Raw genomic sequence first — 115,343 nt, forward strand, 5'->3', positions numbered from 1 at the left:
ACCGTTTAACTGCCAAAGGTTATGGCGCAACAAAACTGCTAAACCGATGTGCAAATGGAGTTCAATGTTCGGCAGAGGAACACCAGGCAAACCGACGGACAGAATTTAAGGTATTGTCCTACTAATGTTAAAGGCAGGTATTCTTTACAAAAGGAATGCCTGCCTTTAATTTAATTCCTTTAAAAGGTCTTAATTCTTCAAAAGCTTCAAACCATCTTCTGTCCATTGCCTGGCCAATTCCATATATTCATTTTGGGTTTCAGGGCTAAAAGAGATACCATCCGGGTATTTTTGCTTCATTTTTTTCAGAACACAATCAATACAAAGCTTCTTTTGATCAGCAGACATTTCTTCCGGCAAATATTTGATCAGCTCCTTTTGGAAATGTAGATTATTCCGCAAGTAACATAAAAAATGCCCTCTGAAATTTCCAGGGAGCATTTTTTATGGGTTAAGGTTTGTGTGGCTAAGCTCTTCTGCTTTCCACAGAATAGACAAAGCTATCGGCTTTATAGTACCCCAGGTTATATTCTATTGGCCGCTCTGCCTGATCATATACATACCGTTTACGGAACAGGATAGGGCTTCCAGGTTCTGTTTCCAGTTTTGAAGCGATAAATTTATCTGCTGCTGTTGCACTGATCTCTTCTTTGGAAAGTTCAGCAATGATGCTGTAATCAGTCTCCAGTATATCGTAAAGTGGCCTTTTAAAGTCTTCTTCTCCGGTTAAGCTGGTGCGGGGATGGAAGTAGGATACAAAGTAAACAAAGGGACCTTCCGGGCGGCCACGCAGCCGTTCCAGCTTTAATATTTTTTGATCTGTTTTGATGTTGAAAAAATTGGCGATGATCTCGGTTGGATAAATCCAGCTCACATGAAGTTCGAAATTCCTGATAGGAATACCTCTGGCCTGCATTTCCTGAGAAAAGCTAAGCCAGTTTACAGATTTAGAGCTGATTAACGCATCAGCCACCTTGGTGCCAACACCTTTTTTCCGGATCAGCAAACCTTCGTAAACCAGTTTGTTTAATGCCTGTCGCAGTGTGGTACGGGATATAGCTAACTGGTTCGCAAGGTCGATTTCGTTGGGCAAAAGCTTGCCGTCCTGGAACTGAGGCAACTTGATCATCTTACGCAATAGCTCCTCAGCCTGTATGTGTAACGGAATCGGGCTCTTGTGGTTGATGGCTATCTTCATAGGAGCAAAATTATGAAAATATATTGGGATATAATGATTAAATTACTATGTTTGTACATACTTGAGTTCAAGTAACTGTCCATTATTGATTTATTTGTTTTATATTGTTTTAAGGCTGTTTTGTTTGACTTAATATGTTCATACATGTTGATTTATTGAAATACATATATATAATTATGACTGAAGATTCTGAAAATACACTAGTAACAAAAACTCATGAAGCGATTGTAGTAAATAACTGGCGACATACCTCGCAGCCACTGCTACCTATAGCCCTTGATAAGGTATCGACAGTAAAAAACTATGAACCCAGCCCTTTCTTTAGTCTGGAAGGCCAAAAGATTGTAAATGGCTTTGGAGCGCTGACCGATTGGATCATTGAACAGGACACCGTCCTGATTGACGGTTACGGCGGGGTGTTTTTTAAAGAAATACAGCTTCAGATTCAAAAGGAGCTTGATGAACGTGGCATTTCGGTGAAATGGCATCAGACATCGGATTACTTTAAGCCGGAAACAGAACTTGAAAGATTGACCGCTCCCTTTCTGGGTGGTGAAAATGAAGTGTGGGGCAGGAAAACCGATCTTGAATTAAAGGATTTCTTCAGATATGATGAAATTTTAGCCATAAAAAAGGACGAAACGAAGACACTTAATATCATTATAGGTGCAGGTGCAGGGTTAGTAAAATGGGATGCTCCTGTCATCTATTTTGAGATTCCTAAAAATGAAATTCAGTACCGGATGAAAGCCGGGGCGATCGCTAACCTGGGCAGTAGTATTACCGGTAATTCTTTTTCCCTGTATAAGCGGTTTTACTTTGTAGACTGGGTTCTGCTTAACCGCCATAGATCAGCATTGCTAAACAGGATTTCTATTGTTGCTGACGGACAATGGCTTGATGAGGTAAACTGGATGTTCAAGGGAGATCTGGAAAAAGGATTGCATCAGTTGAGTCATGCTGTAATCAGGGCCAGACCTTGGTTTGAAAGTGGTTCATGGGGCGGTCAATGGATGAAAAAACACCTTGAAGGGTTAAATAAAGCCGAAATTAATTATGCCTGGTCATTTGAACTGATTACCCCTGAAAATGGAATTGTCCTGGAAAGTGACGGAAAATTGCTGGAAATTACCTTCGATCTTTTGATGGAGCTGGAATCTAAAGCCATACTTGGCAAACATGCAGCGCAGTTTGGGACCTATTTTCCCATCAGGTTTGATTTCCTGGATACTTTTCAAGGCGGAAACCTTTCCATTCAATGTCATCCTTCAAAGACATACATACAGGAGAACTTTGGTGAAACGATTACGCAGGATGAAACCTATTACATCATGGATTGCGAACCGGACGCGAAAGTTTATCTGGGTTTTCAGGAAGACATCAACCCTGCTGAGTTCCGCAGGGATTTGGAAAATAGTCAGTTAAAAAATGAAAAAATTGAGATAGAGAAATACGTACAAAGTTTCCCATCCCGTAAACATGAGCTGTTCTTAATCCCGGGTGGAACCGTTCACAGCTCGGGGGCTAACAATATGGTCCTTGAAATCAGCGCTACTCCCTATATTTTTACTTTTAAAATGTACGATTGGCTGTCGCTCGGACTGGATGGAAAGCCACGCCCGATTAATATAGAACACGCATTTAACAACCTGCGCTTTGAGCGGAAAGGAACAAAGGTTCAGGAAGAACTGATTTCTCATCAGCAGGTCATTGAAAAAGGAGCAGATTGGGAATTGGTTAAATTGCCTACCCATCAGGACCATTTTTACGAGATAGAAAGGATAGAGTTTGATACAGAGGTCCTGATCTCTACCGACCACAAATGTCATATCCTGATGCTGGTTGAGGGGACCGCCATTTCAGCGGAAGTTAAGGATGGCAATGCGTACCGGTTTAACTATGCAGAGACTTTTATCGTGCCTGCTGCAACGGGTAGCTACAAACTGATCAATCATGGGAGGCTCCGGGCCAAAGTGATCAAGGTCTTTCTTAAAGATGACTCCCACGGCTAAAAAACAACGGAAAATACCAGGCGTTATTTTTGATATTCCGTTTTGGGATACAATAACTTAAATGCATTATAAACCGCCTGATGCATAGCTGTAGAATGGATTTCATTTGGCATATAATCAAAATGAACCTGTTTGAAATTTACTCCATCCTGTTTTAACGCTTCAGCTAATGTTGCTGCATCATTGTACATGGTGAGTTCTTCGGCTTTATCGCAGGCGCCCACATAGACCTGGACGTTACTGTTATTTCCTGATTTTAGCAGTTTTGGTGCTTCAGCCAATAAAGACTCATTTCCCCACCACAGGCTAGGCGTGATGATGATGTAAGTACTGAATAAATCTCTATGTTTCAGTAAAATCTCCGTGGCCAGCAAGCCGGCAAAAGATTCACCGATAACTGTTTTTTGAGCCGTTGTTTTGTAAGTCCTGCTGATATAAGGCAGTAGTTCTTTTTCCAGAAAGCTGATGTATTTTGAAGATCCGCCTGCCGTTGAATAGCTTTTCTTGTTGAAGCCCATTTTCTCGACAAAATCCAGGTTAGGCACGGCAAAGCTGAAGTCACGTTTCCGGTTTGTGTTCTCTATCCCAACAACGATGGATCGGGGAAACCTGTTGATCCAGGGCTGAGTATTAAACCTTACAATTCCAGCAATATGGATAAAATCTTCATTCATACCCCCATCAAGGATATAGATGACCGGATACCTTGTCGTATCGTTTTGATTATAGTCTTCAGGGAGATAAATGCTGATTTTTCTTTCTTCTCCTAATACTGCTGAAGGGACTTTTTGGATCAAACCAATAACCATAGGCGTGCTTTTGTCTACATCTTTTGTATTCTTTTGGGCAAAAGAGAGGCTAATAAAAAAGCTGAAAAATAAGAATAAGGAGGTTGTCTTCATCGGGTGATTTTTTTTCTATTCATAAAAGGCAATACCGGTTAAATATAGGGCACTTTTGCAGGATCAAAAAACGGGAGGACCATAGGTCATCAATATTTTACCTGTAAGTATATACAATACATTACTGATTCAATGATAAACAATAGCCAAACAAAAAACTTCTTTTGTTGTTGAGTTGTTTTAAGGTGCTGATTTTCAGCTGTAAATGTTTGAATTTTTCTAACCTAAAACCTATAAACATGAATTTAATTGAAATGTTAAAGAATGAGGTAAGTCCAAGTATAATCTCATCTTTAAGCCAGAAAGCTGGCGTAACCGAAGACCAGGTGAAAACCGGGTTTTCTGCAGGCATCCCCGCCATCCTTGCCGGTATCCTTAAAAATGGTGCCGGAGGTGATTCAGGCTTTCTTGGTAAAATACTCTCCAATGTAACCAATTCAGGTACGGTAAGTCAGACGGAAGATTTGCTGGGCGGAGACGATGGTTCTTTATTGGAGAAAGGAAAATCAATGTTAGGTGGCTTGTTTGGTAAAGACAGCGATGCGCTAAGCAATTCCGTTTCTTCATCCAGCGGATTGTCTGCTGATAAATCTGCAGGTTTATTGGCTATGATTGCGCCTTTGGTTACCGGCTTCATTGCAAAGATAATGGCGGGTAATGGATGGAGTATTACCGATTTATTAGGTAAAATTTTTGAAAGTAAAGCAGACATTACTGCGGCTCTTCCGCAGGGTTTAGGCGATTCTTTAGGCTTAGCGGGCATCAATATGCCAAATGTCGATATTCCGAAAGTAGAGATCCCTAAAGTGGAAGTGCCAAAGGTGGAAGTACCGCAGGTGGAAATCCCAAAAGTAGAGACCCCAAAAGTTGCCCCGATAAATTATGGGCCATCCGATGATACCAAATCAGGAGGAGGCTTTTTAAAATGGCTGATTCCTTTGTTGATTATCCTCGTAGGCGCCTGGTGGATCATGGGCAGGTCTGGCTGTAATAAATCATCAATGAGCAATACTGCGGACTCTTTATCAGCGAAAGTAGATTCGATGGGAAGTCGCATCGATTCTGCTGGAACTGCGATAAAAACAGGAGCAGAGGCAGTAACGGGCGCTATTGCCGGCAAACTAAACGAAGCAGGAGATTTTGTAAGGGATCTTGGTGCCAAAATCAATAAAAAACTGCCGGACGGTACCGAGATCAGTATTGGAGAAAATTCTGTAGAAAACAGGTTGATCTCCTTTATTGAAGACAAAGATAAAGCCGTTGATAAAACTACCTGGTTTACTTTTGACAGGTTATATTTTGAAACCGGAAAAAGCACACTAAAGGCGGAATCACAAGAGCAGTTAAAAAATATAATCGCCATCTTAAAAGCTTATCCAAACGTAAACCTGAAAATGGGTGGTTATACGGATAATACTGGTGATGCGGCCGTCAATAAGAAAATATCAAACGAACGGGCAAATGCAGCAGTGCAGGAATTGGTAAAGTTGGGAGTCGATGCCAAGCGGCTGGAAGCCGAGGGTTATGGTCCTGAGCATCCCATTGCCAGCAATGACACACCTGAAGGAAGAGCACAAAACCGTCGTATTGACATTCGCGTAATTCAAAAATAAATCATTAATAACGAATCATATGCCCGGCAGCTTTCCGGCCGGGCATATCTAAAAGATAAGAACGTATGGCATGGAATCCGGATATCTACAATACTTTTAAAGAACAACGCTACGAACCTTTTTATGATTTGTTGTCTTTAATAAAGGTAAAACCGGATTTGAAAGTCATAGACCTCGGTTGCGGGACCGGAGAGCTGACCAGCAAGCTGAGCGATCACTTGCCTGGAGCCCAGGTCTTGGGCATCGATGCTTCAGCCGAGATGTTGAAAGGTGCCGGCACTTTCAGCCGGAAGAACCTGAGTTTTGAACAGTCCGGAATTGAAGAACATCTCCAAACCAGCGGGAAATATGACCTGATTTTTTCAAATGCCGCGTTGCAATGGATCGACGGACATCAGCGACTGCTTCCTAAGCTTATTTCTTCCCTCAGTAAAGGCGGACAACTCGCCGTTCAGGTTCCATCAAATCATGAACATTTTACCCATCGTACCCTTAAACAAATCGCGGCTGAAGAGCCCTTTAAGACGGCATTCAATGGTTGGTTAAGGGGCGTTTCTGTGCTTTCCATTGAAAGCTATTCCAGGATTTTGTTCGATAATGCTGCTCAGGAAATCACGGTGTATGAAAAGATTTATCCGCATATCCTGAAAGATGCAATGGCTATATACCACTGGACCTCGGGCACTGCCATGATTCCTTATGTGGAGAGACTGGAGGGAGGCTTAAAAGAAGATTTCGTCAAAGAATATCAAAAGAGACTGCTAAAAGAATATCCCCAACAACCAGTTTTCTATCCGTTTAAACGAATCCTCCTGTCGGGGATATTCTAATGCCGGATCAGCTGATCTTATCTGTTTGATAAATCTGAACAGTGCCATCAATAAAGTCTGCCGAATCTGCTATAAAACGAGCAATATGAGGTTGTGAATCATGGAGAGTCCGTCCTTCCTGACTTTCCCAGATTTCATGGAAAATAAAGACATTTCTATTTTCCTGATCCTGATGCAGGTCATATTGCAGGCAGGCATTTTCCTTCCTGGATTCCACAACAAGTTGTTGCAGGAGGGGTTTCATCGCATCAGATGACCCTTCTTTACTTTTTACAATAGCGGTTAAGTATATATTCATTTCATTATGTTTTAATGTCGGAGTAAAGGTAAGGAGGTTTTTCTATTCCTCTTATCAGATGAATCATGCCCTTGTATTATAATTCTGATGCCTGCTGAAACGAAAAAAAACCTGCCTTTTTCTTGATTTAATAAAGGGTGTGAAAATTATTTAAATATAATAAGAAAGTATATTGTAAATATGCTTGTGTTTTTTGTAGATTAGTTTAATACAATTGTTTCTAATGTTTGTAAAGTAAATTTATTCAGGTTTAAAAATTCCTTTTTGTAAATCAACTGTTCTCTATATGATAAACCCATTGCAATCCAGGCTGGAAAATTCTGAAGCCGTTGTGATCTCCCTTATAAAGGAGCTCAATGTTAATGTGAGCAAGTTTACCGCCATTCATACGTTGAATGAGCATCCGGAATACCCGAGTTTGCTGGCCATCAGTGATTCTTTAAATGGTTGGAGAATACCCCATGAAACCTATAGAATAGACAAAGCCGATTATAATGCTGCAGACCTTTCCTTTCCTTTAATTGCGCATTTTAAAGATAGTGGCGGAAGGTTTTTGCTGATCCATGGGATTGCAAACGGGAAAGTAACTTATACCAACGAAACGGAGAAAAAGGCAGTGATGGAAGAAACCGGGTTCCTCAGGAACTGGGACGGAATTTTATTGTATGCCCAAAAAGAAGCAGGTAGTGGTGAAGAGAACTATAACATGGAGTTGCTTAAAGGTTGGTTCGATCAGGCCCGTGCACCTTTTTTAATCCTGTTACTCCTGGTTTGTGTGATGGCCTCCATCAATTACTCAGGGCTAAGTATGGCTTATGCAGGCTTATTGGCTGTAAAACTGGTTGGACTGGTGGTCAGTGTGCTGTTGCTGATGCACAGTATAGACGGCAATAACCCCTTCATACAGAATTTATGTAGCCTTGGAAAGGAAAACAACTGTAACGCGATCTTAAAATCTGATGCGGCAAAAGTGACCAGCTGGCTGAGCTGGAGTGAGGTGGGCATGTTTTACTTTGCAGGCTCCTTTCTTTGCCTGTTATTTTATCCTCAGTCCATCAGTTTATTGGCCTGGTTGTGCGTCGCTTCTTTACCTTATACCTTTTACTCCATCGGATACCAGGTTAAAATTAAAAACTGGTGTGTGCTTTGTTGCACGATACAAGGTGTACTGTGGCTGGAAGCCTTTGCTTTCCTGATGAATTCCTCATTTACTTTTGATATCCCTTTTTCAGTCCTTCCGGCTGTCGCGGTTTGTTTTCTGCTTCCCATCGCCATCTGGGCATTTATAAAACCTTTTCTTACTAAAGCCGGACAAACGAAACACCTGAAACAACAACTCAAAGGATTTAAATACAATAGTGATTTGTTTAATAAATTGCTGACCGGACAACCACGTTATGCCGTTCCTGATGAGCTGCAAGCCATTAAATTAGGCAATCCTAATGCAGAAACAATCATCACAATGGTGACCAACCCATTCTGCGGACCATGTGCTGCCACCCATAAAATGCTGGATGAATGGTTGCTGACCAGAGAAGACCTGCAGTTGAAGATTTTATTTACGACTGCAAATACGGAAGAGGATGCCCGCACAAAAGTGGCCAGACATGTCACTGCATTGAGCGTTGCTAAAGACGGAAAATATGTTGGTGAAGCACTAAACGGATGGTATAAACAGAGCAGTAAAGATTACGATACCTGGGCCAGTCAATACCCGGTAAGCATCAATGCGGAAATCAATACGGTAACTGAGAAGCAAAAGGCCTGGTGTGAAATGGCTGAAATTACCTTTACACCGACCATTCTTGTAAATGGATATAAGCTAATGGACCCTTACAGACTAGAAGATATTCAGTTCATGGATATTTAGGGATTTGGGTATAACATTAAGCTATTTTGGCATATTGGCAAAATTTTGAGTAAATCTGAGTAGATTTAGTTAAGGGATTCATAGGGGGTATGGACATCTTAAATTTAATCTTATGAAACAGATTTACGCTGGTTTTGTCTTTTTGTTATGCAGCGTTGCTGTAGCTGCACAGGTGAAAAATCCTGAAATCAATTGGCCGGATTACATGAAGCGCCAAACCATGCGCTGGGATTCCATTAGCACAAGCTATTATACGGGGATATTACTGGGGAATGGCTTGCTGGGGACCAATATTTATAAAGAAGACGATTATACCATTCGGTTTGATGTCGGAAGAACCGATGTAACCGATCAGCGGGAACATCAGGGGACGGCACTTTCGGAGGCACTGATCTCCAGGCCAAGATTACCCATCGGAAGGATGACGCTGAAGACCATAGGCAAAATCACCGGAGCTAAGATGAGTCTGGACATCTATAATGCCAGGGCCGAAGGAACAATTTATACGAGCAAAGGAACCCTGGAATTCAGCTCATTCGTTGCCTCAAACTCCAATGTAATCTATATCCGGGCAAAAGGTACACAGCAGGAAAAGAACATCAACTGGCAATTTGTAGCGGAAGCGGGGAAAAGTCCGCGGATGAATCAGAACAATACAGGAAATCCGGAAGTATACCCTGAAAATCCAGCTTTCAGCCTTAAAAAATCAGGAATATTTTCTATTTGTCAGCAGGCTCTTTTAAATGGTGGTGGATACGCAACGGCCTGGGCGGCGAAAAAAGGGCCAAATGAAAGCACGATGCTGATCTCTGTCGGATATGACCCGGCAGGGCAGTTGGATGAAGTAAAAGAGGCAACTACGGCAATCCATACTTTTATAACTGCAAAGATGCCGGTTGTTTTTGCGGCACATCAAAAATGGTGGCATCAGTTTTATCAGCAAAGTTTCCTTTCTCTTCCGGATCAGCGGATGGAAAGTTTTTACTGGATTCAGCTGTATAAGCTGGCTGCTGCAACAAGGGCAAATAAGCCTATGGTCGACCTGATGGGGCCATGGTTTACCAGTAAAACACCGTGGCCGGGCATTTGGTGGAACCTCAATACACAATTAACTTATTCCCCGATTTTTGCTTCCAATCATTTGGAACTCGGTAAATCGCTGTTTAATAACCTGAATAAAAACCTGGCAAACCTGATCAGCAATGTTCCCGAAGAATGGCGGAAAGATGCGGCAGCAATTGGACGGACCACCGGCTATGATCTGGTTTCTCCATTACTGGAGGCCAATAAAGAGCATGGGCAATTTGAGCTCGGTAACCTCACCTGGGTGATGTTTTACTATTATCAATATTATTCCTATACCAAAGACCGGGAGGAACTCACAAAATATATCTATCCTTTATTGAAAAGGTCTGTAAACCATCTTTTGTATCATTTGAAAAAGGATGAGGCAGGCATTTTTCATTTACCTTCTTCTTTTTCTCCCGAATACAAGTATGCCGAAGATGCCAATTATGCTTTATCCAGCTTGCGCTGGGGATTACAAACGCTGATTGCGCTCGATAAAAAAGAAGCACTGAAAGATGCAGACCGCGAAAAATGGGAATCGGTATTGGCGCATCTGGTTCCTTATCCGGTGGACGATACCGGCCTGATGATTGGTAAGGATGTGCCCCTTACCAGCTCGCACCGTCATTATTCCCACCTGCTGATGATTTATCCTTATCGCCTGATCAATTCCGATCAGCCGGAGAACAGGGAACTCATAGAGAAATCTCTGAACCACTGGATTTCACTCAAAGGTGCTTTGCAAGGCTATACCTTTACCGGTGCCGCTTCGATCAATGCGATGATGGGGAAAGGAAATCAATCTTATGATTTGTTGAACCAGCTTTTTGATCAGTTCATTAAGCCCAATACCCTTTATCAGGAGTCTGGTCCGGTGATCGAAACCCCACTTTCGGCAGCTACTTCCATTCAGGAATTGCTGATCCAAAGCTGGGCAGGAAAAATAAGGGTTTTCCCTGCGGTTCCCGATCAGTGGAAAAATGTATCATTTGATAGACTCCGTGCGGAAGGTGGATTTCTGGTCTCCGCGAACAGGGAAGATGGGGCTACTTCCTTCATCAGGGTTTTTAGCACCAAAGGTGATACCTGTCAGGTGCAGACGGATATGAAAGTGAGCATGGTGAGCTCCGATAAAAGGAAAGAACTGGCCTTCACGGTATTTGAACATGAAGGGAAAATGAACCTTAGCTTTTCTACCATTCCCGGCGAAACGATCTTACTCTCTGCGGGATATGATACGAGTAAATTTAACATCCTGCCTGTAAAGTCAATGATCAGGACAAATTGGAGCTGGGGCCTGAAAACCAAAGCCTTTGCTGCTTTAAACTAAAGCGCTCAGGTGATCAGTGCCGATCAGTTGGCTGGTAAATGTTGTATCCTTTCAACATTATATTAAGTGATTTTGGCATATCATAAATTATCTCAGTTAAACAATTTAGATTTAGTTTAACAGGCCGCTATTTGTAGATGCTCCGGGATCTTTTTAGTGCACTATGCCTTTTTAATAGACACAAACGAAGAACCAAATAAATTATGAAAACCACCTCAACAGACCGAAGGGACTTTATCAAGAAAGCTGGTTTGCTTACTGCCGGCTTTGCTTTCCTGCAATTCCCTGTCTGGGCAAAAAGTGTTTTTGCCATAGACTATCCCAAACACAACATCCCGGAAGCAAAGAACATCGATCCGCAATGGCTGAAATCACTTTTTAACCGTGGCCAGGCTACAGCCTATCTGAAAAGCAAGAATGAATTGCGTTATATCGGAATGCCTGTCGGCGGTTTACATGCCGGAACAGTATATGTTGGTGGAGATGGGAGATTATGGCTTTGGCAGATTTATAATGAAACTTTTGAAGGGAATCAGGAAGGAATCGATCCTAAGGTGGTCAACTGGAATGACGGAACTTCGGTAAGAAAGATCAGGGTGAGGGATGGTGCGGCTTATGTAGAACCAACCATTGCAGACAATAAGCGGGTCCTGGAACAAGGTTTCGCCGTAAAACTGGTCATCAATGGAAAAACAATCGTCAAAGAACTAAATGAAACCCATTGGGATGAGGTGGTTTTTACACCTGCCTATCCGATGGCCACCATCAGTTACAGCAGCAAAGATTTTCCGCTGACTGTTCAACTGAAAGTTTATTCACCTTTTATTCCACTGGATGCTGCAGATTCTGCATTGCCGGCAACAGTATTGAGGCTGGAGGTTAAAAATACAACCAGTACTCCTGCAGAAGTTTCCCTGATCGGCTGGATGGAAAACGGCGTCAATAAATTAAGCGCTAAAGACGGTGCCGGGAAACGCAAAAATGAAGGAATTTCTACTGCAAACGCTACACATATCTTTTCAACTTTTGAGGGATCTGAAGAGCTGACTAAACAAATAGACCATGGTACCATGTGTTTCAGTTTTCATGGCAGGAATGCTAAAGGCTATGCGGCTTTCCAACCCTGGCCGGTAACGGCGCAGAGTTTTAATAGTCCTCCGCTTGAATCGGCGATCGTACTGGCTCCGGGGAAACTGGTTGCCGCGATTGGCATGAGTAAAAATCTTGCTCCGGGGAAATCTGTTACTGCCGATTATTCTGTCAGCTGGCATTTCAATAATGCCAATCCGAAATTGAAAAATCTGGTGAAGGATGCGGGAGCAGGTTATCAGTATGGCAAGCGGTTTAAAGATGCGCAGGCAGTAAGCACTTACCTCAACGATAACTTTGTGAAATTAACGAAGGCAACTGAGCTATGGGTGAAGACCTGGAACGACACCACTTTGCCGCATTGGTTTATGGAGCGGACCTTTTTAAATATCGGGACCCTGGCCACTGCCAACACTTACCGGTTTGCAGATGGAAGGTTCTGGAGCTGGGAAGGCGTTGGTGCCTGTGCCGGAACCTGTACCCATGTCTGGCAATATGCACATGCAGTTGCCCGGATCTTTCCTGAATTGGAAAGAGACCTGCGTCAACGCGTAGATCTCGGACTTGGATTTAAAGAAGAAAGCGGGGCCATTATGTTCCGTGGGGAAAATGAAACCCATCCGGCAATTGACGGGCAGGCGGGAACAATTTTGCGCTTTTACAGGGAGCATCAAATGAATGCCGACGATTCCTTTTTACGGACCAACTGGCCAAAGATCAAAAAAGCAGTGGAGTTCATGCTGGCCCAGGACAAAAACGGAGACGGAATGACCGATACGCCAATGGAAAATACACTGGATGCAGTATGGGAGGGAGAGATTGCCTGGATTGTAGGTCTTTGTATTGCGGCGGCAAAAGCGGCGCAGTTTATGGCCGAAGAAATGGAAGACCAGGCTTTTGCTAAAATATGTGAAACTTATGTCGACAATGGACGTAAGAACATGGAAAAGGAACTCTTTAACGGAGAATATTTCATTCACCGTCCCGATCCCGTACAGGGCCGGAAGAAACTAGGTTCTTACAATACCTGTCATATTGATCAGGTATATGGACAAAGCTGGGCCTTTCAGGTAGGCTTGCCAAGGGTCCTTGCGAAGGATAAAGCGCTGGCTGCATTGAAAGCATTATGGAAATACAATTTCACGATGGATGTAGGTCCTTACATTAAAACCCATATTGGCGGCCGTCCTTATGCCCTTGAAGGAGAGGGAGGAATGGTGATGAATACCAATCCTCACAATGAATCGAAGCCTTTTGGTGAAGATGTAACCTGGCAACTGGGATATTTTCATGAATGTATGAGTGGATTTGAACATCAGGTGGCCGCACACATGATGGCAGAAGGAATGATTGGGGAAAGCCTCGTATTGACCCGCGTGATTCAGGACCGTTACCATGCTTCAAAAAGAAATCCGTTTAATGAAATAGAATGTAGTGACCATTATGCCAGGGCAATGGCGAGTTATGGTACTTTTATTACCGCCTGTGGCTTTACCTGTCATGGACCGAAAGGTGAACTGGGCTTTGCTCCGAAATGGAATAAAGTAGATTTTAAAGCACCATTTACCACGGCCAAAGCATGGGGTACTTATGCGCAAAAGAAAACAGGAATGAAACAGTGGCATGAGATCAAACTCAGCTATGGTGATTTAGCGCTGCAGAAGCTGACACTGGAAAAAATCGGCAATGGGCCATTAAAGTCTGTGACGGCTATGCTTGGCCAGCTGAAAGTGCAGCTGAGCTTTAAACAGCAGGGAGAAGTGCTGGAATTGGTGTTTGATAAAAAACTGATGATCAAAGAAAACCAAAGTTTAAGCCTGGTGTTTTCTTAATTTAATGAAACCATCATAAGCATACGGCTTACAAAAAGCAATGAATAGGCGCATGATCGCTTCATAACCGCTGCAAAACAATTATATTCCAATGAAAATAAGCGCAATAATTTCAAAAACACTGCTGATCCCGATAGGGATCAGCAGTGTTTTCCTGATCGCCGGATGTAACTTCGCGACAGATCAGAAGACAACCGTTAGTCCCTTAAAAACCGAACGTAACTGGAAACAACAGTTTGATGAAAAGCTTCCCCTCCTTGGACATAGAAACTGGATTCTTATTGTAGATAAAGCCTTCCCGGAACAAAATGCTCCCGGTATCGAATATATCTACGCCAATGAAGACCTTTTACCGGTATTAAAACTCGTTTTAGGTCAGGTTAATCAATCGACACATGTGAAGCCGATCATTTACCGGGATAAAGAACTTGGTTTTATTAAAGAAGAACAGGCTAAGGGAGTGACTCAATTTATACAGGATTCCAAAGGGTTGTTTGGTACACAAAATGTCCAGACCCTGCTTCACGATGAAGTGTTTAAGAAACTCGATACCGAATCAAAATTGTTTAAGGTACTGGTGATCAAAACCAATGAAACGATTCCTTATACTTCGGTATTTCTGCAGCTGGATTGTGGATATTGGAACGCAGATAAAGAAGCTCAGTTGAGAACGAACATGGGAAAGTAAAGGAACAAAAGCCAAAATCCCTTAATAATTTGACAGAAACGTAAATCTTCCGTTGGCGAATTGTACCGTTCTTTGGGTAACACACCTGAAACCAAACCAAATATGAAGTTTTACCAGAATTTTTTTTTAATGGCAATTGGCCAAACCTGCCTCTTTGCGATGAGCGGCACCAGCCATGCACAATCCTCCGATATACAGCTTTATTTTAAAAAACCAGCGGCCTCCTTTCAGGAGGCTTTGCCTTTGGGAAACGGGCGCATCGGTGCACTGATCGGCGGAAATCCCAATAAAGACAAAATCACACTCAATGAGATCTCGCTATGGTCTGGCGGGGTCCAGGATGCGGACAATGAAAATGCGCACAACTACCTGAAACCCATTCAGGATTACCTGCTCAAGGGGCAGAATAAAGAAGCCCAGGAGCTGTTGCAACAACAATTTGTAGCGAAAGGAGCAGGCTCCGGTTCAGGAAATGGCAGTAATGTCCCTTATGGGTGTTACCAGACCATGGGAGAGCTGTTGATTTCCTGGAAAGATACCACTGCTGCTTATTCAGATTACCATAGAACCCTGAACCTGGAAAAAGCCATTGCGAAAACAAGCTGGAAACGAAATGGCGTTACTTATACGCAGGAAGCATTGATCAGCATTCCGGGAAATATCATGATGATCAGGATCAGTGCTTCGGAAAAAGGGAAAATCAGCTTTTCTACCAACATCAGCAGGAAAGAGAATGCAAACGTAAAAAGCGAGGGGCAGGGCCTGATGATGACCGGACAGTTACCAAATGGCAAGGAAGCGGGATTACGCTTTGCCGCGGGGCTACAGCTGCAGACTAAGGGTGGAAAGAAATCCATTAAAGGAACAGCTATAGAAGTTGTCAATGCCGATGAATGTATTTTGCTTTGGACGGCCGCTACAGATTATAACATTGCTGATTATAGCAAAAGAGGAGCCGATCCGGTACAGGTTGTAAAAAACAACCTGCTTCGGGCAGAGAAACTCAGCCCTTTACAACTGGAGAAAGCACATGTCAATGCCTTTGGCAGCTTTTTTAACAGAAACAGGTTTTACCTTAAAGGTGCCCCTGCCGAAGTCGCCGCTTTAAGTACCCCGGAGCGATTGATCCGGTACGGAAAACAATTGCCGGATCCTCAGTTTCCGGTATTATATTACAATTTCGGTCGCTATTTATTGATCTCTTCCTCTCAGCAGGGGAGCTTGCCGGCCAATTTACAAGGCCTTTGGGCAGAAGAATACCAAACGCCATGGAATGGTGATTATCACCTGAACATCAATATTCAAATGAATTACTGGCTTGCTGAACCTACCGGATTAGGTGATTTAGCCGATCCTTTACACCGCTTTATTGGGGGCCTTGTTAAACCAGGTATGAAGACTGCCAAAGCCTATTACAATGCTCCGGGATGGGTAGCACATGTGATTGCCAATCCATGGGGATACACTTCTCCGGGAGAGGGTGCTGGATGGGGTTCTACTTTAACCGGCGGTGCATGGCTTTGTGAACACATCTGGGAACACTATAAATTTACCAACGACAAAGTCTTCCTTGCTAAATATTATCCCGTTCTTAAAGAAGCCTCGAATTTCTTATCGGCAATCCTGATCGAAGAACCAACACATAAATGGCTGGTAACGGCACCTTCCAACTCACCGGAAAACACCTATATCATGCCAGATGGTTTTAAGGGACAAACGGCAATGGGGCCAACGATGGACATGCAGATCTGCCGGGAAATCTTTGGCTATAGCATTGAAGCAGCAAAAATCTTAAACAAGGATCAGGAATGGGCAGGAACGCTGTCCAGCACAAGAAGTCGCCTGGCTCCGAATCAAATCGGCGCTGCCGGAGACATCAATGAATGGCTGAACGATTGGAAAGATGCAGAACCTCAGCATCGCCATACCTCACATTTGTATGGTTTACATCCTTACGAAGAAATTACCCCATGGGATAGCCCGGAACTGGCAAATGCGGCAAGAGAAACACTGAAACAAAGAGGCGATGATGGTACCGGCTGGTCTAAAGCCTGGAAGATCAATTTCTGGGCAAGACTTGGAGATGGGGATCATGCTTTAAAACTATTCCAACAACTGGTTACTCCGGTAGATCCGATCCGTAAATTAAACATGCATTCCGGTGGAACCTATCCGAACCTGTTCTGTGCACATCCGCCATTCCAGATTGACGGAAATTTTGGAGGAACGGCAGGCATCGCAGAAATGCTGATGCAGAGCCATGGAAAAGACAATGTGATCCGTTTGTTACCGGCATTACCTTCCAACAGCGATTGGAAAGATGGAAGTGTGAAAGGAATGAGGGCCAGAAATGCTTTTGTAGTGGATTTCGACTGGCAAAACTCCCAGTTGAAAAGCGGCAAAATACAGGCGTTGAATGGAGGGAGTTGTAAGGTTGCTTTACCAGCAAATACCCTCCTGAAAGATGCTCAGGGTAAAACCATTGCCCAAACAAAAGATCAGGCTGAGGTACTTAGCTTTAATGCCCTTAAAGGTTCATCTTATCATTTTGAACGTCGTTAAGACGGAAATAAAAGACGATGATTATATTTATCATATGAAACAAATCCCTCTTTTTATCAGCTTACTGCTTTTGTCTGCTGTGTCATTTGCCCAGAAAAAGCCCAATATTGTCATCATCGTTTCTGATGATCATGCCTTTCAAACGATCAGTGCTTACGGAAGTAAACTGATGCAAACCCCAAATATCGACAGGATTGCAAAGGAGGGGATGCGCTTCAATAAGGCTTATGTAACCAACTCCATTTGTGGCCCCAGCAGAGCAGTAATCCTCACCGGAAAATACAGTCATAAAAATGGTTTCAAAGACAACGACCATTCCAGGTTTGATGGAAACCAGGATACTTTTGTGAAACATTTACAATCCGGAGGATACCAGACCGCATGGATCGGAAAATGGCATTTGGGAAGTAATCCGGAGGGTTTTAACTACTGGCAGATCCTTCCTGATCAGGGGAATTATTACAATCCTGATTTTTTGATGATGGATGGCAGTAAAAAGAAAACGGAAGGTTATGTATCTAACCTGATCGAAGACGCTGCGGAGGAATGGATGGAGAAAAGAGATCCGTCAAAGCCTTTCTGTCTTGTGATCGGGCATAAAGCGACACATAGAACCTGGATTCCTGATACCACAGATATGGGACGTTTTGAAAAGGTGAATTTTCCAATGCCTGCAAACTTTTACGATGCTTACCAGAACAGGGAAGCTGCAAAAGTTCAGGACATGACCGTTGATAAAGCTATGCTGATGGATTACGACCTGAAAATGCTGTCTTATGGCAAGCAGGTAGATGGTGCAATCAAACGGATGAACCCGGAACAGCGTGCAAAGTTTGATGCGTATTATCAACCTATCGAAGCCGATCTCAAAGCCAGAAAGCTGGAAGGAAAAGCGCTGGTAGAATGGAAATATCAACGTTATATGAAAGATTATCTGAGTACTGCGGCTTCCCTGGACCGCAATATCGGGCGTACACTGGACTATCTGGATCAACATCAGTTAAAAGAAAATACCATCGTTATTTACCTGTCCGACCAGGGTTTTTATATGGGAGAACACGGTTGGTTTGACAAGCGTTTTATGTATGAAGAATCCTTCAGAACGCCAATGATGATGCGTTATCCGGGAAAGATCAGGCCGGGCAGCAAATCTGAAGACTTTGTGATGAACCTGGATATCGCGCCAACCATGCTGGATGCTGCGGGATTGGCGGTGCCAAAGGAGATCCAGGGTAAATCTTTTATGCCATTACTGAAAGGAAATCCTAAAGCCAAGGGCAGGGAAGCGATGTACTATCATTATTATGAAAATACCGTCCATTCCGTTTCCCCTCATTTCGGAGTCAGGACAAAAAGATACAAACTGATCCGTTTCTATGAACGGGTGAATACCTGGGAGCTTTATGACCTTCAGAAGGATCCCAACGAAGAAAATAATCTCTTCGGAAAAAAGGGATATGATTTGATTACAAAGGAATTGAAAGGGGTATTAAAAGCGCAGATTCTGAAATATGACGATCAGGAAGCAGCGAAATTAATGGAATCAGCGGGTTCCTGATTTTTACGCAAGCGTTTGCGTTGACAAAGCGCTTTAAAGGAGGGATCAGATTCATTATATTCGTTTAATACAACACTAACCAGACATAACCACAAATGAAACCTAACCGTAGAAAATTTTTACAATCACTGGCTATTGGCACAGGAGCAGTAGCCATTGGACTGCCTGCCTTCTCAAAAGATGCAGCAGCTGAGGCCGAAAGCACGTATCGCTATAGCGAAGCGGCACCAAAATTTAACATGTGCGGATACGCGGCACCAAAGATTGATAAAGTGCGCATTGGCATTATTGGTCTTGGAATGCGCGGGCCAGGCGCTGTAGGACGGATGTCATTTATTGAAGGGGTGGAAATCAAAGCCCTCTGTGATAAACTTCCGGAAAGGGCCACCGCTGCACAAAAATCCCTGACCAGTAAAGGACTGCCAAAAGCAACAGAATATTCCGGCGAAAATGGCTGGAAAGAGATGATCGAGAAAGAAGATCTGGATCTTGTTTACATCTGTACCCCATGGCATTTGCATACCCCAATGGCAGTTTACGCGATGGAGCATGGCAAACATGCCGCTACAGAAGTACCTGCAGCACTCACGATTGAGGATTGCTGGAAGCTCGTAGAAACCTCTGAAAAGACCCGTAAGCATTGTATGATGCTGGAGAATTGCTGCTATGATTTCTTTGAAATGCTGACCTTAAATATGGTTCGTCAGGGCATGTTCGGAGAACTGATCCATGCAGAGGGTGCTTATATCCATGATTTGTTAGGGCTGAACTTTAACAAGAAAGGTTACGAGAACATGTGGAGATTAAAAGAAAACATTGATTTCAATGGTAACTTATATCCTACACATGGTTTAGGACCTATTGCACAATGTATGAACATCAATAGAGGCGATAAAATGGATTACCTTGTTTCTATGTCGTCAAATGACTTTATGATGGGCAATGAAGCGAAAGAAAGAGCAAATAAAGATGCTTTCTATAATGAATTTGTAGGCAGAAACTACAGAGGAAATATGAATACCACCACCATCAGGACGAGCAAAGGAAAAACCTTAATGCTGCAGCATGATGTCACTTCTCCAAGGCCTTATTCCAGAATTCACCTGCTAAGCGGAACAAAAGGATTTGCCAGCAAATGGCCGGATCCGGAACGCATCACCTTTGGTGAAGAATGGTTGAAAGAGGACGAAATGAAGAAATTATATGATAAGTATACGCCTGAACTGATCAAGCATGTTGGAGATATCGCGAAAAAAGTAGGCGGACATGGCGGAATGGACTTTATGATGGACTGGCGACTGATTGATTGTCTGCGCAATGGTCTTCCGTTGGATCAGGATGTTTATGATGCTGCGGCATGGAGCTGTATCGTGCCATTGAGCAAGAAATCTGTTTCGAAGCGGTCTTCCAGTATCGATATCCCTGATTTTACCAGAGGCGGTTGGACAGCCAATAAACCGGTAAACTTAACGCTGGATGGCGGTGGAAATACCACGGTAAGAAGTATGAAATAAATAAGGTTTTTTAAAAGAAGCCGTTGATTGCACAAACGTTTGTGCAGTCAACGGCTTTTATTTTTTAACGGTGTAATCTAGGTTTATTGAAAGGTAATTGTCTTTACCGCCTGGCTGTTTAACGACAATACAATCAGCTTATCCTGAGCAGCGCTGAAAAACTGCGGGCTCAGTACATAAGAGCTCAGTTTAACATCCAGTTCTTTTGCAAAATGCACCGGAGCTTCCATCAAACCATCATTGGTGATCAGTAAAGCCACCGGAAGCAAGAGGTCTTTGTTGCGTCGGTCATCAACATATTTGCCATGAAGGTCATTGTAAACCAGAGCAAGTTTTCCGTTGATGATCCCAGAAGCGATCATGAACTGCGGATCAGTAGCTGTCGTTTTCCACCTACGGCTAACCGGCATCTCAAATTTCTTGATGCCGTCAGTCCCATAACCGGTTACCATAATGTCTTCATGGAAATAATCAAATACATCTGGTGCATTCAATCTGGCCATACCTGTAGCGGTATTCGGTTGTTTTTCGGATTTATACTGTTCTCCAACCAAATAAAACGTATCGCCATTAAACAGGATGTTCCGGGCGGTAAGGTTGGTGATCGCCTGTTCAAAGTTAAAGGTCTTTACTTCGCTCGGTTTTTCAGAATTGAATAGCCAGGTGCCCGCCGATTTGACATCACCCATGGAGAAACTGCTCTTTTTTTGCAGGTATCCCGCAATGATCAGGTTGCCGGCAGGGTTTACTCTTAAAGTATAGCTCAGGTTTTTTAAACCAGGATCAGCAACCATAACAGGGATGATGCTGGTTTGTCCATCAGCACTGTATTTATAAAGCATAGGGAATTTGTAAGATTTATCAAATTCTTCGGACACGATATAGAGGTCGCCTTTGTCGGAAGCCAGGAAATTTGAAATAGAAATGGGTTTTGGATTTCCAGCAAAGCTAAACTGACCCTTATTGATTTCTTTAAGCTGTTCGTCGAGGATAAAGAATTTGAATACCTCAGGGACATTCTTCTCTGCAGCAACTTTACCGATCAGGGCTACATGCTTTTTATCTGGCGTTAAGCTCACATACCATTCCCCTGCGTTAGACATCTTCAGGAAATCAATGCTGGCAATATTTGGCCCGCTTGCACTCACATTTCCTGCCTTATCAATATGACGGACAGAAAGTGTGTTTTTCCCATCCGCTTTATTGTGGTTTTCTACAAAAAGCATCGGGGTTTTACCTACAACAAGCAGGTCTTTTACATCAAAGGTGTTGTTAACCAGGCCCATATTTACCCTGGCTTCTTTACTGCTGATAATATTGCCGGTTTTATCCGATACAATCAGGGTATTGATCCGCTCGAAGTTTTCGTAGCGTTTTACCACAAAATAATCGGCTTCATCGGTACTGAATGAGTTAAAGCCAGGTTGTTTGCTGGGGCTGAATTGTGGACTGTTACCACCTTGTGATACTTTGACCTGTCCGAGAACATGCAGACTGGTAAATGCGGTTAAAATAAGTAGTAAATATTTCATAAATGAGCGTTTTAGCTTTGTTGTTGTCTGTTTTTTAATTCTGCAAATAGTAAATCGAAATCAAGCTTTGTCCTTCTGTCCGTATTTGACAGACTCATCGTGTTTAATTTCTCGAGGGTTTTTTGTCCGGTTTGTGCATCACCCAAGGCGAAACAGGCTTCCAGAAGGTTGAAATAGATGGCCAGGGTGATGTCTTTATTGATCCTTGCTTTTTTATCATTAAGGTCAGACTCCTTGAGTGCCGTATGCCAAAGGTCACATGCTTTTTGCAGGGCGGCTTTGCCCATACTGTTGTCTTTCTGCAGCATCAATAAGCCCGAAGAAGCTTCATTAAAGGCAGTAGTCAGGTCGGTATAACCATTGTCGCCATTCTTGATATAGTAAAGCGTTGCAGTTCTGTTGATACTGGAATAACCATATTTATCATTCAGCAGGTTGTTCAGGAACCTGAGGTTGTCCTGCAATACTTTTTCCTCAGTTGTTTTGATCAGCAGTTCTTTATTGATGTCTGTCGGACGATCTGTATTGGCGCCTTTATATATTTTATAACTGTTCAATTCAGAAGGGGTGATGCTCAGCATTTCTTTTCCATCCGGTGCATAAACTTTTACCGCCATCGGGTGTCTGTAAGAGAATTCTGTATGGTAAGAGGTGGCCGTATAGGTAGATGCGCCACTTCCGCTGGACGCTCTGATCCTTTCCTGCTGTTCATCCATCGTACGGGGGAGGGTATGGTCAAATCCATAAAGCAATACCGTGATGTTCAATGCATTTTCAGGTTCCTTTTTATAGCCTTCCAAATGAATATACGTGCCGGCCATCACACTGTAATCGTAAGAAGATTGCAGCAAAGGTTTAGGTATATATTCCAGGTAAGGTTTAGTGATGACCTCTTTTACCGGTTTACTATTGGCCAGTAAGCTTTTTTCTGCCAGTTTTTTACCCAGTGATTTTTTGTTATACTCTGCCATTTCCGCATCATAGCGGCTGTTGGCACTCTTGACAAGCCCGGAATAGGCGGCCATATCCTTTTGATATTTTTCCATTGCTGCCTGTTTTTGCAGCTCATTGTCTTTTAGGATCTGTTGATTTTTCTTTTCGTAGGTGGCGTCAACATGGAGTTGATAGTTGCTGATGCCTTTTACAGGCAATGCAGGTAAGCGGTTGTAGCTATAGGGAATTTGTTCCGTTTTTAACTTTTGCCCATAACAGGTAATGGCGAGCAGCAAACAGCAGCCGGTAAGGATCTTTTTCAATGTAATCTGAGATTTGAGTTGGTTAAGAAGTGGTTGGTCTATTTTTTTGATGCTGCCCAGGCATTGTATTCCTCGATAATTTGCATCACACTGGTTACGCCGTAACCTTTTTCCTTGCGTTCTACCTTTCCGGCCAGTTCTGCATGATCGTTTACCAGTTTCAACATGTTTTTCTTAAAGCCCATAAACAGTGAGGCATTGCTGACCGGTGCTTCATCTCCTTTTTGCCATAACATCTGTTCTTCAGGTGCCCAGAAAACATAGGTCGTGATGGCGCCTGGTTTTGCCACATATACAAAATGCTTGTCGGGTTTGCCAAAGGCGATATTACCGGCATAAGGAATGCTTTTGTATTGATTGTTTTCTATGGAATAACCTGAAATATGGGTCGGGCCATATTCTTTCTTCGTGCGGTCATCATTGAAATCCGTATAAAAGATGCATTTTTTCTGGTTCTGCTCTGCATCGCGATTGAGGATGTATCCCTGGAGTACCTGGCCGTCCAGTGTACTAACTGTTCCGGGAAAGAATTTGTGAGAACGAAGGTTTGGCGCAGTAAACTGCTGTGCTTTGGTCTGGAGGCTACCGATGCCAACCAGAAGAAGGAGAACGTAGAATTTATTCATATGGATTTTATTGGTTAAAAATTGTGTATTTTATGTAAAAATATGTAAGTTTTATCATTCAATGTTATTAATTCTAATATTGTTTTGTTGTTTTTTTACAAAGGATAGTAATCCTGGGTTTATTCTGTTTTATCAGGAGGTAATTATTTAGCTTCCCTGGCTTTCCCTTCAATCCCGTTTGCGCAGGTATAAATCTGATTTACTTATCTTTGCGGCAATGAAGCTTGCGATACAAAAACCCCGGTACCTGATGGTCATCGGTTTAACCATCTTTCTGTGTATCATCGGGATTGTCCTTTTTACCGGTAGTTTACTGGAACAACGGATGACCCGGATTTCCGGATTTACAGGTGGGATTTTATACAAGCAAAAACTCAGCATCTTTACCTATGAGTTCAATAACATTCTGAATATTAACCGGAATGCCATCAAATCATTTGCTCAGGGAAGGGCAGGTAACGCGGAGGAGCTGAGTGATGAAAACCTGCAAAATACACTCCGACAAGCCTTACTGGCAGAAAAGAAGGTGAACCGGGCCTGGTATGCAGTCGTAAAAGAAAGGGATACTTCTTTTTTTTATCTGGTTCGCAATGCCGAAGGTCTCCGTAAAGCGGCAATGCCTGATGAGCTGAAAGCCTGGGCAAAACAGCAGTTTTTAATTCAGAACGGGCCTATGGTCAGATCAAAGATGACCAGCAGCAGGGATACCCTGCATTGGCTTACGGCCTCAGATCTGCTGCAATCCGTAAAAGGTAAACTGATCTTTGGATTGGACATCAATCTGCTGGAACTACAGCGTACCTTTTATAATATAGATCCGATTACCACCACTTTTGCATTCATTGTAGATGAAAACGGAGTTTGCATTTACAATCCATATGAAAAACTGATCGGAAAAAAGATGTATCAGATGCGGATGGAAAAAATGGACACCAGAGTGATAGGGGGTGGGAGAATCAGAACGGAAAAGGTGATGTCGGATTCTATTCAAATTCCTGTGAACAGATACTATATCCCCAATGCCATGAGAGGTTTGAAATGGACCCTGGTGGTCGATATTCCAAGCTTTGTTCTGGAGGAAGATGTAACGGCAATCAAGAATTATTCCGTTTACCTGGGACTGATCGCCGTCAGCATCATCATAGGCCTGATCTGGCTGTACCAGCGCAGGTGGCAAAAGGAATTTATCATCAGAAGGGAGGTGGAAATCAACCGCCAGGAACTCTCGATGGAAAAACAGGCCTTAAACCTCATTGCCGAACGGCAACAAAAGGAAAATGCCTTACTGCAGCTCGGAAAACTAAAAGAGAAAGTAAATCCGCATTTCCTGTTCAATTCCCTGAGCTCTTTAAACGCGTTGATTGCACAGGATCCTGATCTGGCAAAATCTTTTGTCGTAAAGCTATCCAGGGTCTACCGTTATGTGCTGGAATCCTATCCCAACGGACTGGCTACTGTTGCAGAAGAGCTTCGCTTCATGAACGAATATTTTTTCTTATTGAAGATCCGTTTCGGAGATGGGCTGCAACCTTTAGACCTGCAGATTTCTGAAGAACACCTCCAAGGGAAGATCCCCTTTATGAGCTTGCAAACCCTGATTGAAAATGCTGTGAAACACAATATCCTATCCAAATCCAACCCGCTTAAAATCAGGATCGAAAGCCTGGACGGGGGAATTATGGTGCGCAATAACCTGCAACTCCGCCCCGATGTCCGCGACTCCGGAAAGCAGGGCTTAAACTACCTGCAAAGCACCTATGCTTATTTTGGAAATGAACAGCTAAAATATGGTATTGAAGGGGATGAATATCAGTGCTATCTTCCTGTTTTGTATTTAACTGAATAATAATCAGGACATCATATTTAATTAACAATGATTTTTTTCACTCCTTAAAACTGCGCTTTCACTAAACATAATGCGCCATTCCACTCCTAATAATTTCATAATGTGCCAATTATGCAGCACTTTGGAACATGATTTTGAATAAGACTTCATTTTTTTCAACCGGAAAAAAACACCAGATTAAACTAGCCGATACGTTAAGGATTCCTTTTTTTGCAGGCTTGGTATGCCTCTTTGCGTTCAGCGTAAACGCGCAGAGCACTAAGAAATTGCCTAAGAAAATCGCTAAAAAAACACTTACTGACACCCTAAAAAAGAAGAGCGTTGCCGATAGTACCAAAGGCAAAGATCTTAAAAACTATACCGAACTGTTAAAGAAAGCAAAAACGCTTAACGGTTTGTTTAAAGTTCACCAGATAGAAACAGACTATTACTTTGAGATCCCTTTAAAATTAATGGGTAAGGATTTTCTGATCGTCAACAAGATTTCTTCAGTACCATTGGCACTGAATGAGTTTGGCTTGAATAAAGGGATCAATTACGACAATAAAGTGATCCGCTTTTCTCAGAACAAACTGGCGAAAACAGTTTGGGTGAAATCAATTGTTCCTCAGGTGGAATCACCGGCAGGGGATGCGATCACACGTTCTGTGAACGATAACTTTGTAGGCTCAGTGATTGAGTCCTTTAAGATTGAAGCTTACTCCCCGGATTCTTCGGCGGTAGTGATCAAAATGAACCGGGTTTTTGATGGAACCGACAAAAGCTTTAATGATGTTTTTACGGATATTGGATTGGGGACTGCTCCAAAAACAAGCTTATCCGGCATCGAGCACATCAAAAGCTTTCCACAGAATATTGTAGTTCGTGCTTTACTGAGCACCAAGGTGACGGAAGGCCGAAGCAGTACGCCAATCAGTATGGCCGTAACAACAAACCTGCTTTTATTGCCGGAAAAGCCGATGAAACCGCGTTTTGCAGATGATAGAGTTGGATTTTTTACCACACCAAGGTGGTATTTTTCTGATGCGCAGCATAAACTGGAAACCAGAGAGCTGTTAACCAGATGGAGAATGGAACCTAAACCGGAAGACCGTGCCCGTTACCTTAAAGGGGAATTGGTGGAGCCGGTAAAGCCGATCATCTTTTATATTGATCCATCGACTCCTGTGCAATGGAGAAAACAAATCATTGCAGGAGTGGTCGACTGGCAGAAAGCTTTTGAGCAGGCCGGTTTTAAAAATGCCATTCAGGCGAGAGAAGTAACCGATACCACGGATTACGATGGTGATGACATCCGTTATTCGGAAATTACCTATGCTGCATCGGCTAAATCCAATGCCATGGGGCCTGCGGTTGTAGATCCGCGTTCGGGAGAAATCCTGGAATCAGATGTGATCTGGTGGCACAATGTAATGACCTCTTTGAATTTCTGGATGAGGGTTCAAACGGGGGTGATCGATCCCGAAGCGAGAAAGAACAAACTTTCTGATGAACGCATGGCACATGCCATTCGTTTTGTTTCTTCCCATGAAATAGGGCATACTTTAGGCTTGAAGCACAATATGGGCTCATCTTTCTCTTTTCCGGTAGATTCTTTGCGCTCGCCTTCCTTTACGAAGCGTATGGGTGGAACAGCATCGTCAATCATGGACTATGCACGTTTCAATTATGTGGCACAACCGCAGGATAAGGTAACCAATATTACCCCTCAGATCGGACTTTATGATAAATATGCCATTGCCTGGGGATACCGCTGGTTTGATGTGGAAGATCCGCATCAGGAACTTCCTGTCCTTAGAGAATGGATTAAAGCGCATGCCAACGATCCTTTATACCATTACGGAGAACAACAGGACTCGAAAAATGTGATCGACCCAAGGGCACAGTCGGAAGATTTAGGTGATGATGCAGTCAAAGCAAGTCAGTATGGACTGGCCAACCTGAAACGTCTGGTTCCACAGATTTCCACCTGGGCTTCCAATGAGGGTGAGGATTATGTGCAGGCCGGAAAGCTGTTTATGGCAGCGATCTTTCAATGGCAAACCTATGCGGAGCATGTAATGGCGAATATTGGTGGTTTATACCTGGAAAATCCGGTAGCTGGCGACGATAAAAATGCCTATACCGCAGTTCCTAAAGCCATGCAGGTCAAAGCACTGAAGTTTTTAAAAGAAGAAGCGATCAATGCTCCGGAATGGTTATTCGATAAAGACCTGCTAAAAAAGACTTTCCCGATTAAAGAATCACCAATGGGGCCCTTCGAGTATGCACCGTATAACCTGAAACGTGAGTTCCAATATGGTTTATTGTACAGCCTGGTAAGCCAGGAACGCTTGTTGAGAATGATGGAGATGGAAGTGATGATGGGTAAGGAAAACGTATTCACAGTAGCAGAATTGCTGAAAGAGCTCAGAGCAACGGCCTTTGCAAAAACTTTAAGTGGTAAAACGCTTTCTGTAGAAGACCGCATGCTGGAGCAAAATTACGTAGATGTACTGTTGGTGAGCACGGATAAAATGCTGGAAAAAATCACCAAAACGGCATTAAAAGAAAACGCATTTAAACTGAAAAATGAATTGCAGATCTGTGATTTCGGCGACAATGGAAAGACTGCCGCAGGAGCTGACCAGACTTCATTAAGAAACATCCAGTTCAGTTCCATGAGCAGAACTTCTGATGTGGCGGCAGCGAAACGCGGAGAACTGTTACAGATTGTAACACTGTTGGAAAAAAATAAAGGCAGAGGGGATGATGCCACAAAAGGTCATTATATGGACCTGATCTTAAGGATTCGTCAGAGCCTTAAAATGAACTAAAGTACAACCAACAAACTAATACATAATATAGGGGATATGAATAAACAATTACTTTTAATCCTGTTCCTGTTAGGTTTAAGCCTTACAGGTTACAGTCAAAAACAAACGACCATCACCGGACAGGTGCTGGACGCAAAGGACGGCTTGCCCATACCGGGAGCTTCGGTATTTGTAGACAATGCCGGAATCGGCGAGCAGAGCGGTGTTCCCGGAGTGATTCAAAACTCTGTGATTGGAACAGTAACTGATACCAATGGTAAATTTAGCTTAAAGGTACCTGAAGGGACCACTTCATTAAAGGTAAGTTACCTTGGATATGATGCGGTACTGATCAACATCATCAATAAAAGCAATATCACCGTTTCCTTGAAAAACAGCGAAAATACGCTGGGTGAGGTTGTCGTGAATGGATATTCGGACATTGCCAAACGCAAAAATACGACTGCAACAACCAAACTGGATTACAGTAAAATCCGTCAGACCGGGGTATCCGGAATTGATCAGATGCTGGCCGGACAGGTTGCGGGTGTAAATGTAGGTACCATTACCGGTGGACCAGGTGCAGCACCTAAGATTAGAATCCGGGGGACGGTTTCTTTGAACGGAACACAGGATCCTTTATGGGTATTGGATGGCCTTCCGCTGGAAGGAACAGACCTGCCAAGCAGACTTGCAGATAAAGACAATATTGACCAGTTGCGTAATTTGCCGATCGCCGGACTAAACCCGGACGACATCGAGGACATTACCATCCTGAAAGATGCTGCCGCAACCTCTATTTATGGCGCAAGGGCTGCTAATGGAGTAATTGTGATTACCACGAAAAAGGGTAAAAAAGGACCGATGGCGATCAATTTCAGCGCCAATACCTTTATCGCACAAAGACCTGACCTTGGTAAACTAAATTTGATGAATGCCAATGAAAAGGTAGATTTTGAATTGGGCTTAGCCTCCAGATCTGATCTGACCTGGAGAGATAACCAGGGTGCAATCGCGAGAATTCTTAATAAAAGCGGAGAACTCAATACGTATAGAACCAATGGTTTTTCTGGTTTGAGTACCGCAACACAAAATGCAATCAACGCATTGAGAACGCAAGGTACAGACTGGGAAAAGGAATTGTATCAGCAGGCCATTAACCAGCAATACACGATGGCATTGTCTGGTGGAACGGAACAGGCGAGCTATTATTTCTCCGGTGGTTACTATAACGAGAAGGGAACTACGAAGCAAACCGGAATGGAACGTTACAACATGACCCTGAAAACGGATTATAACATTTCTCCGAAATTGAAAGCAGGCGTGGCCATTTTTGGTTCCAAAACCAAACGTAATAATTACCTGACAGATGCAGATTCATTTACGAATCTGGCCACCTATACCAGGAATGTAAATCCTTACCAAACGGTGAGAGATGCTTCCGGTGCTTTTAACTACGATCCGGATATGTTTGGGAACGTAAACGGAGATGTTTACCTTCCTTTTAACCTGGTAGAAGAACGTGAAAATACCCGCTATACCCTCAACAGTAAGAGTGTGAAAACGGTAATGGACCTAGGCTATCAGATCAATAAAGATCTGAAAATCCGTACGGAACTGGGCCTTCAGTTTGAGGATGTTGGCGTAGAGAAATATGCGGGTCAGTCTTCTTATTTTTTACGTAAACTGAGAGAAGGAACCAAATATTACAACTCTGCAACTAAAAAAGATGAATACTTTTTACCGGTAGGTGGAACAAATCAAAATCAGACCTCTTCCTTATTTCAGTACAATTGGAAATCCATTCTGGAGTACAAAAAGGTCTTTGCTGATAAACATGAAATCGAAGCACTTGCCGGATCAGAGTTGAGAAGAAACAACAGAGAAGACATCAATGTCAAAGCTTTTGGTTTTAACGAACAGACACTGACCAACCAGAACATTATATTTCCAAATGGTAATTACGATGGAAAATCATCTCCATACCGTGCGTATCAGAAAACAAAAGGTGAAAATGCCTTTGCCTCTTTCTATGGTACCTTATCTTATACTTACGATAGAAAATATACCGCTTATGGAAGTATCCGTTACGATGGATCAGATCTTTTTGGGGTAGATCCTAAGTACAGATACCTGCCGATTTATTCGATTTCAGGTGCCTGGAATGCCAGTGAAGAAGATTTTATTAAAAATGCGAAATGGATTTCCAGTCTTCGTGTACGTGGTTCATACGGACTTCAGGGAAATATCGACAAAAATACCTCGCCATTTGTAGTGGGTGATTACGGTAATGTTCCAATCCTTCCGGGTGGAAATCAACCTGTAATTTCTGTAAACAGCCCGCCAAACAATAAACTGAGATGGGAAAGAACAACGACCTATAATGCGGGTCTGGACTTCGGAATATTGAACAATGCAGTTCAGTTCACGGTAGATTATTACCACCGTTTCAGTGATGACCTGATTGGAACTGAAGCTTTGCAATTGGAAAATGGATTTGATTTTACAAGCTCAAACTTCTCCCAGGTAAGGAATCAGGGAATTGAGTTCTCTGTCTCCACGAGAAATATCAGCACCCATAATTTCCAATGGTTTACAGATTTTAACATTGCCCGTAACAAAAGCAAGGTGATTAGAGAGAAAGTTCGCCCGAATCAGCTGAACCCATCTAAAGAAGGGTACCCGGTCAATGCATTGTTCGTACTTAAGACAGCCGGACTGGATGCCAACGGTATTCCTCAGTTCCAGAGAGATGGAAAAACAGTTTCCCTGGAAGATTTCTATAAATTATACGATCCGCTTGCCGGCATATTTGACGGACAACTGGTGAGCAGTGGATTGGATGGAAAAGGATTCCAGGACCTGTATACCTATGCTGGTGATATGGACCCTAAATTTACAGGAGGCTTAACCAACCGTTTCCGCTATGCGAATTTCGATTTGTCGGTAACCGCCATCTTTAACATCGACCAGTGGGTGAAAGCGAGACCTACTTACAGCGCGGCTGAAGTAGACCGTGGAAGGAATTACTCGAGAGATGTACTAAACGCCTGGTCGCCACAAAACCCTGGTAGCGCCTTACCTGGAATTTATGGCTACGACACCTTTGGCGGAAGCCGCTGGATGGCTTATAAATGGCAAAGTGGTAATGATCCTGGAAATACTTATAACGACCTGGACATCTTTGCAAAGAAAATCAGCTACGTGAGGATCAACAGCATCCGTCTTGGTTATACCATGCCATCTAAGATTGCCGGTAAAATTAAAGCAAACAGCTTGAGAATTAGTGTAGAAGGCAGAAATCCATTTGTATTCGGAACGAGCTATAAAGGCTTCTTTGATCCGGAGACCTATGGTAATATTTACTCACAACCGATTACAAGAAGCATTTCTATCGGTTTAAATGCCACTTTTTAAATAAAAATCTGATGAATAAGATCATAAAATTAACCGCTGTAATCTGCCTGATTTTGTCGGCCAGCAGCTGTAAGAAATATTTAGATATAGAACCGATAGGAAGGGTTATTCCTAAAACTGCGGACGACTTCAGGGCATTGCTGAATTCGGGATACTCCGGCTTTCCTAATCATAAATCCTTACTTGCTTATCGTACGGAAGAATTGTTGTTGAATGAAGACAACTCGGAAACCAACAATTACCGCGATATCTATAAATGGAACGACGTGACTCCGGATCCTGTTTCCCTTCAGTTTCCTTACCTGTCGATGTATAAGTCCATCTTTTATGCGAATACAGTAATTGCAGACGTGATCGATAAAGCCGGGCAGAATGGAGAAACGGAGCAGTTAAAAGGAGAAGCTTACTTACTTCGTGCCTATGGCCATTTTGAGCTACTGAACTTATATGCAAAACCTTATGATAAAAATACTGCAGCTACAGATCGCGGTGTAGCACTTTCTTTAACCCTCGATCTGGAACAAAAATATACTCCGGTATCTGTAGAGAAGGTATATGATCAGATCTTTGCCGATCTTTCAGAGGGATTGAAACTGATTAATGTAACGACTTTCGAGGCGGGTAAGAACTATAGATTTAGCAAACGTGCTGCCCTGGCACTTGCTGCAAGGATCTATGAATTCAGAGGAGACTGGGCAAATGCCTTGAAGGCCAGTCAGGATGCTTTAGCGCTGAACGGAGAACTGGAAGACCTGAATGTAGCGACCTCAGTTTTACCGAATCACTACCAGTCGAAAGAAAACATCATGTCTATGGAAAAGGCATTTGATCCGGGAGCGACCAACGCTTCCTTAATCTCCGCACACCTGATCGGTATTTACGATCAGGTTAACGACAAAAGGTTCGCCAAATTTTTCAGTAAAAGAGGAACAGACTACAGATCGCTTAAAGGTAATTTAGATGCCTTAAAGATCTCTTTCCATAACTCAGAATTGTACCTGATCCAGGCAGAAGCGGCGTTGCAGAGCGATAACCTGTCGCTGGCCTTACAGAGTTTGATGGCCCTGAAAGCAAAACGTCTGACGCCCGCTTATTTCGCTGCAGAACAAACCAAAATCTCAGGACTTGATAAAACTGCGCTTTTACAGGAGATCATCAACGAAAGAGAAAGAGAACTGGCACTGGAAGGTCACCGCTGGTATGATTTAAGACGTTACGGCCAGCCGGAACTGAAACATACCACACTCGGAGCAACTTTTACACTGCAGAAGAATGATCCAAGATATACGATCCGCTTCCCGCAGGATGCGATCGCTAACAATCCTAATCTTCAATAGGGGGGAGATATAGGATACGTCATTTGAACGTGAATTACTCCGGTCTGTTTTTACAGGCCGGAGTTTTTTTTTACATTTACAGTTCAGCAAAAAAAGATGAGGGTATTAATTATTGAGGATGAAGAACTGGCAGCGGACACATTGCACAAGACGCTGTTGAAGCTGAATCCGAAAATAGAAGTCCTCGCCATCCTGGGAACCGTCGAAGCTGCGGTAGCCTGGCTGAGCAAACATACCGCAGACCTGCTGTTCATGGACATTCACCTGGGCGATGGAGAAAGCTTCCAGATCTTTGAACAGGTGACCGTAGAAAGCCCCGTGATCTTTACCACAGCTTACGATCAGTATACCTTAAAAGCCTTTAAAAATCAGGGCATCGATTACCTGCTCAAACCTTTCGACGAAGAAGATGTAGCCTCAGCGCTGGCAAAACTGGACAGCATCCGTAAGTTTTCTGAAATCAATATCCCTCAGATCCGCTTTAAAACAGAAGAACCCGCCGCCAGAATCCGCAACCGCTTTATGGTTAAACTGGGTAAACTCATCAAAACTGTACAGTCGGATGATGTGGCCTATTTTATGGCGGATGATAAATACCTCTTCCTCGTGACCAATGATAAACAGAATTACATCATTGAAGAAACGATTGGCAGCCTGGAGCCCCAACTGGACAACTCCGATTTCTTCCGCATCAACCGCAAGTTTATCATCCACATCAAAGCCATCAGAGAGATGTATAAGCTTTCCAGAAACCGGGTGAGGATTGTGCTCGAACCTGCACCGGTAGAAGGACTGGAAGTCGTGGTGAGTGAGGAAAGAGCGGAAGCTTTTAAAAACTGGTTAAATCAATAATCGCTTTTAATTTCCATTAAATTCTATACTTTTACCTCCGACCAAATACTACAATATATTGGGCCAATCCGTAATATATTGTATGCTAACCTTTATGAACCCTAACAAACTATTGTTTTTTTTACTGTTGTGCTGTGCTATTGGAGCGCATGCGCAAAAGCCTAACATTAGTTTTAACCACTTGACCGTAGAAAACGGACTTTCTCAAAGTAGTGTGCTCTCCATCACGCAGGACAGTATGGGCTTCATGTGGTTCGGCACAAAAGATGGCCTCAATAAATTCAATACCCAGAATTTCGAAATTTACAAATACCATAGAAAAGACAAGTCTTCTTTAACAAGCAGTCAGAACATCAATGCCCTGCTTACCGACCGCAAAGGGAATTTATGGGTGGGCACACAAAAGGGGCTCAACCTATACCTGCCAAAGAGCAATTCCTTTAAGCGCTTTCAATACCATAAAAAGCAAAAAAACAGCCTTAGTAATAATGTGATCAGGTGTATCTATGAAGACCGCCAGGGGCACATCTGGGTGGGTACAGACAGCGGATTAAACAAACTCGTTGGTCAGGACCGCTTTGAACGTTATTTTACAAAAGCAGACCTTGGGAAAGGCCCGGTTCATCACCTCATTAAAGCCATCCATCAGGACCATAATAATGTGATGTGGATCGGAACTTTGCAAGGGCTGAACAGCATGACCCTGGAAAAAGGCAAATACCGTTACCAGTCTTACGTTCATGATGCAAAACGCCCGGAAAGTTTAAGCGATAACGACATCGCTTCTATCCTGGAAGACCGGCAGCATAATTTATGGATCGGAACCCATAGCGCCGGACTGGAACTGCTGGATCCGGCAAGGACTGCTTTCCGGCATTTCAGGTCTAAAAAAGGAACTGCAAATAGCATCAGCAGCAATGTGATCCGGAAAATGATGATGGCAAAAGACGGGAAACTATGGGTGTCTACCTTAAACGGTATCAATATCATCGACCTGGAAAATCATTCCGTGAGGGTATTGAACCACCATCCGGACGATCCTTCCAGCCTGAACCAGAATTCTATTTACGACATGATGCAGGATGCCGCCGGATCGATATGGGTGGGGACGTATTATGGAGGGGTAAATGTATACCACGAAAATTCTACGCCTTTCCGGGAGTATAAATCAAATACCGGCAAAAATGCATTGAGCAGCAATGTGGTGAGTTCTGTGCTCGAAGATAAAAAACACAACCTCTGGGTCGGAACCGAAGCAGAAGGATTAAACTATTATGACCGCAGTTCGGGGAAGTTCAACAGCTTCAGGCATGATCCTGAAAATCCGGCTTCCCTAAGTTCCAACCTGGTTAAAGCAGTCTCGATAGACCACAATGGAAAAGTCTGGGTCGGTACTTATGAAGGCGGACTGGACCTGTTCCTTCCCGAATCGCAAAGTTTCAAACATTATGAGCCCAATCCCGGAGACCCTTATGCACTAAATTCCAACAGGATTGTGGCCTTACTTCACGATAGCCAACAGCGCTTCTGGATCGGAACGAGGGCACAGGGGGTCTACCTTTATAACGAGAAGTCCGATAATTTTGCACCTTATACGGGGCAGGATGCCCGTCATGACCTGAAAGTGGTCCGCTGTTTCTTTGAGGATTCCAAAAAGAACATCTGGATTGCCTGCAACTCGGGAACCTATATTCTGGAACGGAATTCCAATATCCTGAGGCGCTTTAAAACAAAAGACGACCATACCCTATTTAACGACATCAATTTTATTCAGGAAGATTCCAAAGGGACGATCTGGCTCGGTGGATATGAATCCGGATTGATGCGTTATATTCCGGAGCTTAAAACGACACGCTTCTTTACCAAAGCCGATGGGCTTCCAAGTAATGTGGTATTGGGGATGCTGGAAGATGCAACAGGGAACTTATGGGTCAGTACAGACAACGGCCTTTCCAGGTTTGATCATAAGGTGTTTAAAACCTATACCGTAAGGGATGGCCTTCCGGGAAATGTATTTAATTATAATTCTTTCTTTAAGGATAGCAAGGGCGAGTTTTTCTTTGGGGGATTCAATGGCATGGTCAGCTTTTTTCCGGAACAGATCAAAGACAATAATATGGTGCCGAAAGCGGTCTTTACCCGCCTGAAACTTTTTAATAAGCTGGTGAGCATTAATGATGAAACGGAATTGCTTGCTGAAAATTTCAGCCTGACCAAAGCGATCACCTTTTCCCATCATCAGAACATTTTTACCGTAGATTTTGCCCTGCTCAATTATATCAAATCGGAAAAAAACAGGTATGCCTATAAGCTGGAAGGCTTTGAGAAAGACTGGAATTATGTAAACAGTCCTTCGGCTACTTTTACCAATCTTCCCTCAGGGACGTATACCTTGCTGATCAGAGGTTCCAATAATGATGGGGTATGGACTGCTGCACCGGCACGTTTAACGATTCATGTAAATCCGCCTTTCTGGAAAACATGGTGGGCATACCTGATTTACCTGAGCTGTTTCTCAGGCCTCCTGTTTCTGTTCTCCAGATTTTTATGGATCAGGGCGCTGCTGAGAAGGGAGCATGAATTGTATCAAATGAAACTGGATTTCTTTACCAATGTTTCCCATGAGATCAGAACCCCGTTAACGCTGATTGTTGGTCCGCTGGAGAACCTGATCAATGAAACCCAGGAATCTCCGGCATTAAACCGGAAATTGCTCAGGGTGCGGAAAAATGCAGGAAGACTCACCAGACTGGTCAATGAGCTGATGGATTTCAGGAAAGCAGAGTCAGGAAAGCTGAGGCTGAACATTTCTCCGGGAAATATTGTGCTCTTTGCCAAAGAGATCTTTCTTTCTTTTCAATACCTGGCGCTCAAACATCAGATTTCTTACCAGTTTCTAACGACAGAAGAGCAGATCGAAGTTTATTTTGACAATGAGCAATTGGAAAAGGTCTTGTTTAACCTTTTGTCTAATGCCTTTAAATTTACCCCGGATGGGGGAGCCATTCACTTGTCCATCCTGAAAACGACAGATGGTTTCCTGAAGATCAACATTTCCGATAATGGGAAAGGGATTCCTGAAGAAAGCAGGGCCCAGCTGTTTACCAACTTTTACCAGGTAAAAGATCCCCTGTCCAGAAATAGCGGTACAGGAATCGGACTGGCACTTTCTAAAAAGATTGCCCAGCTACATTATGGAGGTTTGTTCCTGCTGGATGAAAAAGAGCTGACGGAAGCAGGAATGTGCACCTGCTTTTGCCTGAAATTGAAGCTTGGCCAAAACCATTTTTCTAAGGAAGAGCTGGTGGAAGAGTTTCTGAACAGCGAAAATCCGGAACATTATCAGTTTGAAGCCGATCCCGAAAATACCTGGAGCCCACAGCTCCCGGAAAGTACCGAAGAGGAAAGCCTGACCTTACTGATTGTCGAAGACAACCCCGAAGTAAGGGATTTCATTGTGCAGTCTTTAAGCCCTTATTACCAGATTCTGGTCGCCGAAAATGGCGCAATAGGGGTGGAGCTTGCCATCGCCAGAATTCCGGACCTGATTGTCAGCGATGTGATGATGCCGGTAATGGATGGCCTGGAGCTTTGCCGCACCTTAAAGACGGACGTCCGCACAAGCCATATTCCAATTATCCTGCTGACGGCACGCTCGGGGAATATCCATGAAGTGAATGGGTTAAAAACGGGAGCAGAAGCCTATCTGACCAAACCTTTCAGCATCAACAGCCTTCAGCTCAATATCTCCAACCTGCTGATGTTGCAGGCCAATATGAGGCGCAAGTTTAGTCAACAGATTACCTTGCAGCCTTCCAATATTTTAATAGAGTCTGCAGATGAGGAATTTCTGAACAAGGTGATGGGCATCATTGAAAAGAATTTTGCCGAACCGGAATTCAGTGTCAACAGTCTCGCTTCAGATCTGGGCATGAGTACGCCGATCCTCTATAAAAAGATCAAGGTGCTCACCGGCCTTACCGTAAACAACTTTATCAAATCCGTCCGCCTGAAAAGAGCGGCCCAGCTGCTGCGCCAGAATGTCTACACCGTATATGAAATTGCTTATATCGTGGGCTTCAATGACCCCAAATATTTCAGTAAAGAATTTGTGAAACAATTCGGGCGAACCCCTTCTGATTATGCTTTTGAAGAATAAAGGCCGTTGATTTAAGAATTTCACCCCTTTTCTTTAAGATTTCACCCCCTCGGATATTGCGATGACACTTACATTAGCAAAACCAATTATAAATATCTGTTAAGATTAAGCAATCTATGAACGAGTATCCGATGATCCTTCTTTCTGTGGCTTCCTGTTATAAGGACGTTTTGCAGCACGCCGATTTCCCGAGTCCTCAACTAAATAATTATTGATTATGAAAGCGCAACTACTTAAAGTATCTATGGCTCCTGCTCAATCATTTAGTGTAAGACAGGATATCGAACCTTTTGTAAATAACAAATGGCATTACCACCAGGAACTGGAGCTGATCTATTTCAATGAAGGCAAAGGAACCCAGTTTATCGGCGATAACATCCAGCCTTTTAACTCCGGAGATATTGTCCTGGTAGGGGCACACCTGCCACATTACTGGAAGTTCGACGAAATGTATTTCGATGAAGGCGGAAAGACGGCAAACCTGGATGTGAAAGTAGCCCATTTCTCTGAAGCCCTTTGGGGGGATTTCTTTTTGAACCTGCCGGAAAACAGGCTGTTGAAAGAAGTACTGGAGAAATCCAAAAGAGGGGTAAAGGTGACGGGCAAGAACAGGCAACAAGTGGCAGACCTGCTCACGAGAATGCTGAAAGCCGAAGGAACGGAAAGGATCATTATGCTCATGCAGGCCCTGGTAGAAATCGCCAAATGCGGAGAGCTGGAAAGCCTGGCTTCTATTGGTTTTCAATACGACCTGGAACAGGTAGAGAAAGACCGCATCAGCGATATTTATGAATATACCTATGCCAATTTCAGGAATAAGATCTGTCTGGAAGAAATTGCAGATGTCGCTAAAATAAGTCCGAATTCCTTTTGCCGCTATTTTAAATCAAGAACCCGCAAAACCTATTCGCAGTTCCTCACCGAAATTAAAGTCGGACAAGCCTGTAAGCTCCTGATCGAAGCACACCTCAACCTAAAACAAATATGTTACAACAGCGGCTTTAATAATTTTGCCAGCTTTCATAAGTGTTTTAAGAAGATTACCGGGAAAAGCCCCCTTTGTTACCAGCGGGAATTTGTAACCGAATAAAGAAAAACAAACGAAAATCATCCCTTATACCCAACCCATATAAAACCTAACCAAAACGAGCATGAGAACCACCATCAAAACGAGCCTAAGGGATTACCGGCATCACCCTCCTGAGCGACTATAACCCGGAAAAACCGGGTGAATCAGTCGATGATCAATTAAAATATTTACTCATTTTTTTAAAACAGAAGTATGAAGGAAATTTATACTAAGAACCTCTATTTGTCTAACAAATGGAAAGTGTGCAATATCCGTCAGGTTGGCGTAATCGTCTTGCTGGCATTGGGCATGTTATTTTCGCCCGCTGTATTTGCACAAAAAACAAACAAAGTAAAAGGGATAGTGAAGGACGATAAAGGCGTTCCGCTTCCAGGTGTAGGTGTTAAGGTAAAAGGAACGAGTATCGGAACTTCTACAAACGTAGATGGGGCATACAACTTAACCGTCCCTGCAGAAACATCGGTACTTATATTTAGCTATATCGGTTACATTTCACAGGAAGTAACGGTAGGAGCGAAGACGAGCATCAACATCAGCCTTAAAGAAAACTTCTCCGACCTTGATGAGGTCGTGGTAACAGGTTATGGTGGGGTGGCAAAAAAGAGAGATTTGACAGGGGCAAGTTCTTCGATCAATGAAAAAACGATCCTGGAACGTCAGCCAGTCAACCTTTTCGACGCTTTACAAGGGCAGGCTGCAGGAGTTTTGATCGTGAATGATGGCGGTGGTGCACCGGGAGCAACGGGTTCTATCCAGATTCGTGGTGCCTCGACATTAAACGGCGGTAACGGACCTTTATATATAGTAGATGGGGTGATCAATCCTGATGGGGCGAACATCAACCCTACAGATATTGCCAATGTGGAGGTCTTAAAAGATGCGGCATCAGCATCCATCTATGGTTCCAGGGCAGCAAACGGGGTAATTTTGATCACGACCAAAAGAGGTCAGGATGGAAAACCTTCGATAGACCTTACCTATAACCATGTGTTCGGACGTCTGGCACATGGGATTCCGGTGAGTAACTCTGCTGAAGTACGTGCATTCCGCGAAATTCAGGCCAGACCAAACGGAACAGATTCCCTGAATCCAAGTTTCAATGCGGATAATAACCTGCAGGAACTCCTGTTGGGAAATCTTGCTCAAAAGAAAGAGATCAAAATGGGTATCAGCGGTGGTCAGAAAGGACTAAGCTATTATACGAGTATCAATTACCTGGATGATAAATCCATCATCATTAACAGCTGGGCAAAACGCTTACAGTCGAGGATCAATATCGCTTACCAGTTCTCTCCGAAGCTTAAATATTCAAATAACATGTCCTTCAGCTGGCAAAAAGGAAATCAGATCCCGATCGGAAATACGGTTAGAGTGGTGATCGACAGACCTGCTTATTCCCTGATTTATTATCCTGATGGCAAGCTGACGAGTTATGTGGCTTCCAAAAGAAATCCGATCGCCCAGGCATTGTTCGAAAGAGATGAAGATGAAACCTATTCAGGACAGTTCAATAACCAACTGGATTACCAGGCGACTAAAGACCTGAAATTTACCACCTTATTCAATGCAAAGCTGGATAATTACCAGAACCTTTATTTCGCCCCAAGAATCATCTCTGCTAACAAAGATCAGAATTCGGGAAGAAATGAAATGAAAAAGAACTTTAGCTGGGAGTATCAGGCCTTCTTAAACTATAATAAGACCATTAAAGAAAATCATAACTTCTCTGGTTTGTTGGGATTTAGTGCAGACAGAAAGAGAATGGACCGTATTCATACGGAATATTTAAACAGTGTGAGTGAGGAAATATTTGTCACCCTGCCTGATTATGTGACCGGGCCTAAAACTTTTTCTGAAGCGACTGCAAATGCTACAGTATCGATGTTTTCCAGATTGGGATATAATTATAAAGGAAGGTATATCTTACAGGGAACTTACCGCAGGGATGGTTCTTCCAGGTTTGGCCCTGAAAACCGCTGGGGAAATTTCCTTTCTGCTTCGGCAGCATGGCGCTTCTCTGATGAAAAATTCATGTCCTGGTCCAAATCCTTTCTGGAAGATGCAAAACTACGTTACAGTTTCGGTCAGTTAGGAAATGATCAGATTGGTGATTATGAATCACTGACCAGGATTGCCTTTAACGGAAACTACAATGGTGTGGGTGGTGCAGCACCAACTTCGATCCTTGGAAATAAATTCATCAAATGGGAAACGACTACACAAAACAATATCGGTTTAGACCTGAGTTTCTTTAAAGGCCGTTTGGGCTTTACCGGAGATTATTATGTGAAGAAAACTTCAAACCTGTTGTATCCAAGGGAGATTGCGAAAGAGACAGGATTTAGCAAAGTACAGGTGAACGTGGGAACGATACAGACCAAAGGTCTGGAGTTTGTAATCAATGCGACTCCATTGGTCTTGAAGAACTTTGAATGGAACATCACCGCCAATATCTCTTTCGAAAGAGGGAAAGTGTTAAAACTTGCAGATGGCGTTCCTTTCTTCGCCGGAAACAAATGGTTTGTGGAAGAAGGTGGCAGAATGGGTAATTTTTACGGATGGAAAAACCTGGGTGTTTATGCCTGGGATGAATCCAACGCTTATGATGGCAACTGGAAAAAACTGGAGGTTGTGCTGGAAAATGGCAAACCTAAATATGTGAACGGAAAAGCAGTATATACTTTAAACGGACAGGAATATACGGGTAATGTGCAAAGCAAACGTGCACCTGATGGTAAACTGAAAGGCGGAGATGCAGAATGGGAAGAAGTCAGACCTGATGGGGTGATTGATGATGCAGATCGTCAGATCCTTGGCAATGCGACTCCGGATTATTACCTCGGCATCATGAACAATGTGCGTTACAAAAACTTCTCCCTGTCCTTCCTGATCAATGGTTCATTTGGAGCGGAAGTTTACAATACCTTGTTGCAGACCCAGAATAACCCTTCTAATACAGGTGCCGGATCTCCGGATATGGTCTACAATTCCTGGAGAAAACCCGGCGATCAGACCAAGTATCCTTATTACGTAGAGCGGAATAACCGTGGAAACCTGAAAACCAATCAGAATAGCCTTTATATCGAAGATGCCTCTTTCATCAGGTTGTCGAGTGCCCGCCTTTCATATCGCTTAGATCCGGAATGGGCAAAACGTGTTTTCCTTAAAGGTTTAACGGTCTATACGTACGGAACAAATCTCCTGACCTGGACCAATTACCGTGGGTATGATCCTGAGTTTAGTACGGAAAATGTATTGACACCGGGAGATGATACCGGAAAATACCCAAGAAGAAGAGAGTTTGGTTTTGGTGTAAACATTAATTTTTAATAAGATGAAGACGAGAAAGTTAATCGCGATATCTGCCTTAGCTACAGTGCTTTCGCTGGGCGGTTGTAAGAAATTTTTAACAGAGAAGCCCTTAGCTCAGGTGGCTATAGGTGATTTTTATAAAAACAGGTACGACATAGAGGCCTCTCTGGCAGGGGTTTACGCCCAGTTCCAGCAGGAAATGGTGGGCAATAGCCAGTACACCGAAAAATACCTGTATTGGGGCGAGTACCGCGCTGATAATTTTGACCGCTTCCTGGCCTATACCAAAGATTACGTAGATGAAATTGCCTTAAACGGTTTGACACCTACCAATCAGTTTTCAGACTGGTCGGGTTTGTACTCCGTAATTGGCAGAGCAAACAGCACCATCAAATTTATGCCTCAGGCAGCGAGCCTGGACATCACGCTGACCCCTGCATTGGTAGATAGTTACCTTTCCCAGGCTTATGCGATGCGTGCGGTGAGTTATTTTTACCTGGTTCGGGTTTGGGGAGATGCACCGATCAGACTGGAGCCATATGTGGACATCTCTGAGCAGGCAGATTTTCCAAGAGAGTCAAAGGATAAGGTCATTTCTCAGGTGATCATTCCGGATCTGGAAAAAGCCTATAGCCTGGTGGTTAAAGGATCAAAACCCATAGTGTACAACATGGGAGAGGCTGCCATCTGCGCCACACTTGCAGATGTATATATGTGGAAGAAAGATTATCCGAATGCGATCAAATGGATCAATAACCTGTTTGCGGCAAAAGGGCCACTCGGTACAAACTATGCCGGAGTAAGTGATGTCAATCTGCAACCTTCGGCAAGCTGGAAAACATTGTTTGCCGCACCTGCAACGAGCAATGAATCCATCTGGAGCATTCACTGGGACTACCTGAAAAATGGTTGTGCCTGTATGCAGACTTCATGGACCAATAATAATAAACAGATCAGCATAGACGAGGGCATCTGGGCCACCTGGTTCCAGCCTCAAAGTCAGACCACAAGATCTACAGATATCAGACCGAGACAAACTGCGGATGTATTTGTGGCACAGCCGAAGCCAAACAGAGACCGCTTCCTGAAATGGTATCCTACGCCGGCCAACCCAACTGCTGCAGATCTGTTTCCTGCAAGTAATCAGCTCTTGCCGGTATACCTGACCATGTATCGCCTGGGAGACATTTACCTCTTGTATGCGGAAGCATTGAATGGCAATGGCGACCTGGCAGGGGCATTAAAATACCTGAATTTTATTCGCAAGAGAGCAATGGTGCCTGAATATCTGGCCAATGACCCGCTGGTTTCCAATCAAACGGCAATGGAAAATGCCATTCTGAATGAAAGACAACTGGAGCTTTTCGGAGAGGGTAAAAGATGGTTTGACCTCGTGCGTACCAACAAAGTGAAAGAAGTGATGGACCCGGTCCTTAAAAGAAGGCAGCTTGCGGCGGGGAACCTTGAAGCTCCGGGCTTCCTGAATCCTGAAACAAAAGCCTACTGGCCGATACACAGAAATGTGTTGAACTCCAACAGAAAATTAATTCAAAACTCTGGTTATACAGATTAAAAATAGCATTATGAATACGATCAGATTAATATTGAAAAGGTATGCCTTTTTATTGTTGCTGCCATTGTCGGGATGTACATTATTCGATATGGAGTTGCAAAAGAAATACGATTACGAACATAAAACGCTGGACCCGAATATCAATATCACCGCCAGGCAGTTTTTAGAAACACGCTCTTATGAATCCGCGACCAACACGAAGGATACGGTCTTCAAATGGATGAGAAAGGGGCTTGACTATGCAGGAATCGATCTTGCTGCTTATGAAAAACAAGGGATGACCTTCATTTTTCTGCACAATGATGCGGTTAGGGTATATGATTCAAAAACCAAAAAAACATCTGCGGGTCTATGGGTAGACTTTCCTATTGTCACAGGTCCGATAAATCCGGTAACAGGAGTACTTCCCACCCGTATCGCCGAAAAATGGGAAGATTATCCTAAAGAAGATGTCAAAAATCTCTTTTTGTACCTGATGATCCAGGGAACCTACAACTTTAATAACATTCCGCTGAGCAATATGGTGGTGCAAACGATGTTGCCTCCCGGAAGTATCGCCAGCAGAAAATCTCTTCTCGGCTTTTTTAATGGCGGGACAGGATTTGATCAGGAAGGGAAAATGGAACTGAGGATCGTGAACAATGATGATCTGGCCCCGATCATGATCAACGACAAAACTAAAAACAGGTCCGGTGGTTACATCGCTACCAATGCCATCGTTCATGTTTATGGAACCACTATCTATCCTTACAGATTACCGAAACCTCTATGAGAAAACTAATTTTAGCCCTTTTTTGCACGATCCTCTTTAATAATTTACGAGCACAACAAACCCAACGTTTAACGCAAAACTGGGAATATCTGAAAGGTGATCTGGGTGGTATTTATGAAGCCATCAGACCTGTGAAAGCAGGGAATCCGGAAAGTGTACCGCTATGGGGAAACGTCAGTCTGCCGCATTGTTTCAATGCGACAGATGCCGTAGACCCGGATCTGAACTATTACCAGGGACCAGGGTGGTATCGCAGCCAGTTAACGGTCAGTAACCCCTATAAAAATGGCCGGACATTCCTTCATTTTGAGGGCTCCGGACAGAAAACACAGGTCTATATCTATGATATTAAGGTAGCAGAGCATATAGGAGGTTACGATGAATGGACCGCAGATATTACGGCAGCTGTCGAGGCTTTCCGTAAAAATCCTTTGTTTCAAAAGCAGTTTAAAGGAAAAATCCCTGTAGAAATCCGTTGTGACAATTCCAGAGATCTGGAAATGATCCCTTCAGACCTTTCTGATTTTAACATTTATGGTGGTTTATACCGTTACTTAAACTTAGTTTATGCACCACAGGTGTCCGCAGAAAAGGTCTTTGCTACTGCAAGTGTAGATGCCAAAGGAGCCCTCGGACAGTTGAAAATCGGAACAAGGTTATGGAATCCTGACGGAATAGATACCGTATTGGTTAAGATTGAAGTTAAAGACCCTCATGGGAAATTAGTAAACAGCTGGAAGAAAGAACTAAAAGCATTTTATGGAACGAAAGACCTTTGGGAAACGACGATAAAGAATCCCAAATTATGGTCAACGGAAAATCCGAACCTCTATACCATTGAAACAAGCATCATTGCAAATGGAGAAACAGCGGTTCACAAAGAGCAGGTAGGCTTCAGAAACTTTGAGTTCGTTAAAAAAGGACCTTTTATGCTCAATGGCAAAAGGCTCCTGTTGAGGGGAACACATCGCCATGAAGACCATGCGGGAGTAGCGGCAGCGATGACCGAAGATCAAATCCGCGAGGAAATGGTATTGATGAAAAATATGGGCGTCAACTTTATCCGCCTCGGTCATTATCAGCAGTCCAGAATTGTACTGGAGCTTTGCGATAGCCTGGGCATACTGGTCTGGGAAGAAATTCCTTGGTGCAGGGGTGGCCTAGGTGGTGATTCTTATAAAAATCAGGCACGTACCATGCTGACGAATATGGTGGAGCAGCATTATAACCATCCTTCCATCATCATCTGGGGAATGGGAAATGAAAACGACTGGCCCGGAGATTTCAGTGAATTTGACCAGCATAAGATCAGGGAGTTCATGAAAGAACTGAATGACCTTTCTCATCGCCTGGACCCATCCAGAAAAACAGCGATCAGAAGATGTGATTTCTGTAAAGATATCGTAGATGTTTATTCTCCTTCCATCTGGGCAGGATGGTACCGTGGAATTTATACGGAGTATAAAGAGGTTTCCAAAGCGGAATTTGATAGGGTAGATCATTTTCTCCATGTAGAATGGGGTGGTGATAGCCATGCGGGCCGGCATTCCGAAAACCCGGACAATGCTTTAAGCCAGGTGAAAACAGGCAAAGGAGCAGATGAAAGGGCAGGAGATGCTTCCCTGTTTGGAGGAAGTGCCAGAGTGTCCAAAGATGGCGACTGGAGTGAAAGTTATATGGTTAACCTGATCGACTGGCATTTAAAAGAGCAGGAAACGATGCCCTGGTTAACCGGAGCGGCATACTGGCCTTTTAAAGACTTTTCTACACCTGTACGCCCGGACAACCCGGTTCCGTACATGAACCAGAAAGGGGTCATTGAACGTGATTTTACAAAAAAAGAAGCGTATTACGTATTCCAGTCGTACTGGACAAGCGAACCAATGGTTCACATCTATGGGCATTCATGGCCGGTAAGGTGGGGCAATGCGGATGAGCAGAAAATGATAAAAGTATATGCCAACCTGGATGAAATAGAGCTTTTCCTGAATGGCAAAAGCCTGGGTAAAAAGAAACGTGACTCACAGGACTTCCCTGCAGCGGGTTTGAGGTGGATGGTCACCTTCAATGAAGGCAAAAATACGATCAAAGCGATAGGTAAGAAAGATAGTAAAGTATTTACCGACGAAATTACCCAGGAATACCAGACGGCAAAATGGGATAAACCAGCAAAAATGATCCTGGAGAAGGTCTCCGAAAAGGATGGTATTGCAGTTATCCGTGTAAAAATCCTGGACAAGAACAATGTCTTATGTCTGGATGCACAGAACTACATCAGCTTCGGCCTGACCGGTGATGGTAAACTGATCGATGATCAGGGAACTGCCCGCGGTTCGAGCAAGGTGCAGGTAGGGAATGGCCGCGCAGAGATCAGCATCAAACTAAATAATGGAAAGAGCGTGGCAAGCGTAAAAGCCGATGGCCTGCCCTCCACATTTATTGAACTTTAACGATTTGAAATGAAATTTACCCAGTTTTTGTTATTAGGAGCCGTATTCATCAGTGTAAATGCCGATGCGCAAAACAATGGTCCCCTCAGGCTATGGTATGACCGCCCTGCGAAAGTATGGGAGGAAGCCCTGCCGTTGGGGAATGGGAAAACAGGAGCAATGGTTTATGGCTGCGTTGGCAGGGAACGGATTGCTTTAAATGACAATACCCTATGGTCTGGTTTTCCTGATCCGGGGAACAATACAAACGGACCCAAAGTCCTTCCGGAAGTTAGAAAAGCAATTGAAGAAGGTAAATATGACGAAGCAGCTGTACTCTGGAAGAAAATGCAGGGACCATATTCGGCGAGATACCTTCCCCTGGGAGAACTGTTCTTTCAGTTTAACCATACAGACAGTATTCCCGAAAGCTATCAAAGGGATTTAAACCTTCACAATGCAATCTCCAGCCTGAGCTACACCTTAAAAGGAGTCTCTTATAAAAGAGAGGTCTTTACGAGTTTTCCGGGCAAAGCATTGGTGGTGAGGATTACGGCAAACAAACCCGGCGCTATTAGTTTCCATACCGGATTAATCAGTAAGCTTCGTTTTCAAACCAAGAGCTCAGGAAACAACGAGCTGATCCTGAAAGGAAAGGCACCAAAGTTTGTCGCCAACAGGGATTATGAACCGAAACAGGTGGATTATGATGAGCAGGAGGGGATGACCTTTGAAATCCGTTTAAGAATCAAAAACGAAGGAGGATCTTTACAGGGTAAAGGAGATCAGTTATACGTAAAAAATGCCAATGCGGTAACGGTCTATCTTACCGAAGCAACGAGTTTCAATGGTTTTGACAAATCTCCTGGATTGCAGGGTAAAAATCCGGCTATAGAAACGCTGGCGAATATGAACGGGCTGTTTTCTAAAAGTTTTGAAAGCCTAAAATCCGAACACATCAGCGATTATCAGCAATTGTTTAACCGGGTTAAATTTGAACTCAATCCCAATCCCCTTGCCGAAAAGCAAACGACAGACCAACGCCTGAAACAATATGCGAAAACTAAAAATGATCAGGGATTACAAGCTTTATATTATCAGTTTGGCCGGTATTTAATGATCGCCGCTTCCCGTCCGGGATCCAGGCCTTCCAACCTTCAGGGGATCTGGAATGACCTGGTGCAACCACCATGGGGAAGCAATTATACCACCAATATCAATACCGAAATGAATTATTGGCTGGCCGAAAATGCCAACCTTTCCGAATGTCACCAACCGCTGTTCGATTTTATGAAAGAGCTGGCGGTAAACGGTGCAAAAACAGCAAAAGTAAATTACAACATTGATAAAGGATGGGTAGCACACCACAATTCAGACCTTTGGGCCAAAACTTCTCCCCCCGGAGGTTACGACTGGGACCCTAAAGGAATGCCAAGATGGTCGGCATGGCCGATGAGTGGTGCCTGGTTCAGTACCCATTTGTTTGAACATTATCAGTTTACAGGAGATAAAGCCTTCTTAAAACAAACGGCTTATCCGCTCATGAAAGGGGCAGCCGAATTTATGTTGCAATGGTTAATCAAGGATAAGCAGACTGGTTACCTGGTAACCAGTCCTTCCACTTCGCCGGAAAATACCGTTAAAATTCAGGGCAAAGAATACCAGCTTTCCAAAGCTTCAACGATGGACATGTCGATCCTCAGACAATTGTTTACGGATTTGATCCGTACCACTGAGGCTTTAAATATAGATGGCGCATTCAGAACAGAACTGACTGCCGCACGTGAAAAACTATACCCTTTTCATATCGGCCAGTATGGTCAGGTACAGGAATGGTTCCAGGACTGGGATGATCCAAAAGATACACACCGCCATATTTCCCATCTGTTCAGCTTGTTTCCCGGCAACCAGATTTCCGTTTTCGGAACTCCGGAGCTGGCCAGCGCTGCGAGGCAAAGCCTGATTTTCAGAGGAGATGTGAGCACGGGATGGTCTATGGCCTGGAAAATCAACTGGTGGGCGAGGTTACAGGATGGCAATCATGCCTACAAAATCCTGGAAGATGCTTTTACTTATATCGATCCGACCTTAACGAAAGCACAAATGAGCGGTGGTGGAACCTATCCGAACTTGTTTGATGCGCATCCGCCATTCCAGATTGACGGTAATTTTGGCGCTACGGCGGGAATCACCGAAATGCTGCTGCAAAGTCAGGATGGCATGATCAGCTTATTGCCCGCATTACCGGAAGCTTGGCAGCAAGGCCACATTCAGGGCATCAAAGCCAGGGGGAATTTTACGGTAAACATGAGCTGGAAAAAGGGAGCGCTCGTTTCTGCAGGGATAAAATCAGAAATAGGAGGGAATTGCAGGTTGAGCACTTTGCAGCCTGTTAAAGTGCTTGATTCCAAAGGGAAAGTACTTGTTGCAAGCGGAAATGAAGCTAAAGGAGAAAACAGCAACCTGCTTACCCAGAAAGCCTACCTGCCACCTTATCAGAACAATTCAAAAGTACGCCTGGAAAAACTGGACATCGGACATGGATACCTGCTCGATTTCAAAACGGAAAAAGGAAAAATATATCAAATCATAGCCCTGTAAAGCTCATGTATAGAAGAATATTAATTTGTACTGCATTTTTATTGACGGGCCTGTTCGTACAGGCGCAGGAGATTAAATGGGAACAGGTAGCCCCGGGAATCTGGAAAGGAAGCGTAGGCAAACCGGAAAGTTATAACCTACTGACGGCTTCAGGTGCAAATCCGGCAATGGATGGATTAAAACGCCTTGGTGATGCCGGTTTTCCTCTGGTTAAAGAAGAGATTGTGGCGAAACTCAATGATGGGAAAACCTATCTCCGTTTCCCTTTGAGCAAAAAGGAACAGCTTTATGGCTTCGGTCTTAACTTTCAAACGGTTCACCAAAGAGGCAAAATCCTTGAACTGCATGTAGACCATTATGGTGGTAAAGACAATGGGCGGACCCATGCACCAACCCCTTTTTATGTGTCTTCTGATGGCTATGGCATATTCATTAACTCTGCGCGTTACCTGAAAGTTTATGCCGGTTCTGCCGTAAGAAGGGACAGTAAAGCCGCGCCGGAAGCGAAAGACCGCAATACGGATAAAACCTGGTCTTCCCGCCCTTATTCGGATGCGGTAGAAATCCTTGTCCCTGCAGAAGGGGTAGAGTTTTACGTTTTTGCAGGTCCTAAGCCTTTGGATGCGGTAAGCCGGTACAACCTGTTTAATGGTGGTGGCCCACTGCCTCCACGCTGGGGATTGGGCTTCACGCAAAGGGTGAAAACCCTTTATACTTCTGCTGAAGTAGAAAATGAAGCCAAAGCATTCGCGGACAAAGGTTTTCCACTGGACTATATCGGTCTGGAGCCAGGCTGGCAAAGTAAAGCCTATCCCTGTACTTTTGAATGGGATAAAGGTCGTTATCCGGACCCTGCAGGTTTTGTTAAAAGCATGCTGAACAAGGGTATCAGGCTAAATTTATGGACCAATCCATACGTTTCTCCTGCCGCATCGATCTATAAAGACCTGAAACCTTATACTGCCGACCATACCGTATGGCTGGGCGCTGTGGCAGACCTGACGATGCCGGAGGCGAGAAATATCCTGTTCGGGCAACTTAAAAAAGACCAGGTAGACCTGGGGGTGAGCGGCTATAAATTTGATGAGGTGGATGGTTATGACCATTATTTATGGCCGGATGTGACGACTTTTCCTTCGGGAAAAAGCGCGGAACAACTGCGTCAGACCTATGGCCTGCTCATTCAACGCTATAGCGCGGAGCTCTTTCATCAGCGAAATCAACGTACTTATGGCCTTGTTCGCGCCTCCAACGGAGGAGGAACCGCTTTGCCTTATGTGATTTATAACGATTACTACAACCACGAAGATTTTATTACCGCGCTGATCAACAGCAGTTTTTCCGGTGTACTCTGGACTCCGGAAGCCAGGGCTTCAAAAACGGGAGAAGAGTGGTTGCGCAGGATGCAATCGGTGGTGTTCTCGCCAATGGCGATGATCAATGCCTGGTCCAGCGGAACAAAACCATGGTCTTATCCTGAAGTAGAACAACAGGTAAAAGATATGGCGCTCTTGCGGATGCAAATGATGCCTTACTGGTATAGTGAGTTTGCCAAATACCATTTTCAGGGCATTCCGCCATTCCGGGCGATGAACCTCGAAGAGGGATTCCTGTCGGAAGTGCAAAAGGAGCTGAAAAGTACAAATCTGGAAGATAATCCATATGTAGAGGCGGTGAATAAGGAAGTTAAAGATCAATATATGGCTGGAGCATACCTCCTGGTCGCCCCCATGTTTGCCGGTAAAACCAGCAGAACGGTGATCCTGCCAAGGGGAAAATGGTTCGATTTCTATACCGGAAAATTTGCCGGTGATGGGGAAGTGATTACCGTTAGCCCCGGACTGGACAGGATTCCTGTATATGTGAAAGACGGCGGGATCATCCCTATGGGACCTGCATTAATGCATGCCCCAAAGCCTACCGATAAAATTAACCTGGAGATCAGGTATTATGGAAGTAAACCGGGTAAATACCTGCTTTATGATGATGACGGGGAGAGTTTTAACTATGAAAAAGGAGATTTCAGTTTCAGGGAAATCAACATTGCCAAAGGAGCTGATGGCAGGTTAAAGAGCTCAGTTTCTAAAGCAGAAAAAGGAAAGCCAAACACCCTTGATCAAATCGTTTTTAAAGCAATGACCAGCAATTAACAGCATGAAAAGATTCATCATCATATGTCTTACGCTGCTTCAGGTAGGCCTGAGCGGGAATGTTTTTTCCCAAAGCCTGCAAAAGGAAGTCGTATTGACTTTAAGAAAAATGGTACTCGCACAGGCGGAATGGGCGATGCAGCAGGAACCCGTAACGGTAACTGCGGCAAGTTCTCCGAGAAGTGCCGGAGGAATCCATGATTTTTATTCGGAAGGAGACTACTGGTGGCCGGATCCTGCAAACCCTACAGGGCCTTATATCCAGCGCGACGGAATGACGAACCCGGACAATTTTGTGGCCCACAGACTGGCGATGATCCGCTTTAGTAAAATCATTGGTGCCCTCGCTTCGGCCTATAAAATTACCGGAGATAAAAAATACGTCAGAAAGGCCATGGTTCATTTGCAGGCCTGGTTTATCACTGAAGGAACAAGGATGAACCCGAGCTTAACCTTTGCGCAGGCCATCCAGGGAAGATTTACCGGAAGAGGGATCGGCATTATCGATACCATCCAGCTGCTGGAAGTTTCGCAAGGTGTCCTGGTGATGGAAAAAGCATTGAGCGGGGAAGTCCTTTCCGGAACAAAGCAATGGTTTGGGGATTACCTGAACTGGCTGATGAGCCATCCTTATGGTAAAGATGAAATGAATGCCCAGAACAACCATGGCACCTGTTTTACCATGCAGGTCGCTGCTTTTGCAAAGCTAACTGGCAATGAAAAATTGATGGCTTTTTGCAGAGACAGGTATAAAACGGTGCTTTTACCCAATCAAATGGCCCTCGATGGCAGCTTTCCAAGAGAACTGAGTCGCACGAAACCTTATGGCTATTCCATCTTTAATTTAGACGCGATGACGACCCTGTGTCAGCTTCTTTCTACTCCCACAGATGACCTTTGGAAATATGAAACGGCAGATGGTAAATCCATTCAGAAAGGGATTGCCTACCTGTATCCATTTATAAAAGACAAAAGCAAATGGCCTTTGAAACCGGATGTGATGCATTGGGAAAACTGGCCGGTGGCCCAACCCTTTTTACTTCTGGGGGCCTCAGAATTTAAACAGAAAGACTGGCTACAGACCTGGCAGAAGCTGGATCATGACCCTCAGGTGGAGGAAGTGATTCGCAATCTGCCGGTTAGAAACCCGCTGATCTGGATCAACTAATTTAAAATATATCAACATCAAAACACAGATATGAAGCTCAGGATGAACTGTAAGTCGGCCTTTTTATTTTGCTCCCTTTCTTTGATTGCAGGTGCCGGATACGCTCAGGTGGCAGGTGATGAGGATAAAGAAATGTTCAATCAGGCAAAGTTGCGTGATGAAAGCGCGATAAATACCGCCAAAAACGGATGGTGGGCTGATTCCATGAAAAACCATGAAGAGCGGATGCAATGGTGGAGGGAGGCTAAGTTTGGCATGTTTGTACACTGGGGGCTGTATTCCAAACCCGAAGGGGAATGGAAAGGCAAGGTCGTAAACGGCTATGCAGAACACCTGATGAGAAAGGAAAAGATCAGCAGGGCGGCCTACCTCGAGCTTGCTCATGAGTTTAATCCCTTGAAATTTAACGCAGAAGAATGGATGCTGAATGCAAAAAAAGCAGGGATGCATTATTTTATCGTTACGGCGAAACACCATGATGGTTTTGCGTTGTTTGATTCCGGTGTATCTGATTTTGACATTATAGACCAGACGCCCTTTAAGCGTGATGTGATGGCGGAGCTCGCCACTGCGGCAAAGAAACACGGAATGAAGTTCGGCTTTTATTATTCCCATGCTTTTGACTGGGAGCATCCCGATGCGCCTGGAAACGACTGGGAGTATAAAAATCCCGGAGGAGATCAATTGATTGGCGGTGCAAACTGGTTCGATAACCATCCGGAATGGTTGCCTAAAGCAGTAAAATATGTAGACCAGAAGGCCATTCCACAGATTAAGGAGCTGATCAGTAAATACCATCCGGACATCCTTTGGTTTGATACGCCACATAAATTACCACTTTCCGAGAACCTGCGGATCCTTCAGGCCATCCGGGAAACAGATCCGAATATTGTAGTCAACGGACGTCTGGCAAGAAGTGCCTCGGGAAATTTTGGTGATTATCAGAATACAGGAGACCGCCCCGCGGAGCTTCGGACGGTAGACGGAGATTGGGAAGCAATTCCGACGACAAACGAATCTTATGGTTATTCGAAACATGACAACAGTCATAAGCCAGCTAAATTCTTTATCCGTTTGCTGGCCAATGCCGCTTCCCGCGGAGGCAATATTTTATTGAACATTGGCCCGAAAGGGGATGGCAGTTTCGATCAGAAGGACAGCCGGATCCTGGACAGCATAGGGACCTGGCTGCAGCAGAATGCTGCTGCCGTGTTCGGCACTCAGCGCTCTACCTTACCCATCCCCGGATGGGGGGTAGCGACGCAGAAAGACCAGACCGTTTATCTGCATGTCTTTGACTGGCCAAAAGACGGGAAATTGCTTTTTGGCGGATTGAAAACTGAGATCAGGTCTGCTTATCTGCTTGCAGATGATGCTAAAAAGAAACTCAATGTAAAGCGTTTGAGCAGTTCGGATGTTCGCATTGATGTTCCGGAATTGTCGCCCGATGGTTCGGATGCGGTGGTCGTATTGGAGCTGAATGCACCTGTGAAAGCCGAAGGACCCCGCCTTCTGTCCAGCCAGAATACCAATAAGCTATTGTCTTTTGATGCCCTGCTTCATGGCAAAGCTTTCGGCTTTGGGGATGGAAAAACCGACCGCTATTTTGTAGATGGATGGAAAGCTGCAACACAGTTTCTCTCCTGGGATTTTAAAACTTTATCTGCCTCGAAATATAAGGTGCTGGTCAAATATCTATCCCCGGCGGGAGCCGGAGGTACTTACCTTATTGAGGCTGGTGATTTCAAAAAAACACTTCCGGTGTTGCCGCTTAAAGCCGGGGTTCAGACCCAGGAGGCAGGCATCATCAGTTTAAAAAAAGGAGAAACACAACTTAAAATCAGCCCTGTTCAGATTTCCGGAACCGAACTGATGAAACTATTGGAAATTCAACTGATCCCTGTTCATTAAAGCACTGAGGTCAACCTTATAAAGTTTAAGCACATAAAAAATGAAAAGATACTTCTTTACCGTATTAGCCCTCTCATTATTACAGACAAGCACTTTCGCGCAAAAAGTAAACGTTAAAAAGGCTTTTGATAAAGCCGCCCTGCAAACTAAGGTGATGCTGCTGGAGGTTGATAAAGCCAAACACAGCTCCGGAAAAGCCGGATTGGTTTCTCCGAGGACAATAGAACATGGCAAACTGAAACTGGTGGCTTCGAAGGATTGGACGAGTGGCTTTTTTCCAGGGGTATTGTGGTTTCTCTATGAATATACGCAACAACAAAACTGGAAGCAGGAGGCAGAAAAGTTCTCCGCTGAGATTGAAAAGGAAAAGTTGAACGGAACAACCCATGATATGGGCTTTAAGGTTTATTGCAGCATTGGGACAGGTTTCCGGCTGACCAATGATCCGCATTATAAGGAGGTCATTCTTCAGTCTGCAAAGACACTGGTTACCCGTTTTAACCCAAAAACAGGGGTCATCCGTTCCTGGGATCATAGTCGCGAGAAATGGATAAACCCGGTGATTATAGACAACATGATGAACCTGGAATTGCTTTTTGAGGCGACAAGGTTAAGCGGTGATTCTTCTTTTCATAAGATTGCAGTGAGCCATGCAAATACGACAATGAAGAATCATTTCCGTCCGGATTACAGCTCTTACCATGTCATTGACTATGATCCTGCGACGGGAGAAGTATTGAAAAAGAACACCCATCAGGGCTATAGCCATGAGTCGGCATGGTCAAGAGGACAAGGCTGGGCGCTTTACGGATATACTTTATGTTACCGTTACACGAAAGATCCGGTGTACCTGAAACAGGCAGAAAACATTGCTGCTTTTATCCTGAACCATCCGAATATGCCGAAAGACCTGATTCCATACTGGGACTTTAATGCACCAAATATTCCCAATGAACCAAGGGATGTATCGGCAGGGGCCGTGATTGCTTCGGCACTTTATGAATTGAGTGATTACAGTACTCAAAAGAAAAATTACAGAGAGAAAGCAGCGGTCATGATGCAAAGTATGGCCAATACCTATACCGCGAGGGTAGGGGAGAACAAAGGATTTATCCTGACCAGCAGTACAGGTTCAAAGCCTTCAGATACAGAGGTTAATGAGCCGCTATCTTATGCGGATTATTATTATCTGGAAGCATTGCTTAGAGCAGATAAGCTGAAATAAGGCAAGCCTTTTTACAACCAATAAGAATCAACCAAATATTAATTATATACCTAAAAATTATGAAAACAAACCAAGTAATGATTGCTGTATTGATGAGTGGAGGCCTATTGTTGTCGAGTTGTAAAAAGGAAAAAGCACCGGATGCGGCCTTAGCGGCTTCCAAAGCATTGGCCAGTGCCTCTGGTGATGTCGGGATCATGTCTGTCCTCTTTAACGGAGATGCGAGCAATGGCTCAGCAAACGTCTGGAAAGCCATTAACATTGAAGGAACAGGGACCGTAACTACCGTAAATGATGAAACAGGAACCCTGACCTGGAAATTTTTAAAACCTTCGGGAAGTCACAGGACCGAAGGACATGGCGCTAAAAACTATGAAGCCCAGGATGGAGATGAGATCTATATTGGCTGGACGAGCAAGATTTACATGCCAACGACCTTAAAGACAGATGCGTTGTTTCAATGGAAATCTTACCCAACCGCAGGTTCGCTTCAAAACCACCCGCTCATGGTTCGTACAAAAAACGGAAACCTGGAACTTCAGCATTTCGACGACAACCATGTGGCAACCGTTCCATGGTCTACCGCACTTTCGACGAGTACCTGGCTGAAATTCGTGATCCGCATGAAGGTTTCCAGAGATCCTGCAGTAGGATTCATCGAATTCTGGTACAATGGCGTGAAACAAACGCTTTCCAATGGAAGTCAGCGTTTATATTGCAGAACTTTAGATGTGGACTACTGCGATCCTAAATGGGGCGTATACGGTGGGGATTCCTCACAGGTAACCCATTTCGTGAAAAAGATCAGAATCGGTACTACTTATGCCGACGCAGCTCAGTAAGCGAATGAAAAAAAGTTAAAATTGCTGAACCATAAGCCAATTGAATAGAGCGCCCTTAAACAAATAGCTATTAAATTAGAAGAATATAACCAAATTATCAAGAACCATATATGCGTAAAATATCACTATCCCTGCTTCTGGCATTTTCTTTCTTTATTCAATTGGCCAATGGTCAGCAATCCATCTCTAAAGATGAGCGCATGGCCTGGTGGCGTGAAGCAAAATTCGGGATGTTCATCCATTGGGGCGTCTATGCACAGTTTGCAGGAGTCTACCGTGGAGAAGAACAACGAAGAGGAGGGGCCGAATGGATCATGAACAGGTCCAAAATCCCCGTTGCTGAATATCAGGAAATGGCAAAAAGCTTTAACCCAACAAAGTATGATGCCGATGCATGGGTGAAAATGGCCAAAGATGCAGGGATGAAATACCTGGTGATTACCGCAAAACACCATGATGGATTTGCCTTATTTAATTCTAAAGCGAGTAAATGGGACATTACCGATGCTACTCCTTATGGTAAAGATTTGTTAAAACCCCTGGCAATAGCCTGTAAGAAATACGGGCTAAAGCTGGGGTTTTATTACTCTCAGGCACAGGACTGGAACAATCCAGGTGGTGCCGCAGCGAGAAAAGTGATGAGTGAAGGCTGGGCAAACCCGGATTCTGTAAAGGTTGATGCGTATACTTTGGCCAATAAAGGCCATTGGGACCCTGCACAGCAGACGAAGACTTTTGACCAGTACATTGATGAAGTTGCTGTTCCGCAGGTTAAAGAACTGATGACCAATTATGGCGATATCGCCGTGCTTTGGTGGGATACCCCAACAAATATGACCGACGAAGCGGCTTTAAAGCTTCAGGATGCCTTAAAAACACAACCCTATATCATTACCAATGACCGTTTAAAAAGGCCGAATTTCCCTGGAGATACCAAAACTCCGGAGCAGAAAATCCCGAATCAGGCGGAACTGGATGGCAAAGACTGGGAAACCTGTATGACCATGAACGGAACCTGGGGATTCAGAACCTCAGATCATAAATGGAAATCGAGTGAAACACTGATCCGAAATCTGGCAGATATTGCGGCTAAAGGAGGGAATTACCTGTTAAATGTCGGCCCTAAGCCTGATGGAACCTTCCCTGAGGAAAGTGTGAAAAGGCTGAGCGATATCGGAAAATGGATGAAAGTGAACAGCGAATCCATCTATGGAACGAAAGCAAGCCCATTGTCGCCATTAGACTGGGGACGTTGTACGAAGAAAGAAACTAAAAAGGGAACAACACTCTATTTTTCTGTGTTTAACTGGCCTTCAAATGGTCAGCTGCTGATTCCCGGTGTCAAAAATAAAGTGATTTCTGCAAGGTTACTGGCAGGAAATGGAAAAGTAGCTGCCGAAACAAAAGGATTTGACCTGTTATTGACTTTACCTGCTCAGGCCCCTGATGCGGTAGCGAGTGTCATTAAGGTAGAATTTGAAGGAAGCATTGCCAATCAGCATGGCGACCAGCCAAAGAAAGAAATGAAAACAGGGGCATTAGATTAGACTGATCATGAGAAAAGCAATATTTTTTAGCTTGCTATGCTTACTTGGCACTGGCTTAAGCGCAACCGCAAAAGATTATCCGGTGAGTTCTGCAAAAGAACTTTCTGCGCTTAATTTAAAACCCGGCGACCGGGTATTGATGAAGGAAGGCGAATGGAAGGATCAGCAGCTGAAATTTAAAGCCAACGGCATGAAAGGTCGGCCTATAGTTTTAATGTCCGCAAATCCAGGGAAAACGACCTTAAACGGGAACTCTACATTGGATATCGATGGTTCATGGTTGCTGGTCGATGGACTTTCTTTTATCAAGGGTTCTTTAGACTCCGGAGAGGTGGTTAATTTCTCGGAGAAGTCTTTCTCCTGCAGGCTAACCAATACCAACATTACAGATTATAACAATGCCGACGATAAAGCCGACTATACCTGGGTTTCCCTCAGGGGAAGCCATAACCGTGTTGACCATTGCCTGTTCCAGGGGAAAAGTCATCAGGGCGTAACCATGGTGGTCTGGCTTTCGGAAAAACCGAATTACCACCAGATCGACCATAACTATTTCGGCCCGCGTCCGGAACTGGGAAGGAACGGAGGAGAGACGATCAGGATCGGAACGAGTACCTGGTCTTTCCATGATTCCTTTACCATCGTGGAGCAAAATATCTTTGAACATTGTAATGGAGAAATCGAAGCGGTATCCGTTAAATCGGGAAGAAATATCATTCGCAATAACCTCTTTTATGAGTGCAAAGCGACCCTTACTTTAAGGCATGGAAACCACTCGGAAGTTACCGGGAATTACTTCATCGGAAACGGGAAACCAGGCACCGGCGGTGTCCGGATTATCGGGGAAGATCACCGTGTGCATGACAACTATTTTCAGGACCTGACGGGGACGGGAAACAGTGCTGCGATCTCGGTGATGGCAGGCTTGCCGAACCCCATTCTGGTGAGTCACTGGCAGGTGAAAAATGCGGTAATTACTGACAACCTGGTTGTCAATTGTAAGGAGCCTTTTGCCATTGCTGCGGGCTATAGAAAGGACCGGTATCTGCCTGCTTTGAATACTTATTTTGCGAAGAATATCATCGTCGCCAATAGCGACCCTTTGAAGTGGTACGATGAAAAAGTCGTGGTGAAATTTGAAGACAATCTGATCTTCAGTACTTCCTTTTCCGGTGAGAAGGGTAGGGGATTTGAACTCAGAAATGAGCAGTTGAAAAAGAGTGCTGATGGTCTTTTTTTAAGACCAGGACAGGCTGATTTTAAGCCTTTCTGGAAATCAGAGCAGGTTGGGCCGATTTCATTTTTATATCTAAATAAAAAGATTATCATAAATTAGATTTTACACTGAGGATTAGGTATTTATATTTTCAATAAAACAGCGTATTACCAGAGGTTATGACCGTAATAACCCAAATATCTCTTATAAAACACATGAATAAAGCAATTTTTGCCTTTCCTTTTTTGCTGATGACATTGCCGCTGAAAGCACAAAAGATAGCGCCCCTTTGGGTTGATTTTGTGAAGGCCAGACAGACTGGGGGAACTCCGGTCCTCCCCGATTTTTCTTATGCCGGTTACCACTGGTCAGAAAGAAGTCTGCCTGCTCTGGAAGGTAAAAAGATCTTCAAAGTAGACGATTATGGAGGAGTCCCGAATGATGAAAAATATGATGACGAAGCTATTCAGAAAACGGTGGATGCAGCAGCAGTAAATCCTGACGGGGGTATTGTTTTTTTCTCCCCTGGAAAGTACCTCATAGCCCCCGATGGAGATGCAAAAAAGCAGATCCGGATTTCCAAAAGCGGGATCGTTTTAAAGGGCAGTGGAAGTGCTGCCGGAGGGACGGAAATCTACCAGGAAAACATGCGGATCAACGGGCGTCAGTTTCTTTTCAAACCTTCCGGAGAAGGGCAGAAAAAGTTAACTACAATTGTCGAAGATGCGGGGAGAGAAAGCTTCGCTGTAAAGGTTAAAGACGGGGCTCAGCTTAGGGTCGGACAGGATGTGGTGATCCGTCATAAAAGTGAAGAATTTACAAGAGCATATTTTGCTCCCCTGGACCTGAAACCGCAATGGTCAAGACTGTTTGGAACAGATGGAGGAATGCAGATATATGAGATTCATACCATTGAAAAAATTGAGGGTAATAAAGTCACTTTTAAGAACCCGCTGCACCTGGATATTAAAATGGTTAGCTCTGCCAGCTGGACGCTGGAAAGTTATGTTTCCATCTCGGAATGTGGCATTGAAGACCTTTTGTTCAGCAGCAACTGGAAAAATTATCCGGAAGAATTTATTCATCATAAGAACGAAATCCATGATTATGCTTACGAGGCTGTTGGAATGGAATACCTGAAGAACAGCTGGATCAGGAATTGTGAGTTTCATGACCTGAATGAAGGTGTTTTTATCCGTTCAGGATACCAGATCACCATAGAAAACACCCATTTCAGGGGAAAGAAAGGCCATGCTTCCATCCATGCCCGAACGGGCTATGGCGTGCTGGTTAAAAATTGTTCCTTCAATGGCGCGCAACACCATGGCGCCGGAACGGGATACAGTGCGGTTGGGACGGTGATTACGCAGTGTTCTTTAGGAACAGATCAGAACTTCGATATCCATTCGGGACAGCCCTATGCGACGCTATACGATGACATTGATGGCGGAGTTTTTTATAATCTCGGTGGTCCGGAGCCCGGACATCCGCACCATGGTAAGCAATTGGTGCTCTGGAATTTTCATCATAAATCTGCCAAAGATCAGCACTATAATTTCTGGGATAGGAGCCGAAGAAGGAACTATACCATTGCTGCTCCGATATTGGAAGGTTTTACTTCCGATAGATTGGTTACCTTTGAAAATGCCGGGATAAATGAGTTGCAGGGAACACCCGTTCTTCCGCGTTCTTTATTCGACGCACAGCTTCAGCTGAGGCTAAAAGGAACTGATATCGTAAAGACCAGATAAAATATATGCGAATGAAAATCTTGTTTAAGTGTTGCTTAATGTTGGCTTTATGGCTCTCTTCGAGCCAGATTTATGCGCAATCGAAATTTCGGATTGTCTGTGTTGGAAACAGCATCACCTACGGTTCAGGATTAAAAGACCGCTTAAGCGAATCATACCCTGCGAGGTTACAGGCTTTGCTGGGCAGCAAATATGAGGTGTTGAACTTTGGCGTAAGCGGAGCAACGATGCTGAAAAAAGGGAATAAGCCTTATTGGAATACACCTGAATATCAGCAGGTCATGAACGCTGCTCCTGACCTGGTTTTCATCAAACTGGGTACCAATGACAGTAAGCAGATCAATCGTGCGGAGATGCCCGGTTTTGAAGCGGATTATAAAGAAATGATCCAGGCTTTTAAAGGATTAAGCACGAAGCCAAGGGTGGTTTTGTTACTTCCGATCAAGGCCTTTTCGGATGAGAAATTTGGTATTTCTGGAACTTATCTCAAAGCCAGCATGATTCCTGTGATTCAGAAAATCGCCTATGATGAGCAGCTGGAAATATTAGACCTCTATTCCTTGTTTGCGGATAAAGAAGCTTTGCTGGCCGATAAAATCCACCCCAATGCAACTGGTGATAATTTCATTGCGCTTCGTCTGGAAGCTTTCCTGAAACAGCAGACAAAACCGCTGAAATCACTTGCCGCCAAACTGAAAACGCCGGTACAAGTAGATTCTTTTTATGGCTATGAAAGCCTGAAATTCTCCTTTCAGGGGCATGAAGCCAGAATTGTTCAACCTAAAAAAGTAGCCAAAGGGATGCCCTGGATCTGGAGGGCAAGGTTTTGGGGGCATGAACCACAAACGGACATCGCATTGTTAGAAAGAGGTTTTTATTTGGTATATTGTGATGTAGCAGAGTTATTTGGCAATGCCGAATCCATTCGCATCTGGAACGATTTTTATGCTTCCCTGCAAAAGATGGGCTTCGCAAAGAAAGCTGTTCTTGAAGGAATGAGCAGGGGCGGTGTGTATGTCTATAACTGGGCTGCTGCCAATCCTGAAAAAGTAGCTTGTGTATATGCCGATAATCCGGTGCTGGACCTTAAAAGCTGGCCTGGAGGAAAAGGCCAGGGGCCTGGAAGTAAAGAAAGCTGGGCAACCTTCCTGAAAGATTATGGTTATCAGACGGAAACGGATGCGATGACCTTTAAAGGCAGTCCAATCGATCAGATTGAAGCCATTGTAAAAGGAAAATATCCTATGCTGCATGTTTGCGGCGATATAGATGAGGTGGTTCCGATGTCGGAAAACAGCCTTCCCTTCGCGGAAAAGATCAAACTTGCCGGAGGGAATATTCAGATCATTCATAAACCGGAAGGGAAACACCATCCCCACAGTTTACCGAATCCACAGCCAATTGTCGACTTTATCCTAAAAGCGACAGGCCATTAAAATCAGTATGGTTTAAGTTTAAGTTAACCTCGGTTAGGGGTAGGTTAGGGTCTGGTAATTACTGAATCCAGGGCTACTCCATATCAGGTCCACAGTGAGTCCGGCTTTTACCGGAAAAACGTGGACTCACCGTGGACTCACTGTAGACTTACCGTGGACTCAGTACGAACGAATATCGACCGCAATCCGGAGGAACCCCCAGGATATCAGGTTTGATTTACTTTACAAAATAGAGCTTTATGGAACGGATCTCGGAAATTTTTGAGTTAAATGGAATTGGTGTGTAAAGATAATTATTTAATTTAAATTGGTGTTTTTTCCGGTTGTTTTATAGGGTTAGTTTTTTATTCAGCTATTTATAGGAGGGAGGAAGCGTATAAAACAGGAAGCTGTTGCTTTAATTGATGTTTTTTATCTAAAATAGAAATATTTGTTCTTTTAAGTTGTGATGTTTGTTTTTTATGCATTATGTTTGAGGATCGTAAACTTAGACAGTCAGCTGCGATAAAACAAGATTAATACTGGATAGAATGTAGTAATAAAAGGGGAATAGCATGAACGAAAATAAAGGACAGATTTTAATATATAAAACTCCGATAGGGACTACTGAAATTGAAGTAAATCTTTATAATGAGAGTGTTTGGTTATCATTAAATCAAATATCAGCTTTATTTCAAAGAGATAAGTCCGTGATAGCTAAACACATTAAGAATGTTTTCATAGAAGGCGAATTAACCGAAAGTTCAACTGTGGCAAAAAATGCCACAGTTCAAATAGAAGGGGGACGAAGGGTAAGTAGAGAGATCGATTTTTACAACCTGGATATGATTATATCTGTAGGATATCGAGTTAATTCAATTCAAGGTACTCATTTTAGGATATGGGCAACCAGACAGCTAAGAGAGTTCATGATCAAAGGCTTTTTGATTGACGATGAGAAATTAAAGGGTACGAAGTCAAATTATTTTGATGAATTATATGACCGTGTTAAATCGATCAGGATATCTGAAAAGAACTTTTGGCAAAAAATCAAAGATATATTCGCTTTTGGCAGTATAGATTTTGAGTCTGATTCAGAAATAGCGAAAACGTTCTTTGCTACCGTGCAGAATATGTTTCATTATGCCATACATGAGCATACTGCGCAAGAATTGATAAAGGAACGTGCGGATGGTCATAAAGAAAATATGGGCTTAAATGCCTGGTCTGGCAATGAAATAACTAAAGACGACACGACCATAGCCAAGAATTACCTTACTGAACTGGAATTAAAGCGTCTTAACTTGTTGTCTGATCAGTTCCTGTCATTTGCTGAATTACAAAGTGTAGAGAAAAGAGCCATGTATATGTCTACATGGGTCGCAAAACTGATCGAGTTTCTAAAATTAAACGAAAAGCCTATTTTACAGGATGCTGGCAAAGTAAGTAAAAGTATAGGGGAGCAAATCGCTTTATCGGAATTTCAGAAGTTTGAAGAAATCAGGAAAGAAGAAAGACAGAAGTTGAAAAAATTCTTAGATAAAAATGCTGTTGATATAGTGCCGGAAGCTTAGAACTACCCGGCACTGGTTTGAAAATTACATTTTATTTCTTCAATTCCCTCGCTCTTAGCTGTGCCTGGAACAGGGAGACTGGTTGCAGGCCTTTTTGACCCTGACCTTCCCATTCTCCATCAGGTTTATCTTTTAATCGCCCTGCGAGCTTTTTACCTTGCAATCCGATCGCATAGTTTTTTCCTGATACCCAGGGGTTTTGAATGGCTGCAGATTTCACCTTGCAGTTCCAGATTACCTGTGTCACACCAGCCCAGCCATGCCCGCTTCCCCAGTTTCCGCGATCCTGAACGTTGATTTCTCCATCAGTATCGATGTTGTCGTATAGTGTTCCGCTGGCCCAGCGGTGATGAGGGCCGATATCGGCATGGGTATTTCTTGATTTACAGTTGTAAAACACATTTGGTCCGCAGGTCTTTGCCCCGGTCACATAATCGTGTCTGCCTTCTGTCGTTTCCAGGTCCATGAACAGGTTTTGCTGTCCGTTATTATTGAAAGAATACCTTTTTCCGCCTGTAATCACAGATTTTGCATCCAGACACTTCGAGTCTTTTACGGTGATATTTTTGGCTCCTCCATCCAGACTGACACAGGCATAACCAAAAAAACGGGAAGTTACTCCCGTCACCCATCCGTTTTCAATATGGTCAAAGTCTACCGCAATCCAGCCATGGTCTTCGTCTGTATCACTGGCATATTCGGATTCAAAAAGCATGTTTTCTATCCCTACTTCCTGGATTCTGCCTTTGTATTCGTATTTAAAGATGTTCCCACTGCCATATTGCTGATCCATGGCCATGACTACCGGATTGTCTATGAAAACGGTATTGCCTTGGATTTTGACGATTTCCCGTTCATAGCTGAGGTTGTAATCTGCTCCTGTCCATTGTTTTGTCCCTTCTCTGGCTTCAATCTGGTCCATTTTAAGGTCATGAATCCAGTTGTCCGTTCCCGGCCTGAAAAGAATGATCTTATCGCCGGATTTTAAGCCCTTGGTATTGCTGATTTTGAAAGATTTAGCGCCTGTTGGTACGTATTTGTCGGTAATCTGAACCCTGGTGCCCGGAATTTCTGTAATTTTTCCTTTGCCCCTGATTTTAAGCAGGGAGCGGAGCCCTTTTCCGGAAGCAATGAGCCTGGTTCCTTCGGTGCCGGTTCCTGCGCCTCTTAAAACGATGCCGCCGGCTTCAATGTTCAGGGTTCCGGCAATGGCGTAAGTACCTTTTGTCAATAAAATTGCTCCTCTATGTCCATTTGCATCAGCAGGAAGGGCAGAAAGCTCATCTATGGCCTTCTGAATCATGTTTCCTGCATCTCCGTTTACCGGATTTAAGGTCTTAACGACGGCTAATTCCGGAATCTCCTTTAACCCATGGTGATAGCCTACCGCACTAAAATCCGGAATGGTATTGCCTTTTTCATCAGGGTGATAGGTAATGCTGCCATTTTTATTGACGTTGAGGAATCTGGAAGTCCAGGCTCCGTTGTCGTTGATAAAAGAAAAGAGCAGAGCGCTGAGCGAAAGGATCAGCAGGGAGAAAATGGATTGATGTTTCATCAGAAATCGGATATTATCAGTTGTAAATGCAATACCGCGATAATATCCGACTTTCTTGTCGCTCAAATGAGCAGATTAATAAACCTAGTTGGCAATTATAGCTTCATCCTCTGGATGCGCACCGCATTGAGAATGGCGACTAAAGCTACGCCCACATCGGCAATTACCGCTTCCCAAAGGGTCGCCACGCCTCCTGCACCAAGGATCAGCACGATCACTTTTACGCTCATGGCGAGGATGATATTTTGCCAAACCACACTTCTGGTTACTTTTCCGATTTTTATGGCAGAAACGATTTTTGAAGGCTGGTCATTCTGGATCACAATGTCGGCAGTTTCTATCGTTGCATCGCTTCCAAGGCCACCCATGGCAATTCCTGCATCGGCCAATGCCACTACAGGCGCATCATTTACCCCGTCTCCGACAAAGGCAATAGATCTTCCTTCTTTTTTAAGGTTTTCTACTTTCTCTACTTTGTGCTCCGGAAGGAGGTCGCCAAAGGCGAAGTCAATGCCCAGAAAAGCGGCTACTTTGGCAACTACACTTTGCTTATCACCACTGAGCATCACGGTTTTAATGTTTAATGCATGCAGGTCTGCGATGGCCTGTTTTGCATCTTCCTTGATCTCATCGGCAATGGTCACATATCCGGCAAACTGCTGATTGATGGCCACCACGACGACAGAGTCTACAATGGCATCCACTTCTTCAGGATATGGAATGTTGTGTTTTTTTAACAGTTTCGCATTCCCTGCTAAGACTTCCTTGCCACTGATAAGCCCTTTTAAGCCATGTCCCGCGATTTCTTCCACTTCGCCAATACTATCGTGGTTTGGTTCCGTTTCGGCGTACTGAGCGATCGCTGTGGCGATGGGGTGGGTAGACTTGCTTTCTATTGCAGCGAGGAGCTGGATGAATTCTTTTTCTTCAATTCCTGCGGTTACTACTTGTTGTACCTGAAATACGCCTTTGGTCAGTGTTCCGGTTTTATCCATCACGACGGTATCAATTTTAGTCATGACATCGAGGAAATTTGATCCTTTAAACAGGATTCCATTTCTGGATGCCAGTCCGATTCCGCCGAAATAACCCAGTGGGATGGATACGACCAAAGCACAGGGACAACTGATCACAAGAAAGACCAATCCACGGTAGAACCACTCCTGAAAGCTGTAATTGGCGACAATAAAATAGGGAAGGGCCACGACCAGTACTGCAAGAAGGAATACTATTGGCGTATATACTTTTGCGAAACGGGAGATGAACAGCTGGGTTTGTGATTTTCTGGCGGTTGCATCCTGCACCATTTCGAGAATTTTACTCAGTTTACTGTCTTTGAACAGCGATTTCACCTCTACCTGTGCCAGTTGGTTGAGATTGATCATTCCGGCAAGGACCTGTTCGCCTTTGGTTTTTGAATCCGGTTTGGACTCTCCGGTCAGGGCCGCGGTATTAAAAGTCGCTTTGTCGGAATATAAAACTCCATCCAAGGCTACTTTTTCTCCTGGTTTCACCTGAATGATTTCTCCGATCTGCACTTCGGCAGGAGCAATGGTGCTTACTTTTCCATCACGGATTACATCTACGCTTTCCGGTCTGATGTCCAGTAAGGCTTTAATGCTTCTTTTTGCCCTGTTTACAGCAGCATCCTGGAACCACTCCCCGATAGAATAGAACACCATTACCGCAACACCTTCGCTATAGGAGCCGATGGCAAAAGCACCAAGGGTGGCTACGCTCATCAGGAAAAATTCATTGAAGAAATCCAGCCTCAGGGCTTTTCTGAAAGCAAGTTCCAGAACGTTATATCCGGCAAGCAAATAGGCGGGAATGAAAATGGCAAGCTGAATGTAATTGTTGAACGTGGTGTTGAAGCCATACTCGAGGGTTAACATCACAAGAACGATCGCCAGTGAGGTTAACAATGGCCAGTGGCTTTGCCATCCTTCGGGTTCTCCGGAGCCATGATTGTGCCCGTCATCGTCGGAATGTTCATCGTGTTCATGATCTTTATGATCATGCCCGGCATGGTTATGGTTTTTATGTTGATGCGCCTGACCGTTATGGTTGTGAGGCACGGTAGCAGTAGCAGTATTGCTGTTTTCTTTTGTTGAGCAGCAGTCTTTGAGTTTCTTAGATTCTTGCATCGTCATAGGTTTTATAGTACAAATGTACTTGCTATGACGATGCAATGCTATTGCAATGTTAGCCGGGATGGCACTGATCACAAATTCCTTTGATGATCAGGTTCATTTCTTCCGTCTGGAATCTTTTAGGCAGGGAGATTTCGGGGATTTTGGTGTTTGGCAGACAAAAAGTCTCTTTACAGGTGTTGCAGTAGAAATGGACGTGGAGGTCATGGTGCTGATCTCCATCACAATTGTCTTCACATAAAGCATATTTCGTTGCCCCGGTTCCATCTTCAATGCTGTGTACGAGTCCTTTTTCCTCAAAAGTCTTTAAGGTTCGATACAGCGTGATCCGGTCTGAAGGCCCCATTCCTTTTTCCAGGTCATTTAAGCTGATGGCTGCCACCTGTTTGGTTAAAAAATCCAATACCAGTAAGCGCATGGCTGTAGGATTGATGTCCTTGTTTTTGAGCCTGTGTTCTATGTCGTTTGTCATTTCGATTGTATGAGGTCCCATAAGTTACCATAAAGATCTTCAAAAACGGCCATCGTTCCGTAATCTTCTTCCTTCGGTGGTCTTATGAAATTGATCCCGTTATTGGTCATGTCCTGATAATCTCTCCAGAAATCATCTGTGTAGAGGAAGAGGAATACGCGTCCGCCCGTTTGGTTTCCAATCCGGCTTTTCTGTTCCTCATTCGCTGCTTTTGCCAGTAAAAGGCCGGATTGCGGAGATCCGGGAGGGGCAATCCTTACCCAGCGCTTTGTTGGACTTTGAACAGTATCTTCCAATAGTGTGAAATGAAGCTTTTGCGTATAGAACGCAATGGCTTCATCATAATCGGCAACAACCAGTGCCATATATCCAATCTGTTGTTTCATTTGCTTATGATTAATTGTCAAATGGAACCCGTTGATGTCGGGTTCATCTGATCCGTTAATGGCTGTGTTCTGATGGGCCTGAAGATTTTGATTGCAGGTAAAATGCTCCTTTGGTAACCAAACGCGTGTTTGCAGGCAATTTTTCCAGCGGAGTGATGTTGATATAACCCAGTTCTGAAACTCCGGTAACCACTTCTACTTTTTTGAAATGTGTGCCATGGCCAGCTTCTTTTGTTCCTCCTTTTTCTTCCTCTTCTACAATGAAGATATATTCCTTGCCTTCTGCTTTGACTACGGCATCAATGGGCACAGCCGGAGAAAGCGCTGTTCCTACGCTAATCAGTCCGGTTACATACATTCCTGGAATCAGGTTGCTCAATGGTTTCGTGATGACGGCATGGACAATTACCCCCTTGGTATCGTCTTCAAAAGATTTGTTGATTCCGTTTAAGACCCCTTCAATCTGTTGGTTTTCCTGATTGGTGAGTCTGAAGCTTACTTTTTGTCCGATCTGAACCTTGAAAAGGTCTTTCTCGTAAACGAGCAGGTCTGCATGAATCTTGGAATTGTCTACGATGTCCATTAATGAAGTTCCCGGTTGGATGAAGGAGCCAGTGGTGACTGCAATCGTACCTATAGTGCCTGCAATAGGGGCAATGACAGGGATTTCTGAAGTGATTTTACCAGAAGAAACACGGGAAGGAGAGATGCCCAGTTGTTGTAGCTGACGCTCCAGTGCTTTGATTTTAGACGATTCTGCATGGTAATTTGCTTCGGCAAGCTGGAAGGATTTTCCCGTCCCTGCGCCTGCCGCTTTTAGCTGCTGCTGACGTTTATATTCTGCATCTACAAAACTGAACCCATTCTTTGAAGAAAGGTAATCCTGCTGTAAACGGATCATATCCTGGTTTTCTATGACCGCAAGGATTTGTCCTTTTTTTACTTTCTGGCCTTCCAGAACACTGATCCTGCGGATAATCCCACCGGAAAGGAGGTTCACCTTGGCTTCATTTTGTGGTGGTACGGCAAGTTGTCCGCTGGCTTTTACCACTGCCGTTAGGTTTTTCTCTTCAATTTTGCCGATCTGGATGTCCACGGCCTTCATTTGTTGTTCCGTTAATTCGATCTCGTCGCTATGGCCTTCTGCTCCGTGTCCTTCCTCTTCGCCATGCCCTTCTTCTTTGGTGGCCGTAGTTTTTTCTGTTGATTTTTCCTTGCTTCCGGTACATGAACCCAGGCTGATGCTTATGGAAATGGCGATCATAAAGGCAAGCTGGAATTGTTTTTTATATAAGTTCATCTGGTTATTCTCCTTTGATAAATGCTAATTGAATGGTGGTTTGGTTTAATTGATTCAGGCTTTCCAGGTAAGTGATCTTACTTTGAACTGCCAGTGAAATGTTCTGGACGTATTCCATATAGCCGATTTCGCCAAGGTCAAAAGAGACTTGTGCAATGCGCAACTGTTCTCCGGCCTGTTTTAATCCTTCAGAGGTGTAATAATCCACCGTTTGTTTGTTTTTCAGGTATTCCTGAAATGCCTGTTCATACTGGATTTCAAATTGATGCTGTGCATTCTGGTAGTCTGTTTCTGCAATCTGTGCAGCAATCTTTTCACTTTTTACTTTTGCCCGGCCTGCGCCATTGAATAAGGGAACGGCAACACCGAACTGAAGACCAGCAATCCTCGTTCCCGGCGTATAATCACGGTTCAGCTTTGCGGGGTCAAAAGACCTGATCACGAGCTGCTGACTATAACCAAGGGTGAAATCAGGTAAGGCCTTCGCTTTTTGAAGACCTATTTTTGCTTTTGCAACTTCAATCTGTTGCTGATGAAAGTCCATCAGCGGATTGCTGCTGTTGCCTAAAGTTTCAGCTACCTGAGGCGATAGGATAGGAAGGCTTTTTTCTGCAAGTAAGATCGGGGTTTTGGTATTCAGTAGTTGTTGAAGCTGCAATTCCTGGACCCTTAAGCCTGCTTTTGCAGCGTTCTTTAGCGCCTGGACTTCCTGATATTTGCTTCTGGCGGTGATGAGCTCCAGATTGGAAGTTTCTCCTGATTTAAAGCGGACTTCTGCTTTCTTAATGAAGTTCCCGTAAACGCTATCCTGAAAATTAAGCAGTTTCAGGCTCTCCTGAAAGTACAGGTAATGGTAATAGGCAATTTTGGTATCCCTGATGATTTCTGCACGGGTATATCTGGCCGACTGCTCGGACAGGGAAGTTTGCAGGTTTAGTACCTTTTGCTGGTTTTTGTATAAACCCGGCCATGCAAAAGTCTGGGTAACATTGATGGCATTGTCGTTACCTCCACCACTGGTGGGGTCCTGAGAAAGGGAAAATTCTGTCTTTCCGGGATCAAAGCCTGATTTTTGAAGCGCTTTGGCGTGTGCGGTTCCCAAGCCTGCGGATTTTAGTTTCAGGTTGTTGTGGACCGCCATGGAAAGAATGCTGTCTAAGGTAAGCGGGCTGGCATTGCTTTGTGCCTGAGCCGGGTTGTTTTGCGCCTGAGCCGGGTTGCTTTGCGCCCGAGCAGGATTGCTGTTTCCTGCCAGTGTAAAACTAAAGATCAGCGTAAGGACCAGGACTTTAGCTGATGTACCTGTTTTGATCTTTTTAAGCTTTTTGTCCCCAAACAAAAGGTACAAACAAGGCAGGACAAATAAGGTCAATAGTGTGGCGGAAAGGAGCCCCCCGATCACTACTGTGGCCAATGGTTTTTGTACTTCTGCACCTGCGCTGCCAGACAAAGCCATTGGCAGGAAACCGAGAGAGGCCACGGCGGCAGTCATGATTACCGGGCGAAGTCTGACTTTAGTCCCTTCGATTACCCGTTGATAAATGTCTGTCATTCCTTCTTCTTTTAGTTGATTGAAATATCCGATGAGCACAATACCATTGAGGACGGCAACACCGAAAAGTGCGATGAAACCCACCCCGGCAGAGATGCTGAAAGGCATGTCTCTAAGCAATAAGGCGAAAACCCCTCCAATTGCTGAAAGTGGAACGGCGGTAAAGATGAGGATCGTCTGGCCGAATGATTTGAAGGTCGCATATAGGAGGCCCATGATCAATAGCAAGGCGATAGGGACCGCAATAGACAGTCTGTCTTTGGCTTTTGTCAGGTTTTCAAACTGTCCGCCATACGTGATGTAATAACCTGAAGGCAGTTTTAATTGCTTGTCCAGGATTTGCTGAATCTCCGATACCGTACGTTCTACATCGCGTCCTTTGACGTTGAAACCTACATAAATCCTTCGTTTTCCATCTTCTCTGGAGATCTGGGCAGGTGCATTTTTTAGCGCAATGCTGGCCACCTGATTGAGGGGCACTTTATTTCCCGAAGGGAGAGGCAGGTACAGGTTTTCAATGCTGGATATGTTTTCTCTGAGTTCTCTTTCCAGACGGACCACCATCTCAAACCGCTTTTCTCCTTCGAAGATGACCCCTGCGGTATTCCCTGCAAATGCGGTTCTCAGGAGGGTATTGACCTCGGAAATGGTTAATCCGTATTGCGCGATTTTGTCGCGGTCGTATTCTACCACAATTTGCGGTAAACCGGTTACCTGTTCTACAAAAGGCTCATTTACGCCCTGCACCGGGGCAATTAAACGGGAGATTTTATTGGCTTGCTGGGTCAGGATATCCAGGTCTTCCCCATAAATTTTTATGGCTACATCCTGGCGGACACCCGTCATCAGTTCATTGAAACGCATTTGCATCGGCTGCGTGATCTCGATATTGACGCCTGGAAGTATCGATAATGCTTTTTCCATCTTCTCCGACATTTCTGCTTTTGAGCTGGCGCTTGTCCATTCTTCTTTAGGTTTCATGGCCACCATCATGTCGCCACGTTCTACCGGCATCGGATCTGTAGGGATTTCAGCACTTCCAATTCTCGTGACGACTTGTTTCACCTCAGGGAATTGTTCTTTTAAGATCTTTTCGGCCTTGCCGAAAGTTTCCACCACCTGTGTCAGGGATGTTCCCTGTGACATGGCGATTTCTACGGCAAGATCGCCTTCTTCCAGTTGGGGCAGGAATTCTCCGCCCATCCGGTTAAAGACAAAAAGGGTGAAAACAAAGAGCAGTACCGCAAGGGCTACGGTTAGTTTCTTGAATTTTAGTACCAGAATCAGGGCCGGCTGATAGACCCTGCGCAGGGCATCCATGATTTTATCTGAAATATTGGGTTTATGAGTCGTGTTTTTGCTGAGGAATAAGGCCGTCATCATTGGAACATAAGTCATAGACAGGATGAAGGCACCTACAATGGCAAACACAACGGTTTGGGCCATGGGTTTAAACATTTTTCCTTCTATACCTACCAAAGATAACAGCGGAAGGTAAACGATCAGGATGATGATTTCGCCAAAGGCGGCACTGTTTCTGATTTTAGAAGAAGCGGTATAGACTTCTTCGTCCATTTGTGGCTGGGTTAAAGGCATGGCATCATTGCCTGTATTTCTTGCGCTAAGCCGGAATATAATGGCTTCCACAATGATAACCGCACCATCTACAATGAGTCCGAAATCGATGGCACCAAGGCTCATCAGGTTTCCGGAAACACCAAAGAGCCGCATCATTGCAAAGGCGAATAGCATGGACAGGGGGATTACAGAAGCAACGACCAAACCTGCTCTCCAGTTGCCGAGTAAGAGTAAAAGTACAAAAATTACGATCAGGGCTCCTTCAATCAGGTTTTTCTGAACTGTACTGATCGATCTGCCCACCAGCTCTGTCCGGTCGATGAAAGGCTCGATAACCACACCTTCCGGAAGTGATTTTTGAATCTGAACGATCCTTTGTTTCACGTGTTTGATCACTTCATTGAAGTTTTCTCCCTTTAACATGAGCGTGATTCCCGCCACAACTTCGCCTTCACCATCGCGGGTAACGGCACCGTATCTGGTCGCTGTTCCAAACTGAACGGTTGCGACATCACGGATCAGGATGGGTACTCCACCCATATTTTTAACGACAATCCTTTCAATATCAGCCAGATTTTTCACCTGACCTACACCGCGGATGGTATAGGAATTACTTTGCTGCTCGATATAAGAACCTCCGGTGTTTTCATTGTTGTTTTCCAGTGCTTTATAGATGTCGGCAATGGTAATATTGAGAGAATTGAGCTTGTCGTTGTCGAGGGCGATTTCGTATTGTTTGACATATCCGCCCCATCCGCTCACCTCGGCTACGCCTTTGGTCCCGGCCAGTTGTGTCCGGACTACCCAGTCTTGTAAAGTCCTGAGGTCTGTGGCCGAATACTTTTTCTCATATCCTTTTTTGGTATGAAGTACATATTGGTAAATCTCTCCCAGTCCGGTGGTAATGGGGGCAAGGGTGGGGGAAGCCAGGCCTTTCGGGATATTGGCTTCTGCTTCTTTTAATTGGGCGCCTACCTGTTGCCTGGCCCAGTAAATGTCGGTTTCATCCTCAAAAACGATGGTGATCACCGAAATTCCTGATCTGGAGATGGATCGTTTCTCGATCACTTCCGGAATATTGGCCATGGCCAGCTCTATCGGAGCGGTAATGAATTGTTCCACCTCCTGAGCGCCCAGACTTGGGGCCTGGGTAATGATCTGAACCTGGTTGTTCGTGATGTCTGGAACTGCATCAATAGGGAGTTTTGTTAAGGAATAAATGCCCCAGATGATGAGGGAGAGGGTCATTAAACCTATTGCTAGTTTATTCTTTATAGAGAAATAAATAATCTTATCAAACATACGTTGCGTCTGTTTTATAGCCTGTTAAATGGCAGGAAATCCTGGCCATGAATAGATGGGTAAATAAATAAATCGGGAAAGAGAAATGATTTACACCAACTGAGGCGGTTGCCAGATGTCGCCGGCGAATAAGATCACAGGAGAAATGGGCAATTCAGGATAATTGATTTCTTTTTTAAAGGGAGCGGCAGTTTGTGCGAGGTAAGCAGGACTGGTGAGCGCGAAAGCCTGACAGCTGCTGCAATGAAAAAAGGGAGAACAGGTATGCGGATGCTCTTCAGCATCGCAAGGAACTTCTTTTACCTCATTGTATTGGGTTTCATGTGAGCTGAGGTTAGCTTCATCGTCACAGCATGGCCATACCGAAAGGGCCAGCACGCAGAACGTAAATAGAAAAGCTAAGTATCTCACCTCACAAACTTATATAATTTTTTAAAGTATGGCTATATTTTCTGTTATTTTTTCATGAAGGATATAGAAACAGGGATGTATTAAGGCGCAGGTAAGTAATACTTTTTCCTGAACCAGAAAGCAAGGTTGACCAGGGCAATCAAGGCCGGGACTTCAACTAAAGGACCGATTACGCCTGCAAACGCCTGTCCGGAATTGATGCCAAAGACGCCAATGGCAACTGCAATGGCCAGTTCGAAGTTGTTGCCGGTAGCGGTGAAAGCAATGGAGGTACTTTTAGAATAGTCTGCACCGAAATACCTTCCTGCAAAGAAGCTGCATACAAACATCAGGGCAAAATAAATGGTCAATGGAATCGCAATGCGAACGACGTCCATCGGGATCTGAACGATCAGTTCTCCTTTCAGGCTAAACATGATAACAATCGTAAACAATAATGCGATCAGGGTGATGGGCGAGATAAAGGGAACGAACTGCTCCTGAAACCATTTCTCTCCTTTTAAGCGGATGAGGCCGTATCTGCTGATGATGCCCATGGCAAAAGGAATGCCCAGGTAAATGGCCACGCTTTCCGCAATCTGGCCAATGCTGATGTTTACTGCCAGTCCTTTCAATCCAAATAAAGGAGGCAGGACGGTAATGAACACATAAGCATATACACTGTATAATAAAACCTGGAAAATGCTGTTTAAGGCAATGAGCCCGGCAGCATATTCCCGGTTTCCTTCCGCCAGTTCGTTCCAGACTACCACCATGGCAATACACCTGGCCAGGCCGATCAGGATCAGTCCAACCATGTATTCCGGATAATCCCGGAGAAAGGTAATGGCCAGAATAAACATCAGTACGGGGCCTACAATCCAGTTTAATACCAGAGAGGTGCTCAATACTTTGGTGTCTTTAAACACTTCCCCCATATTTTCATATTTCACTTTTGCGAGTGGCGGATACATCATCAGGATCAATCCTATGGCTAGTGGAATATTGGTTGTTCCACTGGAAAAGGAATTGATCAGACCTGAAGAAGAGGGGATAAAATACCCGACACTAACGCCAATGGCCATGGCCAGAAAGATCCATAAGGTAAGGTAGCGGTCTAAGAAGCTCAGCTTCTTTCTTTCGCTGATTGGGGAGCAGTGATTTGCCGACATCAGATTAATGGAGGTTTTCGTTTACAAAGTTCTGAGCGTAGCTTTTGATCAGTTCGCGGACTGCTGCAAATTGCGCTTTGATTGCTTCTTCCGTACCTGTTGCTTTTGCCGGATCAGGAAAGTTGTAATGGAATTTAACGGCCTGGGTAGGGAAATAAGGACAGTTTTCTTTAGCGTTATCGCATACGGTGATCACAAAATCGAAGTCGATGTTTACATATTCGTCGATGTTATTGGACGTATGCGCAGAAATGTCTATTCCATCTGCTTTCATCGTTTCTATAGCCCTTGGGTTTACGCCATGAGTTTCTATGCCTGCGCTGTAAATAAGGGCTTTATTGCCTGCAAAATGTCTTAAATAACCTTCTGCAATCTGACTGCGGCAACTGTTGCCAGTGCACAATACTAATACTTTTTTCATAATGGTTTCCTGGTTTTTATAAATTAGCAACATCCGGAATCCGGGCCACATACCGGTCCGTCGGAAGCAAGGTTGATCAATTGGATTTTAGGTTTAGTTTCTTCTTTTTTCGCGGCAGGAGCGCAGCATTCTTCTCCGCTATCGGTTGTGCCACAACTGCCTCCGCGACTGATGGCTTTGCATTGCGTGGCATCAGGGATGAGGTCGATAATCAGGTTTTCTCCCGCGATGTTTAATGCGCCGGGATACATTTGTCTGGTGTCAAACTGAGAATTTCCAAACTCAATCTTTACAATACCCAGCGGGTTTAAGGGTAAAGTTTTCTCAACGAGCTGGACGATGGATAAGGCTTTGTTTACCTGCATGGCCCTTTCGCTGTCTTTTTCTGAAGGCTCCCAGAGCTGGACAATGATTTCTGTCCAGGAGTTCATGACTCCGCCACAATCTACTGATACGATAGGGGCCTGTTTAATTTCTGTGATGTGATAAGACGCATCTACCCATTTGTCTGCTGCATATTGGAATTGCAGTGTCAGTTCCGGATGTTCCTGGAGCTTTGATTTAAAGCTTTGCCAGTTCATTAAATTGGTTGTATTCATAATATTGCAATTTTACGATTGATGTAGACAATTTTTTTAGCAGCATTTGACTTCGCCTTTGTAAGACGATAGGAAAGCGCCCAATTGCTTTTCCATCATTTTCCAGGTTACCGGGTTGATGCAATAGCATACGCTCACGCCTTCGATGGTTCCCTGGATTAATCCTGCTGTTTTCAGTTCTTTTAAATGTTGGGAAATGGTGGCCTGTGCGAGGCCAAGTTCTTCTACCAGGTCTCCGCAGATGCAGGTGTTGGAAATCAGGATCCGTTGCAAAATGGCAATCCTTGCAGGGTGTGCCATGGCTTTCAGCAGTTGTGACAACTGATTTTGTTCGTCGGTAAAGATCTCTGATCTGGTAAGTCCCATATTGCTTTGATTAATACATTGCAATAATACGATTAATATAGAGAATTCAAAGTCATGTGATTGTTTTATTTGAAATTTTGTTCTTTTATTGGAGCAGAAGCGCAGGAAGATCGGCTCTGGTCAGTGTTTTCAGCGGATATGTTAGCGCTTTTCTGTGGCAATCCTGTACGTTGGATCTTCAAGAATATTGACTATAATAACCCCCTCTGCATCTTTTAAAAGCCTGCGGCAATCTTCGCTCAGGTGTATCAAATGAAGTTTTTTTCCTGCTTTGTGGTATCGCTCTGTGAGTTTATTTAATGCATCAATCCCCGACATATCGGCAATTCTGCTGTCTTTAAAATCAATAATCACTTCTTGTGGATCATTGGTCGGGTCGAATTTTTCGTTAAAATTTGCTACGGAACCGAAAAATAGCGGTCCATAGATTTCGTAATGTCTGACTCCATTTTCATCCAGGTACTTTTTAGCCCTGATTCTTTTGGCACTTTCCCAGGCAAAGACCAGCGCAGAAACAATGACACCGATCAGGACCGCCAGGGCAAGATTATGAAGCCAAACCGTGATTCCTGCCACAAGAATGCCGACAAATATATCCTGCCGGGGCATTTTGTTGATGATTTTGAAACTCATCCATTCGAACGTTCCAATGGCTACCATGATCATGACACCTGTTAAAGCAGCCATAGGTACTTTTTCAATGATGGGCGCAGCAAAGAGAATGATGATCAGAATCGTTAAGGCGGCGATGATTCCTGATAAACGGGCCCTTGCGCCTGCAGAAAGATTGACCAGTGTTTGAGCGATCATCGGGCAGCCACCCATACCAAAGAAAAAACCGTTGAGCATGTTGGCGGCGCCCTGGGCTATACATTCCCTGTTGCTGTTTCCTTTGCTGTCGGTGATTTCGTCGACGAGATTCAGGGTCAGCAGGCCTTCGGTTAGCCCTACAGCAGCCATAATGAGGGCATAAGGGAAGATGATTTGAAGGGTTTGCAGGTTAAAAGGCAGCTCCGGAATATGGAAAGGAGGAAATCCTCCGCTAACGGAAGCAATGTCTTTAACTGTTTTGGTATCGATATTAAATCCTAACACCAATAGAAATACGACAATAATGGCCACAAGAGAAGCGGGGACCGCCTTTGTGATCTTTGGTAATACCACTACAATCGCAATCGTTAAGGCAACCAGTCCAAGCATCAGGTATAGTGCGTTGCCGCTCATCCACTGCATTTCTCCGTTTACGTTCACCTTAAACTGCTCCAGTTGTGCCATAAAGATGATAATAGCAAGGCCGTTCACAAAGCCAAACATCACAGGTTGAGGAACAAGGCGTACAAATTTGCCAAGTTTAAACAGGCCGATACTGATCTGAAAGATACCTGCCAGGGCAACCGCTGCAAACACATAATCGAGTCCATGTGATTTCATTAAAGCAATCAGGACGATTACCGTAGCGCCCGCACCTCCGGAGATCAATCCAGGTCTTCCGCCAAAAATGGCAGTGACGAGTCCCATGATAAATGCAGCATATAATCCTGTCAGAGGAGGAAATCCTGCAAGGATGGCAAAAGATAAGGATTCTGGCATCATGGTCATGGCTACAGTCAGGCCAGCCAGGATCTCAATTTTATAGTTGATTTTCCGGGAAAAGTCGAAAAGTTGGAGGTAGGGTTTCATGTGAACGCAAAGGTACTGGATCGGCTCAATATTGAAGCTATTAATTAAACTCATAAAAAAACGGTTGCCCAAAATGCTGAACAACCGTTTTTTTATGAGTTTGGATTTTGGCTTAATTACCGGTATCCTTTTTAATTTTTAAAGCGTCCTGTATTCCCTGAGGTAGGTTGGAAAGAAGTTTATGTCCTGTTGCTTTCTCAATGTCACTTACCGTTACAATGTATTTTTTCCAGTCGAAATCTACGGTGTTGATGTTAGGTGTATTGATCGCAATTACCCTTGTTGCGTTACTTACGCGTTGCATATCACCATTTCCTTCAGGAATAATCAAAGCGACTTTCCATACATAACCCGGAACGGTAACTTTTCCATTGTCAATGGTTGTGGTCATGGTACCCGAGCTTCCTACGCCGCCGGTTCCATAGCTACCCATAATGATGTACACCTCATTTCCTGAAGTAACCTGAGCGCGAAGGTAACTTTCCAGGCCTTCCCATGTTTTTTGATTGTTATTTGGTGCCTGAGGGATCATGTTGTTCATGAAGAATGTGGCGCCATTGGCTTCTTTAGAAGTTACTCTGTCGCCGGAAGGGCAGTTGTGACCTCTGTCAAAACCTGAGCCGGTATAGCTACTGTTTAATACTTTATAGAATGCAGCAGGTAAACCTGTATAGGAGGCGAAATTATCCAGTCTTTCGGTTCCTTTAACGAGGCTCTTTGCATCTATATGCCAGCTCACCCAGTTTGGTATGCCTCTGCTGCTGCTATAGGACTGCATGTAATAACGCATATCCAGAAGATAATTTTCCGGCGTAAGTGTGCTTGCATCTGAAGGATTTCCAAGAAAGGCATTGCTGTCATCTCCCGTCAGCGGTTGTGCATCCGGTCCGACTACAAGGTCTCTGGAAGCCGGGCCCGGATTAGGGTTTTCGCCGCCGTCTCCAGGGTTGGTTTCTGGTTTAGGTTTGCCTAAAACGATTCCAGATTCGCCTGTTCCTTTAAAGGTGATGTCGTCGATGTTTACTCTTGTCGTAGGGCTTGTTTTCTGGATCTGGAAGCGTACTTTTCCTTTTACATCAATCTGAAAGGAGTCTGTGACTAAGGTGGTGTTGCTTTCCTGAATTTCTGCACCTAGTGGGTTGAAGGTAGTACCTCCATCCGTAGATATTAATAATTGCCAGGTTGCATTTGCATCCTTGCCAAATTTACCATGACTGATGTATATTGTTTTTAGTCCGCTTACATCGAAGTTCATGGTGATCTTGCCGGTTCTTAACCTGGCACTTCTCAGTCCGTTTTTTAAATCGCCTGCCTGGTTGCCTACCAGTGCATCTTCAAAGTTCCATATGCCGGTGATGAGGGTATCGGTTTTAGCGGCATAGCTCGCTTTACGGCCATTTTCGAAATCTTCTGAAATTTTGTAAGTAACGGGAGTGTCGTCTTTTTTTGAACAACCTGCTATAGTGAAGATAGTCAGGCAACTGTAGATAAGTAGGTGTTTTATTCTCATATTTTGATGTTTGGCGCAAAATAATGAGTTTAAATATTACTATAATGTTAAATTAATCAAATGTGGATAATCTTATTTAATATTAAGATTTGAAAGCAGTTAAAGCTATGTTAAATCATTAACATTTGTTAATGTAATGATAATTTAACATTAAAAGCGGCTTGCTTTACCTTTGGTGCTGTGAGTATTCCCGTTTTTGTATTTTATGAGCTGTTGATCAGGTTGTCTGAACTGAACCCTAATGTAGGAGATTATTTTTCGCATACGCTGTTAGAAAAAGAAGTGATTTTACAGACGACCACCGGTCTGGTAAAGGTTCCCCGGAATTTATTAAAAAAGCAATTTACAGATCCCCGGCTTATCGCCGAGTCGGAACTCTCTGCCCTGATCGGCCATTTTAAAAAGAGCTGAGGATTAAGCAGGAACGTAGTTCAGCGGCTTGATGAGGCTTGCATCGTTGATGCTTCTGTCGGCAATGTCTCTGGAAACCAGGAATCTGATCATCTGTTCTTCCGGGTATGCGCTGCAGCTTGCCAGTAATTCTTCTTCACTTGTTTCCTTACTAAGCCATAGTTTTTCCGTCTCCGGAGTTAAAATAACCGGCATGGATTTCCTGATTTCTCTTACCAATGGGTTGGCAGGCGTGGTGACGATACAGAAAGACTCATATCTTTCTTTCGTTTCAGGATCAATCCAGGCAGACCAGAGTCCTGCCATTGCAAAGACCTGACGGTCTTTTAAATGAAAGCGGAAGGGGTATTTTTCTGCGCCGAATCTCTGCCAGATATAGAAGCCATCGGCTAAGATCAGGCAGCGTTTATTAGCGGTTACCAGTTGTTTGAATAGGGGGTTGACCAGGATCTGGGAACTTCTTGCATTGCACATCGCTGATTTACGTTCTTTAAAGAAGAAGGGAACCATAGAGAAATGCATTTTTCTGATCAGTTTGGGTTGATCGGCAGTGATGACCATCCCAGGCATGTAAATGCCAATATTATAAGTAGGTGTATAAGGCTCCTCAAGCTCGTAAGGGTAGTATTGCCGGAGGGTAGAAAGATCTTCAGTAAGAGAATAAGATGAAGCCATCTGTGAATTTAGTGATTTTTTGTAAAATGCAAGCCGGATTTTATTCGTGCAGGCGGAGTTTTTTGTTCAGTTCCCTGATCTCCTCCTGCATCTGGCTGACTTTCTGCAGCAAATGCCTGATGGCATCTATTCCTTCAATATTGATCTGCAGATCGTAATGTAAATGGATATATTTATCCAGTTCGCTGAATTGTTCCTGATGGATAAACTTTTCTTCTCCGATGATGGTGAATATGATCAGGCCTGACTCTTCCAAAGCAACAATAAAAGAAGGGTCTATGTCGTAATTGATGCAATATTCAGTGATGGTGATGAATTCTGTTTCCATAGCTGCTGGTATTAACTCAGGTTTTGTAGTTCTTTAAACAATTCTTTTTGTTTGTCGTTCAGTTCTGCAGGGATACGAATGGTATAAGTGATGAACATGTTTCCAAATTCTCCTTCCTTTTTATAAACAGGAAATCCTTTGTTCTTTAGCCTCACCTTTGTGCCATTCTGTGTTCCGGCAGGAACTTTGAGTTTTACCTTTCCATCCAGGGTTTCTATGGTCACTTCACCTCCCAGTACGGCGATGTACAGGTCGATCTCCTGCTGGATATAAAGGTCGTTATTTAGTCTTTTAAACATAGGATCTTCTTCAATATTGATGGTGATGTAAAGGTTGCCGGCAGGGCCTCCGTTTACGCCCGGGCCACCATGCCCGTTTAATTTAATGACCTGTTCGTCTGCAATACCGGCAGGTATCGTAATGCGGATATTTTTCCCGTTAACGGTTAAGGTCTGTTTATGGGTTTTATAGGCATCCCGGAGTTTAAGCTGTAAGGAAGCCTGGTAATCCTGGCCTTTATATTTTACGCTGTTTCTGCCTGAGCTTCTGTTTCCGCCACCGAACATCGATTCAAAGAAATCTGAAAAGTCTCCCCCGGCACCGAAGTCGGAAGCAGCATATCCTCCTCCGGAAAATGGATTTTGACTGCGTCCTCTGGATTGTGACCTTTGCGCTTGCTCAAACTGTTCTGAATTTTTCCAGTTTGCGCCGTATTCGTCATATTTTTTTCTTTTATCGGGATCACTAAGCGCTTCGTTCGCTTCATTGATTTCCTGAAACTTCTTGTTTGATTCCTTGTCGTTGGGGTTGAGGTCCGGATGATATTTCCTTGCCAATTTTCTGTAGGCTTTTTTTATATCGTCCTGAGAAGCCTTCTTGTCGATACCCAGAATTTTATAATAGTCGATGAATGCCATTTAATAATTGATCTGTTCTCAAATTTAAGGTATTATTCTCAGGCTTTATCAAAATTCAACAGATTGATTTGAGTTGGCGCCTGGCAGGTCTTAATTTTCTCAATTAAAATAATAAATTTGAGTTATGTCGTCAGAAAAAAAAATTAAGGTACTTGTTGTAGGTTGTGGTAATATGGGAGCATCTCATGCTGCGGCTTATCACGAGCTGGATGGATTTGAGATTTGTGGATTGGTGTCGAGAGGAACGAGTAACATCCTGTTGAATGAAAAATTAGGTGGTGGTTATGCTTTGTTTAATGATTATGAAGCAGCCCTGGTAAGTACAAAGCCCGATGCGGTCTGTATTTCTACTTATCCGGATACGCATGAAGCTTTTGCGATAAGGGCCATGGAGCAGGGTTGTCATGTTTTTATAGAAAAGCCGTTGGCAGATAGTATGGAGGCCGCACAGCGGGTTGCAGATGCTGCGAAGAAATACGATAGGAAGTTATTGGTAGGCTATATTTTGCGTTACCATCCTTCCTGGAAACGGTTTATAGAATTGTCGCAGGGCATGGGAAAGCCTTTGGTGATGCGTATGAACCTGAACCAGCAAAGTCAGGGTGCTAAATGGCTGGTACATCAGAACCTGATGAAGAGCCTGAGTCCGATTGTGGATTGTGGGGTGCATTACATTGATGTGATGTGTCAGATGACAGGATCGAAACCGGTGCAGGTGACTGCGATTGGTGCGCGTTTAACGGAGGATATTCCGGAGGGTAATTATAATTACGGGCAATTGCAGATTCGTTTTGAAGATGGTTCTGTAGGTTGGTATGAATCTGGCTGGGGACCGATGATTAGTGAAACTGCATTTTTTGTGAAAGATGTGATTGGGCCGAAAGGTTCGGTTTCGATCCTTGCAAAGGAAGCTGGAGGGGCAGGGAAGTCTGACCTGATCGATGCACATACCAAGACTGAGTCCATTAAAGTTCATTATGCAGCGCTGGATGAACAAGGGCGGTTTTCAAAACCGGACGAGTGGGTTGATTTGAGTGATGAGCCTGATCATCAGGAGCTTTGTAGCAGAGAGCAGCGTCATTTCCTGAGGGCAATATTAGAGGACCTGGATCTTAGCGGACCTACACAGGATGCGCTCAATAGTCTGAATGTTGCTTTTGCCAGTGACGAGTCTGTAAGGACCGGAACGGTAGTGAAGATCGAATAACAGTAGTTTCTTATCATATGAACAAAAAGCCGGCCCTTCAGCTGGCTTTTTTTGTTTTGTCACATAAATTTAAGTTTAGTCAAATTTTTGCTTAGTGTATATTTTTTTTAAATATGTTTTCTTTTTGTTGGTTTAAAAGTGTGTTTAATGATCTATTTGTCAATAAAATATATTTTTTTAATTTGCACTTAGTGTATTTATTTTTTTATACGTTTGTTTCAGGAAGAGGCTGAAAGTCATACTTATGGTGTTTCTCAGTACTTCTGTTTGCGATAGCAATTCATAATATCTTGTGCTCTTATAAACTAATTTAACAGGTTTTTTGAACGGCAAATCTTTGTGGATTTACATCGAATTAAGCAATTGAATTATTAACCTATTGAAATTTTTTATGAGACATTTCAGGATATCACCATCCATTACCAACAGGAAAACGGATTCACTGGAGCGGTATTTAAATGAAATTGGAAAGATTGATTTGTTGAGTCCGGAGGAAGAGATTGAGCTTGCCAAAAGAATCAGCGCTGGAGATCGTGCTGCTGCTGATAAGCTGATCAGGGCAAACCTGCGTTTCGTGGTGTCCGTGGCGAAGGGGTATCAGGACAATGGTCTCCGGCTTTCAGATCTGATCAGTGAGGGAAACAGAGGGTTGATCAAAGCAAGCGGCCGGTTTGATGAGACCAAGGGCTTTAAATTCATCTCTTTTGCGGTGTGGTGGATCCGACAGAGTATTATGGCATCGATTTCTGATAACAGACGGATGGTGCGGCTGCCGGGAAACCAGGTTGTGGGCATTACGAAAGCCTACCGGGCAGCCGAAGTGTTGGAACAGAGATTGGGGCGTTTCCCTACTGCGGAAGAGATTGCGGAGGAGATGGGGGTTTCCGATGAACAGGCCATTGATTTTCTTTCTCATGCGCCAATGTCACAATCTTTGGATGCATTGCTTAGTGAGGATGGAGAAACTACTGTAAAAGACCTTATTCCGAACGAAAATGCACCAGCTGCCGATCATCAGTTGTGGCAGGAATCCCTGGCCGTAGATATGCGCCGGTATTTAACGATTGTGCCGGAAAGGGAACGAAAGATCATCTATCATTATTATGGTTTGTTTGGTTATCCTAAGACTACACTCGATGATATGGTCTTTATCTTTAAACTGAGTAAGGAGCGCATTCGTCAATTGAAAGATAAAGCGATAAAGACCTTACAACGCAGCCCGAAATCGGCACTTCTCCGGGAGTATTTGTACTGAAAATGTAGCGGTCATGCCTTGTTTTAGGCCTTCAGGCAATTTTTTTTAAAATATATTTGTGCTGTTTTGTTTAGCTATTTGTTTGTTTTATTTAAACGAAACAGGCCTTTAAAGGGTGTTTTTGTATGGAAATGGGCTTTTTGAATAAAAAAACAGTATTATCCATAAATATTCATTTGGTGGAAATCCAATAATTATTAACTTTAAAGCGTTATATCATATATTTAAAATCTTAAACGAAAGAAAAACATGGAAAAATTCTCGAAACTTAAAGAACTTATTGCAAGCGTTGAAGCTGATGCAGACAAATTTTATAATTCAGGAAACGGTGCTGCTGGTACAAGAGTACGTAAAGCAATGCAGGATTTAAAAGGCCTTGCTCAGGACATCCGTACTGAAGTAACTGAGAAAAAAAACACAAAGTAATCTACTTTGAATGTCATGAGAAAGGCCTGCAATTTGCAGGCCTTTCTTGTTTATCGCTATTCAGGATTTTATTTTATAATTTTAGGCCCCGGCCTTATGAATCCTTTAGAGCAACAGCCTCAGCGCAAGATTATACATATTGATATGGATTCATTCTATGCGTCTGTGGAGCAAAGAGACAACCCCTCACTTCGGGGAAAACCTGTAGCCGTTGGAGGTGGACCTGAAGGGCGTGGAGGTGTGGTGGCTACGGCCAGCTATGAAGCCAGAGCCTTTGGTGTTCATTCTGCGATGTCTTCTAAAAGGGCGCAACAGCTCTGTCCTCATCTCTTATTTGTTTATCCAAGATTTGCGGTTTACAAAGATGTTTCCCGGAAAATCAGGGAGATCTTTATCAGGTATACCGATTTGATTGAACCTTTATCACTGGATGAAGCCTATCTGGATGTGAGTAATGATAAATTGGGAATCGGATCCGCTATAGCTATCGCCAAAGAAATCAAGGCCGCGATTAAGAGCGAGCTGAACCTGACCGCCTCTGCCGGTGTATCGATCAATAAGTTTGTGGCAAAGGTGGCTTCCAATATGAATAAGCCGGATGGCCTTACCTTTATCGGGCCCTCGAAAGTGGAACGTTTTATCGGGCAGTTACCGGTAGAAAAATTCCATGGGGTGGGGAAGGTGACCGCCGAAAAGATGAAGATCAGGGGTTTACATACCGGTGCAGATCTGAAGAAATTAACCGAAGCGGAACTTGTTCATCTTTTTGGGAAGAGCGGACGGTTTTTTTATAAGATCGTAAGGGGGATTGATCAGCGGAAAGTAGAGCCCAATCAGGAAACTAAATCCATCGGGGCTGAAGACACTTTTTCTTACGACCTGGAAGCGTTGTCGGAAATGAATCCTGAACTGGAGAGGATCGCCCTGATTGTATTTCAGCGGATGAGTCTTTATAAGCTTTATGGAAGGACGCTGACGGTAAAAATTAAATTCAGTGATTTTAAGCAGATTACCAGGAGTAAATCTTTTACGGAAGAGATCAGGACGATCGCTATGGTCAATGAGGTATCTCAGTCCTTGTTGGCAGCGGTAGATCTGGAAGGAAAGAAGGTCCGGCTCCTGGGGGTTTCGATTTCCAACTTTGCGCTGGCTGCCGACCAGGGAATGTTATACCAACCCAGGCTCTTTCCATAGTCTCAGCCCCTCTGGAATGACGGTTTTGTAAGGCGATGGTTTCCAGATTCATAGGTGAGAATGACTTTTTCTAAATAATGTTGCCTGCTATTTAACTTATGCCATAAATCTCCGGTAAGAAGGTTTGTTTTTGGGTTATTTATGTAAATTGAGCAAGCATCTAAAGAATAATGTGTAGCCTATGCGATCCTTAGCTGATCTATCTAATAATTATCTGAAGGAGTCTGACCTGGCTTTTTTTAATAAGCTTTTGCAGTTTCAGAATGCTTTTTATTCTACGGAGCATAAGGAAGATGTGCTGGCAAAGTTACTCCATGAATTGTGCGGGGTTACACAAAGCAATTGTGCAGGGTTGATCAATAATAAAAACAGGTTAGCAGATGTTTTTGTAAATAATGGTCAGGTTGGTCTGTTGCATGCTACCTTTCAAAATACCCGTGCTACTGCAGGGAAAAATTATCAGATTAAAAAAATAGGGGAGCAAAGCATGTTGATCTGCAGCATCAGAGATGCGGATGGTATCCTTGGTCTGTTATATCTTATTCGCTCAGGACCGGCCTTTACTGCGGAGCATTATGCAAGTATAAAATCGGCAATACCTGTGATTAATGGAATGCTGGCTTTTATTAACCTCTCTGATAAGACAGCCCCGGAACTTGCACTTCAACTGAGAAAAACCGCAAGCTTACAGTCGCTGATAGAATCGCTTGATGATATTATTCTGGAGCTGGATGAACATACCGTGATTAAAAAAGTCTGGGTAAAAGATAAAACCAAGCTGTTTATGCCGCCGGAGCTCTTTATCGATAAAACTTTGACCGAGGTAATGGGAGGTTTTGCCTATGTTTTTATCGAATGTATCCAAGCCTTGCTCATCTCAGGAGAACGACAGGAATGTGTCTATCCTGATTTTGACCTGAACAAAGATTTATGGTATTGTGCGAAATTCCAGAAGATTGATGTGGGAAAAGAAGCTGATGGTGTGAGGGTTATCTGTGTGATTGAAGACATTACCTCCAAAAAGCTGATGAGCGATCAGCTGCAGCAAAACACTGTAGAGCTGAAAAGAATTAACAACTTACTTGATATTGGTTTGGATATCTCTAAGATGGGGGGCTGGGAGTATCACCTGTTGAGCAGGGATCTTTTTGTTACGCGACAAATTAACGACATCAAAGATCTTGGACATGATGTCGTTCTGGATTATAAAACTGTCTTTGATTATTTTGACCATTCCAATAAAATCATTTTACTGAATACCCTGAATGAGGCTTTTAAAGAATCACAGCCTTTTGATATTGAGCTGGAGTTGACTTCTGCTACCCAGCATAAAAAGTGGGTCAGGCTTGCAGGGGTTCCGGTTTTTGAAAATGAAAAGCTGCAATCCTTCAGGGGGATTTTAAAAGACATTACGCACAACAGGAAAAATCAGGAGGAGCTGATTGCGGCTAAAAATCTGGCCGAACAGATTGCCAGGAAGAGGACCGAGATTCTTTCCATCATGAGCCATGAAATACGAACGCCACTGAATGGGATTATTGGAATTTGTAACCTGTTGAATCAGAATGTTTTTCCAGATCCTCAAACCAGGGAGTATGTGAGCCACCTGAGTTTTTCTTCCAACCACTTGTTGAATCTTGTGAATGATATCCTGGATCTGGAAAAGATTGAGAATAAGAAAATGGAGCTTAACGAAGCAGAAGGAGACCTTACTGCTTTAGTAGGGAACATCATTAAGCAGTTTGATTCTCTGGCGGAGGTGAAGGGGCTTGCACTGAAATTTCATGCGGATGAAGGAATTCCTTCTGCCATTATTTTTGACGCACTCCGTCTCGGAAGAATCCTGAACAACCTGGTTGGAAACGCGATTAAGTTTACTGAAAAAGGTGAAATTGTGGTGAGCCTGACTACGGTGAGTAAAAAAGAGGATATCGTGAGGGTGCTTTTTAAGGTTGAAGATACGGGAATAGGGATTCCAGATCATCTTCATAACCTGGTGTTTGATAAGTTCCACCAGGTCCAGCAGGCGAGCCACAGGCAACAGCAGGGAACAGGGCTTGGTTTGAGCATTACCAAAGGTCTGGTGAGTCTGTTTAAAAGCGAAATCATTCTGCGAAGCAGAATGGATGAAGGAACCGTGTTTGAGTTTGAAATCGATTTTAAAATTGTTAAAAAACCGGAACTGAGAAAAGTATTAAAAAGAGAAGGACAGGTGCGCAATATCTTGCCTGGGTTAAAGCTGTTGATCGTTGATGATAATCCGGTGAACTTGCTGGTCGCAAGACGTCAATTGGGGAATTTTGGTATCGATGCTGAGCAGGCTGACAATGGATATACGGCGCTGGTGATGTTGCAGGAGAAAGAATTTGACGTTATCTTAATCGATTTGCACATGCCCGGAATGGATGGATACCAATTGGCAAGGAAGGTCCAGGTAGACCATCCGGCAACAAAAGTGATCATTTTTACTGCGGATATCCTGGAGGAAGTGAGGATGAGGTTAAGTGAGATGGGGATTTTATACGTCTTGTCCAAGCCCTTTAATCCTGATGAAATGCATGAATTGCTGCTGGAAGTGATAAATAATAACGTATAATACTTATTTCATGTCATTCCAATCGGAAAGTGTAACCAGAATTGGTTGTAAGGCTTTTCCTTTCTCAGACAAATGATAATCTACCCGTACCGGAACTTCCGCAATGATCTCTTTGTAAAGCAGGCCATCCCGCTCCATCTCTTTAAGTTGTTTACCGAGCGTCTGATCTGATATTCCCGGCAATACTGTTTTTAACAGGCTGAAGCGGTTTACGCCCTCATTGATATGTATGAGGATGAGTGCTTTCCATCTTCCTGAAATGGCATCCAGAGCCGCATTAATCCGGCATGACTGCAGCAGGAATGTCTTGTTGACTGCATTTGAAGAGTTTTCTTTGATCATAGCGCTACTCATTTTTTTATGAGTTACTTCCAAAAAAGGGAGTGATGAATAATTGTTTTTTTGTACCGTAGGTTTGTATCGGTGCTGTTCACAAATATAAAACTAAAGTTAAAATGAAAGCAATTGTATTAGAAGGTTTCGGTGATGTGGATCATTTTCATCAGGCTGAAATAGAAAGCCCTGTTCCAAAAGCAGAGGAGGTGTTGATCAGGATTGAAGCTGCTGCATTTAATCCGATAGATTATCAAATGAGACAAGGGCGGCGGGAGAAACAGCTCATGACTTCGCCCATTCTGGGAAGGGAAATGTCTGGAGTAATTGTTGCCATAGGAGCTGATGTGACTGGTTTTCTGCCAGGGGATGAAGTCATGGCTGCATCAGGAAGTAAAGGCTCTAATGGGAGCTATGCAGAATATATGGCCATAAATCCGATAATGATCGCACATAAGCCCTCCAATATCAGTTTTGAGGAAGCTGCCGCAATTCCTTCAGCGGGATTAACAGCATGGCAATGTTTTAAGCGAATGAATATACAACCGGAACAAAGGGTTTTTATTACCGGAGGTTCCGGAGCGGTGGGGAGCTTTCTGATTCGCATTCTGAAATACCATGGCATCCATCAGATCATCAGTACTGCCGGAAGCCAGAAAAGCACGGAAGCTCTATTGGTCCTTGGTCTGGATGAAAGTCAGGTGATCAATTATAAAAATACAGGCCTTAGTGCCGAGCTCATTGCAGCGAATGAAGGAATGTTATTTGATTTTGTGGTAGAGATTGTGGGTGGGGAGATCTCAGAAGTCGCCGCAGAAGTGCTGAAAGTAAATGGTGCCTATTTTGATGTGACCTTTTTAGGTACGGAACGAACAAGAGGTTTGCTTTTTGATAAGGGCTGTGTGGTGATGAATATCTCCAACTACGCACATGCTTTGGGCAATAACCTGGGCTATTACAGGGAGGCATTGAATCAGATTGCCGCCTTGATTGAAGAAGGTAAAATTAGCCCGCCAGCAATACGTATTGTTGGCGGACTCAGTGTGAAAACGGTGCAGGAGGCCCATTTGTTGATGGAAAATAACCTGGGATATGGAAAGAAAAACGTAATGAAAATCAGTTAATCCAACATGGATTTACTGGCTTTGATGTTCAATGTTTTACATAAATGCATAATCCTTTCCGTGTCTGCCCGGCTGACGATCAGGCCCTGAAGATTGTCGCCGTAGCTATCGCCAAATGAAATCAACTGGTAGCCCGGAGGTGTTCCCTTTAACAGTTTATCCAGCCATATAAAATAATCGGGAGTACCAGGGAACTGGCCGTAAGGGAAATCGGGGACGGGTGCTTCCGGGAATACTTCCTGAATTTGTTCATGTAATTCGTCTATTTTATCACAGACAACGAAAACATCAAATAATTCGTTAAAGATGACCCAGGTCGGAATCCCCTCGGGATCTACTTCAAGTAGCCAGGCCATTTCTGCACCTTCGTCTGAATCAATGTACGCCTCAGGATCATTGTAGGCGCTGGTTACGGTTTCTGAAATTTCGTTGATGTCCTCTTCATGCCATCTGTCATTTGCAAGAAGGGTGATCAGTTCTTTGATTAAATCCTCGTTGTTTTCCATTTATAATAATTTGATCGGACTTCCTGTCCATTCTGTTTCATTTGCAAGTTTTTCCCCCTTCATGACCAGGGAAAGTGGTTCCAGTTTCACGTCGTCACCGATTTCACTATCGTAAAGAATGATGGATCTGGAACCAATGCTGCACCTTGCTCCGATTTTTACGGTACCGACTTTCATCACACGGTCTTCAAAAAGGTGCGTTTGTGGACCACAATCTTCATTCAATGCTGTATCATCGCCGATGCTCACCATGTCATGTTCGGTAATGTCGGTCGTATTTAGCCAGACCCTTTTTCCGAATTTAACACCAAAAAGGCTCAGAACCATCGGGAGAAAAGGGGTTCCCTTCATGAATTCCAGCAGGAAAGGAACGGCAAGTGCTTCATAAGTTGTGGTATTGGCCTCGCTGCGCCATACTTTATGTGTCCACATTGGGTGTTGTTCTGCTTTGAACTTTCCTATGGAAATCCATTTCAGCAAAAGGGTAACCAGTAATGCAGGGCCCCCCATATAGAATAGATAATAAAAGGGAAGTTTTGGTGTTTCCTTCAGGATTTGTATCAGTGTACGGTCTTTCACCAGGTCGTGGCAATAGGCTACAAATAAAACGCTGCAACAGATGATGACCGTTTCCGGAAGAATAATGCGGATGCCTTCAATGAGAAAACGCGCGGCTTTTCTACCCAAGGAAGGGTTTGTGGTTAATGATGCCGGGTAATTTCCGCTATCCTGCCTTTTAGGGAGGGCAATTGCCGGAGATCCAAACCAGTCTTTAGCATGCGTTTGCTCCAGCTGTTCAGCGGTAGGTGGAGTCGATAAAACACCGATTAGCATGTCGTCTCCCAGTTCATAGCCCTGTGGGATCAGTGCGCTATTGCCTACAAAACTCCGGTTTCCGACTTTAGTATTGTCCAGGATGAGTTGTTGCCCCCGGATGTCTTCTTCACCTAAAGTTACCGCATCTGCGATAAAAGATTCATCGCCGATCTCCAGCATGGTATGGGTGACATTGCTGGCTGTTGAAATTTCTGTGTTCTTGCCGATTTTTGCACCCAGCATCCTGAAAAAGGAGGAAATGTAGACCGTGGCATATAAGGGGTGAAGGACGATGAGTGAGGTTGAAATCAGCTGATCTGATAGCCATTTCCGGACGTATACCCCGCCATAAACAGGATAGGTGCCTGGTTTCATCTGATACAGAAGTAACCTGGAAAGGATCACGGTTTCTACGGTATAGAGTGATAGGTATAAGATGGTAAGCAATGGAATATGAACAAAGTAGTTGAAACTGTAATCCGGAGCTTGTGTATCCATATAATTTAAAATCTCAATTACCGGTATTAAGGGCAGCAAGATCACAATGGGAAAGAGAATGAGTAAGATGGTATAAAGAAAGCCATAACACTTTCTTTTGAAAGCTGAAACATGGAGCGGCTGAGGCAGTTCTTCCGGTGTTTTCTTGTCCACTGGTTCAGCCGGGCTTCCTTTCCAGACTGCTCCGGCAGCGATGGTTTGTCCGGCCTGTAAATGACTCAGGTCCTGAAGTTCGCCCCAGGCTTCAACCGTTGTTCCTCCGGAGATTACAGCACCACTTCCAATATAGGCATGGTCTGCAATTTTAATCCTTCGCAGTTTCAACAGTCCGTTTTCTACCGTCGCATTGTTGAGTACTACACCTGAACTGATGCTTACATCACTTCCTATCTCCAGCAGGTCTTCCACACCTACAGTAATGGAGCTGATCTGGGAATCCGGTGACATTTTCATGCCCATCATCCGCAGATAGAAAGGGTATAATGGCGTGCCATTCATGAATTGAAGTGGAACCAGTCGCTGGATAGATTTGACCAGCCAGTAGCGGAAATAATAACTCCCCCAAAGCGGATAATCCCCTTCTTTCGTTTTGCCCAGTAAAAGCCACTTTAAGACAATGCTTAACAATGAAAATAAGGGCGCAATGAAGCAGAATAAGACCAGTGCGGTAATGATTGCCCAGAAGGTATCTCCTTTGTCAGTTTCGCTTTTCGCTACTTCATAATAATAGCCCAGGTAAGGAACGAAGATCTGCGCAGCAAAAAGGCCGTAAATGACCAATAAAGAAAATCCTTGTGCAATGCCACAAAACCAGTAACGTAAGGAGCTGATCTTATGAAAAGGTTCTTTTTCTTTTTGCGCGTTATTTTCTGCTTTTTCCGCTGCCAGTTCCCAGGTCTGGATCAGCTTACTGATCGGACGGTTGGTATAAATGTCTTTTAAGGAAGCCTGATGAACACCACCTTCTTTTCTCAGCCAGGAGGACAGTGAGGCTGCAAGAAGGGAATGTCCGCCGAGGTCCATAAAGAAATCGTCTTCAGGGTTGATGGTTCTTCCGGGAAAGAGGTAAGTGAGTCCTGCCATGACCCTTTTGTGCAATGGGTCATCAGGATGAATCACGATGGTTTCTTCCGGTTTTACCTGCATCAAAACTTCCGGTACAGGCAGTTCTTTTCTATTGATCTTGCCACTTGGCAGGCGTGGCATTTTATCCATGAGGACAATCACTAAAGGCACCATATAAGGAGGAAGTACTTTTCCCAACCGGATTCTCGACTGGTGTTCATCAAATGTTGCATTTGCTTTAAGCGTGACGTAACCGATCAGTTGTTCCTGTTGGTTGGCGTCTTTCTTTAGCGCTACTGCTGCTGCGGAAACTTGTTCCAGTTCATTCAGTTTTACTTCTATTTCTCCAAGCTCTATGCGGTAGCCACGAAGTTTTACCTGATCGTCCAGCCGGCCGCGAAAATCGACACTGCCATCTGCATGCATGACGACCGCATCTCCACTCAGATAAATCCTGTCGCCGGGAACTTCATGAAGCGAGTCCGGTTTATCAAGAAACTTTTCTGAGGTCAGGTCGGGGCGGTTGACATAGCCATCACATACCCCCGGGCCCGATATCATTAATTGCCCTTGTTCTCCCAACGGGACCAGTTGAAACTGATCATCTACTACAGCGAGGTTATAGTTCGGTAGTGGATTTCCGATAGTAATGGCATCGCCAGGTCTTAAAGGAATCATGGTGGCCGTTACTGTAGTTTCCGTTGGCCCATAGCTGTTGTAGAATACATTATGTCCGGGTTTGCTCCATCTGTTCAGGACCTGGCTGGTACAAGCTTCTCCACCTGCATTAATTAAGCGCAGGCTGGGTATATCATCGTCAATGACGGCTAGAAGGCTTGGTACCGCATGTAATATGCTGATTTTTTGTGCCCGTAAAATATCACTTAATTCGTCGATAGATTTGGCGGTAGTGGCGTCGGCTACCCAGATGGTTGCTCCGGCAGAGAGGCTGATCCAGGTTTCTTCGCACCACATGTCAAATGATACAGAAAATCCCTGATAGACCCTGTCTTCGGCCATGATCTGAAGGACACTTTGTTCGGACCTGATCAGGTGACAAATCTGGCGGTGACTGATTGGGATTCCCTTTGGTTTTCCGGTACTTCCGGAAGTATACAATACATAGGCACGGTCGTCCGGTAGTGCGGCTATAGAAAAAGGTACGATTTCAGTTGGAAAAGGAGGGATGTGAAAGACAGGGCAGGAGTTTGGGCTCAGTGCATCGCTGAAGCAGGCAGAGGCACCGACTTCTTCCATTACCACATGCACCCGTTCCTCGGGCATTTCCCGGTCTAACGGGACATATGCGGCACCAGATTTTGCGATGCCCAGGATGGCGACCTGTAATTCCATGCTTCTTGGCCACCAAAGGCCTACAGACTGGCCTCTTCCGATCCCATTGGATTGAAGAAAAGCAGCGACGGCATCGCTCCATTGATCCAGCTGCTGATAGGTCAATGATTGCTCATTAAATATGAAAGCTGTTTTCTGAGGATAGCTGTCTGCAGCAGACCTGAAAATATCGCCTATTGTTTCTTCCCGGATAAATTCCGGATGTTGTTTGCCGATGACAATACTCTTCGAATCCATTAAGCGAAGTTAATTTTAGTTCATCGAAATAACCGAAAATTTTTGGTAAAACAAGGGAAATGAAACGGAATAAAAAAAGCATCCACCTTTTGAGGTGAATGCTGGTATGAATGAGTTGGTGTTTAATGTTATGCGAAGTTCAGCCATGAGCTTTCTGCCGAATAATCATCAATTACCTTAACGGTATTGTCGAATTGGAAGGATGCAATTAACGCAGCCACTTCTTGTTTAACCATAGTGATGCAATTGTCGACCAGGTCTTTTCTGAATCCTTTTTTCTGTAAGTTGAGTACGTATCCGATACAGATGACCCTGGTTAATACCTTGCCCAGATCCACCATTTTACGTTGTGAGAGGTTCTCTGCAAGACTAAAGGATAGGTCCTTTTTGAAATGTTGACAAGCTTCTGCGGTGAGGTTGAATACGTTTAAGAAATCAAACAGATTCGATTGTTTCTGCTTTTTCATTGTTCTGGTGATCATTTCTGCTGTTTGGTTATACAGCATTTCATTGGAGCCTTCAAAGATCTGGAAAGGTCTGCTGTCCATGATTCCACGACCACCAATGTGGGTTGTTCTGTATCCGTTAGCACCGGAAAGCTGAACGAGTAATTGCGCCGATTCCTGCATCAGGTCGGTCACCACTGCTTTCATGGTATTTGCTTCCAGTCCTTCAGTCGCCAAGTTGTGTTGAATTCCACTGATTTCACTGCTGTGTGCACACATGGCAGAACAAATGGTATAGGCCGACTGGATTCTGGAGATTTGAAACTGTACATTATCTATCGCCATTAGATTACCTGCACCTACGATGCGGGTATGGCAGTGTTGCATGGCTTCGTCCAGCATTCTTTTGATAAATCCCATTCCCATTCCCGGGAATTGCATTCTGCTTCTGTGGAGGATATCCAGCATCATTTTGATTCCGGTAGTTTCCGGTTTCAGTCTGAAATTATGAGGTACAACAAGGTCCAGTTTATTTAATCCGTAAGGGATCATATAAAGACCCGCATTGTCAAAAACTTCTTCTACAACGATGTGTTGTTTTGGTTGTGTGATGTCACACAGGAAGAAATCAATATCCCTGCCCAGGTCACCATTCTCATTTGCATTTCTTGCAGCGATGATCCAGTAATCTGCCATGCCTGTAAGTCCCTGCCAATGTTTGGTGCCTTTGATCTGATACCCTTGTTCCAGTTCTTTGGAGGTTGTTTTCATATTGAGGGCATCACTACCGTAATCAGGCTCGGTAATCATGAGGCCACCCATTTGTCCTTTTTCAAGGAAGTTATGGAAGATTCCCGATTTTACGGACTCATCTGCATATTTAGAAACCGGCTCTAAAAAAAGGGCGATATTGATTCCAAAGGTTAAAGATAGTGGGAGGGATTCGTAAGATGCTGCGGCCAGAACGCCCAGGCATTCTTTAACGATACTTCCGCGTCCGCCAAACTCAGTAGGGATAGCAACCGAAAGTGGTTGCTTGTCCATGATTCCCTTCAGTATTTCAGGAGGTAAACCTCTTTCCAGACTTAGCTTATCAATATCGGACTGTACATGGAATAGATTTTTTAAAGTTTGCTCGAAGTCTTTGATATAATCAGAAAACTTGATGTCGGTTAATGTCATATATAGAATACAAATATTTTAATAAGATCGTTTCGCAAATAAGTGAATATTTATCTAGAATCTTTATAAATAATAAACAATTTTTGCTGGATATCAAATTCAAAATAATGACAATGTGGTGAACTATAAAATGATCACGGTCACATTGCTCTGATTTAGTATGACGAAGTAGGTTCCTATTCCTTCTTACACAGCTGTTTAATCCTTTCAATAGGTGCTAAAGGAAGTGTATATCTTCCAGGGCACACTAAAGAGAGTATGGAAATATACGGTTTAAATCAAAAGAATGGTAAGAATCGGCGATTTTTTTGGCCTTTGGCAATTTCTTATATTTACAATTATGCAAGCAATTCCGACTTTAAAAACCGAACGGCTTATCCTGAAAGGTGTAAGCATGGAAGATGTGCCGTCCTATACCAGGTATTTTGTTGATTACGATGTAGTCCGTTATTTATCGGCAGAAGTACCCTGGCCATATCCGGAAAACGGAGTGAAAGATTACCTTGAACATATTGTATTACCTCAACAAGGCGATGGGCATTGGGTATGGGGAATTTTTTTAAAGGAACAGCCGGATCAGCTCATTGGTACTATAGATCTGAGGAGAGAAGGAAAGCCGGAACACCGGGGTTTCTGGTTGGGCAAGCCGTTTTGGGGAAGAGGAATCATGACGGAAGCGAACTTTCCGGTGCTTGATTTTGCCTTTTCGGAGCTTGGTTTCGACTGTTTACTGTTTGCCAATGCGCTTGGTAATGTCGGTTCCCGAAGGATTAAAGAGAAAACGGGTGCCCGGTTGATCGGTCACAGGGAGACAGGGTTTGTAGATCCTCTTTTTACAGAAAGCGAAATATGGGAATTGAGCCGGGAGAACTGGTTGAAATTTAAAGGGGTTTAGTCTTTCTGTCTGCTTTTTTTAGCGCATAATTCTCACCTCACTAGTCGGCTTTTTGTTGACTAATGAAATAGATTTACTCCTGAGGCTATTGTTTGGCTTGGGTAGGAGCAGGGCAGGGCTGAAATTAAATTCCGCTTCTGCCTTTGCTATTTGCCTTAAGAATACCTTTGAAACTACTTTTTGTTGACAAATACGCCTTTAAAAGCAGACCAGCATGCGTTTTTTATATCAGTTGGAAGTCCGTCTTTTACATAAAACTGGATTCCGTTTTCATCATAAAAATAACGGAAATAATTACCCAATCTATCTGGCTTCTCTCCGGTGTGGATATTTTCACGACTCAGCAACCAGCGGGAATAAGTTACTTCAACACCGTTTAAGGCATCTTCAAGATCTTTAATTCTACCAGAACTTTTGTCGTTATTAATCAATTCACTATAATCCATCATATCACATATTACTTTAATAGACAAAGGTACGGATAATATAATGGTCCTGCGACTAAACTCCTGTTTTTGACGGGAATCCGACGTTGTTGTGGGTATTTTTCATAAGTTTTTGAAGCCTGGCTTCTCTCTGAAATTTGTTTTATCCTAATGGGAAGGGCTTGCTGTCGTTATTTAGGAAAGCCATAACTCTGGATATTATTTTAATTAACCTTTGTTATACTAAATTTATTAGCATATTTACAGCCTGAAATCACTACTTTTAAAGAAATCATGTTGTACGCTGTTGTAGATATAGAGACCACTGGTGGTTATGCCTCAGGGAACGGGATTACGGAAATTGCCATTTTGATTCATGATGGCGTATCAGTAATCAATTCATTTGAAACGCTGATTAATCCAAGGCAATATATTCCTGATCATATTGAAGCACTGACTGGTATCAGTAATGATATGGTGGCGAATGCTCCTGTATTTGCTGATGTGGCTTCGGAGATTTATGATTTATTGCATGATAAGGTTTTTGTGGCCCATAATGTGAATTTTGATTTTTCCTTCATCAAACACAACCTCAGCGAAGCAGGATATGATTTGCAATGCAATAAATTATGCACAGTAAGGTTAAGCCGTAAAATATTACCGGGGCATAAATCCTATAGCCTGGGTAAACTGTGTGCAGCATTAAAAATTTCGCTGAATAACCATCACAGGGCGGGGGGAGATGCTAAGGCTACTGCAGAATTGTTAAGCATGTTGCTGCAGAATGATTCAGAAGGTCTCATCCATCAATCGCTTAAATCTACGTCTAAAGAACAGGCATTACCTCCTAATTTGCCGAAATCGGAGATAGATAAGCTTCCGTTAACTCCCGGGGTCTATTATTTTAAAGATGAGAAAGGCAAAGTAATTTATATCGGGAAGGCGAAAACGTTAAAAAAAAGAGTGTGTTCCCATTTCAGTGGAAACAATGCAGGTAAACAACGCCAGGATTTTCTGAAGAACATTTATAGCGTAGATTTTGAAGTCTGCGGGACTGAATTAATGGCTTTCATTCTGGAAGCAACGGAAATCAAGAGGTTATGGCCGGAAAATAACCGCGCATTAAAGCGGTATGAACAAAAATATGCCTTATACTCATTTGAAGACCAGAAAGGATACCTCAGATTAGGTATTGATACGTTTAAGAAGAACATGCCGGTATTGTATAGTTTCAATACAATTCTGGAAGGTCACCATATTTTAAGGATTTTGATCAAGGATCATTTTTTATGTGAGAAACTGTGTTATATCCAGAAAAACAGGATCGCCTGTACAGGTCATGAGGAAGGAAGTTGCAGTGGTGCCTGTGTAGGTAAGGAATCGGCCCCTGCTTATAACGTGAGGGTGAAATACGCGATTGAACAGCTAAAATCCATGCTTCCGAGTTTTGCTGTTATCGATGCCGGAAGAACAGAAGATGAGCAGAGCTGTATTTTAGTAGAGCAAGGTAAATTATATGGAATGGGGTATATTTCCCAGTATGCAGATGTTAATGCGCCTGACCTTCTTAAATCCGCTTTAAAGGTGTATCCTTCGAATGATTACATCATGCACCTGATCCTGACACATACGGAGCAATATCCCCAAAAACGAATTGCGGTTTAGTGACTCCGTTTCTCGATTTTACTGTGAATTTTCAAGGTTTCTTTTAACGCTGCTGATCCATACCAAATGATCAGGTCTGCGTCCAATAGTTTTGATTGGATGGCCGGATCTGTGTCTACCAGTTTCCTTGCTTCTTCAATTGTAGGAACATCAAGGATAAAGATCCCCCTGTAATTCTTGTCGTTTTTGCCTAAAGGTCCGGCGACAACTAGTTTCCCATCGGTCACTAATTTTCCAATATTTACCATGTGTCCTCTAAAAACACTGTCTTGTTTTGCCTTTGAAAGACTTTTTTCAGTGCCTGTTTTTAAAATAGCGAGTACATAGGTCTTCATTCCGTACTCATCGGCGTTCAATTCCTTTGCCAGCTTCTCATCGTAATTTTTGTTGGTTTCCTGAGCGTTTACCCCTTCGTAAAAAGCTGTTAAACAAATAATTAATGCGGTTATTAGATGGCGTTTTTTCATGTGATGTTAAATTGTGGTGAATCCCCTGTGATATTTCTGTATTTCTAAATTACATTTTTTTTTGCATCCTATCGTGCTTAAAAGCAGTGAAATACGCATTAGAGGTGAATTTATTTGTAAAATAGATTTGCGGTTCTTCATTTTTACTCCTATCTTTGGGGCTCCAAAAAAGGGAAAACGCATCCATAGCTCAGCTGGATAGAGCAACGGTTTTCTAAACCGTAGGTCATAGGTTCGAATCCTATTGGGTGTACGAGGGATTTATCTCTTAAATTAAGGCGAAGTTGCTCCAGACTTCGTCTTTTTTTGTTTAAAGGTTTTTTTTTGCCGAGATTTTTGCGAAATTCAAGAATCAAGACCTAATTCCTTTTTAAAACTCCCGGATCAAAGCCTGATTCCTTGTATCCGCCGAATTCTCTGTTATTAAGGTTTCATTTTACACAAGCTACTATATTGATCACTACTCTAAGCGCCTCTGGTAACTTTTTTAAACCTTTTGTCTGCTTATAGATCTGAATATCCTGGAAGTCTAATTTTATTAAGTACCGCAAGTCTCATAGATTGATTAGATAAATGTTCAATTAAAATTCTGGTTTCAGTAAAATTCTCAGACCATGATTTAACTTTTATAGCTGTTCCGGCCATACAAACCATTAACATCCCCTTTCCACCTCCAACTTCTGAATAATAGCTATGTCATATGTAAAAGAAGGGCATTTTGTTTTCGACGTTAAACCCTGGTTTCAATCTTAATCGGATTGCTCAAAATCTTATGAATCGGGCATTTATCTGCGATTTGCATCAAACGATCGTGTTGCTCTCCTGTCAGCTCTCCGGTTAATTCAATTTTTCTGGTGATGACCGTAGCCTCATTCATATCTTTCTCTTTACATATCGCCAGCTCAATCCGGATAAATTCTAGGTTAAGCCCCTTTCGGTCTGCATACATCCTTATCGTAATCGCTGTACAGCTACCCAAGCTGGCAAGAAGTAGGGCACCAGGAGCCATCCCTTCATCTGTTCCACCAAGGTCTTCCGGCTCGTCGGAGTAAATAAAGTGTCCATCTGAGTACACTTTTGTCTTATAGTTTGACCTGTCCAGTTCGGTGATTGCGGTAATTTGTTTGTCTGACATATTGGTAAATAAAAGTAATTATTAAACTGATGTAAATATTGGAACAACAGGATGTACAAAACGTTTGCTCATTTCACAATTAAATATTATTTAGTTAAGATTACCTAAACATTTCAACAATAGATTTGTTGTCAATACCTAACCTCATATAAATATGCTAAGTAATTATCTCAACTTTCAGTTTGATGTTCAGGGGAAACCTGTGAAAGGTTTTTGCATGAGGATTCAGGACGATTTTCATGAAACGTATGCCGTAGTATTGGATGGCTATCATTCCTTTTGTGTATGGCTGGATTCTTCCAGTACCTGGAGGTCTTCAAAATATACAAGTGTCGAACCTGGGGTACTCGAACAAATTATCAATCGCTTGTCGCTAAGCAAACTGGCATAGTCATTTTCTGTTTCTGTAAATATTTTTATTTAGCCTGATCCTTTTAAAGGTAATCGTGTATCAATTTAGCTAAAACGCATAAATTATTGATATTGTAGTCATTTTTTTAGTATTTTCCTTTATCGAAACTTAAATACTAACCAAATGAACAAAAGATTTACCCTTATTTGTTCCTGTTTTATTTTATTCGCATTCAGTGGTTTTGCCCAGCAAGTTGTTCGGGGAAAGGTAAGTGATGCAGGTAATGGAGCAGGCATTCCGGGTGCAAGTGTCCTTGTCAAAGGCAGCACCTTAGGAACTTCAACTCAACCGGATGGTACTTATAGTATTACCTTGCCGGCAAATGCAACGACACTTGTTGTAAAATACCTCGGGTTTTTGACACAGGAGGTTCCGGTTAACAACCGGACACTGATCAATATTAATTTAGTGCCTGATGAAACGTCACTCACAGAAGTGGTGGTTACAGCATTGGGCATCAAACGCAGTGAAAAATCCATCGGTTATTCCACACAAACCGTGAAAGGGGATAACCTGACGATGACAAAGGAGCAAAACGTGCTGGGCTCCCTTGCAGGAAAGGTTGCCGGTGTACAAGTCGTTGGATCTTCGGGTGCAAGTATGGGAGGAACGCAGAAGATTAAAATCCGTGGAGTGAACTCTTTAAGTGGCAGCAGCTCTCCACTGATCGTTGTAGATGGTACGCCCATCTCTGATGCCAACTTCAGTACTGACAGTGGGAATGGTGTGGATCTGGGAAATATCTCCCAGGATATCAATCCGGAAGATATTGAATCACTCAATGTTTTGAAAGGTGCTGCAGCTTCCGCACTTTATGGAATCCGCGGACAAAACGGAGTGATCATGATTACGACAAGAAAGGGAAGTAAAGGCGTAAAAAAAGTGGATGTACGTTTCAATTCAGGTTTCTCGATTGAAAAGGTCAGCAATTTTCTGCCTTTGCAAAATATTTATGGAGTAGGTAATAACCAGACTTTCCAGACCCTGGCTAATGGAGATAAATACATCAATGGAAATGACGAAAGCTGGGGTCCAAAAATGGACGGTACTCCGGTAAGAATGTATTATAGCTTTTATCCTCAGGATGCTGAGTATGGAAAATTAACACCCTTTGTTCCTCAACCCAATAATATCAGGGATTTCTATGAGACTGGAAAGAACATCAATAATAGTCTGTCTGTAACCGGTGGAAATGAAAACTCTTCCTACCGTTTGTCTTATAACAATGCTTATATCAATGGAACGATCCCTAATACCTGGCTGAAAAGAAATAACCTGAGTTTAAGTTCTGACCTGAAGCTGACCGATAAACTTACCGTTGGCGTAAATGCAAATTATGCCAATAATAACGGCCAACGGCCGGAACAGGGATATCAGGGCTCTTTCTCCGGAGCTACCCAATGGTTTCAGCGAAATATAGACATTAACAGGCTGCGTAATTATCAATATGCGGATGGCACCATTATGAACTGGAACGTCAATCCGAATACCAGCACAGGAATGATCACCAGCGCGAATAATAAACCGAGTGATTGGAATAACCCATTCTTTGATGCCTATAGAAGTTTAAATAATGATGATCGTGACCGTTTATTTGGTGATGTGAGCCTGAATTATCAGGTCCTGCCTGAATTGAAATTAAGTGCTTTTGTACGTTCAGACAGGTATACGCAAAATATCTCTCATAAAGAAGCATTTGGAGGTCGCCTCGACGATGCTTATTCTGTAGGGAAATACCAGGGAATCGATAATAATTATGAGTTCTTAGGGCAATATAACAAGCAATTTGGTGACATTTCCTTAACAGGGAACCTGGGTGCCAATTTATATACAGAGAAGTTTACACAGACCTTTCAGGCTACTGTAGGCGGTTTGTCAAGCCCTGATTTTTATAGTATGGCGGCTTCAGTAGATCGTCCGGAAAGTACCTCATACTTGCGTAGAAAAGAAGTCCGTAGTGCTTATGCGATGGCTTCGGTAGGGTATAAGGATACTTACTTTTTGGACGCCTCCCTTAGAAACGACAACTCTTCGGCATTGCCGAAAAATAACAATTCCTATTGGTATTACTCTGTCTCAGGTAGTTTCGTGTTCAGCCAGCTGCTAAAATGGGAACCGCTTTCTTTTGGTAAATTAAGAGCCAGTTATGCCCTGGCGGGTTCGGATCTTAAACCTTATCAGGTAAATCCTTACTATTCTCCCGGAAGTGTTTATAAAAACACCGATTTGAACATCAATACTTTATTAGTTCCGGATAAGCTGAACAACCCGAATATAAAACCTGCTTTCGCAAATTCCTTTGAAATAGGAACGGACCTCAAATTTCTGAACAACAGGTTGGGTTTTGAATTCACCTATTATCAGCAGAAAAATAAAAATCAGATCATCAATCTTTCGGTATCAGGAGCGAGTGGATATACAACAAACGTAGTGAATGCCGGAATGATTCAAAATCAGGGAATAGAATTCTCCCTGTCCGGAACACCTATCCGTTCTAAAATGTTCAGTTGGGATGCTACCCTGAACTTTAACCGCAATAAAAGTATCATCAAAGAACTGTATCAGGACTTATCGGTATATCAACTGGATATAAATACCTATTCCAGTGTAAACATGTACCTTAATGCCACAGTTAACAAGAGTTTTGGTAGCCTTGTAGGGCAGGCTTATGCCCGAGATTCCAAGAGCGGAAAAATTCTTTTGGGATCGGATAACCTGCCTTTAATCGAAAATAACCATGATTTTGGAAGTGTATTGCCTGAGTTTACCGGAGGATTCCTGAATAGCTTTAAAATCGGGAAATTCGATATCTCGGCCATGATCGATTTTCAAAGTGGCGGGAAGTTTTTTAGCTGGACAAAAATGCTGGCTACGAAATCAGGACAGGCAGCGGAAACTGCGGTGATGAATGATAGGGGGGCAAATGTACGTGACCCTCTGACTAGTAATGGAGGTGTTAAGCTGAATGGTATCTATGGCCCTGGAACAAAAATCGCCGGTGTAGATGTAAGCGGACAGGAATTTAACGGATATGTGGATGCCAGGTCTTATTTCAGGAATTCTATTGGAACCAAAGTCTATGAAGAATGGTTGTACAATGCTTCTTACATTAAATTGAGAGAAGTAAGCGTCGGGTACAACTTTACAGAAGGTTTTATGAAGAAAACTCCTTTTAAATCAGCGAAGATCGCTGTAGTGGCCAGAAATCCCGCGATGATCTGGCAAAAAGCACCAAAAGGACTTGATCCTTCAGAATTGTCTACCGGAAGCGCCTCTATCAGCTGGCTGGAAAAAGGAGAATTTCAAACGGTACGCTCTTATGGTATTAACCTGAATCTGACATTTTAATCTATACTCAAATGAAACCACTATATCATATATGCCTGGTTACTATACTTGCTTTAACAGCAACGGGCTGCAATAAATTTGATGATGACATCAATAGAGATCCCAATAATCCGGAGAAGGCTTCTGCCACACAATTGATCGCCAGCGCACAGCAGTCTTTGCCAGATATTGGTTCTGCGTTCGATAAAAATGCTTCGCCTTATGGAATTCATTATCCTCAATATATTTCGGGCACCACTTTTACGGAGAACAGCCGTTATAATACGGTGAATTTTAATTTTTACCCAATCTATGCCGGGCCATTAATGAACCTGACAGAGGCGATTAAAGTGGCAAATAATCCAAATGAGGGGCCTATTGCAAACCAGATTGCTGTAGCCAAGATTATGAAGGCCTATTATTTCTGGCATGTTACCGATCGTTGGGGTGTTGTTCCATATACGGAGGCCTTTCAAGGTCGCGCAGATTTTACGCCTAAGTACGATTCGCAACAACAGATCTATAACGATCTTTTCAAATTACTGGACGAAGCAAACGCCGCTTTCGTTGTTGGTAACATCAAAAATGATATCATTTACGGCGGAGATATGGTCAAATGGAAAAAACTGGGCAATACCATTCACCTGCTAATGGCATTAAGACTCTCTAAGGTAGATGCGGTTAAAGGGGCTGATGAATTTAAGAAAGCCCTGGCAAACGGAATTATGGAAAAGAACGAAGACAATTTTACTTATGTTCACCTGGTGGATAAAGTCAATGAGAACTTTTGGTATACTTCGTTTGGGCGGTTGAAAAGAAACTGGTTTGCCGTAAGTAAAACGGTTGTTGACTATATGCAGCCATTGAGTGATCCTCGTTTACCTGTTTTTGCAGATAAAAATGGAGCAGGTAACTATGTGGGATTAGAATATGGTCTTCCAGGTTCTGTGTCTGTGGTGATCAATAATATTTCTTTATTGGGATCAGCCCTTCGCCAGCAAAATTCACCTACCTATCTGGTAACTTATGCGCAAGCTTTATTTGCAAAAGCAGAAGCAGCAAAGTTAGGCTGGATCCCAGGAGGAGATGGGGATGCAAAGCTCAACTATGATAAAGCGATTGAACAATCCATTCTTCAATGGACGAAAAGTACAAATGGGTTGACTGTGTTTATAGGGCAACCACAAGTCGCTTATAATCAGGCGATAGCACTTCGACAGATAGCAGAACAACGTTGGATCCATCTCTTTATGCATGGTTATGAAGGCTGGGCAGAATGGAGAAGAACAGGCTATCCTTTGCTAAGTCCTGCGCCGAACAATAACAATCTCGCTATTCCAAGAAGAGAGGGATATCCTACTCAGGAAATTTCAAATAATGGACCAAACTACTCTGCAGCAATTGCGGCCTTTCCTTATGGGGGTACCGACGACCTGAATGCCCGGGTATGGTGGGATAAACCATAAATACAAAAAGGCAGGTATTCAGAAAAATACCTGCCTTTTTTAGGATTAGATAAAATGGCTATCCAAAGAACATATAGCATAAGCCGATCGCGGTGCAAACACCTACTAAATCGGCTAATAACATGGCGCCAATTGCATAACGGGTATTGGTAATGCTTACTGAGCCGAAATATACGGCAATTACATAGAAGGTCGTATCTGAAGAGCCTTGTAAGATGCTGGACAACCTTCCGGCAAAAGAGTCTGGTCCATGCGTGGTCATGGTATCAATCATCATGCCTCTGGCACCACTTCCGCTCAATGGCCTGATCAATGCAGTTGGAATTCCGTCGATAAACCGAGTATCCGCACCCATTAGGGCACAAACATGTTTTATTCCATTGATGACCATATCAAAAGTGCCGCTGGTACGCAATAAACTAATGGCAATCAGCATTCCTACCAGGTAGGGGATGATCCGGATTGAGGTATCAAAACCACCTTTCGCACCTTCCACAAAGGCATCATATACATTGATCTTCTTATAGAGTCCGCCGAGGACAATCAGTAGAAATATCAATAACAACAAACCATTGCTCAGAATTCCTGAGAATTGCTGGAGGCCTGCGGTATTCAGGCTGGTAAGGTATAAAACCAATACCGCAATTACTGCCGAGATGCTCAATACCCAAGCCAGAATCACTGGCTGAAAAATATTAATTTTTTGTTTAAAAGAAACAATGAGCATCGCAGCCATTGTTGCTGCAAAGGTGGCAATCATACAAGGAATAAAAATGTCTGTAGGATTGGCCGAATTTAAAGAAGCCCGTACCGCAATGATACTTACTGGAATCAGGCATAACCCAGAGGCATGTAGACAAAGGAACATGATCTGTGCATTGGAGGCCGTATCTTTACTTGGGTTGAGTTCCTGTAAACTCTCCATGGTTTTTAATCCGAAAGGGGTGGCTGCATTGTCCAGGCCCAATAAGTTTGCCGAGAAATTCATGACCATATGTCCCGTTGCCGGATGTCCTTTGGGGATGTCAGGGAAAAGCTTAGAGAAGAATGGCCCAATGATTCTGGACAATAAGCGGATACCTCCGGCTCTTTCAGCGATGGCCATAAAGCCCATAAATAAGGCCATGATACCGATTAGTTTTAAGCAAATGTTGACTGCCGTCCAGCAGGTTTCAATGATGCCATCTACTTTTAATACGTTGCCTGCGTCGCTGGCTTTACCAACGATCATCAGGTTGAAGATTTCGGTTTCGCCTAAAAAGAAACATTTTATACTGGCAACCACAATCGCAATGATGATGAAAGCGGACCAGATTCTACTTAATGCCATTAAAATAAGATTAGTTGAGTCGTTAAATTTATAGTTTTGATTCTAATAATCCGTCTTTAAAGCAGAATAAAATGCAGGTCCGGATAAAAGAGTTTGAAAATAGCCTAAAAGCAAAAGGTCCCGCAAACTTTGCAGGACCTTTGAAATATTTATGGTTTGTCGTCTGTCAGTTCGAAACCCCAGGTTTTTCCTTTTTCAGTGGCAGGAATACCAGAGGTCATCCATGCAGGTGCTTTTGCCCCTTTAAGGTAATAATCAAAGAATTGTTGTTCTCTGATCTGGATGTCTTTTCTGTTTTGACGTTGTACCAGGTTGTGTGCTTCGTTGTTATAGTTTAACATCCAGACTGGTTTTCCTAAACGTCTTAATCCGTTAAACATTTCTATTCCCTGATACCATGGTACGGCACCATCAGCATCATTTGCCATGATCACTACCGGCGTATTTACCTTTGGCAGGGAGAATAAAGGAGAGTTTTCGATATACAAATCCGGTTTCTCCCATAAAGTCGCACCGATTCTGCTTTGTGTTTTTTCGTATTGGAACTGTCTGTTCATACCGCTTTCCCAACGCATTCCTCCATAAGCAGAAGTCATGTTGACTACCGGTGCACCAGACCATGCGGCAGCATACATATTGGTACGTGTGATCAGGTGGGCCACCTGGTAACCACCCCAGCTTTGTCCCTGGATGCCGATTTTGGTCCCATCAACCCATGTGTTTTTCTTTAAGGACTCAACACCTGAGTTGATGAACTCTTCTGCAGATTTCCCCGGGTAACCTTTTTCGTAGCTGATGTCCGGTGCAAAAACCAGGTAACCATTGCTCACAAAGAAAGGGATGTTTAAACGGGATGGAGTAGGAGCGGGAGCATTGTAGGCATACAATCCATCAGAAAGTTTTTCGTAGAAATAAACGATCATCGGATATTTTTTTGCAGGGTCAAAGTTCTCAGGTTTGTACAGGATGCCTTTGGATTTATATCCTTTAGGTGTTTCCCAGTTTACCAGTTCTGCAGTTCCCCAATTGTAGGTTTGTTGCTGAGGGTTGGTATTGCTCAGTTTGATTTCTGTTTTCAGGTCTTTGGAAACATATACGTCAGGAGAGGTACTGTAATTTCCTTTGTCGTAGAGGTATTCCTCTGCATCTTTAGCTTTTACAAGGTTGGAATATTTGAACTTGGCCATGACGATCAGCTCCGGATTTTTTGTATCGCCAACATTTGCTTTGTAGAAACCATTCTCTTTGGTATTGTTGTTTAATGCGTCCATGATGATCGTTTCTTTCTTTCCGAGGAAACGGCTTTCCGGATCTAATTTCTGGTAACGGAGGGTTAGGCTGTTTTGTCTGCCGAATCCGTTAGTCATGTTTTTAGGTGGATTTTTTCCTTCCGGAGAGCATTCCCAGATGTCATACCTGTCGTAGATCAGGACTGTTTTATCTTCTTCCGTCCAGGCGGCGATTCCATAAGCCGAAGGATCATCAGGAACATCATTTTCTTCATCTACCAGTTTTACCGTCATGGTACTGTTTAATTGGGTTACTTTCCCTGTAGCGATGGTATAGGTGTACCAGTTAGATTTTGCCTGATCAAAATAAATAATATATTTTCCGTTAGGAGAAGCCATTGCATCGCCACTCAGACCTTCAATGATTTTCTTTCTTGCGCCTGTTTTAACATCTACAAGATAGTAGTCTTTGATGGAGCTTGCAGTCCATTGTTGCTGAACCCTATTTCCAAAATCAGTAGCAGCCAATGCATAAGCTGAGTTTCCTTCATTGATTATAGATGCATCAGGCAATTTAAGGTCTGTCAAAGGAATGATTTTAGGATCACTGTTGAAGATCTCAATTGCAGTCAGGTAAGATTTTTTGGAGTCCCGTTCTGCATTTTTTAACTGCATCGGTTGCAGAAAATCGTCTTTATATCCCCATACGTCCAATTTGGCATTTTCAAAGTCAACCAGGGTGGTATCCTTTGCTTTTTTAACCGGAGCAATACCAAAAAATAGTTTGGTTCCGTCTTTACTGAAGTTTACTTTTCCATCACCACTAACTGCCCATTTTGCAGGCATTCCGGGAATCTCATTGTCTACGAGAATCTGTGCAGTATCCAGGGACAGTGAATTATAATATACGTTATAGGTTTTGATTTCCGTTTTCTCCGGACTTTGTTCTCCTACAAAAGCAAGGTATTCTCCATCTTCAGCAAAGGCAAAGTTTTTAAATGTTCCTTTTCCTTTGACCAAAGTTTTCAGTGTTCCTTTTTCAATATTCAATACGAAGACCCCAACAGGTGCGGTTTTATCTTTCTTCGCAGCGGTACAGGCAAAAACAAGCTGTTTTCCGTTTTTGCTGAAAGCATATTCGCTCACATATTTAAACGTACGTTCCTGTCCTGTAATCAGGTTTTTGAAGATCAGGTCTGTTCCTTCCTGTTTTGCGGCATTGGCAGGATCATCATCGGCATAGAAATCTTCACTGTCTTTTTTATCAGGGGTGGCAGAAGCCGCTGCTTTTTTTGTGGTATCTACTGGTTTTTCCAATTGATAAGCCAATAATCCTCCAGCCTTTTCCGGCATTTTAAAGGACTTTACACGCGCTACCTTTACAATGCCCAAGCTGGTTAAGTTGGCTATTCCCAGACTGTCTTTAGGCATGTCATCGGCCTTTTTCTTTTTGATCTTAGCCTGCCGGATGTCTTTTTGAAATGCTTTAATCGCAAAGACGGCATATTTCGAGTCCGAACTGAATTGTGCATTCGTAGCCCTATGTACTTTTATCTTTGAATTGTTGATCAAATTGCTCAGGTATAGATTCGCATCTCCTTCCTGTTGATTGATCCCATACATCGCCCATTGTCCATTATTGGAGAGTTGCTTTGCGCCAACGGCTTCCCAGGTATCATAGACCGTATGATCCAGCGGTTTTTTCTGGGCGAAAGTAACGCTGCCGTACAATAGAAAAATTAGAGTAAGTTTTTTGTGCATCATAAAAGGGTATTTTTGTTAAAAATTGTGATTTTTTAACACATATCCTCATTACAAACCAAATTTTTACAATTAAAAAAAGGCTTTAAACCACAAAAAGCACCCCGAAAGGTGCTTTTTGTCGTCTGTAAAAGACTATTTATTTTTTTTAGACTGGATCTGCGTTTGTTGTTGCTGACGCATGTAATCGTCTAATCTCGATTGAAATTTAGATTTCTTTTTCGTCTCCACAGGTTTTGTTTTGTTCTCCTGTAAAGTACGGTGGATCTTCTCATCATCAACCATATTTTTGATCAGGAATTGCTGTGCAAAGGTCAACATATTTGCCAGGAAGTAATAATAGTTCAATCCTGAAGGATAGCTGTTCAGTACACCTAAGAAAACGACTGGCATAATGTATCCAATGTATTTCATTTGTCCTGTAGCACCAGAGATCTGGTTATTGAAATAAGTGTAGATCAACGTAGAAATCGTCATCAAAACACACATCAGACTCAGGTGATCTCCGATGAATGGAATGGTGAATCCAAATTTGATGAAATCATCGTATGTGGAAAGATCTTTCATCCATAGGAAGCTTTCTCCCCTTAACTCAAATAAGTTCGGGAAAAAGAAGAAGAAGGCCATTACGAAAGGAAGCTGAAGGAGCATTGGTAAACAACCTCCCAAAGGATTTACGCCCACCTGCTTATATAGTTTCAGGTATTCCTGTTGTAACAGGGTAGGGTTATCGTCGCCAACTTTAGCTTTGATCACATCCATCTCCGGTTTAAGAATTCTCATCTTAGCCATCGAGATATAAGATTTGTAGGTCAATGGAGACATTGCTACTTTCAACAAGATGGTTAAGATCAGAATGATCAGACCATAGTTCCATCCAAAGCCTTCCAGGAATTTAAATACCGGCAATACGACAAATCTGTTGATGTATTTCAATGGCCAGTAACCCATGTCTACCTGTTTCTCAATTTCGTGACCCTGTGCTTTCAATACATCGAATTTATTCGTACCGAAGTAGAAGTCCATTGCATAATTTTGAGTAGCCAGTTGTCCGAAATGCATTTTCATGTCTGCCGAATAACGTTTGATCTCTCCTGGTTGTGTCAATACGGTAATACCTAATTTTCCACTTTCAAAAGCTACTTTAGGTAACAATACTGCAGAGAAAAACTGTTGTTTAAAGGAGAACCATTCGATTTTTCCTTTTTTCAACTCTTCAGTTTCATCTTTAGCAATGCTCAAATGATCGGGAGTTTCATTTACGTATTTATAGAAAGGAGCAGCATGCTCTTTTTCTTTTTTGCCTGATTTTTCCTGTTCCAGTAAAGTCGTCTCCCAGTTCAGGGCGATAGAATCTGTTTGAATCACCTGATTTAAACCGTTCAGGTTGATATTGAAGGCTACGTTATTGCTTTTAGGCTTCAGGTCATAAGTATACTCAATGTATTTATCACCCAGGTAATTGGCGCGCATGCTCACCAGGTTTCCTGTTTTTGTAGCGGCAAAATAAAGATCGTTGGTATTTACTTCTTTACCGCCGATATTCATTTTTAAACCAAATTTATTCTGATCTCCATCAAATAAGATGACCGGTTTTCCATCATAGGTTTTCTGGCCTTTTACCTCTACGGATAAAATTTTACCACCTTTATTGGTTAGCGTTAATTTAAGGTTTTCATTCTCCAGTACGGTAGTTTGAACGGTACCTGCAATGCTGCCACCAAAAGGACCTGATAATGTTGCTGAATCTACAGCAGGTTTCGCTGCTGCGATTGCAGGAGCAGTAGTTTTCGTAGCGGCTGCAACTTTCTTTAAAGAATCTGCTGCAATTCTTTCCTTTTCCTTATTGATTTCAGTCTGACTGGGACCAAAAAAGTAAAAAGAACCGGCCAAAACGATCATGATCAGGAACAGGCCTGTAAACGTATTTCTATCCATTATTGTTATTTAAACTCGTATTATTTTATTTTCTTCTTCGCAAATTCCATCGCGGCGGCGACAAATTTAACAAAAAGTGGGTGAGGATTAGCAACTGTTGATTTTAATTCTGGGTGAAATTGTCCGCCAACGAAGAAAGGATGGTTTTTCAACTCGACAATCTCCACTAAATGGCTGTCAGGATTCAGTCCGGAAGCGATCATTCCTGAAGCCTCATATTGAGCCAGGTAGTCATTATTAAATTCATAGCGATGTCTGTGACGCTCAGAGATGTGGGTTTTGCCATAAGCTGCATAAGCTTTAGTTCCCTTTTTAAGGTCACATGGATAAGATCCCAAACGCATCGTACCGCCTTTATTCGTTATCGCTTTCTGATCTTCCATCATATTGATCACAGGATTTGCTGTGTTTTCATCGATTTCAGTGGTATTGGCATCTTTTAAACCTAAAACATTTCTTCCATACTCGATCACCGCACATTGCATTCCTAAACAGATACCAAAGAAAGGAACATCATGTTCACGTACATATTTAATGGCATCAATTTTTCCTTCAATACCACGGCTTCCAAAACCAGGAGCAACCAATACACCATCTAAATGCATCAGACGTTCTTTTGCATTCTCAGGGTGGATGCTTTCAGAATGAATATATTCTACTTTTACTTTACATTCATTTTTAGCTCCTGCATGTACAAAAGATTCGATGATTGATTTATAGGCATCAGGAAGTTCTACATATTTACCTACCAGACCGATCTTCACTTCGGCAGTAGGATTTTTTAAACGGCCAAGGAAATCTTTCCAGCTTTCCATATCAGGCTCATTCTTTTGTGCAAGTTTCAATTTGCTCAATACTGTTTTATCCAGTTGCTCTTTCATCATGAGCAATGGAACATCATAAATGGTAGAAGCATCAATAGATTCTACTACGGCATTGATATTTACATTACAGAATAAAGCGATCTTCTTACGGATATCTGCATTGATGTGGTGTTCTGTACGACATACCAGGATATCCGGTTGAATACCGTATTCCAATAATGCTTTTACAGAGTGTTGTGTAGGTTTTGTTTTTAACTCACCGGCAGCGGCAAGGAAAGGGATCAGTGTTAAGTGGATCACAATTGCATTGTTTGCACCTTCTTCCCATTTAAACTGACGTACCGCTTCGATAAATGGTAAAGATTCGATATCACCAACAGTTCCGCCCAATTCAGTGATGACGATGTCATACTTACCGCTATCACCTAGAATGCGCATGTTGCGTTTGATCTCATCAGTGATGTGAGGGACTACCTGGACTGTTTTTCCAAGATATTCTCCCTGTCTCTCTTTATTGATCACATTTTGATAAATCCTTCCGGTAGTGATGTTGTTTGCCTGTGAAGTAGGGACGTTCAGGAAACGCTCATAATGACCAAGGTCAAGATCTGTTTCAGCACCGTCTTCAGTCACATAACATTCCCCATGTTCATACGGATTTAATGTTCCCGGATCGATGTTGATATAGGGATCAAATTTCT

General features: G+C 43.3%; 78 protein-coding genes and 1 tRNA gene (2 of these 79 running past the window's edge). 46 read left to right on the forward strand and 33 right to left on the reverse strand.

Features of this window, described 5'->3' with window-relative positions:
* Positions 1-125, forward strand: partial view of an OmpA family protein gene (locus BLQ87_RS07495; RefSeq protein WP_074605671.1) — the end only. It extends 1,825 nt beyond the left edge of the window; only the last 125 of its 1,950 coding nucleotides appear in the window; its start codon lies beyond the left edge, outside the window; its stop codon occupies positions 123-125.
* 341 nt (positions 126-466) lie between these two features.
* Here the strand turns inward: BLQ87_RS07495 and BLQ87_RS07505 are convergent, their stop codons facing one another.
* Positions 467-1,198: a GntR family transcriptional regulator gene (locus tag BLQ87_RS07505; RefSeq protein ID WP_074605496.1), complete on the reverse strand. Its 732-nt coding sequence runs from the start codon at positions 1,196-1,198 to the stop codon at positions 467-469.
* A gap of 176 nt (positions 1,199-1,374) precedes the next feature.
* Here BLQ87_RS07505 and BLQ87_RS07510 point away from each other — a divergent pair, with 176 nt between their 5' ends.
* Complete coding sequence (locus BLQ87_RS07510; RefSeq protein WP_074605497.1) at positions 1,375-3,210, forward strand: class I mannose-6-phosphate isomerase; 1,836 nt, start codon at positions 1,375-1,377, stop codon at positions 3,208-3,210.
* A 23-nt stretch (positions 3,211-3,233) separates the two neighbouring features.
* On the opposite strand, the gene BLQ87_RS07515 is transcribed toward BLQ87_RS07510, so the two are convergent.
* Positions 3,234-4,112: an alpha/beta hydrolase gene (locus BLQ87_RS07515; protein WP_074605498.1), complete on the reverse strand. Its 879-nt coding sequence runs from the start codon at positions 4,110-4,112 to the stop codon at positions 3,234-3,236.
* Between the two features lie 239 nt (positions 4,113-4,351).
* On the opposite strand from BLQ87_RS07515, the gene BLQ87_RS07520 reads away from it, so the two are divergent.
* Positions 4,352-5,725, forward strand: coding sequence for an OmpA family protein (locus tag BLQ87_RS07520; protein WP_074605499.1), 1,374 nt, complete (start codon positions 4,352-4,354; stop codon positions 5,723-5,725).
* 65 nt (positions 5,726-5,790) lie between these two features.
* The gene (locus BLQ87_RS07525) at positions 5,791-6,555 is read left to right on the forward strand and encodes a methyltransferase domain-containing protein (RefSeq protein WP_074605500.1); all 765 of its coding nucleotides are present in this window, start codon (positions 5,791-5,793) and stop codon (positions 6,553-6,555) included.
* A gap of 7 nt (positions 6,556-6,562) precedes the next feature.
* On the opposite strand, the gene BLQ87_RS07530 is transcribed toward BLQ87_RS07525, so the two are convergent.
* On the reverse strand, positions 6,563-6,853 hold the full coding sequence (locus tag BLQ87_RS07530) for a putative quinol monooxygenase (RefSeq protein WP_074605501.1): 291 nt from the start codon (positions 6,851-6,853) through the stop codon (positions 6,563-6,565).
* Between the two features lie 286 nt (positions 6,854-7,139).
* On the opposite strand from BLQ87_RS07530, the gene BLQ87_RS07535 reads away from it, so the two are divergent.
* From BLQ87_RS07535 to BLQ87_RS07565, 7 genes are all read left to right on the forward strand, one after another.
* A complete protein-coding gene (locus BLQ87_RS07535) occupies positions 7,140-8,723 on the forward strand; it encodes a thioredoxin domain-containing protein (RefSeq protein WP_074605502.1) in 1,584 nt (527 codons plus the stop codon).
* A gap of 112 nt (positions 8,724-8,835) precedes the next feature.
* Positions 8,836-11,121, forward strand: coding sequence for a glycosyl hydrolase family 95 catalytic domain-containing protein (locus BLQ87_RS07540; RefSeq protein WP_083361744.1), 2,286 nt, complete (start codon positions 8,836-8,838; stop codon positions 11,119-11,121).
* 203 nt (positions 11,122-11,324) lie between these two features.
* Positions 11,325-14,042: a GH116 family glycosyl hydrolase gene (locus BLQ87_RS07545; RefSeq protein ID WP_074605503.1), complete on the forward strand. Its 2,718-nt coding sequence runs from the start codon at positions 11,325-11,327 to the stop codon at positions 14,040-14,042.
* A gap of 91 nt (positions 14,043-14,133) precedes the next feature.
* Positions 14,134-14,730, forward strand: a complete 597-nt coding sequence (locus tag BLQ87_RS07550) for an RbsD/FucU domain-containing protein (protein ID WP_083361745.1) — start codon at positions 14,134-14,136, stop codon at positions 14,728-14,730.
* A gap of 129 nt (positions 14,731-14,859) precedes the next feature.
* A complete protein-coding gene (locus BLQ87_RS07555; RefSeq protein ID WP_216857777.1) occupies positions 14,860-17,292 on the forward strand; it encodes a glycoside hydrolase family 95 protein in 2,433 nt (810 codons plus the stop codon).
* Positions 17,293-17,326: 34 nt separating this feature from the next.
* On the forward strand, positions 17,327-18,850 hold the full coding sequence (locus tag BLQ87_RS07560; protein ID WP_074605675.1) for a sulfatase family protein: 1,524 nt from the start codon (positions 17,327-17,329) through the stop codon (positions 18,848-18,850).
* A gap of 95 nt (positions 18,851-18,945) precedes the next feature.
* Positions 18,946-20,364, forward strand: coding sequence for a Gfo/Idh/MocA family protein (locus BLQ87_RS07565; protein ID WP_074605504.1), 1,419 nt, complete (start codon positions 18,946-18,948; stop codon positions 20,362-20,364).
* Positions 20,365-20,447: 83 nt separating this feature from the next.
* Here the strand turns inward: BLQ87_RS07565 and BLQ87_RS07570 are convergent, their stop codons facing one another.
* The 3 genes from BLQ87_RS07570 to BLQ87_RS07580 are packed head-to-tail and all read right to left on the reverse strand — an operon-like array spanning position 20,448 to position 23,778.
* The gene (locus BLQ87_RS07570) at positions 20,448-21,896 is read right to left on the reverse strand and encodes a hypothetical protein (protein WP_074605505.1); all 1,449 of its coding nucleotides are present in this window, start codon (positions 21,894-21,896) and stop codon (positions 20,448-20,450) included.
* Positions 21,897-21,907: 11 nt separating this feature from the next.
* Positions 21,908-23,152, reverse strand: a complete 1,245-nt coding sequence (locus BLQ87_RS07575; protein WP_074605506.1) for a hypothetical protein — start codon at positions 23,150-23,152, stop codon at positions 21,908-21,910.
* A gap of 38 nt (positions 23,153-23,190) precedes the next feature.
* Positions 23,191-23,778: a hypothetical protein gene (locus BLQ87_RS07580; protein ID WP_074605507.1), complete on the reverse strand. Its 588-nt coding sequence runs from the start codon at positions 23,776-23,778 to the stop codon at positions 23,191-23,193.
* A 217-nt stretch (positions 23,779-23,995) separates the two neighbouring features.
* Between BLQ87_RS07580 and BLQ87_RS07585 the strand changes: the two genes are divergently transcribed.
* The 22 genes from BLQ87_RS07585 (at position 23,996) to rhuM (ending at position 64,760) form a co-directional block, all read left to right on the forward strand.
* The gene (locus tag BLQ87_RS07585; protein WP_074605508.1) at positions 23,996-25,624 is read left to right on the forward strand and encodes a histidine kinase; all 1,629 of its coding nucleotides are present in this window, start codon (positions 23,996-23,998) and stop codon (positions 25,622-25,624) included.
* A gap of 128 nt (positions 25,625-25,752) precedes the next feature.
* The gene (locus BLQ87_RS07590) at positions 25,753-28,440 is read left to right on the forward strand and encodes a zinc-dependent metalloprotease (protein WP_083361746.1); all 2,688 of its coding nucleotides are present in this window, start codon (positions 25,753-25,755) and stop codon (positions 28,438-28,440) included.
* 36 nt (positions 28,441-28,476) lie between these two features.
* The gene (locus BLQ87_RS07595; protein ID WP_074605509.1) at positions 28,477-31,836 is read left to right on the forward strand and encodes a SusC/RagA family TonB-linked outer membrane protein; all 3,360 of its coding nucleotides are present in this window, start codon (positions 28,477-28,479) and stop codon (positions 31,834-31,836) included.
* 11 nt (positions 31,837-31,847) lie between these two features.
* Positions 31,848-33,173 carry a RagB/SusD family nutrient uptake outer membrane protein gene (locus BLQ87_RS07600; protein WP_083361747.1) on the forward strand — a complete coding sequence of 442 codons (1,326 nt, stop codon included), beginning with the start codon at positions 31,848-31,850 and terminating at the stop codon, positions 33,171-33,173.
* 96 nt (positions 33,174-33,269) lie between these two features.
* Positions 33,270-34,025: a LytR/AlgR family response regulator transcription factor gene (locus tag BLQ87_RS07605; RefSeq protein WP_074605510.1), complete on the forward strand. Its 756-nt coding sequence runs from the start codon at positions 33,270-33,272 to the stop codon at positions 34,023-34,025.
* 94 nt (positions 34,026-34,119) lie between these two features.
* Positions 34,120-38,184, forward strand: coding sequence for a hybrid sensor histidine kinase/response regulator transcription factor (locus tag BLQ87_RS07610; protein ID WP_245723810.1), 4,065 nt, complete (start codon positions 34,120-34,122; stop codon positions 38,182-38,184).
* A gap of 217 nt (positions 38,185-38,401) precedes the next feature.
* Positions 38,402-39,274: an AraC family transcriptional regulator gene (locus BLQ87_RS07615; RefSeq protein ID WP_074605512.1), complete on the forward strand. Its 873-nt coding sequence runs from the start codon at positions 38,402-38,404 to the stop codon at positions 39,272-39,274.
* 192 nt (positions 39,275-39,466) lie between these two features.
* On the forward strand, positions 39,467-42,604 hold the full coding sequence (locus tag BLQ87_RS07620; protein ID WP_074605513.1) for a SusC/RagA family TonB-linked outer membrane protein: 3,138 nt from the start codon (positions 39,467-39,469) through the stop codon (positions 42,602-42,604).
* A 4-nt stretch (positions 42,605-42,608) separates the two neighbouring features.
* A complete protein-coding gene (locus BLQ87_RS07625; RefSeq protein WP_074605514.1) occupies positions 42,609-44,159 on the forward strand; it encodes a RagB/SusD family nutrient uptake outer membrane protein in 1,551 nt (516 codons plus the stop codon).
* A 10-nt stretch (positions 44,160-44,169) separates the two neighbouring features.
* On the forward strand, positions 44,170-44,931 hold the full coding sequence (locus tag BLQ87_RS07630; RefSeq protein ID WP_074605515.1) for a hypothetical protein: 762 nt from the start codon (positions 44,170-44,172) through the stop codon (positions 44,929-44,931).
* Positions 44,928-47,381, forward strand: coding sequence for a glycoside hydrolase family 2 TIM barrel-domain containing protein (locus BLQ87_RS07635; protein ID WP_074605516.1), 2,454 nt, complete (start codon positions 44,928-44,930; stop codon positions 47,379-47,381). The genes BLQ87_RS07630 and BLQ87_RS07635 overlap by 4 nt, the downstream gene beginning before the upstream one ends.
* 9 nt (positions 47,382-47,390) lie before the next feature.
* Positions 47,391-49,961, forward strand: coding sequence for a glycoside hydrolase family 95 protein (locus BLQ87_RS07640; RefSeq protein WP_074605517.1), 2,571 nt, complete (start codon positions 47,391-47,393; stop codon positions 49,959-49,961).
* 5 nt (positions 49,962-49,966) lie between these two features.
* Positions 49,967-52,111, forward strand: a complete 2,145-nt coding sequence (locus BLQ87_RS07645) for a glycoside hydrolase family 31 protein (protein ID WP_074605518.1) — start codon at positions 49,967-49,969, stop codon at positions 52,109-52,111.
* Between the two features lie 4 nt (positions 52,112-52,115).
* Positions 52,116-53,279 (forward strand): alginate lyase family protein, encoded by a 1,164-nt coding sequence (locus BLQ87_RS07650; protein ID WP_074605519.1) that lies wholly within the window; start codon positions 52,116-52,118, stop codon positions 53,277-53,279.
* 30 nt (positions 53,280-53,309) lie between these two features.
* Positions 53,310-55,190, forward strand: a complete 1,881-nt coding sequence (locus tag BLQ87_RS07655; protein WP_083361748.1) for an alpha-L-fucosidase — start codon at positions 53,310-53,312, stop codon at positions 55,188-55,190.
* 40 nt (positions 55,191-55,230) lie between these two features.
* Positions 55,231-56,415 (forward strand): glycoside hydrolase family 88 protein, encoded by a 1,185-nt coding sequence (locus BLQ87_RS07660; protein ID WP_074605520.1) that lies wholly within the window; start codon positions 55,231-55,233, stop codon positions 56,413-56,415.
* Positions 56,416-56,474: 59 nt separating this feature from the next.
* Positions 56,475-57,257 carry a heparin lyase I family protein gene (locus BLQ87_RS07665; RefSeq protein ID WP_074605521.1) on the forward strand — a complete coding sequence of 261 codons (783 nt, stop codon included), beginning with the start codon at positions 56,475-56,477 and terminating at the stop codon, positions 57,255-57,257.
* 110 nt (positions 57,258-57,367) lie between these two features.
* Positions 57,368-58,804: an alpha-L-fucosidase gene (locus BLQ87_RS07670; RefSeq protein WP_074605522.1), complete on the forward strand. Its 1,437-nt coding sequence runs from the start codon at positions 57,368-57,370 to the stop codon at positions 58,802-58,804.
* A gap of 7 nt (positions 58,805-58,811) precedes the next feature.
* Positions 58,812-60,140: a polysaccharide lyase 6 family protein gene (locus BLQ87_RS07675; RefSeq protein WP_074605523.1), complete on the forward strand. Its 1,329-nt coding sequence runs from the start codon at positions 58,812-58,814 to the stop codon at positions 60,138-60,140.
* A gap of 95 nt (positions 60,141-60,235) precedes the next feature.
* Positions 60,236-61,771 (forward strand): DUF4955 domain-containing protein, encoded by a 1,536-nt coding sequence (locus BLQ87_RS07680; RefSeq protein ID WP_245723811.1) that lies wholly within the window; start codon positions 60,236-60,238, stop codon positions 61,769-61,771.
* A gap of 11 nt (positions 61,772-61,782) precedes the next feature.
* Positions 61,783-63,207, forward strand: coding sequence for a GDSL-type esterase/lipase family protein (locus BLQ87_RS07685; protein WP_074605524.1), 1,425 nt, complete (start codon positions 61,783-61,785; stop codon positions 63,205-63,207).
* Between the two features lie 554 nt (positions 63,208-63,761).
* Positions 63,762-64,760 (forward strand): RhuM family protein, encoded by a 999-nt coding sequence (gene rhuM / locus BLQ87_RS07690; RefSeq protein ID WP_074605525.1) that lies wholly within the window; start codon positions 63,762-63,764, stop codon positions 64,758-64,760.
* Between the two features lie 31 nt (positions 64,761-64,791).
* On the opposite strand, the gene BLQ87_RS07695 is transcribed toward rhuM, so the two are convergent.
* The 13 genes from BLQ87_RS07695 to BLQ87_RS07755 form a co-directional block, all read right to left on the reverse strand.
* The gene (locus BLQ87_RS07695; RefSeq protein ID WP_143010368.1) at positions 64,792-66,318 is read right to left on the reverse strand and encodes a hypothetical protein; all 1,527 of its coding nucleotides are present in this window, start codon (positions 66,316-66,318) and stop codon (positions 64,792-64,794) included.
* A gap of 95 nt (positions 66,319-66,413) precedes the next feature.
* Positions 66,414-68,465, reverse strand: a complete 2,052-nt coding sequence (locus BLQ87_RS07700) for a heavy metal translocating P-type ATPase (protein WP_083361749.1) — start codon at positions 68,463-68,465, stop codon at positions 66,414-66,416.
* A gap of 58 nt (positions 68,466-68,523) precedes the next feature.
* Positions 68,524-68,943 carry a Fur family transcriptional regulator gene (locus BLQ87_RS07705; protein WP_074605526.1) on the reverse strand — a complete coding sequence of 140 codons (420 nt, stop codon included), beginning with the start codon at positions 68,941-68,943 and terminating at the stop codon, positions 68,524-68,526.
* Positions 68,940-69,329, reverse strand: a complete 390-nt coding sequence (locus tag BLQ87_RS07710) for a VOC family protein (RefSeq protein ID WP_074605527.1) — start codon at positions 69,327-69,329, stop codon at positions 68,940-68,942. Before BLQ87_RS07710 ends, BLQ87_RS07705 begins: the two co-directional genes overlap by 4 nt.
* 55 nt (positions 69,330-69,384) lie before the next feature.
* Positions 69,385-70,629, reverse strand: a complete 1,245-nt coding sequence (locus BLQ87_RS07715) for an efflux RND transporter periplasmic adaptor subunit (protein WP_074605528.1) — start codon at positions 70,627-70,629, stop codon at positions 69,385-69,387.
* Between the two features lie 4 nt (positions 70,630-70,633).
* Complete coding sequence (locus BLQ87_RS07720) at positions 70,634-75,061, reverse strand: CusA/CzcA family heavy metal efflux RND transporter (RefSeq protein ID WP_074605529.1); 4,428 nt, start codon at positions 75,059-75,061, stop codon at positions 70,634-70,636.
* A gap of 90 nt (positions 75,062-75,151) precedes the next feature.
* On the reverse strand, positions 75,152-75,472 hold the full coding sequence (locus BLQ87_RS07725) for a DUF6660 family protein (RefSeq protein ID WP_143010369.1): 321 nt from the start codon (positions 75,470-75,472) through the stop codon (positions 75,152-75,154).
* 80 nt (positions 75,473-75,552) lie between these two features.
* On the reverse strand, positions 75,553-76,623 hold the full coding sequence (gene arsB / locus BLQ87_RS07730) for an ACR3 family arsenite efflux transporter (RefSeq protein WP_074605531.1): 1,071 nt from the start codon (positions 76,621-76,623) through the stop codon (positions 75,553-75,555).
* A gap of 4 nt (positions 76,624-76,627) precedes the next feature.
* Complete coding sequence (locus tag BLQ87_RS07735; RefSeq protein ID WP_074605682.1) at positions 76,628-77,044, reverse strand: arsenate reductase ArsC; 417 nt, start codon at positions 77,042-77,044, stop codon at positions 76,628-76,630.
* Between the two features lie 23 nt (positions 77,045-77,067).
* Positions 77,068-77,643 carry a DUF6428 family protein gene (locus BLQ87_RS07740; RefSeq protein WP_074605532.1) on the reverse strand — a complete coding sequence of 192 codons (576 nt, stop codon included), beginning with the start codon at positions 77,641-77,643 and terminating at the stop codon, positions 77,068-77,070.
* Positions 77,644-77,679: 36 nt separating this feature from the next.
* Positions 77,680-78,009, reverse strand: a complete 330-nt coding sequence (locus tag BLQ87_RS07745) for an ArsR/SmtB family transcription factor (RefSeq protein ID WP_074605533.1) — start codon at positions 78,007-78,009, stop codon at positions 77,680-77,682.
* Positions 78,010-78,150: 141 nt separating this feature from the next.
* Positions 78,151-79,689 carry a SulP family inorganic anion transporter gene (locus BLQ87_RS07750; protein ID WP_074605534.1) on the reverse strand — a complete coding sequence of 513 codons (1,539 nt, stop codon included), beginning with the start codon at positions 79,687-79,689 and terminating at the stop codon, positions 78,151-78,153.
* A gap of 112 nt (positions 79,690-79,801) precedes the next feature.
* Positions 79,802-81,199, reverse strand: coding sequence for a DNA/RNA non-specific endonuclease (locus BLQ87_RS07755; RefSeq protein ID WP_074605535.1), 1,398 nt, complete (start codon positions 81,197-81,199; stop codon positions 79,802-79,804).
* Between the two features lie 180 nt (positions 81,200-81,379).
* Between BLQ87_RS07755 and BLQ87_RS07760 the strand changes: the two genes are divergently transcribed.
* On the forward strand, positions 81,380-81,610 hold the full coding sequence (locus BLQ87_RS07760) for a hypothetical protein (protein ID WP_074605536.1): 231 nt from the start codon (positions 81,380-81,382) through the stop codon (positions 81,608-81,610).
* A gap of 3 nt (positions 81,611-81,613) precedes the next feature.
* On the opposite strand, the gene BLQ87_RS07765 is transcribed toward BLQ87_RS07760, so the two are convergent.
* From BLQ87_RS07765 to BLQ87_RS07775, 3 genes are read right to left on the reverse strand one after another with little or no spacing between them, the layout of a single operon-like run.
* Positions 81,614-82,285: an SOS response-associated peptidase gene (locus tag BLQ87_RS07765; protein WP_074605537.1), complete on the reverse strand. Its 672-nt coding sequence runs from the start codon at positions 82,283-82,285 to the stop codon at positions 81,614-81,616.
* Between the two features lie 40 nt (positions 82,286-82,325).
* A complete protein-coding gene (locus tag BLQ87_RS07770) occupies positions 82,326-82,613 on the reverse strand; it encodes a chaperone modulator CbpM (protein WP_074605538.1) in 288 nt (95 codons plus the stop codon).
* Positions 82,614-82,624: 11 nt separating this feature from the next.
* Positions 82,625-83,530 carry a DnaJ C-terminal domain-containing protein gene (locus BLQ87_RS07775; protein ID WP_074605539.1) on the reverse strand — a complete coding sequence of 302 codons (906 nt, stop codon included), beginning with the start codon at positions 83,528-83,530 and terminating at the stop codon, positions 82,625-82,627.
* A 124-nt stretch (positions 83,531-83,654) separates the two neighbouring features.
* On the opposite strand from BLQ87_RS07775, the gene BLQ87_RS07780 reads away from it, so the two are divergent.
* The 5 genes from BLQ87_RS07780 (at position 83,655) to BLQ87_RS07800 (ending at position 90,208) form a co-directional block, all read left to right on the forward strand.
* Positions 83,655-84,737, forward strand: a complete 1,083-nt coding sequence (locus BLQ87_RS07780; protein ID WP_074605540.1) for a Gfo/Idh/MocA family protein — start codon at positions 83,655-83,657, stop codon at positions 84,735-84,737.
* A 391-nt stretch (positions 84,738-85,128) separates the two neighbouring features.
* Entirely contained in the window at positions 85,129-85,992 is an 864-nt protein-coding gene (locus tag BLQ87_RS07785) for a sigma-70 family RNA polymerase sigma factor (protein ID WP_074605541.1), read from the forward strand.
* 249 nt (positions 85,993-86,241) lie between these two features.
* Positions 86,242-86,418, forward strand: a complete 177-nt coding sequence (locus tag BLQ87_RS07790) for a hypothetical protein (protein ID WP_062547595.1) — start codon at positions 86,242-86,244, stop codon at positions 86,416-86,418.
* 144 nt (positions 86,419-86,562) lie between these two features.
* On the forward strand, positions 86,563-87,612 hold the full coding sequence (dinB, locus tag BLQ87_RS07795; RefSeq protein ID WP_245723812.1) for a DNA polymerase IV: 1,050 nt from the start codon (positions 86,563-86,565) through the stop codon (positions 87,610-87,612).
* A gap of 181 nt (positions 87,613-87,793) precedes the next feature.
* Positions 87,794-90,208, forward strand: a complete 2,415-nt coding sequence (locus BLQ87_RS07800; RefSeq protein WP_074605542.1) for a hybrid sensor histidine kinase/response regulator — start codon at positions 87,794-87,796, stop codon at positions 90,206-90,208.
* A gap of 3 nt (positions 90,209-90,211) precedes the next feature.
* Here BLQ87_RS07800 and BLQ87_RS07805 read toward each other — a convergent pair whose 3' ends face one another.
* Positions 90,212-90,550 (reverse strand): winged helix-turn-helix transcriptional regulator, encoded by a 339-nt coding sequence (locus tag BLQ87_RS07805; protein WP_074605543.1) that lies wholly within the window; start codon positions 90,548-90,550, stop codon positions 90,212-90,214.
* 113 nt (positions 90,551-90,663) lie between these two features.
* Between BLQ87_RS07805 and BLQ87_RS07810 the strand changes: the two genes are divergently transcribed.
* A complete protein-coding gene (locus tag BLQ87_RS07810) occupies positions 90,664-91,665 on the forward strand; it encodes a quinone oxidoreductase family protein (RefSeq protein ID WP_074605544.1) in 1,002 nt (333 codons plus the stop codon).
* Here BLQ87_RS07810 and BLQ87_RS07815 read toward each other — a convergent pair.
* The 3 genes from BLQ87_RS07815 to BLQ87_RS07825 all read right to left on the reverse strand — a co-directional run bounded on the left by BLQ87_RS07815 (position 91,662) and on the right by BLQ87_RS07825 (position 97,768).
* Positions 91,662-92,171: a hypothetical protein gene (locus BLQ87_RS07815; protein ID WP_074605545.1), complete on the reverse strand. Its 510-nt coding sequence runs from the start codon at positions 92,169-92,171 to the stop codon at positions 91,662-91,664. The genes BLQ87_RS07810 and BLQ87_RS07815 overlap by 4 nt on opposite strands.
* Positions 92,172-96,140: a Pls/PosA family non-ribosomal peptide synthetase gene (locus tag BLQ87_RS07820; RefSeq protein ID WP_074605546.1), complete on the reverse strand. Its 3,969-nt coding sequence runs from the start codon at positions 96,138-96,140 to the stop codon at positions 92,172-92,174.
* A gap of 128 nt (positions 96,141-96,268) precedes the next feature.
* Positions 96,269-97,768 carry an acyl-CoA dehydrogenase family protein gene (locus tag BLQ87_RS07825; RefSeq protein ID WP_074605547.1) on the reverse strand — a complete coding sequence of 500 codons (1,500 nt, stop codon included), beginning with the start codon at positions 97,766-97,768 and terminating at the stop codon, positions 96,269-96,271.
* A 340-nt stretch (positions 97,769-98,108) separates the two neighbouring features.
* Here BLQ87_RS07825 and BLQ87_RS07830 point away from each other — a divergent pair, with 340 nt between their 5' ends.
* Positions 98,109-98,663 (forward strand): GNAT family N-acetyltransferase, encoded by a 555-nt coding sequence (locus BLQ87_RS07830; RefSeq protein WP_074605684.1) that lies wholly within the window; start codon positions 98,109-98,111, stop codon positions 98,661-98,663.
* A gap of 173 nt (positions 98,664-98,836) precedes the next feature.
* On the opposite strand, the gene BLQ87_RS07835 is transcribed toward BLQ87_RS07830, so the two are convergent.
* Positions 98,837-99,112 carry a hypothetical protein gene (locus BLQ87_RS07835; RefSeq protein WP_073234326.1) on the reverse strand — a complete coding sequence of 92 codons (276 nt, stop codon included), beginning with the start codon at positions 99,110-99,112 and terminating at the stop codon, positions 98,837-98,839.
* Positions 99,113-99,382: 270 nt separating this feature from the next.
* Here BLQ87_RS07835 and BLQ87_RS07840 point away from each other — a divergent pair, with 270 nt between their 5' ends.
* Positions 99,383-100,753 (forward strand): exonuclease domain-containing protein, encoded by a 1,371-nt coding sequence (locus tag BLQ87_RS07840; protein ID WP_074605548.1) that lies wholly within the window; start codon positions 99,383-99,385, stop codon positions 100,751-100,753.
* Here BLQ87_RS07840 and BLQ87_RS07845 read toward each other — a convergent pair.
* Positions 100,750-101,220, reverse strand: a complete 471-nt coding sequence (locus BLQ87_RS07845) for a YciI family protein (protein WP_074605549.1) — start codon at positions 101,218-101,220, stop codon at positions 100,750-100,752. The two genes, BLQ87_RS07840 and BLQ87_RS07845, sit on opposite strands and share 4 nt — an antisense overlap.
* 179 nt (positions 101,221-101,399) lie before the next feature.
* On the opposite strand from BLQ87_RS07845, the gene BLQ87_RS07850 reads away from it, so the two are divergent.
* Positions 101,400-101,473: transfer RNA gene (locus BLQ87_RS07850), tRNA-Arg, on the forward strand.
* 477 nt (positions 101,474-101,950) lie between these two features.
* On the opposite strand, the gene BLQ87_RS07855 is transcribed toward BLQ87_RS07850, so the two are convergent.
* Complete coding sequence (locus BLQ87_RS07855) at positions 101,951-102,355, reverse strand: OsmC family protein (RefSeq protein ID WP_074605550.1); 405 nt, start codon at positions 102,353-102,355, stop codon at positions 101,951-101,953.
* 154 nt (positions 102,356-102,509) lie between these two features.
* Here BLQ87_RS07855 and BLQ87_RS07860 point away from each other — a divergent pair, with 154 nt between their 5' ends.
* The 3 genes from BLQ87_RS07860 (at position 102,510) to BLQ87_RS07870 (ending at position 107,560) form a co-directional block, all read left to right on the forward strand.
* Complete coding sequence (locus BLQ87_RS07860) at positions 102,510-102,746, forward strand: hypothetical protein (RefSeq protein WP_073234367.1); 237 nt, start codon at positions 102,510-102,512, stop codon at positions 102,744-102,746.
* 144 nt (positions 102,747-102,890) lie between these two features.
* Positions 102,891-106,115, forward strand: coding sequence for a SusC/RagA family TonB-linked outer membrane protein (locus tag BLQ87_RS07865; RefSeq protein WP_074605551.1), 3,225 nt, complete (start codon positions 102,891-102,893; stop codon positions 106,113-106,115).
* A gap of 11 nt (positions 106,116-106,126) precedes the next feature.
* Positions 106,127-107,560 (forward strand): SusD/RagB family nutrient-binding outer membrane lipoprotein, encoded by a 1,434-nt coding sequence (locus BLQ87_RS07870; RefSeq protein WP_074605552.1) that lies wholly within the window; start codon positions 106,127-106,129, stop codon positions 107,558-107,560.
* A gap of 58 nt (positions 107,561-107,618) precedes the next feature.
* Here BLQ87_RS07870 and BLQ87_RS07875 read toward each other — a convergent pair whose 3' ends face one another.
* From BLQ87_RS07875 to BLQ87_RS07890, 4 genes are all read right to left on the reverse strand, one after another.
* Positions 107,619-108,890, reverse strand: a complete 1,272-nt coding sequence (locus BLQ87_RS07875; RefSeq protein ID WP_074605553.1) for a nucleoside recognition domain-containing protein — start codon at positions 108,888-108,890, stop codon at positions 107,619-107,621.
* Between the two features lie 149 nt (positions 108,891-109,039).
* Entirely contained in the window at positions 109,040-111,883 is a 2,844-nt protein-coding gene (locus BLQ87_RS07880; protein ID WP_245723813.1) for a S9 family peptidase, read from the reverse strand.
* A 132-nt stretch (positions 111,884-112,015) separates the two neighbouring features.
* Complete coding sequence (yidC, locus tag BLQ87_RS07885) at positions 112,016-113,818, reverse strand: membrane protein insertase YidC (protein ID WP_074605555.1); 1,803 nt, start codon at positions 113,816-113,818, stop codon at positions 112,016-112,018.
* Positions 113,819-113,838: 20 nt separating this feature from the next.
* Positions 113,839-115,343, reverse strand: partial view of a CTP synthase gene (locus tag BLQ87_RS07890; protein ID WP_074605556.1) — the 3' portion only. It continues 112 nt past the right edge of the window; only the last 1,505 of its 1,617 coding nucleotides appear in the window; the start codon falls outside the window, past its right edge; the stop codon is at positions 113,839-113,841.

The sequence above is a fragment of the Pedobacter steynii genome, from assembly GCF_900103665.1.
Classification (GTDB): domain Bacteria; phylum Bacteroidota; class Bacteroidia; order Sphingobacteriales; family Sphingobacteriaceae; genus Pedobacter; species Pedobacter steynii.

Coding starts and splice junctions, on each gene's coding strand:
- BLQ87_RS07505 (WP_074605496.1), bottom strand. CDS start 1,198: ATGAAGATAGCCATCAACCACAAGAGCCCGATTCCGTTACACATACAG.
- BLQ87_RS07510 (WP_074605497.1), top strand. CDS start 1,375: ATGACTGAAGATTCTGAAAATACACTAGTAACAAAAACTCATGAAGCG.
- BLQ87_RS07515 (WP_074605498.1), bottom strand. CDS start 4,112: ATGAAGACAACCTCCTTATTCTTATTTTTCAGCTTTTTTATTAGCCTC.
- BLQ87_RS07520 (WP_074605499.1), top strand. CDS start 4,352: ATGAATTTAATTGAAATGTTAAAGAATGAGGTAAGTCCAAGTATAATC.
- BLQ87_RS07525 (WP_074605500.1), top strand. CDS start 5,791: ATGGCATGGAATCCGGATATCTACAATACTTTTAAAGAACAACGCTAC.
- BLQ87_RS07530 (WP_074605501.1), bottom strand. CDS start 6,853: ATGAATATATACTTAACCGCTATTGTAAAAAGTAAAGAAGGGTCATCT.
- BLQ87_RS07535 (WP_074605502.1), top strand. CDS start 7,140: ATGATAAACCCATTGCAATCCAGGCTGGAAAATTCTGAAGCCGTTGTG.
- BLQ87_RS07540 (WP_083361744.1), top strand. CDS start 8,836: ATGAAACAGATTTACGCTGGTTTTGTCTTTTTGTTATGCAGCGTTGCT.
- BLQ87_RS07545 (WP_074605503.1), top strand. CDS start 11,325: ATGAAAACCACCTCAACAGACCGAAGGGACTTTATCAAGAAAGCTGGT.
- BLQ87_RS07550 (WP_083361745.1), top strand. CDS start 14,134: ATGAAAATAAGCGCAATAATTTCAAAAACACTGCTGATCCCGATAGGG.
- BLQ87_RS07555 (WP_216857777.1), top strand. CDS start 14,860: ATGGCAATTGGCCAAACCTGCCTCTTTGCGATGAGCGGCACCAGCCAT.
- BLQ87_RS07560 (WP_074605675.1), top strand. CDS start 17,327: ATGAAACAAATCCCTCTTTTTATCAGCTTACTGCTTTTGTCTGCTGTG.
- BLQ87_RS07565 (WP_074605504.1), top strand. CDS start 18,946: ATGAAACCTAACCGTAGAAAATTTTTACAATCACTGGCTATTGGCACA.
- BLQ87_RS07570 (WP_074605505.1), bottom strand. CDS start 21,896: ATGAAATATTTACTACTTATTTTAACCGCATTTACCAGTCTGCATGTT.
- BLQ87_RS07580 (WP_074605507.1), bottom strand. CDS start 23,778: ATGAATAAATTCTACGTTCTCCTTCTTCTGGTTGGCATCGGTAGCCTC.
- BLQ87_RS07585 (WP_074605508.1), top strand. CDS start 23,996: ATGAAGCTTGCGATACAAAAACCCCGGTACCTGATGGTCATCGGTTTA.
- BLQ87_RS07590 (WP_083361746.1), top strand. CDS start 25,753: ATGATTTTGAATAAGACTTCATTTTTTTCAACCGGAAAAAAACACCAG.
- BLQ87_RS07595 (WP_074605509.1), top strand. CDS start 28,477: ATGAATAAACAATTACTTTTAATCCTGTTCCTGTTAGGTTTAAGCCTT.
- BLQ87_RS07600 (WP_083361747.1), top strand. CDS start 31,848: ATGAATAAGATCATAAAATTAACCGCTGTAATCTGCCTGATTTTGTCG.
- BLQ87_RS07605 (WP_074605510.1), top strand. CDS start 33,270: ATGAGGGTATTAATTATTGAGGATGAAGAACTGGCAGCGGACACATTG.
- BLQ87_RS07610 (WP_245723810.1), top strand. CDS start 34,120: ATGAACCCTAACAAACTATTGTTTTTTTTACTGTTGTGCTGTGCTATT.
- BLQ87_RS07615 (WP_074605512.1), top strand. CDS start 38,402: ATGAAAGCGCAACTACTTAAAGTATCTATGGCTCCTGCTCAATCATTT.
- BLQ87_RS07620 (WP_074605513.1), top strand. CDS start 39,467: ATGAAGGAAATTTATACTAAGAACCTCTATTTGTCTAACAAATGGAAA.
- BLQ87_RS07625 (WP_074605514.1), top strand. CDS start 42,609: ATGAAGACGAGAAAGTTAATCGCGATATCTGCCTTAGCTACAGTGCTT.
- BLQ87_RS07630 (WP_074605515.1), top strand. CDS start 44,170: ATGAATACGATCAGATTAATATTGAAAAGGTATGCCTTTTTATTGTTG.
- BLQ87_RS07635 (WP_074605516.1), top strand. CDS start 44,928: ATGAGAAAACTAATTTTAGCCCTTTTTTGCACGATCCTCTTTAATAAT.
- BLQ87_RS07640 (WP_074605517.1), top strand. CDS start 47,391: ATGAAATTTACCCAGTTTTTGTTATTAGGAGCCGTATTCATCAGTGTA.
- BLQ87_RS07645 (WP_074605518.1), top strand. CDS start 49,967: ATGTATAGAAGAATATTAATTTGTACTGCATTTTTATTGACGGGCCTG.
- BLQ87_RS07650 (WP_074605519.1), top strand. CDS start 52,116: ATGAAAAGATTCATCATCATATGTCTTACGCTGCTTCAGGTAGGCCTG.
- BLQ87_RS07655 (WP_083361748.1), top strand. CDS start 53,310: ATGAAGCTCAGGATGAACTGTAAGTCGGCCTTTTTATTTTGCTCCCTT.
- BLQ87_RS07660 (WP_074605520.1), top strand. CDS start 55,231: ATGAAAAGATACTTCTTTACCGTATTAGCCCTCTCATTATTACAGACA.
- BLQ87_RS07665 (WP_074605521.1), top strand. CDS start 56,475: ATGAAAACAAACCAAGTAATGATTGCTGTATTGATGAGTGGAGGCCTA.
- BLQ87_RS07670 (WP_074605522.1), top strand. CDS start 57,368: ATGCGTAAAATATCACTATCCCTGCTTCTGGCATTTTCTTTCTTTATT.
- BLQ87_RS07675 (WP_074605523.1), top strand. CDS start 58,812: ATGAGAAAAGCAATATTTTTTAGCTTGCTATGCTTACTTGGCACTGGC.
- BLQ87_RS07680 (WP_245723811.1), top strand. CDS start 60,236: ATGAATAAAGCAATTTTTGCCTTTCCTTTTTTGCTGATGACATTGCCG.
- BLQ87_RS07685 (WP_074605524.1), top strand. CDS start 61,783: ATGAAAATCTTGTTTAAGTGTTGCTTAATGTTGGCTTTATGGCTCTCT.
- rhuM (WP_074605525.1), top strand. CDS start 63,762: ATGAACGAAAATAAAGGACAGATTTTAATATATAAAACTCCGATAGGG.
- BLQ87_RS07695 (WP_143010368.1), bottom strand. CDS start 66,318: ATGAAACATCAATCCATTTTCTCCCTGCTGATCCTTTCGCTCAGCGCT.
- BLQ87_RS07700 (WP_083361749.1), bottom strand. CDS start 68,465: ATGCAAGAATCTAAGAAACTCAAAGACTGCTGCTCAACAAAAGAAAAC.
- BLQ87_RS07705 (WP_074605526.1), bottom strand. CDS start 68,943: ATGACAAACGACATAGAACACAGGCTCAAAAACAAGGACATCAATCCT.
- BLQ87_RS07710 (WP_074605527.1), bottom strand. CDS start 69,329: ATGAAACAACAGATTGGATATATGGCACTGGTTGTTGCCGATTATGAT.
- BLQ87_RS07715 (WP_074605528.1), bottom strand. CDS start 70,629: ATGAACTTATATAAAAAACAATTCCAGCTTGCCTTTATGATCGCCATT.
- BLQ87_RS07720 (WP_074605529.1), bottom strand. CDS start 75,061: ATGTTTGATAAGATTATTTATTTCTCTATAAAGAATAAACTAGCAATA.
- arsB (WP_074605531.1), bottom strand. CDS start 76,623: ATGTCGGCAAATCACTGCTCCCCAATCAGCGAAAGAAAGAAGCTGAGC.
- BLQ87_RS07735 (WP_074605682.1), bottom strand. CDS start 77,044: ATGAAAAAAGTATTAGTATTGTGCACTGGCAACAGTTGCCGCAGTCAG.
- BLQ87_RS07740 (WP_074605532.1), bottom strand. CDS start 77,643: ATGAATACAACCAATTTAATGAACTGGCAAAGCTTTAAATCAAAGCTC.
- BLQ87_RS07745 (WP_074605533.1), bottom strand. CDS start 78,009: ATGGGACTTACCAGATCAGAGATCTTTACCGACGAACAAAATCAGTTG.
- BLQ87_RS07750 (WP_074605534.1), bottom strand. CDS start 79,689: ATGAAACCCTACCTCCAACTTTTCGACTTTTCCCGGAAAATCAACTAT.
- BLQ87_RS07755 (WP_074605535.1), bottom strand. CDS start 81,199: ATGAGAATAAAACACCTACTTATCTACAGTTGCCTGACTATCTTCACT.
- BLQ87_RS07765 (WP_074605537.1), bottom strand. CDS start 82,285: ATGGCTTCATCTTATTCTCTTACTGAAGATCTTTCTACCCTCCGGCAA.
- BLQ87_RS07770 (WP_074605538.1), bottom strand. CDS start 82,613: ATGGAAACAGAATTCATCACCATCACTGAATATTGCATCAATTACGAC.
- BLQ87_RS07775 (WP_074605539.1), bottom strand. CDS start 83,530: ATGGCATTCATCGACTATTATAAAATTCTGGGTATCGACAAGAAGGCT.
- BLQ87_RS07780 (WP_074605540.1), top strand. CDS start 83,655: ATGTCGTCAGAAAAAAAAATTAAGGTACTTGTTGTAGGTTGTGGTAAT.
- BLQ87_RS07785 (WP_074605541.1), top strand. CDS start 85,129: ATGAGACATTTCAGGATATCACCATCCATTACCAACAGGAAAACGGAT.
- BLQ87_RS07790 (WP_062547595.1), top strand. CDS start 86,242: ATGGAAAAATTCTCGAAACTTAAAGAACTTATTGCAAGCGTTGAAGCT.
- dinB (WP_245723812.1), top strand. CDS start 86,563: ATGGATTCATTCTATGCGTCTGTGGAGCAAAGAGACAACCCCTCACTT.
- BLQ87_RS07800 (WP_074605542.1), top strand. CDS start 87,794: ATGCGATCCTTAGCTGATCTATCTAATAATTATCTGAAGGAGTCTGAC.
- BLQ87_RS07805 (WP_074605543.1), bottom strand. CDS start 90,550: ATGATCAAAGAAAACTCTTCAAATGCAGTCAACAAGACATTCCTGCTG.
- BLQ87_RS07810 (WP_074605544.1), top strand. CDS start 90,664: ATGAAAGCAATTGTATTAGAAGGTTTCGGTGATGTGGATCATTTTCAT.
- BLQ87_RS07815 (WP_074605545.1), bottom strand. CDS start 92,171: ATGGAAAACAACGAGGATTTAATCAAAGAACTGATCACCCTTCTTGCA.
- BLQ87_RS07820 (WP_074605546.1), bottom strand. CDS start 96,140: ATGGATTCGAAGAGTATTGTCATCGGCAAACAACATCCGGAATTTATC.
- BLQ87_RS07825 (WP_074605547.1), bottom strand. CDS start 97,768: ATGACATTAACCGACATCAAGTTTTCTGATTATATCAAAGACTTCGAG.
- BLQ87_RS07830 (WP_074605684.1), top strand. CDS start 98,109: ATGCAAGCAATTCCGACTTTAAAAACCGAACGGCTTATCCTGAAAGGT.
- BLQ87_RS07835 (WP_073234326.1), bottom strand. CDS start 99,112: ATGATGGATTATAGTGAATTGATTAATAACGACAAAAGTTCTGGTAGA.
- BLQ87_RS07840 (WP_074605548.1), top strand. CDS start 99,383: ATGTTGTACGCTGTTGTAGATATAGAGACCACTGGTGGTTATGCCTCA.
- BLQ87_RS07845 (WP_074605549.1), bottom strand. CDS start 101,220: ATGAAAAAACGCCATCTAATAACCGCATTAATTATTTGTTTAACAGCT.
- BLQ87_RS07855 (WP_074605550.1), bottom strand. CDS start 102,355: ATGTCAGACAAACAAATTACCGCAATCACCGAACTGGACAGGTCAAAC.
- BLQ87_RS07860 (WP_073234367.1), top strand. CDS start 102,510: ATGCTAAGTAATTATCTCAACTTTCAGTTTGATGTTCAGGGGAAACCT.
- BLQ87_RS07865 (WP_074605551.1), top strand. CDS start 102,891: ATGAACAAAAGATTTACCCTTATTTGTTCCTGTTTTATTTTATTCGCA.
- BLQ87_RS07870 (WP_074605552.1), top strand. CDS start 106,127: ATGAAACCACTATATCATATATGCCTGGTTACTATACTTGCTTTAACA.
- BLQ87_RS07875 (WP_074605553.1), bottom strand. CDS start 108,890: ATGGCATTAAGTAGAATCTGGTCCGCTTTCATCATCATTGCGATTGTG.
- BLQ87_RS07880 (WP_245723813.1), bottom strand. CDS start 111,883: ATGATGCACAAAAAACTTACTCTAATTTTTCTATTGTACGGCAGCGTT.
- yidC (WP_074605555.1), bottom strand. CDS start 113,818: ATGGATAGAAATACGTTTACAGGCCTGTTCCTGATCATGATCGTTTTG.